Source organism: Duganella sp. Root198D2, from assembly GCF_001428585.1.
In the GTDB taxonomy this organism is placed as follows: Bacteria; Pseudomonadota; Gammaproteobacteria; order Burkholderiales; family Burkholderiaceae_D; genus Rugamonas.
This window is the reverse complement of sequence record NZ_LMIC01000010.1, coordinates 5,543-119,502: the sequence shown is the minus strand read 5'-3', so window position 1 is coordinate 119,502 and position 113,960 is coordinate 5,543. Positions and strand designations below refer to the sequence as shown.

The 113,960-nt window shown below is 64.1% G+C and carries 108 protein-coding genes and 1 pseudogene (1 of these 109 cut by a window edge); 83 read left to right on the top strand and 26 right to left on the bottom strand.

Features of this window, described 5'->3' with window-relative positions:
• The 16 genes in view from ASE26_RS11585 to flhA are tightly spaced (at most 19 nt apart) and all read left to right on the top strand, a layout consistent with a single transcriptional unit that may run on beyond the window.
• On the top strand, positions 1–321 hold the 3' portion of the coding sequence (locus ASE26_RS11585) for a flagellar FliJ family protein (RefSeq protein WP_055927435.1). 141 nt of this gene lie to the left of the window's left edge; only the last 321 of its 462 coding nucleotides appear in the window; its start codon lies beyond the left edge, outside the window; it ends in the stop codon at positions 319–321.
• Complete coding sequence (locus ASE26_RS11580; protein WP_156409917.1) at positions 318–1,211, top strand: hypothetical protein; 894 nt, start codon at positions 318–320, stop codon at positions 1,209–1,211. The genes ASE26_RS11585 and ASE26_RS11580 overlap by 4 nt, the downstream gene beginning before the upstream one ends.
• Positions 1,211–1,615 carry a flagellar hook assembly protein FlgD gene (locus ASE26_RS11575; RefSeq protein ID WP_055927438.1) on the top strand — a complete coding sequence of 135 codons (405 nt, stop codon included), beginning with the start codon at positions 1,211–1,213 and terminating at the stop codon, positions 1,613–1,615. The genes ASE26_RS11580 and ASE26_RS11575 overlap by 1 nt, the downstream gene beginning before the upstream one ends.
• Positions 1,616–1,630: 15 nt before the next feature.
• Complete coding sequence (locus ASE26_RS11570; protein WP_055927442.1) at positions 1,631–2,803, top strand: flagellar hook protein FlgE; 1,173 nt, start codon at positions 1,631–1,633, stop codon at positions 2,801–2,803.
• Positions 2,803–3,582: a FliM/FliN family flagellar motor switch protein gene (locus ASE26_RS11565; protein WP_055927445.1), complete on the top strand. Its 780-nt coding sequence runs from the start codon at positions 2,803–2,805 to the stop codon at positions 3,580–3,582. Before ASE26_RS11570 ends, ASE26_RS11565 begins: the two co-directional genes overlap by 1 nt.
• Positions 3,579–3,923, top strand: a complete 345-nt coding sequence (fliN, locus tag ASE26_RS11560; RefSeq protein ID WP_055927448.1) for a flagellar motor switch protein FliN — start codon at positions 3,579–3,581, stop codon at positions 3,921–3,923. Before ASE26_RS11565 ends, fliN begins: the two co-directional genes overlap by 4 nt.
• The gene (locus ASE26_RS11555) at positions 3,920–4,243 is read left to right on the top strand and encodes a flagellar biosynthetic protein FliO (protein ID WP_055927453.1); all 324 of its coding nucleotides are present in this window, start codon (positions 3,920–3,922) and stop codon (positions 4,241–4,243) included. The genes fliN and ASE26_RS11555 overlap by 4 nt, the downstream gene beginning before the upstream one ends.
• Positions 4,240–4,983, top strand: coding sequence for a flagellar type III secretion system pore protein FliP (fliP, locus tag ASE26_RS11550; RefSeq protein ID WP_055927457.1), 744 nt, complete (start codon positions 4,240–4,242; stop codon positions 4,981–4,983). Before ASE26_RS11555 ends, fliP begins: the two co-directional genes overlap by 4 nt.
• Before the next feature lie 8 nt (positions 4,984–4,991).
• Positions 4,992–5,738 (top strand): sigma-70 family RNA polymerase sigma factor, encoded by a 747-nt coding sequence (locus ASE26_RS11545; protein WP_055927459.1) that lies wholly within the window; start codon positions 4,992–4,994, stop codon positions 5,736–5,738.
• 12 nt (positions 5,739–5,750) lie between these two features.
• The gene (locus tag ASE26_RS11540) at positions 5,751–6,347 is read left to right on the top strand and encodes a lipopolysaccharide assembly protein LapB (protein WP_055927462.1); all 597 of its coding nucleotides are present in this window, start codon (positions 5,751–5,753) and stop codon (positions 6,345–6,347) included.
• Between the two features lie 3 nt (positions 6,348–6,350).
• Entirely contained in the window at positions 6,351–6,713 is a 363-nt protein-coding gene (locus tag ASE26_RS11535) for a hypothetical protein (protein ID WP_055927466.1), read from the top strand.
• A gap of 19 nt (positions 6,714–6,732) precedes the next feature.
• Positions 6,733–7,875 (top strand): tetratricopeptide repeat protein, encoded by a 1,143-nt coding sequence (locus tag ASE26_RS11530; protein WP_055927469.1) that lies wholly within the window; start codon positions 6,733–6,735, stop codon positions 7,873–7,875.
• A gap of 2 nt (positions 7,876–7,877) precedes the next feature.
• Complete coding sequence (gene fliQ / locus ASE26_RS11525) at positions 7,878–8,144, top strand: flagellar biosynthesis protein FliQ (RefSeq protein ID WP_055927473.1); 267 nt, start codon at positions 7,878–7,880, stop codon at positions 8,142–8,144.
• Positions 8,145–8,150: 6 nt separating this feature from the next.
• Entirely contained in the window at positions 8,151–8,915 is a 765-nt protein-coding gene (locus ASE26_RS11520) for a flagellar biosynthetic protein FliR (protein ID WP_082507183.1), read from the top strand.
• Positions 8,916–10,001 carry a flagellar biosynthesis protein FlhB gene (locus ASE26_RS11515; protein WP_055927475.1) on the top strand — a complete coding sequence of 362 codons (1,086 nt, stop codon included), beginning with the start codon at positions 8,916–8,918 and terminating at the stop codon, positions 9,999–10,001.
• Complete coding sequence (gene flhA, locus ASE26_RS11510; protein WP_055927478.1) at positions 9,998–12,052, top strand: flagellar biosynthesis protein FlhA; 2,055 nt, start codon at positions 9,998–10,000, stop codon at positions 12,050–12,052. The genes ASE26_RS11515 and flhA overlap by 4 nt, the downstream gene beginning before the upstream one ends.
• Here flhA and ASE26_RS11505 read toward each other — a convergent pair.
• Positions 12,031–12,657 carry a glycosyltransferase gene (locus ASE26_RS11505; protein ID WP_255357544.1) on the bottom strand — a complete coding sequence of 209 codons (627 nt, stop codon included), beginning with the start codon at positions 12,655–12,657 and terminating at the stop codon, positions 12,031–12,033. The two genes, flhA and ASE26_RS11505, sit on opposite strands and share 22 nt — an antisense overlap.
• 23 nt (positions 12,658–12,680) lie before the next feature.
• Between ASE26_RS11505 and ASE26_RS30580 the strand changes: the two genes are divergently transcribed.
• Positions 12,681–13,049, top strand: coding sequence for a hypothetical protein (locus ASE26_RS30580; RefSeq protein ID WP_055927486.1), 369 nt, complete (start codon positions 12,681–12,683; stop codon positions 13,047–13,049).
• 132 nt (positions 13,050–13,181) lie between these two features.
• Here the strand turns inward: ASE26_RS30580 and istB are convergent, their stop codons facing one another.
• Positions 13,182–13,982, bottom strand: coding sequence for an IS21-like element helper ATPase IstB (gene istB, locus ASE26_RS11495; RefSeq protein ID WP_055927489.1), 801 nt, complete (start codon positions 13,980–13,982; stop codon positions 13,182–13,184).
• Positions 13,975–15,480 carry an IS21 family transposase gene (istA, locus tag ASE26_RS11490; RefSeq protein ID WP_156397930.1) on the bottom strand — a complete coding sequence of 502 codons (1,506 nt, stop codon included), beginning with the start codon at positions 15,478–15,480 and terminating at the stop codon, positions 13,975–13,977. Before istA ends, istB begins: the two co-directional genes overlap by 8 nt.
• 130 nt (positions 15,481–15,610) lie before the next feature.
• Here istA and ASE26_RS29890 point away from each other — a divergent pair.
• Positions 15,611–16,715, top strand: a protein-coding gene (locus ASE26_RS29890) for an IS3 family transposase (RefSeq protein WP_156397917.1) whose coding sequence is annotated in 2 segments (ribosomal slippage) — positions 15,611–15,861 and positions 15,860–16,715 — 1,107 coding nt in all. Because the reading frame shifts where the segments join, the coding sequence is not laid out codon by codon here.
• A 361-nt stretch (positions 16,716–17,076) separates the two neighbouring features.
• Here ASE26_RS29890 and ASE26_RS11470 read toward each other — a convergent pair.
• Positions 17,077–17,991 carry a LysR family transcriptional regulator gene (locus ASE26_RS11470; RefSeq protein WP_055927495.1) on the bottom strand — a complete coding sequence of 305 codons (915 nt, stop codon included), beginning with the start codon at positions 17,989–17,991 and terminating at the stop codon, positions 17,077–17,079.
• Positions 17,992–18,069: 78 nt separating this feature from the next.
• Between ASE26_RS11470 and ASE26_RS11465 the strand changes: the two genes are divergently transcribed.
• Positions 18,070–18,699, top strand: a complete 630-nt coding sequence (locus ASE26_RS11465) for a LysE family translocator (RefSeq protein WP_229207086.1) — start codon at positions 18,070–18,072, stop codon at positions 18,697–18,699.
• Positions 18,700–18,784: 85 nt separating this feature from the next.
• Positions 18,785–20,296 (top strand): FAD-binding oxidoreductase, encoded by a 1,512-nt coding sequence (locus ASE26_RS11460; RefSeq protein WP_082591341.1) that lies wholly within the window; start codon positions 18,785–18,787, stop codon positions 20,294–20,296.
• Here ASE26_RS11460 and ASE26_RS11455 read toward each other — a convergent pair.
• Positions 20,265–21,485, bottom strand: a complete 1,221-nt coding sequence (locus ASE26_RS11455; RefSeq protein WP_229207087.1) for an MFS transporter — start codon at positions 21,483–21,485, stop codon at positions 20,265–20,267. The genes ASE26_RS11460 and ASE26_RS11455 overlap by 32 nt on opposite strands.
• A gap of 112 nt (positions 21,486–21,597) precedes the next feature.
• On the opposite strand from ASE26_RS11455, the gene ASE26_RS11450 reads away from it, so the two are divergent.
• Both ASE26_RS11450 and ASE26_RS11445 read left to right on the top strand, forming a co-directional pair.
• Positions 21,598–22,545, top strand: coding sequence for a LysR family transcriptional regulator (locus tag ASE26_RS11450; protein ID WP_055927503.1), 948 nt, complete (start codon positions 21,598–21,600; stop codon positions 22,543–22,545).
• 39 nt (positions 22,546–22,584) lie between these two features.
• A complete protein-coding gene (locus ASE26_RS11445) occupies positions 22,585–23,454 on the top strand; it encodes an acyl-CoA desaturase (RefSeq protein ID WP_055927506.1) in 870 nt (289 codons plus the stop codon).
• A gap of 4 nt (positions 23,455–23,458) precedes the next feature.
• On the opposite strand, the gene ASE26_RS11440 is transcribed toward ASE26_RS11445, so the two are convergent.
• The 4 genes from ASE26_RS11440 to ASE26_RS11425 form a co-directional block, all read right to left on the bottom strand.
• Positions 23,459–24,430 carry an XdhC family protein gene (locus tag ASE26_RS11440; protein WP_057246272.1) on the bottom strand — a complete coding sequence of 324 codons (972 nt, stop codon included), beginning with the start codon at positions 24,428–24,430 and terminating at the stop codon, positions 23,459–23,461.
• Positions 24,430–26,628, bottom strand: a complete 2,199-nt coding sequence (locus tag ASE26_RS11435) for a molybdopterin cofactor-binding domain-containing protein (RefSeq protein WP_373922075.1) — start codon at positions 26,626–26,628, stop codon at positions 24,430–24,432. The genes ASE26_RS11440 and ASE26_RS11435 overlap by 1 nt, the downstream gene beginning before the upstream one ends.
• Positions 26,625–27,083 carry a (2Fe-2S)-binding protein gene (locus tag ASE26_RS11430; protein WP_057246271.1) on the bottom strand — a complete coding sequence of 153 codons (459 nt, stop codon included), beginning with the start codon at positions 27,081–27,083 and terminating at the stop codon, positions 26,625–26,627. The genes ASE26_RS11435 and ASE26_RS11430 overlap by 4 nt, the downstream gene beginning before the upstream one ends.
• 107 nt (positions 27,084–27,190) lie before the next feature.
• Complete coding sequence (locus ASE26_RS11425; protein WP_057246270.1) at positions 27,191–28,075, bottom strand: AraC family transcriptional regulator; 885 nt, start codon at positions 28,073–28,075, stop codon at positions 27,191–27,193.
• A gap of 151 nt (positions 28,076–28,226) precedes the next feature.
• Between ASE26_RS11425 and ASE26_RS11420 the strand changes: the two genes are divergently transcribed.
• Positions 28,227–28,835, top strand: coding sequence for a DNA-3-methyladenine glycosylase I (locus ASE26_RS11420; RefSeq protein ID WP_055927517.1), 609 nt, complete (start codon positions 28,227–28,229; stop codon positions 28,833–28,835).
• Positions 28,836–28,915: 80 nt separating this feature from the next.
• Positions 28,916–30,814, top strand: a complete 1,899-nt coding sequence (locus ASE26_RS11415) for a hypothetical protein (protein WP_055927520.1) — start codon at positions 28,916–28,918, stop codon at positions 30,812–30,814.
• On the opposite strand, the gene ASE26_RS30575 is transcribed toward ASE26_RS11415, so the two are convergent.
• Positions 30,815–30,979, bottom strand: coding sequence for a hypothetical protein (locus tag ASE26_RS30575; protein WP_156409916.1), 165 nt, complete (start codon positions 30,977–30,979; stop codon positions 30,815–30,817).
• A 182-nt stretch (positions 30,980–31,161) separates the two neighbouring features.
• Between ASE26_RS30575 and ASE26_RS11410 the strand changes: the two genes are divergently transcribed.
• On the top strand, positions 31,162–31,929 hold the full coding sequence (locus tag ASE26_RS11410) for a hypothetical protein (protein ID WP_156397919.1): 768 nt from the start codon (positions 31,162–31,164) through the stop codon (positions 31,927–31,929).
• 2 nt (positions 31,930–31,931) lie between these two features.
• Here ASE26_RS11410 and ASE26_RS11405 read toward each other — a convergent pair whose 3' ends face one another.
• Positions 31,932–32,888, bottom strand: a complete 957-nt coding sequence (locus ASE26_RS11405) for a phytanoyl-CoA dioxygenase family protein (protein WP_057246269.1) — start codon at positions 32,886–32,888, stop codon at positions 31,932–31,934.
• Positions 32,889–33,092: 204 nt separating this feature from the next.
• Between ASE26_RS11405 and ASE26_RS31825 the strand changes: the two genes are divergently transcribed.
• Positions 33,093–33,215: a hypothetical protein gene (locus ASE26_RS31825; protein WP_255357542.1), complete on the top strand. Its 123-nt coding sequence runs from the start codon at positions 33,093–33,095 to the stop codon at positions 33,213–33,215.
• 48 nt (positions 33,216–33,263) lie between these two features.
• Here the strand turns inward: ASE26_RS31825 and ASE26_RS11400 are convergent, their stop codons facing one another.
• On the bottom strand, positions 33,264–33,644 hold the full coding sequence (locus ASE26_RS11400; RefSeq protein ID WP_057246268.1) for a hypothetical protein: 381 nt from the start codon (positions 33,642–33,644) through the stop codon (positions 33,264–33,266).
• Between the two features lie 213 nt (positions 33,645–33,857).
• Between ASE26_RS11400 and ASE26_RS30570 the strand changes: the two genes are divergently transcribed.
• The 7 genes from ASE26_RS30570 (at position 33,858) to ASE26_RS11375 (ending at position 39,353) form a co-directional block, all read left to right on the top strand.
• Positions 33,858–34,013, top strand: a complete 156-nt coding sequence (locus ASE26_RS30570) for a hypothetical protein (RefSeq protein WP_156397920.1) — start codon at positions 33,858–33,860, stop codon at positions 34,011–34,013.
• An 84-nt stretch (positions 34,014–34,097) separates the two neighbouring features.
• The gene (locus ASE26_RS11395) at positions 34,098–34,310 is read left to right on the top strand and encodes a hypothetical protein (protein WP_055927531.1); all 213 of its coding nucleotides are present in this window, start codon (positions 34,098–34,100) and stop codon (positions 34,308–34,310) included.
• A 10-nt stretch (positions 34,311–34,320) separates the two neighbouring features.
• Positions 34,321–34,476 carry a hypothetical protein gene (locus ASE26_RS31185; protein WP_200953780.1) on the top strand — a complete coding sequence of 52 codons (156 nt, stop codon included), beginning with the start codon at positions 34,321–34,323 and terminating at the stop codon, positions 34,474–34,476.
• 33 nt (positions 34,477–34,509) lie between these two features.
• On the top strand, positions 34,510–36,150 hold the full coding sequence (locus ASE26_RS11390) for a hypothetical protein (protein WP_057246267.1): 1,641 nt from the start codon (positions 34,510–34,512) through the stop codon (positions 36,148–36,150).
• Between the two features lie 160 nt (positions 36,151–36,310).
• Positions 36,311–37,306, top strand: a complete 996-nt coding sequence (locus ASE26_RS11385; RefSeq protein WP_057246266.1) for a class I SAM-dependent methyltransferase — start codon at positions 36,311–36,313, stop codon at positions 37,304–37,306.
• 2 nt (positions 37,307–37,308) lie between these two features.
• Positions 37,309–38,835 carry a class I SAM-dependent methyltransferase gene (locus tag ASE26_RS11380; RefSeq protein WP_057246265.1) on the top strand — a complete coding sequence of 509 codons (1,527 nt, stop codon included), beginning with the start codon at positions 37,309–37,311 and terminating at the stop codon, positions 38,833–38,835.
• A gap of 92 nt (positions 38,836–38,927) precedes the next feature.
• Complete coding sequence (locus ASE26_RS11375; protein WP_055927543.1) at positions 38,928–39,353, top strand: hypothetical protein; 426 nt, start codon at positions 38,928–38,930, stop codon at positions 39,351–39,353.
• 4 nt (positions 39,354–39,357) lie between these two features.
• Here ASE26_RS11375 and ASE26_RS11370 read toward each other — a convergent pair whose 3' ends face one another.
• Positions 39,358–39,975, bottom strand: a complete 618-nt coding sequence (locus ASE26_RS11370; protein WP_229208139.1) for an RNA polymerase sigma factor — start codon at positions 39,973–39,975, stop codon at positions 39,358–39,360.
• A gap of 211 nt (positions 39,976–40,186) precedes the next feature.
• Here ASE26_RS11370 and ASE26_RS11365 point away from each other — a divergent pair, with 211 nt between their 5' ends.
• The 33 genes from ASE26_RS11365 (at position 40,187) to ASE26_RS11205 (ending at position 67,447) form a co-directional block, all read left to right on the top strand.
• Positions 40,187–40,981, top strand: coding sequence for a hypothetical protein (locus tag ASE26_RS11365; protein WP_156397921.1), 795 nt, complete (start codon positions 40,187–40,189; stop codon positions 40,979–40,981).
• A 12-nt stretch (positions 40,982–40,993) separates the two neighbouring features.
• Positions 40,994–41,509, top strand: coding sequence for a hypothetical protein (locus ASE26_RS11360; RefSeq protein ID WP_057246264.1), 516 nt, complete (start codon positions 40,994–40,996; stop codon positions 41,507–41,509).
• Positions 41,506–41,844 carry a hypothetical protein gene (locus ASE26_RS11355; RefSeq protein WP_055927552.1) on the top strand — a complete coding sequence of 113 codons (339 nt, stop codon included), beginning with the start codon at positions 41,506–41,508 and terminating at the stop codon, positions 41,842–41,844. The genes ASE26_RS11360 and ASE26_RS11355 overlap by 4 nt, the downstream gene beginning before the upstream one ends.
• On the top strand, positions 41,841–42,296 hold the full coding sequence (locus ASE26_RS11350) for a hypothetical protein (protein WP_229207089.1): 456 nt from the start codon (positions 41,841–41,843) through the stop codon (positions 42,294–42,296). The genes ASE26_RS11355 and ASE26_RS11350 overlap by 4 nt, the downstream gene beginning before the upstream one ends.
• Positions 42,277–42,546 (top strand): hypothetical protein, encoded by a 270-nt coding sequence (locus tag ASE26_RS11345; protein ID WP_156397922.1) that lies wholly within the window; start codon positions 42,277–42,279, stop codon positions 42,544–42,546. The genes ASE26_RS11350 and ASE26_RS11345 overlap by 20 nt, the downstream gene beginning before the upstream one ends.
• Before the next feature lie 12 nt (positions 42,547–42,558).
• Positions 42,559–44,649: a type III secretion system export apparatus subunit SctV gene (gene sctV / locus ASE26_RS11340; RefSeq protein WP_055927558.1), complete on the top strand. Its 2,091-nt coding sequence runs from the start codon at positions 42,559–42,561 to the stop codon at positions 44,647–44,649.
• A gap of 79 nt (positions 44,650–44,728) precedes the next feature.
• Entirely contained in the window at positions 44,729–45,709 is a 981-nt protein-coding gene (locus ASE26_RS11335) for an FHA domain-containing protein (RefSeq protein ID WP_055927564.1), read from the top strand.
• A 26-nt stretch (positions 45,710–45,735) separates the two neighbouring features.
• Positions 45,736–47,070, top strand: a complete 1,335-nt coding sequence (locus ASE26_RS11330; protein ID WP_057246263.1) for a FliI/YscN family ATPase — start codon at positions 45,736–45,738, stop codon at positions 47,068–47,070.
• Positions 47,067–47,537 (top strand): hypothetical protein, encoded by a 471-nt coding sequence (locus ASE26_RS11325; protein ID WP_057246262.1) that lies wholly within the window; start codon positions 47,067–47,069, stop codon positions 47,535–47,537. The genes ASE26_RS11330 and ASE26_RS11325 overlap by 4 nt, the downstream gene beginning before the upstream one ends.
• 2 nt (positions 47,538–47,539) lie before the next feature.
• Positions 47,540–48,163, top strand: coding sequence for a hypothetical protein (locus tag ASE26_RS11320; protein WP_057246261.1), 624 nt, complete (start codon positions 47,540–47,542; stop codon positions 48,161–48,163).
• 13 nt (positions 48,164–48,176) lie between these two features.
• Entirely contained in the window at positions 48,177–49,196 is a 1,020-nt protein-coding gene (gene sctQ / locus ASE26_RS11315) for a type III secretion system cytoplasmic ring protein SctQ (protein ID WP_057246260.1), read from the top strand.
• Positions 49,193–49,852 carry a type III secretion system export apparatus subunit SctR gene (sctR, locus tag ASE26_RS11310; RefSeq protein WP_057246259.1) on the top strand — a complete coding sequence of 220 codons (660 nt, stop codon included), beginning with the start codon at positions 49,193–49,195 and terminating at the stop codon, positions 49,850–49,852. Before sctQ ends, sctR begins: the two co-directional genes overlap by 4 nt.
• Positions 49,853–49,862: 10 nt before the next feature.
• Positions 49,863–50,126 carry a type III secretion system export apparatus subunit SctS gene (sctS, locus tag ASE26_RS11305; protein ID WP_082507188.1) on the top strand — a complete coding sequence of 88 codons (264 nt, stop codon included), beginning with the start codon at positions 49,863–49,865 and terminating at the stop codon, positions 50,124–50,126.
• 3 nt (positions 50,127–50,129) lie between these two features.
• The gene (gene sctT / locus ASE26_RS11300; protein ID WP_055927584.1) at positions 50,130–50,927 is read left to right on the top strand and encodes a type III secretion system export apparatus subunit SctT; all 798 of its coding nucleotides are present in this window, start codon (positions 50,130–50,132) and stop codon (positions 50,925–50,927) included.
• Positions 50,928–50,948: 21 nt separating this feature from the next.
• Positions 50,949–52,100, top strand: a complete 1,152-nt coding sequence (gene sctU / locus ASE26_RS11295; protein ID WP_082591340.1) for a type III secretion system export apparatus subunit SctU — start codon at positions 50,949–50,951, stop codon at positions 52,098–52,100.
• Complete coding sequence (locus tag ASE26_RS11290; RefSeq protein WP_057246258.1) at positions 52,090–52,560, top strand: hypothetical protein; 471 nt, start codon at positions 52,090–52,092, stop codon at positions 52,558–52,560. The genes sctU and ASE26_RS11290 overlap by 11 nt, the downstream gene beginning before the upstream one ends.
• A 64-nt stretch (positions 52,561–52,624) precedes the next feature.
• Complete coding sequence (locus ASE26_RS11285) at positions 52,625–53,044, top strand: EscI/YscI/HrpB family type III secretion system inner rod protein (protein ID WP_229207090.1); 420 nt, start codon at positions 52,625–52,627, stop codon at positions 53,042–53,044.
• A 5-nt stretch (positions 53,045–53,049) separates the two neighbouring features.
• On the top strand, positions 53,050–53,835 hold the full coding sequence (gene sctJ, locus ASE26_RS11280; RefSeq protein ID WP_057246257.1) for a type III secretion system inner membrane ring lipoprotein SctJ: 786 nt from the start codon (positions 53,050–53,052) through the stop codon (positions 53,833–53,835).
• 2 nt (positions 53,836–53,837) lie between these two features.
• Positions 53,838–54,428 carry a hypothetical protein gene (locus ASE26_RS11275; RefSeq protein WP_057246256.1) on the top strand — a complete coding sequence of 197 codons (591 nt, stop codon included), beginning with the start codon at positions 53,838–53,840 and terminating at the stop codon, positions 54,426–54,428.
• On the top strand, positions 54,425–55,024 hold the full coding sequence (locus ASE26_RS11270) for an HrpE/YscL family type III secretion apparatus protein (protein WP_057246255.1): 600 nt from the start codon (positions 54,425–54,427) through the stop codon (positions 55,022–55,024). Before ASE26_RS11275 ends, ASE26_RS11270 begins: the two co-directional genes overlap by 4 nt.
• A gap of 74 nt (positions 55,025–55,098) precedes the next feature.
• Complete coding sequence (locus ASE26_RS11265; protein ID WP_055927601.1) at positions 55,099–55,332, top strand: hypothetical protein; 234 nt, start codon at positions 55,099–55,101, stop codon at positions 55,330–55,332.
• 3 nt (positions 55,333–55,335) lie between these two features.
• Positions 55,336–55,743, top strand: coding sequence for a hypothetical protein (locus ASE26_RS11260; RefSeq protein ID WP_057246253.1), 408 nt, complete (start codon positions 55,336–55,338; stop codon positions 55,741–55,743).
• The gene (gene sctC / locus ASE26_RS11255) at positions 55,740–57,692 is read left to right on the top strand and encodes a type III secretion system outer membrane ring subunit SctC (protein WP_055927607.1); all 1,953 of its coding nucleotides are present in this window, start codon (positions 55,740–55,742) and stop codon (positions 57,690–57,692) included. The genes ASE26_RS11260 and sctC overlap by 4 nt, the downstream gene beginning before the upstream one ends.
• Before the next feature lie 168 nt (positions 57,693–57,860).
• Complete coding sequence (locus tag ASE26_RS29885; protein ID WP_082591339.1) at positions 57,861–58,325, top strand: TcpQ domain-containing protein; 465 nt, start codon at positions 57,861–57,863, stop codon at positions 58,323–58,325.
• Positions 58,326–58,339: 14 nt separating this feature from the next.
• On the top strand, positions 58,340–60,055 hold the full coding sequence (locus ASE26_RS11245; protein WP_082507200.1) for a PilN family type IVB pilus formation outer membrane protein: 1,716 nt from the start codon (positions 58,340–58,342) through the stop codon (positions 60,053–60,055).
• A 10-nt stretch (positions 60,056–60,065) separates the two neighbouring features.
• On the top strand, positions 60,066–61,334 hold the full coding sequence (pilO2, locus tag ASE26_RS11240) for a type 4b pilus protein PilO2 (protein WP_055927610.1): 1,269 nt from the start codon (positions 60,066–60,068) through the stop codon (positions 61,332–61,334).
• The gene (pilP, locus tag ASE26_RS11235; RefSeq protein ID WP_055927613.1) at positions 61,324–61,830 is read left to right on the top strand and encodes a type IV pilus biogenesis protein PilP; all 507 of its coding nucleotides are present in this window, start codon (positions 61,324–61,326) and stop codon (positions 61,828–61,830) included. Before pilO2 ends, pilP begins: the two co-directional genes overlap by 11 nt.
• Complete coding sequence (locus ASE26_RS11230; RefSeq protein WP_057246251.1) at positions 61,827–63,431, top strand: GspE/PulE family protein; 1,605 nt, start codon at positions 61,827–61,829, stop codon at positions 63,429–63,431. The genes pilP and ASE26_RS11230 overlap by 4 nt, the downstream gene beginning before the upstream one ends.
• On the top strand, positions 63,421–64,491 hold the full coding sequence (locus ASE26_RS11225; RefSeq protein WP_055927619.1) for a type II secretion system F family protein: 1,071 nt from the start codon (positions 63,421–63,423) through the stop codon (positions 64,489–64,491). Before ASE26_RS11230 ends, ASE26_RS11225 begins: the two co-directional genes overlap by 11 nt.
• A 50-nt stretch (positions 64,492–64,541) precedes the next feature.
• The gene (locus ASE26_RS11220; RefSeq protein ID WP_229207091.1) at positions 64,542–65,096 is read left to right on the top strand and encodes a type 4 pilus major pilin; all 555 of its coding nucleotides are present in this window, start codon (positions 64,542–64,544) and stop codon (positions 65,094–65,096) included.
• 29 nt (positions 65,097–65,125) lie between these two features.
• Positions 65,126–65,620, top strand: coding sequence for a type IV pilus biogenesis protein PilM (gene pilM, locus ASE26_RS11215; protein WP_055927625.1), 495 nt, complete (start codon positions 65,126–65,128; stop codon positions 65,618–65,620).
• Positions 65,617–66,987: a shufflon system plasmid conjugative transfer pilus tip adhesin PilV gene (gene pilV / locus ASE26_RS11210; protein WP_055927627.1), complete on the top strand. Its 1,371-nt coding sequence runs from the start codon at positions 65,617–65,619 to the stop codon at positions 66,985–66,987. Before pilM ends, pilV begins: the two co-directional genes overlap by 4 nt.
• Positions 66,965–67,447, top strand: a complete 483-nt coding sequence (locus ASE26_RS11205; protein ID WP_055927631.1) for a lytic transglycosylase domain-containing protein — start codon at positions 66,965–66,967, stop codon at positions 67,445–67,447. The genes pilV and ASE26_RS11205 overlap by 23 nt, the downstream gene beginning before the upstream one ends.
• 16 nt (positions 67,448–67,463) lie before the next feature.
• Here the strand turns inward: ASE26_RS11205 and ASE26_RS11200 are convergent, their stop codons facing one another.
• Positions 67,464–68,153, bottom strand: a complete 690-nt coding sequence (locus ASE26_RS11200) for a response regulator transcription factor (RefSeq protein ID WP_055927635.1) — start codon at positions 68,151–68,153, stop codon at positions 67,464–67,466.
• Between the two features lie 201 nt (positions 68,154–68,354).
• Here ASE26_RS11200 and ASE26_RS11195 point away from each other — a divergent pair, with 201 nt between their 5' ends.
• Positions 68,355–69,449 (top strand): type IV pilus twitching motility protein PilT, encoded by a 1,095-nt coding sequence (locus tag ASE26_RS11195; RefSeq protein WP_055927638.1) that lies wholly within the window; start codon positions 68,355–68,357, stop codon positions 69,447–69,449.
• A gap of 40 nt (positions 69,450–69,489) precedes the next feature.
• On the opposite strand, the gene ASE26_RS11190 is transcribed toward ASE26_RS11195, so the two are convergent.
• Entirely contained in the window at positions 69,490–71,727 is a 2,238-nt protein-coding gene (locus tag ASE26_RS11190) for a hypothetical protein (protein ID WP_055927642.1), read from the bottom strand.
• A 57-nt stretch (positions 71,728–71,784) separates the two neighbouring features.
• Entirely contained in the window at positions 71,785–72,297 is a 513-nt protein-coding gene (locus tag ASE26_RS11185) for a CesT family type III secretion system chaperone (protein WP_055927645.1), read from the bottom strand.
• 148 nt (positions 72,298–72,445) lie between these two features.
• Between ASE26_RS11185 and ASE26_RS11180 the strand changes: the two genes are divergently transcribed.
• Positions 72,446–73,255 carry a hypothetical protein gene (locus tag ASE26_RS11180; RefSeq protein ID WP_156397924.1) on the top strand — a complete coding sequence of 270 codons (810 nt, stop codon included), beginning with the start codon at positions 72,446–72,448 and terminating at the stop codon, positions 73,253–73,255.
• Here the strand turns inward: ASE26_RS11180 and ASE26_RS11175 are convergent.
• Genes ASE26_RS11175 through ASE26_RS11165 form a run of 3 tightly spaced genes read right to left on the bottom strand, consistent with a single transcriptional unit; the run spans position 73,252 to position 76,683 of the window.
• The gene (locus tag ASE26_RS11175) at positions 73,252–73,854 is read right to left on the bottom strand and encodes a membrane integrity-associated transporter subunit PqiC (RefSeq protein ID WP_229207092.1); all 603 of its coding nucleotides are present in this window, start codon (positions 73,852–73,854) and stop codon (positions 73,252–73,254) included. The two genes, ASE26_RS11180 and ASE26_RS11175, sit on opposite strands and share 4 nt — an antisense overlap.
• Entirely contained in the window at positions 73,851–75,488 is a 1,638-nt protein-coding gene (locus ASE26_RS11170) for an intermembrane transport protein PqiB (protein ID WP_057246250.1), read from the bottom strand. Before ASE26_RS11170 ends, ASE26_RS11175 begins: the two co-directional genes overlap by 4 nt.
• The gene (locus ASE26_RS11165; protein WP_229208138.1) at positions 75,481–76,683 is read right to left on the bottom strand and encodes a paraquat-inducible protein A; all 1,203 of its coding nucleotides are present in this window, start codon (positions 76,681–76,683) and stop codon (positions 75,481–75,483) included. The genes ASE26_RS11170 and ASE26_RS11165 overlap by 8 nt, the downstream gene beginning before the upstream one ends.
• A gap of 177 nt (positions 76,684–76,860) precedes the next feature.
• Between ASE26_RS11165 and ASE26_RS11160 the strand changes: the two genes are divergently transcribed.
• Complete coding sequence (locus ASE26_RS11160; RefSeq protein WP_156397925.1) at positions 76,861–77,508, top strand: transglycosylase domain-containing protein; 648 nt, start codon at positions 76,861–76,863, stop codon at positions 77,506–77,508.
• Position 77,509: 1 nt separating this feature from the next.
• A complete protein-coding gene (locus ASE26_RS11155) occupies positions 77,510–78,178 on the top strand; it encodes a hypothetical protein (RefSeq protein WP_156397926.1) in 669 nt (222 codons plus the stop codon).
• Between the two features lie 4 nt (positions 78,179–78,182).
• Here ASE26_RS11155 and ASE26_RS11150 read toward each other — a convergent pair whose 3' ends face one another.
• Positions 78,183–79,106, bottom strand: coding sequence for a TIGR03571 family LLM class oxidoreductase (locus ASE26_RS11150; RefSeq protein WP_057246248.1), 924 nt, complete (start codon positions 79,104–79,106; stop codon positions 78,183–78,185).
• A gap of 13 nt (positions 79,107–79,119) precedes the next feature.
• A complete protein-coding gene (locus ASE26_RS11145) occupies positions 79,120–80,295 on the bottom strand; it encodes an MFS transporter (RefSeq protein WP_055927669.1) in 1,176 nt (391 codons plus the stop codon).
• A 363-nt stretch (positions 80,296–80,658) separates the two neighbouring features.
• Between ASE26_RS11145 and ASE26_RS11140 the strand changes: the two genes are divergently transcribed.
• Both ASE26_RS11140 and ASE26_RS11135 read left to right on the top strand, forming a co-directional pair.
• The gene (locus tag ASE26_RS11140; RefSeq protein ID WP_055927672.1) at positions 80,659–82,152 is read left to right on the top strand and encodes an ATPase domain-containing protein; all 1,494 of its coding nucleotides are present in this window, start codon (positions 80,659–80,661) and stop codon (positions 82,150–82,152) included.
• Complete coding sequence (locus ASE26_RS11135) at positions 82,145–83,680, top strand: response regulator (RefSeq protein WP_055927675.1); 1,536 nt, start codon at positions 82,145–82,147, stop codon at positions 83,678–83,680. Before ASE26_RS11140 ends, ASE26_RS11135 begins: the two co-directional genes overlap by 8 nt.
• Positions 83,681–83,688: 8 nt before the next feature.
• On the opposite strand, the gene ASE26_RS11130 is transcribed toward ASE26_RS11135, so the two are convergent.
• Positions 83,689–84,498 carry a pre-peptidase C-terminal domain-containing protein gene (locus ASE26_RS11130; protein WP_055927678.1) on the bottom strand — a complete coding sequence of 270 codons (810 nt, stop codon included), beginning with the start codon at positions 84,496–84,498 and terminating at the stop codon, positions 83,689–83,691.
• Between the two features lie 93 nt (positions 84,499–84,591).
• On the bottom strand, positions 84,592–86,991 hold the full coding sequence (locus ASE26_RS11125) for a family 20 glycosylhydrolase (RefSeq protein ID WP_057246246.1): 2,400 nt from the start codon (positions 86,989–86,991) through the stop codon (positions 84,592–84,594).
• Positions 86,992–87,184: 193 nt separating this feature from the next.
• Between ASE26_RS11125 and ASE26_RS11120 the strand changes: the two genes are divergently transcribed.
• Together ASE26_RS11120 and ASE26_RS11115 are read left to right on the top strand one after the other, a co-directional pair.
• Positions 87,185–87,844 (top strand): hypothetical protein, encoded by a 660-nt coding sequence (locus ASE26_RS11120; RefSeq protein ID WP_057246244.1) that lies wholly within the window; start codon positions 87,185–87,187, stop codon positions 87,842–87,844.
• 38 nt (positions 87,845–87,882) lie between these two features.
• Positions 87,883–88,218, top strand: a complete 336-nt coding sequence (locus ASE26_RS11115) for a copper-binding protein (RefSeq protein ID WP_055927687.1) — start codon at positions 87,883–87,885, stop codon at positions 88,216–88,218.
• 3 nt (positions 88,219–88,221) lie between these two features.
• Here the strand turns inward: ASE26_RS11115 and ASE26_RS11110 are convergent, their stop codons facing one another.
• Positions 88,222–88,740, bottom strand: coding sequence for an Lrp/AsnC family transcriptional regulator (locus tag ASE26_RS11110; RefSeq protein WP_055927689.1), 519 nt, complete (start codon positions 88,738–88,740; stop codon positions 88,222–88,224).
• A gap of 122 nt (positions 88,741–88,862) precedes the next feature.
• Here ASE26_RS11110 and hppD point away from each other — a divergent pair, with 122 nt between their 5' ends.
• Positions 88,863–89,930 (top strand): 4-hydroxyphenylpyruvate dioxygenase, encoded by a 1,068-nt coding sequence (gene hppD / locus ASE26_RS11105; RefSeq protein WP_055927691.1) that lies wholly within the window; start codon positions 88,863–88,865, stop codon positions 89,928–89,930.
• Here hppD and ASE26_RS11100 read toward each other — a convergent pair whose 3' ends face one another.
• On the bottom strand, positions 89,931–90,767 hold the full coding sequence (locus ASE26_RS11100; RefSeq protein ID WP_057246242.1) for a universal stress protein: 837 nt from the start codon (positions 90,765–90,767) through the stop codon (positions 89,931–89,933). It abuts the gene before it with no gap.
• A gap of 135 nt (positions 90,768–90,902) precedes the next feature.
• Between ASE26_RS11100 and ASE26_RS11095 the strand changes: the two genes are divergently transcribed.
• From ASE26_RS11095 to ASE26_RS11075, 5 genes are read left to right on the top strand one after another with little or no spacing between them, the layout of a single operon-like run.
• Complete coding sequence (locus tag ASE26_RS11095) at positions 90,903–91,586, top strand: ABC transporter substrate-binding protein (protein WP_162246544.1); 684 nt, start codon at positions 90,903–90,905, stop codon at positions 91,584–91,586.
• 18 nt (positions 91,587–91,604) lie between these two features.
• Positions 91,605–91,925, top strand: coding sequence for a hypothetical protein (locus ASE26_RS11090; protein ID WP_055927699.1), 321 nt, complete (start codon positions 91,605–91,607; stop codon positions 91,923–91,925).
• A 54-nt stretch (positions 91,926–91,979) separates the two neighbouring features.
• Positions 91,980–93,209, top strand: coding sequence for a TolC family protein (locus tag ASE26_RS11085; protein ID WP_162259168.1), 1,230 nt, complete (start codon positions 91,980–91,982; stop codon positions 93,207–93,209).
• Positions 93,206–94,399 (top strand): efflux RND transporter periplasmic adaptor subunit, encoded by a 1,194-nt coding sequence (locus ASE26_RS11080; RefSeq protein WP_055927705.1) that lies wholly within the window; start codon positions 93,206–93,208, stop codon positions 94,397–94,399. Before ASE26_RS11085 ends, ASE26_RS11080 begins: the two co-directional genes overlap by 4 nt.
• 9 nt (positions 94,400–94,408) lie before the next feature.
• Positions 94,409–97,576, top strand: coding sequence for an efflux RND transporter permease subunit (locus ASE26_RS11075; RefSeq protein ID WP_057246238.1), 3,168 nt, complete (start codon positions 94,409–94,411; stop codon positions 97,574–97,576).
• On the opposite strand, the gene ASE26_RS11070 is transcribed toward ASE26_RS11075, so the two are convergent.
• On the bottom strand, positions 97,536–98,393 hold the full coding sequence (locus ASE26_RS11070) for a LysR family transcriptional regulator (protein ID WP_055927738.1): 858 nt from the start codon (positions 98,391–98,393) through the stop codon (positions 97,536–97,538). The genes ASE26_RS11075 and ASE26_RS11070 overlap by 41 nt on opposite strands.
• On the opposite strand from ASE26_RS11070, the pseudogene ASE26_RS31180 reads away from it, so the two are divergent.
• From ASE26_RS31180 to ASE26_RS30565, 3 genes and pseudogenes are all read left to right on the top strand, one after another.
• Positions 98,355–99,120 (top strand): annotated as a pseudogene (locus tag ASE26_RS31180) (alkene reductase). The gene ASE26_RS11070 and the pseudogene ASE26_RS31180 sit on opposite strands and share 39 nt — an antisense overlap.
• Before the next feature lie 281 nt (positions 99,121–99,401).
• Positions 99,402–101,054, top strand: coding sequence for a ShlB/FhaC/HecB family hemolysin secretion/activation protein (locus ASE26_RS11060; protein ID WP_229208137.1), 1,653 nt, complete (start codon positions 99,402–99,404; stop codon positions 101,052–101,054).
• A gap of 5 nt (positions 101,055–101,059) precedes the next feature.
• A partial coding sequence (locus ASE26_RS30565; protein ID WP_156409914.1) for a hemagglutinin repeat-containing protein occupies positions 101,060–113,960 on the top strand: 12,901 nt, incomplete at its 3' end.

Genomic DNA, 113,960 nt, shown 5'->3' with positions numbered 1-113,960 from the left:
CTGGCGCATGCCGCGCAAGCGGAGTGGAATGGGCTGAGCCAGGCCGGCCAGGCCATGCCGGCCGAACGCTTTGCGCAACTGGGCCGCTACCTGGGCGATTGCCGCTTGCGCCAGGCCGTGCAGGCACAGGCCGTCGAGCGGACGGTGCAGGCGCTGGAAGCCGTGCGGCAGCGCATGCTGGCGGCAAGGCGCGAACTGGATGCGGTGGAAGAGCACCGCGACGAAGCGGGCCGGCAATTCCTGCGGCAGCGCCAGGACGGTGACATCAAAGCCGCCGATGAATTGTGGAATGTGTTGAAGTCAGGACGGGGGACAGCATGACAGCGATGATTGATGCAGCGGGCGGTGCGCTCACCGCCCGCAACGGCGATGTGCGCCAGATGGACGGTACGCGCCAGGCGCGCTGGCTGTACGACCTGGAGCAGGCCTTGCTTGAACAGGGATTGAAGCCTTACCAAGCGTCCGACGATGAGCAGCCGGGCGCTCGTGCCGGCCAGGATGCCTTGCCGAACAAGGCGCAGCGTGCCGCATGGGAGCAAGCCGGCCAGGTGGTGCCCGGCGCGGCGCCTGTTGCGGCCCAGGCCCAGGCCCAGGCCCAGGCAGCGGCGCAGCAGCAAGCGGAACCGCAAGCGGCGGCCCAGCCGGCCGCTGCGGCACAGTCTTCGGCTGCGGGCACGCCGGCCTTCGCGCTGGCCCAGCCTGCCCGCACGACGGCGCCGGCGCTGGCCGCGCTGCCGGTGCAGGCTTTGGCAGCGCCGGACCGGCAGCACGAGGCGCAGCCGGCGCAGGCCGGGGTTGATGCCATCGATGCTCCCGCGGCCTTGCGTGGCGCAGCTCCGCTGCAGCGCGCGGCCGTGAACTTGCTGGCAGCGCGCAATGGCGCGCCGGCGGGCGAAAGCGAACTGCAGGAACCGACTCCGTCCAGCCAGCAGGCGCAAGCGCCGGGCGAGCCGTTCGAGAAAAAACTGCTGCACCTGTTTTATGGACGCGACGGCGTGCACGCCTTCGTGCGCGACGCCGAATTGCAGGCGGAACAGATGCGCAGCCTGGCCCAGAACCTGGCCAGTGAACTGGGCGGCGAGGGCAGGCGCCTGGCTTCACTGACGGTAAACGGACGCAAGGTGGATGCCGCGCGCGGCACGGCAAGCGAAGCAGATGACACGGCGCAGTACCAGGCGCCACAACAGGACAGCACAAGGAGCATCAATTAATGGCTATTTCTTCTACTGCGGCAGTGGGCGCGGGTCCCGCATCGCAATCGAGCAATATCGGCATCGAGGATTTCCTGAAAATCCTGACGTCCCAGCTGAATAACCAGGATCCGCTGAAGCCGCTGGAAAACCAGGAATTCGTGGCGCAGATCGCGCAATTTGCGAACCTGGAGCAAAGCCGCCAGCTGAACGTGAAGCTGGACAGCATGCTGAACTACCAGTCCGCCATGCAGTCGGTGGGCATGCTGGGCCGCACGGTGGACGTGGAGCAGGGCAGCGGCCTGGTCACCGGCAAGGTGACGGCGCTGGACGTATCCTCCGGCACGCCGCTGATGACAGTGACCACCACCAGCGGTTCCTTCCTGGAAAAAATCAGCCTGTCCCAGGTCGTCAATATTCGCTAAAACAAGGGAGATTCCATGTTTGATACGCTGTTAATCGGCACGTCCGGCCTGCTGAGCCATGCGAAGGGCCTGAAAGTCGTCGGCAACAACCTGGCCAACGTCAACACGGCAGGCTTCAAGAGTTCGCAGCTGCAGTTTGCCGAGCTGTTCGAGCAGGGCGGCGGCCAGCCGGCGGCCGGGCAGGGCGATGCGCAAGGGCAGGGCGTGGTGGCGCAGGCGACGCGCGTCATGTTCCGTACCGGTACCGACCAGAGCACCGGCAATGCGCTCGACCTGGCCATCGGCGGCAACGGTTTCTTCATCGTCAAGCGCGACGACCAGCTGCTGTACTCGCGCGCTGGGCAGTTCCAGTTCAATGCCGACAACATCCTGGTGAACGCGCATGGCGACAAGGTGCAGACAATGGACAGCAGCGGCCACTTGTCCGACGTCACGCTGGCCGACCTCGAGCACAGCTTGCCGAAAGCCACCGCCGTCGCGAAAATCGGCGGCATCCTGACCAACGTCGTGACCAGCCCGCCGGTGACCGCGGCGCTGAATGGCGTCAGCCTGATCGCGCCGTCCGGTTCCAACGTCACGGTCAACCTGAGCTTCAGCAACGCTGGCGGCGGCAACTATACCGTCAAGGTCACCAATAGCGGCGGCACCGAGGTGGGCAGCGGCACCATCAAATTCGCCAACGGTTTTGCCGTGCCGGGTTCCAGCACCCTGAGCTTCAATTACACCGACGGCACGAACCCCGAGTTCGCGGTGCAACTGGATTTCAACGCGGTACAGAACAACGGGCAGTCGACCCAGCTCGCCATGACCACGCAGGACGGCTTTGGCAGTGGCGTGCGGACCGACCAGACCATTGGCGCCGACGGCACCGTGACGGTGCGCTATTCGAATGGCCAGACCGCCAAGGGCCCGCGTATCGCCCTGGCGGACTTCCAGTCCGAAACGGACCTGAACCAGGTCGCCGGCGGCTTCGAAATGCGCGAAGGCGCGGCGCTGCACCTTGGCTATGCGGGCGACGGCTCGTTCGGCAAGCTGCAGTCGGGCCATCTGGAAGGCTCGAACGTCGACCTGGCCGAAGAATTCGGCAACCTGATCCTGATGCAGCGCGGCTACCAGGCGTCGTCCCATGTGATCAGCACAGCCAATGACATGATCCAGCAATTGTTTGATATGAAGGGCCACCGTTGATGGAAGTCAGTCCATACGCGCTGCTGGGCGCCAGCCGCCTCAGCGCGGTGCGCGACACGCTGGAGCGCGCCCTGTCCGCCTGGGCGGCCGACTGGGGTATGCGCGAACCGGAAGTTGCCGTCGAACGGGCCTGGGAAGCGGCGCCGCACAGCGCGCCGTGGCAGTACGCCCGTGCCGGCACGGACGGGCGCGGCTTGTGGCTGGCCTGGCCGGCGGAGCTGGCAGGACAACTGCAGCGCCAGCTGTTTGCGCCAGACCGGCGCCATGCCCCGCAGCAGGGCCAGCCAGCCATGGCGCTGGCGGCGGCGGATGCGGCGCTGGCCGCGCTGGCCGACGGCATTACACGCGAAGCGCTGGGACAAACCGTGGCGCTTGAAGCGGAGGCGCCGCACGGCTTGCGCGACCACGCGTCGGGCGCCCTGGCGTTCGAGCTGAGGATCGGCAAGCTGGCCTGCCATGGCCTGCTGAACCATGAAGCGGTGCTGCAGCTGGCGCCGCGGCGCGCCGCCGCCACTGCGCTGCCGGCGGTCAGCCTGGTCGCGCTGCTGGCGCAGCAGCCCGTTGCGTTGCAGGTGGCAGTGGGCCAGGCGCAAGTGACACTGGGCAGCCTGTTGGCGCTGGAGGCGGGCGACGTCATCCGGCTGGACAGCCTTGCCGAAGATGCGCTGGCGGTGCGCGACGATAAGGGCCGCCTGCTGTTTGGCGGCCATCTCGGCGTTGCCGGAAACAAGTTGGCGCTGGAAGTGGTGCCTGGAACAAAGAACGGAGTAAAAGCATGAGCAGTACGAGCAAGGGCGGCGCGGCCGCCCAGACGCAGTTGGTGGAACTGGTGCACATCGAGCCGCAGCCGGAGAAGGGGCCAGCCCTGCTGGGCGGCAAGCTGGGCTTGCTGGACAGCGTGCCGGTGACCCTGAGCGTGGTGGTGGGCGAGGCGCGCACGACGGTGGGAGAACTGATGGCCCTGCGAGAACTGTCGGTGCTCAAGATCGACAAGGAAGCCGATTGCCCGGTCGACGTCATCGTCAACGGCAATGTGGTGGCGCGCGGCCACCTGGTGGTGGTGGACGACAATTTCGGCGTGCGCATCAGCGAAGTCGCCCAGGCAAGCGCGCAGGCATGAACAGCCAGGCAAGTTCGACAGCGGCCATCCCGTTCAAGCGCGAGAGCGACGTACCGGTCGGCAGTGCCGTCGGCGGCGGCGTCGGCGTGCTGCTGATCGCCCTGGCTGCGATTGTCGTGGTGCAGGTGCTGCGCAAGAAGCTCAAGCTGGCGCCGCCCGGCGCCGGTGCGCGCCACCTGCGCGTGCTGGAAACCCAGCGCCTCGGCCCGCGCAGCACGCTGGCGGTCGTCGAGTTCGCCGGCCGCCGCTACCTGCTGGCGCAGGGGGAGCATGGCGTCAGCTGCGTCGACAGCGTGCCTGCGGAAAAGGATGCACAATGAAGCGGCCCCACTTTTTGCTGCTGGCCCTGGCTTGCCTGGCGCTGCCGGCCGTTGCCGCCGAGCCTTCGCTGGCCTTGCCGGGCGTACAGGTGCAGCTGGGCAAGGGCGGCACGGACGCTGCGGCGGCCGTCCGCATCTTGCTGGGCTTGACCGTCCTCAGCCTGGCGCCGGCGATCCTGATGTCGATGACGTCCTTCATCCGCATTGCCGTCGTGCTGTCGATGCTGCGCACGGCGCTGGGCATGCAGGACACGCCGCCCAACACTGTACTGATCAGCCTGGCGCTGTTCCTGACCTACTTCACCATGGCGCCGACCCTGAAGCAGGTCAACGAGCAGGCGCTGCAGCCGTACATGGCGGGCAAGCTGTCGACCGAAAGCGCGTTCGACAAGGGCAGTGCGCCATTGCGCGACTTCATGGTGCGGCAAACCCGCGAACAGGACCTGGCCCTGATGGTGGAGCTGGCCAAGGCGGCGCCGCCGCAGGACGTCAGCGACATCAGCATGTCCCAGCTGGTGCCGGCCTTCATGCTGTCCGAGCTGCGCGCCGCCTTCCAGATCGGCTTCGTGGTATTCCTGCCCTTCCTGCTGGTGGACCTGATCGTTTCAAGTGCCCTGATGGCGCTCGGCATGATGATGGTGCCGCCGGCGTCGATCGCCCTGCCGCTGAAGATCCTGCTGTTCGTGCTGATGGACGGCTGGAATCTCGTGGTGCGCTCGCTGCTCGGTACTTTCGCCTAGAACCGATCATGGCTGCCGCCTTGCTTGCCTGTGAACCGGATGCCGGCGCCGCCCTGTGGCAGCGCTTCTGGGGCAGCCGCGACCCGGCGCTGCGGCAGCAACTGGTCGAGCGCTATCTTGAGTACGCACGCATCATGGCAGCCCGCCTGTTCAGCATGCGCGCCCATGCCGGCCTGGAGTTCGGCGATTTCCTGCAGTTCGCGCGCGAAGGCCTGCTGCAGGCGGTTGACCGTTTTGAGGCAGGGCATGGCGCCAAGTTCGAGACATTTGCCGCTGCGCGCATCAACGGCGCTATACTCGACGGCATAAGGTCGTACAGCGACGCGCAGGAGCAGGCGGCGGCCCGCAAGCGCATCCTGGCGGCGCGTTCGGCTGACCTGGCGCCAGCCGGCGCAGCGCCGGCCGACCCGGACGCGCTCTTCGGCCAACTGGCCGAAATGGCGGTGGGCCTGGCGGTGGGATTCGTGCTCGACGATTCGGGCATGTATCTTGCCGACGAGCCAGGCTACCCCGACAATGCCTACGCCGGCATTGAAATGCGCCAGCTCAGGCAGCGCATCCATGCCTTGCTGCACCAGCTGACGGAACGCCAGCGGCAGGTGCTGCATTACCACTACCTCCAGCAGCTGCCGTTCGAAGAGATCGCCAATATGCTGGGCTTGAGCAGGGGGCGCATTTCCCAGCTGCACAAGGAAGCTTTGGACGCCCTGCGCAAGCGCATGCTGCAGGACGACCCCGTTAACCTGATATTTTGATTGGACGCATAGATGAGCAATTCGATCCTCGCCGGGCTTGACCAGGCCGAACTGTTACAACTGGCACTCAAGGCCGGCGCCGGGAATGAGGCGGGCAGTGCCATTGCCTACTTGAAGGAAGCCGTGGGGCGCCCCGATGCGACCGCCCAGGCCCATTACCTGCTGGGGGCGGAATACGCCCAGCTGGGCATGTACGACCGGGCCGCCGGCGAAATGGAAGCGGCGATTGCCCTTGACCAGACGCTGTACACTGCGCGCCTGCAGCTGGCCTTGCTCTGGCTCGGCGCCAGCCAGGCCGAGCGCGCGGCCGGCGTGCTGCGCCCCCTCGAGGAAAGCGGCGTGCCGGCCGAGCTGCAGCACTTCGGCCACGGCCTGCTGTTGCTGATTGCCGATGACCTGGCCGGGGCACGTACGGCGCTGGCGCAAGGGATTGAGCTGAATCATGCCAATCCGCCGCTGAACGACGACATGCAGCGCATCATCGGCGAGCTGGACAGCCGGATCGCCGCCGCAGGCGCGGCAGCGCCGGCGGACAGTACCGGCGCCGAGGCGGACGGCGACGGCCAGCACTTGCTGCTGTCGGCTTATGCCGGCAACTTCAAGCACTAAAGCATGACTTCGATCAGCCCGGTCACCCAGCTCGTTGCGGCCATCCGCAGCCAGCTCGACCGCGCGGCGCCGGCGCGCCGGCGCCGGCCGGGCGCGGCGGCGGCATCGCGCCAGGCGGCGGAAGGGCTGACCAGCCTGATCGAACTGCGTGTCGCCCACATTGCTGAAGACGATCCCCAGCGCGGCCGCAAGGCGTTCCGGGTCTTCCTGGAAGCGGTGCTGCTGGCGCATTTTGGCACCAAAGTCGCCAATGATGCCCGCTTCCACCAGATGCTGGACGACATCCAGCAGGCCATGGAAAGCGACCCGGCCAGCGGCCAGCTGGTAGAACAGGCGATTGCCCACTTGCTGGCGCGCCAGTCCTGACTCACTAACGAAAGACACTATGCAGCATCAAGAAACGCCCCCACTCGAACGCCTGGCCCGGCACGAAGCCTACCTGGCTAGCGATCCCGACAACCTGTCCCTGCTGCAGACGGTGGTTGAGCTGTGCTTCGCGGCCGGGCTGCCGCAGCGCGCGGAAACCCATGTGCGCGCCGCGCTCGAACGCCATGCGGGCGAGCCGGGTCTGCTCGCGATGTTGGGCAACACGCTGCTGGCGCAGCAGCAATGGGAGCCGGCCGCCGAGTTGTTCGGCGGACTGCTGGGAAGGTTCGCCGATGGCGGCCTGGCCTACAATTTTGCGCTGGCCTGCCTGTTCCTGGGCCGCTGGCAAGAGGGCTGGCACGCGCTGGCGCCGTATGTCGAAGGTGAGGGCGCCAGCCCGGCGCCGGGCGCGGTCACCATCGCCTTGCGCCTGCTGCACCGGCTGGGCGACCTGGACAAGGCAAGCGCCCTGGTGCAGCGCTACCGCGACGCGTTCAGCCAGGCGCCTGCCTTCCTGGGCGCGGCCAGTGCCGTGTGCCTGGACGACGGCGACCTGGAGCAAGCCGAAGCCCTCAGCACGGCCTCGCTGGCCTGCGGCCGCAACGTCGAGGCGCTGGTGGTGGCCGGCTCGGTCGCCCTGGCCCGTACCGACAACGACGCCGCCGTCCCGCTGTTCGAGGAAGCGCTGGCTTCCAGCGCGACCGAGGCGCGCGCCTGGGCCGGCCTGGGCATGGCCAGCATGCTGCGCCGCGACCTGAAGAGCGCGCAGCAGCAGCTGGAAAAGGCGGTGCACTTCATGCCGGGCCATATCGGTACCTGGCACCTGCTGGCCTGGGCCCGCCTGTACAGCAACGACCTGGCCGGCGCGACTGCCGCCTTCGAAACGGCGCTGGGCCTGGACCGCAATTTCGGCGAGAGCCACGGCGGCATGGCGGTGGTGCAGGCCATGGCCGGCAAGCGTGCCGAGGCCGAGGCCAGCATTGCGCGCGCCCTCGGCCTGGACCGCGACAACCTGTCGGCGCGCTACGCCCAGATGGCGCTCGATGGCGACCTGCAGGATCCGGCGCGCTTCCACGCCCTGGCCATGCGCCTGTTGTCCATGCGCGAAGGCACGTTCGGCCGCAGCATGGGCGATATCGTGCAGTCTTACCAGAGCCGCTGAACATGGGTGCCGATTCCGCGCTCCAGATGCTGGCCGAACTGCTGTGGAACGGGCTGCTGATTACCGCCCCTTTGCTGGCGGTGACGCTGGTGGTCGGCCTGCTGATCAGCATCCTGCAGGTGGTCACGCAGGTGCAGGAAGCGTCGCTGACCTTCATCCCCAAGATCATCGCCGCCGTGGTGGTGCTGGTGGTGTGCGGGCCGTGGATGCTGAAGCGCCTGGTCGGCTATGCCACCGGCTTGATTGCCTCGATTCCGCAGCATTTCTGATCTGGCATGACCCTGAACATCGACATCGCCTGGCTGCTGGCCGTGTTCTATACCACGCTGCGTCTCGGCGCCGTGCTGCTGATGTCGCCCATCATGTCGGGGCTGGGCGGGCTGCTGCTGGTGCGCGTGTTCCTGGTACTGGGCTTGTCTGTCATGCTGGTCAACAGCCTGGACCTGCCGCTGCCGGCGCACGGCCTGGAGCTGGGGCCGATGATTGCGGGCGCGCTGCTGGAGCTGGCGCTGGGCATCACCCTGGCGTTCGGCGTGCACGCGGGATTTGCCTCCTTCACCCTGGCCGGCAAGGTGCTGGACATCCAGAGCGGCCTGGGCATGGGGTCGGTCTACGACCCGGTCACGCGCAGCAGCGCGCCGCTGTTCGGCACCATGCTGAATATGGTGGCGGTGGTGGTGTTCTTCGCGCTGGATGGCCACCATGCTTTCGTGCGCGGGCTGGCCTATTCGCTGCAGCAGGTCGCGCCCGGCAGCGGCCTGGCCGCGCTGCCGGCCGAGGCCGTGGTGCGCCAGTTCGGGCTGATGTTCTCGCTGGCCGTATCGCTGGTGATCCCGGTGATGCTGGCCCTGCTGCTGGCGGAAGCGGCACTGGCGATGGTGTCGCGGGTGCTGCCGCAAATAAATATGTTCGTGATCGGGGTGCCGGTCAAGATCGTGGTGTCCATCGTGGTATTGATGCTGACGGCCGGCAGCCTGGGACCGGCAATGGGACGCGTGTACAGCGGCATTTTCAGGTATTGGGAACAGGTGTTGGGTTAAATGGCAGAACAAGATTCCGACCTGACAGAACAGGCGACACAGTACAAGCTGGAGCAGGCGCGCAAGAAGGGCTCGGTCGCCCGCAGTGCTGATTTCACGGCGGCAGCGATGATGGCGGCCCTGGTGCTGATGTTCCATGCCTATGGCGGCGCCGCCTTGCGCGAAGCGGCTAGGCTGCAGCAGCAGATGCTGGCCCACGCCCAGGCGCTTGACTGGCGCAGCGAAGCGATGGCGGCCTGGCTGGGCCAACTGCTGGTGGCGATGCTGGCGATCCTGGGGCCGTTGTTCCTGGCGCTGATTGTCGTGGCGGTGCTGGCCAACCTGGTGCAGACCGGCCCCGTGTTCAGTTTCCATCCGCTGTCGCCGGACATGAACCGCCTGAATCCCGCGCAAGGCTTCAAGAAGATCATGTCGAAACGCACCCTTTTCGAGGCGGGCAAATCGATCGTGAAGCTGGTGGTGCTGTGCGCCGTGGCTTACTACATTGTGCGCGACATGATTCCCGGCCTGGCCAGCTTGCCGGCGCTGGAAGCCAAAGGCTATGTGCATACGCTGCTGGGGCTGTGCGGCTCGCTGCTGGCGAAAATGCTGGCTGCGCTGATTGTCATCGCCATGCTCGACTTCGGGTTCACGCGCTGGGAGTTCAGCCAGCGCATGCGCATGAGCAAGCGCGACGTGAAGGACGAACACAAGAACAGGGAAGGCGATCCACGCATCCGTGGCCGCTTGCGCGACCTGCGCAAGGAAATGCTGAAGCGCAGCCAGTCCGCGGCCAAGGTCTCACAGGCGGACGTGCTGATTACCAACCCGACCCATTTGGCCGTGGCGCTCAGCTACCAGCATGGCGTCTCCGGCGCACCGCAAGTGGTGGCCAAAGGGGCCGGCGAGCTGGCGGCGCGCATGCGCGAACTGGCCGGCCGCAATGGTATTCCCGTGGTACAGAACCGGCCGCTGGCGCGGGCACTGTTCCGCGAAGTCGGCCATGACGGCTATGTGCCGGAAAAATGGTACCCGCAAATTGCCCGCATCATGGTGTGGGTGTATACGATGCGCGAGGCAAAGCGCAATTCTGGAAAGGCAAGATGATGTTGGCGTTGCAAAAGGTGTTCAAGAACCACACCGATATGGTGCTGGTACTGCTGGTGGTCGGCATCCTGACCGTGCTGTTCGTGCCGATTCCCTCTGGCCTGCTGGACTTCCTGATCCTGTCGAACGTCAGCTTTGCCATGCTGATCCTGCTGCTGACGTTCTACATCGGGCGGCCGGTCGAGTTCTCGACTTTCCCGTCGCTGCTGCTGATCGCTACGCTGTTCCGCCTGTCGCTGAATGTGGCGGCCACGCGCCTGATCCTGTCCGAGGCCGACGCCGGCCGTGTCATTTCGGCCATCGGCTCCTACGTGGTGGGCGGCAATTACGTGATCGGCATGATCGTGTTCCTGATCCTGGTGGTAGTGCAGTACGTGGTGGTGACCAATGGCGCCCAGCGCGTGTCCGAGGTGGCCGCGCGCTTCACCCTGGACAGCATGCCTGGCCAGCAAATGAGTATTGACGCCGACTTGAACATGGGCTTCATCGACCAGGAGGAAGCCAAGCAGCGCCGCAAGATGCTGGAAAAGGAATCCGGCTTCTACGGCGCCATGGACGGCGCCAGCAAGTTCGTGAAGGGCGATGCGATCGCCGGCATCATCATCATGCTGATCAATATCGTGGGCGGCCTGGTGATTGGCGTCATGCAGATGGGGATGCGCTGGGACCAGGCGCTGCAAACCTTTACCCTGCTGACGGTGGGCGACGGCATCGTGACCCAGGTGCCGGCGCTGGTGATTGCGGTGGGCACCGGTATCATCGTGACCCGCTCCGCCTCGGACGGCAGCTTGAGCGGCGAGGTGCTGAAGCAGATGACCGCCTTTTCCAAGCCGATGTTCATTGTGGCGGCAGCGCTGTCGGTGCTGCTGTTCCTGCCCGGGATTCCGTCCGTGCCGGTGCTGTTGCTGGTGACGCTGCTGGCCGGCGTCGGCTGGCTGATGCGCCGCAAATCCGCCGGCAACGGGACTTCGGATGAAGACAGCGCCGACAGCTCGGCTGGCGAAGGGAAGGATGGCGAGACCGGCTACGACCTGCTGCGCGTGGAACCGTTCGAGGTGCACGTTGGCGCCGCCCTGGCGCCGCTGGTGCGTGGCGAGCAGACTGTCTTCATGGAACGCATCGCTGCGATCCGCAAGCAGTACGCCCTGGAGTCGGGCATGGTGCTGCCGAGCGTGCGCTTCCGGGACAGCGCGCAGCTTGGCGCCAATGCCTATGAGCTGCAAGTGTTCGGGGTTCCGGCCGGGCGCGGTGAAATCATGATGGAGCGCACCCTGGCGATCCGTGCCAGCGCCGAAGCGCGCCCGGTCAAAGGGATTGAAACGCGCGAGCCGACCTACGGGCTGCCGGCGGTGTGGATCGAAGAAGCTGAAAAGGACATCGCCCGCGCTGCGCGCTATACGCTGGTCGATGCCACCACGGTCTTCATCACCCATTTGAGCGAGGTCCTGAAGCAGCAGTCGGCAACCTTGCTGACCCGGACGGAGACCGACAGGCTTCTGCAGCGCGTGCGCCAGGACCAGCCTGGCCTGGTGGAAGAACTGGTGCCGACCGTGCTGTCCATCGGCGACGTGCAGAAAGTGCTGCAAAACCTGCTGCGCGAAAAGGTCTCGATCCGTAACCTGGAGCTGATCCTCGAAACGCTGGTCGATGCCGGCCGCAATTCGAAAGACCTGGGCTACCTGACCGAAGCAGTTCGGCAGAAACTGGGCCCGGCGATCTGCCAGGGCCTGATCGGCGACCACGCCTCGCTCAGCGTATTGACCCTGGATGCCGGCATCGAACAAGTGCTGATGGACAGCGTGCGGACGGCCGACAGCGGCAGCGCGCTGGTAGTGGAACCGCGCTATGCGGAGCAGCTCCTGTCGCGCCTTGCCGCGCAATCGGAGCGCATGATGAAGGGGAATATGCTGCCCGTGCTGCTTTGCTCGCCGGACCTGAGGCGCCATATCCGCGCCCTGGCTGAACGCGCGGTGCCGCATATGCGCGTGCTCTCGATGGCCGAGATCCCGGGCAGCGTCAACCTGAAGGCTTACGCCACCGTCACGCTGTAATCGCCGTTCCTGGCCCGTTCCAGCATGGCCAGCTGGGCCGGCAGGCAGACCGAGCGCAGGTCGTAGCATTCCACTACGCTCTGGCGCGCGCGTGCGCGGACCATGGCGAAGGCTTCCGGCTCCGCCAGGACCTGCACGGCGCATTCGGCGATCTGCTGGGGCGAGAAGAAGTCGACCAGCAGGCCGTTATCGCCATCGCGGATCACTTCCTCCACCGGCGCCGTGCGCGAACCAATGACCACGCAGCCGCAGGCCATCGCTTCGAGCATCGACCAGGACAGCACGAACGGGTAAGTCAGGTAGATATGGGCCCGCGACAGTGCCAGGATGCTGGTGAACTGCGGATAGGGGACGCGGCCCAGGAAGTGCACCCGGCTCCAGTCGGCCGCATCGCCGATTTCCTTCCGCATGACATCCTTCCAGCTCCCGCCGCCTGCCGGTGGTGCGCCATAGCTGACGCCATCGCCGCCGATCACCAGCACGCGGGCCTGGGGCCTGCGGCGCAGGATTTCCGGCAGGCTGCGCATAAAACTTGGGAAGCCGCGGTGCGGTTCGAGATTGCGGCCGACGTAAGTCAGGACTTCGTCTCCGGCCCTGAGTGTGATGCCGGTGCCGGGAATCTGGAAGCTTGCGGCGGGATTGGGGCGCAGGCGCGCCGTGTCTATGCCTGGCTGACCTGCGTGCCGCGGTAGCGGGCAGCGCCGCAGCGACCAACTACCTGTACAACGGCAAAGGCCAGCAGGTGGGAAGCGTGGACGCAATGGGTACCCTGACCGAAACGGTGTACGACAAAGAAGGCAATGTCTCGCGTAAGATGCGCTACGCCACGCCCGTGGCCTGGCAGGATGGCGCCACGCTTGCCAGCCTGCGCCCGTCCGCTACGGAGACCGACCGCCGCTGGAATTACACCTATACCAAGCTGAACCAGCTCGAGACTGAGACAGCACCGGTGTTGGCGCTGCGTGAATTCTGCCCCACCCTGCTGATTGAAATTTGACCCAGGGCGGATATTGCCATTCTTTCCGGCAACTGTGGATAAGTGTAACAAAAAAGACAAGGGTGTCAGCGTTTTGCGCTGACACCCTTGTCTTCGTCCGGCATCGGGGGTTAATGGTATAAACGATTTATATCATTGCGCGGAGGGTGTGACTTCGTCATTTCGACTGCGCTTCTGCTCCCGTTGCCGAATTCTTCCTTTGGCTGCCATGCTGCTATGTTGGAACCGATAGGATTCATTGCCAGTTTCAACGATGTGGCAGTGGTGGGTCAGGCGATCCAGCAATGCTGTCGTCATCTTGGCATCGCCAAATACACCAGACCATTCCGCGAAGTTCAGATTGGTCGTGATGACGACACTGGTGTGTTCGTACAGCTTCGACAGGAGATGGAACAGCAGTGCTCCTCCGGCCTGGCTGAAAGGCAGATATCCAAGCTCGTCGAGAACCACCAGATCCACCCGCTGTAGTACCGCCGCCAGTCGCCCGGCTTTGCCGTCGCGTTTCTCGCGTTCCAGCGTGTTGACCAAATCAACCGTTGAGAAGAATCGGGCCCGCTTCGCGTAGTTGGTGATCCCAGATATTGCGATAGCGGTTGCCAAGTGGGTCTTGCCGGTTCCAGGGCCGCCGACCAGAACAACATTTTGGGCGGTCTCGGTAAAGGCCAGCGTCCCCAGCTGCCGTACCAACTTCTGATCGACTCGAGACGCATCAAAATCAAAGCCAGCCAAGTCGCGATGCACTGGGAACTTTGCCACATGCATCTGGTGCCGAACAGTGCGCATTGCTCGATCAGTGGTCTCAGCGTGCAACAGGTGCTCTAGCAGCCAACTGCTTGTTTCCAATGTGGCGCCTCCTTTGGCGACCAGTTCGCTCCAAGCTAAAGCCATGCCGTGCAGGCGCAGGCCCTTGAGTTCAACAGAAAGGTCACGCATGATCATCCTCCGATTGAGCCAGTTCCCGCAAATTGTCGTAGCGCGCAGCATCGGCAAGCGGCGCCTCGGTTAGTTGCAGAGCCGTGGCAGCGCTTGGAGGTTGAGGTGTGCTGTGCAGCCTGGCGAGCACGTTCTCGACGTGTTCGACAGACAGGACGCCTGATTCGACGACCAGTTCTGCTGCCACTAGCACGGCATCCAGTCCGGAGACCGGGATGGCCGCCAACACCTGCGCCATCAGTCGATCACCACCGGGATGGCGGAGCAAGCCGTGCCGTAATTTCTGCAAGGGTGCAGGCAGGTCGCCAAACGGCGCTCCATTGGGCAACGCACCAGGCTTGCGTTCGATCAGAGAGATGTAATGCTGCCAGTCGTAACGCACGTCGCCGCGATCGGTAATGCGGACATGGCTGGCGACAATGGTGTCGCTAGCGGCAACGCAGACCCGATTAGGGTACAGGCGGGCACTGACCACCTGGCCGGCCAACTCACACGGCACGGAATAGCGATTACGCGCTACAGTTACAAGGCAGGTTGAAGACACGCGCACCGACTGCTCGACGTATCCATCAAAAGGCGCTGGCATGGGCATCATGTGCAGTTGCTCTTGTTCCAGCATTTCCGCGACCGTGAATTCCCGGTGCTCTGGATGGCGCAGCTCTTGCCATAAAGCCCGGCAGCGATCACCTAGCCAAGTGTTGAGTTCCTCGAACGAGCCGAAACGACGGTTGCGGGCATCGATCCAGATTCTGCGCCTGCTGTCTTGAACGTTTTTCTCCACCACGCCCTTTTCCCAGCCGGCAGCGGTGTTGCAGAAGTCGGGATCGAACAGGTAGTGTGCGCACATGACCGCGAATCTGGCGTTGACGATGCGCCCCTTGCCTTTGTTGACCTTGTCGACCGCCGTTTTCATATTGTCGTAGATGCCGCGTCGGGCAACCCCGCCAAGTGCTGCTAGGCAGCGTGCATGCGCGTCGAACAGCATTTCGTGGCCTTGGCTTGGATAGGCCACTAGCCAGAAGGCCCGACTGGCGCACAGCTTCATGTGGGCCACTTGCAGCTTTCGATAAACGCCGCCGATAACAATACCTTCCTCGCTCCAGTCGAACTGGAAGGCATCGCCTAGCTCGAATTGCAGCGGCACGAATGCCTTGGGAGCCTTGCCTTCTTGCTGACGCCATTCCCGAATAAACTTCGTTACCTGCGGATAGCAGCCGTTGTAGCCGGCGGCACGGATCTGGGCAAATAATGCCTTCGCTGTCCGGCGTTCATGCTTCGGGCGGTGCGCGTCGGCTTTCAACGCCTGGACTATCGAGTCTCGGTAAGGATCAATCTTGAGTGGGACTGGACGGCGCTGGTACTTCGGCGCTGCCTTAGGATCGGGCTTGCGCAGCCAAGCCCGGATGGTATTGCGGGACAGACCAGTGCGTTTCGCTATTTCGTGCAGTGAGAGCTTATCGCGCAGGTGCATGCGGCGGATTTTGCCTAACATTTCCATGGTGATCACCTATTAATCTCCTGCCTAAGTTATGGGCAGGGGTAGTAGAACACCTGGGTCAGTTTTCGATCAGCACACAGCTTCTAGGTGGGTCAATTTTCGGTCAGCGCCAACAACATGGGAGGCAGGCATGAAAAAGCGATTTACGGAAGAGCAGATCATTGGCGTGTTGAAGGAGGCTGAGGCGGGCGCCAGGGTGGCTGACCTAAGCCGGAAATACGGCATTGCCGAGGCGACGTTTTACAACTGGAAGACGAAGTTCGGCGGGATGACGGTCTCACAAGCGCAGCGGTTAAAGGAGCTTGAATCCGAAAATTCCAAGCTCAAGCATCTGCTGGCCGATGCCATGCTGGATAACGCGGCGTTAAAGGAATGGTTAGTCGAAAGTGGTAAGCCCGCAGGCGAAACGACTCGCCGTCGCGCATTTAATGAGTATCCATGCGCTGGGCGTGACACGGGCTTGCGGGCTAATCGGGATTTCCAGATCCTTGTTCCGGTATGCAGCGAAGCGTCCGGACGATGACGAACTGCTGGCCAGGCTAACGACGCTCGCAGGCCAGAAACGGCGATATGGTTACCGTCGCCTGCACGTGCTGCTGCGCAGAGAAGGATGGACGCTCAATTGCAAGCGTACCTACCGCGTGTACCACGCGGCAGGATTGATGGTTCGGCGTAGGAAACGTAAACGCATCGCTGGGGTTGAGCGCACGATCCGGGTGCTGGCCACGGGCGCTAACCAGAGCTGGTCGATGGATTTTGTCTCGGACGGCTTTGTCGATGGACGGCGCCTGCGCTGCCTGAACATCGTGGATGACTTTACGAAGGAATGCTTGGCAATTGAAGTCGACACCTCGCTGCCTGGTTGGCGTGTCGCCGCAGTGCTGGAACGCCTGGCAGAATCTCGCGGCTTACCAAGCTCAGTGACCGTAGACAATGGTCCGGAATTTGCAGGAAAAACCTTGGACACATGGGCATATCAGCACAAGCTCCAGCTGAAATTCATTGCGCCCGGCAAGCCGCAACAGAACGCCTACGTCGAAAGTTTTAACGGCAAGTTTCGCGATGAATGCTTGAACGAGCACTGGTTTCTCTCGCTGCGACATGCACGCCAGGTGATCGAAGCCTGGCGCCGCGAGTACAACGAGGAGCGTCCGCACAGTACGCCGAGGAATCTGACACCGAAGCAATTTGCGGAAGGGTTATTAACCGCAGACTCCAGTTCGGGGCCGTACTAAATTAGGTAGCAGGTCAATTTCTATCGATCCAGCCCTAATGCGTGACGTCACTCCATCGATTGAAGGTGTTGGCCTCAGGCATTCGTTGCAAATGCGGAGCCTCGAGAAGCTTTTCTGCAATTCCAATTGGGTTGCGTGACCAGATTTGCTGTATTTCTACAAAACGGTGTTATTCCGGATGAGCTGTGCAGTCTGAATCTCCATCAATATCGGCAAGTCGTCAGCGGAATGAATCGGCTGATCTACCAAATCCAGGCCAACATCGCATATATCTATATCATTTGTGATACGCGTAGAGATTTCAAATCTCTCCTTATGCGACGCCTGATAGGGGAAAACTGAGTTGCCCACCCCCGTGTGACTAGCTGGCGGTTTTCCCACGAGCCCCAGGCGTGGTGCCGAAACGCTGCACCACGAATTCCACAAAGCTGGCCAGCTTGGGCGTCGACTGCCGGTCGCGTGGGTAGATCAGGTGCATTGGGCGTGGCGCCGGCCAGAACTCTAGCAGGATAGGGATCAGCCGACCGGCGGCAATTTCGTCCGCCAGCACGGCGTCGGCCTGCATCACCAGGCCCAGGCCCGCGACCGCTGCCAAGCGCAAGGCTTCGCCATTATTGGAGCGCATACGACAATGGGGTGATGTGCCTTCTTCTGTGCCGAGCTGCCCGAGACGCCAGCGCGCATCGTGGCGCCAGTGCGAAAAGTCCAGGCAGCGATGCTGCGACAGTTCGCTGGGCGTGCGTGGCGTGCCGTGGCGCGCCAGATAGCCTGGTGCTGCGCACACCATCATCTGCAAAGACCTCAGCGGGCGCGCTACCATGGTGGAATCCTTCAAGGGGCCAATGCGGATGGCAGCATCCAGGCCTTCTTCCACCAGGTCGGACAATCGGTTGGATAGGTCAAGCTCGAGGTTTACCTCGGGATTGGATTCGAGATATTCGGCCATGGCCGGCGCCAGGCAGCGGCTGCCGAATGCGGCTGGTGCACTGATCTTCAGCGTGCCGCGCGGGACCGTACGCATGGCAAGCGCGCCTGTCTCCGCCGCGTGTACCAGTTGCAGGATATGCCGGCATTGCTCGGCGTACTGCCGGCCGATTTCGCTCAGGCTCTGGCTGCGCGTGGTCCGGTGCAACAGGCGTGCACCGACCAGTTGCTCGAGGGCGGCAACGTGCTTGCTGACCATCACGGTCGACATGTCGAGCGTGCGCGCTGCGGCGCTGAAGCTGCCCGCATCCACCACACGCACAAAGACTTCCATGCTGCGCATCTTGTCCATGCATTTTTAATTCTGAGTTAAAGATGTTGTTAATTTTAGGGTATTTTTAATCCTGCTTGCAGGCTGGATACTGGCGGCATGACAACAATGACCCTTTCCCTCTGGCTGGCTTTCCTTGCCATGGCCCTTGCCGCCACCTTCAGCCCAGGCCCAGCCGTGCTGCTGGCGGTTTCCACCACGCTGACCTTGGGCGCACGCCGCACTGCATACGGTTCCGCCGGCAATGCCGTGGGAGTATTCCTTGTCTCTTGCGTGGCTGTGGGCGGCATGGGCTTGCTGTTCAAGGCGTGGCCACCGGCTTTTTCCGCCCTCAAGCTGGCGGGCGCCGCATATCTTGCCTGGCTGGGCGTCAAGCAATGGCGCAATGCGGGGCAGGTGGGGGCTGCTGCCATGGCGAGTGCGCCGGAGGGCAGCAGCCGCGGTGCGGTGTTCCGGCGCGGCATGCTGGTCGCTTGCAGCAACCCCAAGGCGATCCTGTTTTTCGCGGCGGTGTTCCCGCAATTTATGCCGCCGGGCGCGGTGGATGTCATGCGCTTCCTGCTGCTTAGCCTGACCTTTGTCGCGTGCACTTTTGTCGCGCACCTGAGTTATGTGCTGCTGGCTGCTACAGCAGGTGCGCGGATCATGTCTGGTCGGCGCATGGCGATACTGCAGCGTGGCACTGCTTTGCTGTTCATTGGCCTCGCTATCGCCCTGGCTTTTGATTGATGTATACCAATCACATACCAATTAATTGATTTAATGATAATATCACTTCCCTCGGCCGAGTTGGCGCGTTATCAGGGGAGAGCACATGGATCGCAGGCGGTTTCTGGAGTTATCGGGAGGTGCGGCGGCAGCGTTGCTGGCAGGGTGCGGCGGCGGTGGTTCGAGCGGTAGTCCCTCGACCCCGGTTCCGCCGGGAGAGGCGGGGCTGAACTGGACCAGCTTATCGGCTTCACTCGGCGGCCAGTTGCTGCGACCTGGCGATAGCGCCTATGCTGCCGCGAGCCTGCTGGCGAATATGCGTTTCGACGGCACCAAACCTGCGGCCATCATCAAGTGCAATTCGGTGGAGGATGTCAGGACCGGCCTGGCCTTCGTGCGCAACAATAGACTGGCAGTGACGCCGCGCTGCGGCGGCCATAGCTGGGCCGGGACGTCGACCACCACCGGCATCGTACTGAACGTCACGCCAATGAATGCGATCCAGGTCAATGCCAATGGCACGACCAAGGTCGGAGCCGGTGCGCGGCTGGCCGAGGTATATGACACCTTGATTGCGAACGGGGTCTGCATCCCTTCCGGCACCTGCCTGACGGTGGGCATTGCAGGCATCACCATGGGCGGGGGCATCGGCATCCTCGACCGGCAGTTCGGGCTGACCTGCGATAACCTGTTGGCGGCGGAGGTAGTGACGGCGGATGGGCGCTTGCTTAGCTGCGATGCGCATACGGAGCCAGAGTTGTTTTGGGCCTTGCGTGGCGGAGGCGGCGGCAATTTCGGCGTGGCCACGTCCTTTACCTTCAAAACCCATCGGATCGAGGACATAACCGTCGCACGCGCCGATTTCCGTTTCCAGGATTTTGCCGCGATGTTCGATGCCTGGCAGCGTTGGCCGCAGTCGCTGCCTGACAATATCTGGGCGCAGATCTACATGCAGTTTGGTTCAAGTGGCGCCTCATGCACCGTTACCGCCTACTGCCTCGGCACTTCCAGTTTCCTGCAACCTTATTGGAACGCTTTCCTTGCTGCGACAGGTGTTGCCAGCAACGATATGAGCACCGCCATCAGCCAGCTTCCTTACCGCGATGTGGCGTGGAGCATGTGCACGGGGATTCCGTTGAAGGAGTGCAGCTTGAGCGGCTATTCGCCGGAAGGACGCAAGACCCGCTATGACGAGGTGCTGAGTTCCGATTTCTTTAACGCGTTGCTGCCAGCGGCAGGCATCGCGGCGTTGAACCAGTCGGTGAAAGATGCCATGGCTGCCGGCATTTCCGGTTCATACATCTTCGACCACATGGGTGGTGCGATCAGCCGTGTCGCAGAAGATGCAAGCGCCTTTGTCCACCGCAAGGCCTTGTTCAGTGTGGAATACGCCACCTGGCAGTCGCGCGCCGTCTACGACACGACGTTCCCCAACCGCATGCGCGGTGTGATGAAAGCCTGGAGCAGCGGCGGCGCTTACGTGAACTATCTCGATCCGCTTCTGAAAGAATGGCAGCCGGCGTACTACGGTGCGAACTATGCGCGCCTGTCGAAAATCAAGAAGCAGTACGACCCCGGCCGGGTTTTCAATATGTTCCAGGGTGTCGAGCCGGCGTAGGTGCATGGCGTGGCCGCAAGGCCAGCGCTTCCGTGACCCAGTAGAGCAGGGCGATGGCCGGGAAGGTAATGCCGGCCAGCAGCGCTGCGCGCCAGCCGTAGTTTGCCAGGATCCAGGCGCCAGTCGCCGAGCCCAGTGCACCTCCTGTGAAGAACACTGCGAAGTAGATGCCATTCAAGCGGCTGCGCACCTCTGCGCCCAGCGCAAATAAGGCGCGCTGCCCCAGCACGAGGTTGGCAGCTACTCCCATGTCGAGCACAATGGAAGCAATGGCCAGCATGCCGATTGCAACGACGCGCGATTCAGGTACCCACAGCGGCAGCGCAAAGCCGAGAACCCCGAGCAGGAGCGCGCCAGCGGTTGCTGGCAGCGTATGGCCTTTATCTGCCAGCCTGCCGGCGATGGGCGAGGCAACAGCACCTGCCATGCCGACCAGGGCAAACAATGCGATGCCGGTCTGGGACAAATGGAAGCGTTCACCTTCCAGCACCAGTGGCACAACCGTCCAGAACATGCTGAAGGCGCCGAACAGGCCTGCGTGATAAGCCGCACGGCGACGCAGCACAGGCGTGTCGCGGAACAGGTGCCACAGCGAACCAATCAGTCGCTGGTAGGAAAGCGGTGCGGTAGGCACGCGCTCAGGCAGTTTCGCGCGCAGCACGAAAGCCAGTACTGCCACCAGCACGGAGGCTGCGCCAAATACTGCGCGCCAGCTCGCAAAATCGGCAAGCAGGCTCGCCGCGGGGCGGGCCAGCATAATCCCCAGCAATAATCCGCTCACCACCTTGCCAACGGTCTGTCCGCGCGTCGCTTCGTGCGACAGGTGGGCGGCGAAGGGCACCAGCACCTGGGCTGCGACAGAACCGAGCCCGATGGCCAGCGAGGCAGCAAGGAACTGCATTGCGGTTTGGCTGGAAGCGGCTGCCGCCAGTGCTGCTGCAGCAAAGAGCAGGGCAACGAACACCAGCTTGCGATTTTCCAGCAGGTCTCCCAATGGGACCACGAACAGCAGCCCGAGTGCGTAGCCGGCCTGCGTGAGGGTCACGATCAGGCCCGCTGCTTCAGGCGAAAGGCCGGTTGCAGCGCTGATAGGGCCGACCAGGGTTTGCGCGTAATACAGGCTGGCGACGATGAGACCGCTGGCGCCTGCCAGCAAGGCCACCATGCCGCGGGAAATGTCATTTTTCATATTTGAACTCCGGTAGTGGAAAGCATGGGGGCATTCTGCGCGAGCGGGTCCAAAAGATAATTAGGCAACAAATGCTCTATACTTTTCACAATAAGTGAACAATTGGAGTGCCATGGACCGCCTGAAAGCCATGCAAACGTTCGTCCGCATCGTGGAAGCAAACAGCTACACCAAGGCGGCGGAAACACTCGGCCTGCCACGCGCCGCGCTGACAGCGACGATCCAGAAGCTGGAAGCCTACCTCGGCACGCAGCTGCTGCAGCGAACTACGCGCACGCTCGCGCTGACCAGCGACGGCACGGCATACTTCCGCCATTGCATGGCGATCCTCGCCGCGGTGGACGAAGCGGAGGCACCTTTCCGCGCCAGCGAAAACGCGACACCGCAGGGCCTGCTGCGTGTAGAGCTGGGTGGCGCGGTGGGACGCAAAGTGGTGATACCGCGGCTTGGGGAATTCTGCCGCGCCTACCCGAACGTCGAGCTGGTGCTGAATCTCAGTGACCGGCTGGCAGACCTGGTTCGTGACGGCGTGGATTGCGCCTTGCGCGTGGGGGCGCTGCAGGACTCCGCCCTGATCGGGCGCCAGATTGGCACCATGCGCTTCGTGAGCTGTGCCGCGCCTTCGTACCTGGCCGCGCATGGTGCTCCGCAATCGCTTGAAGACCTGGCGCAGCACAAGGCGATCCTGCATTACTCGGGACGCACGGGCCGTCCCTTTGATTGGGCGTTCAGCGCCAGTGATGGCGAACGCAAAATCGATATGCCCGGCACCCTTGCGACAAACGACGCGGAAGCTTATGCGACGCTTGGCTTGCAGGGACTGGGCCTGGTACAGACGGCGACCTACCTTGTCCGCGATCATCTCGCCAGCGGCGCGCTGGTGCAGGTGTTGCACGATACGCCGCCCACGCCGATGCCCGTTTCGCTGGTTTATCCGCAAGGCCGCATGGCTTCGCCCAAGCTGAAGGTGTTCGCGCGCTGGCTGGAGGCACTGTTCGATGCCGAGCCCGACTTGCGGCGCGACACCTCCCAAAGCTTTGTTGCGGGAGGGGAAGATTGATAATAGTATATTGTTGTTGAATTAATTCGAGCGTGGGTGATGAAGGATCCCTGTATCTCGCAAGACCTGAAGGAAAACTGGAGTAACAGGGTTCTCAATCTGGCCTCCATTTTCTTGCCCTGGATGTTGATGGCTGCCATGGCTGCCGGCGGCGGGAGGCAGCTTGCGCCAACGGTCGCGACTGCGCTGGTCTTTGCCGTTTTCTTTGCTTTAACCGTGATGGGCGTCGCCATCGGCATGCATCGCTATTTCACGCATCATGCATTCAAGACCAGTGGCTTCATCAAGGTGTGCCTGGGCGTGCTGGGAACCTGGGCGATGCAAGGCGATATCACCCGCTGGGTGGCCGACCACCGGCGGCACCATCGCTTCGCCGACAAGCAATTCGACCCGCATTCGCCATGGTATTCCGACCGCGGCCCCATCTCGAATCGACTGCAAGGCTGGTTCCACGCCCACGTTGGCTGGATGCTTTACGGACGTGTCTCACAGTCAGCGCGCTATGCGCCGGATTGTCTTGCCGATCGCAGCATTTCGTTCCTGTCGAATTATTATTGGCCGATTGTCGCGGCAGGCCTCATTTTGCCCGGCGCCGTTGGCTATTGGCTGGGCGGCGAAGATGAACTGTATCGATGCATCTTCTGGGCCGGCGCTGCGCGGGTCGCCTTGCTTCACCAATTGACCTGGTCGGTCAATTCGTTCGGCCATATGTTTGGAAACAAGGTGGCCGGCAGCGAAAACGAATCGCGCGACAATATCTTTTTTGCGCTGCTATTGCTGGGCGAGGGTTTGCACAGCCACCATCATGCACGCCCAACCTCTGCGATGAACGAACCCAGGCACCTGGATTTTGGCGGCTGGATTATTCGGGGTTTTGAAAAGCTCGGCCTGGTCTGGCAACTTCGATAAGGTCTCAGGGCAGGACGTTACGCAGGGCGATCGGCGCGCCGTGGCGGACGGCAGTCATTTCCGCCACGATGGCGACGGCAATTTCGGGCGGCGTGTGGCTGCCGATGGGCAGGCCGATCGGGCCGTGCAGCCGATCCAGTTCTTCGGACGTGAAGTCGAAGTGGTGCGACAGGCGTTCGCGTCGCTTGCCGTCATTGGCGCGCGACCCTACCGCGCCAACATAGAAGGCAGGGGAGCGCAGGGCTTCCAACAGCAGCATGTCGTCCAGTTTAGGATCATGGGTCAGCGCGACGACCGCAGTGCGCGAATCCGCGTGCATGGACAGGAAGGCGTCATCGGGCATCGAAGTGAGAAGCTTCGTGCCCGGCACGCGCCATTCTGCGCCGTATTCCAAGCGCGGCTCGCAGATCGTGATGTCGTAGTCCAGTGCCTGGGCCATTTGCGCAAGGTAGCAGGAAATCTGGCCGGCGCCGACGATGAACAAGCGCCATTGCGGACCATGCACCGTGCGCAGTTGCCGGCCATCCCAGTTCAGGGTGTCGCCGCGCCGCGCGGCGGCCAGCGTTGAGGCGCCCTGTGCCAGGTCCACTTCCCTCAATACCAGTTCGCCCCGTTCCAGGCGGCTGGCCAGTTCGTTCAGTTGCGCGGCGTCCGGCTGCGGTTCAACCACCAGTTGCAGCGCGCCGCCGCAGGGCAGGCCGAAGCGCGCGGCTTCGTCCTGGGTGACGCCATAATCCAGGCTGAATGGCAGGCGCTCGCCAAGGCGGCCTTCTCGCATGCGAGCGATGATGTCGTCTTCAACGCAGCCGCCCGATACGGAACCGACGGCAAGGCCATCGTCGCGAATCACGAGCCAGGATCCGGCCGGGCGGGGCGCCGAGCCCCAGGTGTGGGCCACCGTTATCAGCGCGTAGCGCCTTCCTTCGGCCGCCCAGCGGCGGGCGGCCTCCAGCACCTGCAAGTCGACACTTTCCATCAGGCCTTCAACTCCTCCGTGCGGATCGGCAGGCTGCGCACCCGTTTGCCGGTTGCGGCGGCCAGTGCATTCGCCAGCGCAGGCGCCAGCGGCGGTACGCCCGGTTCGCCAATACCGGTAGGCTTCTCGGCAGACGGGACGATATGCACTTCCACTTTCGGCATTTCGGTGATGCGGATAGGCGCATAGTCATGGAAGTTGGACTGCTCCACCACGCCGTCCTTCAGCGTGATGGCGCCATGCAGCGCAGCCGACAAGGCAAAGCCAACGCCGCCTTCGACCTGTGCGCGCACCACATCTGGATTAACGACCATGCCGCAGTCGACGGCGCACACGACACGGTCGACTGTGAAGCTGCCATCGGCGTTCACGGTCACCTCGGCTACTTCGGCAACATAGGTGCCGAAGGATTCATGCACTGCGACGCCGCGGCCGCGGCGCGTGCCATTCGCTCCCGCCGGCAGCGGCTGGCCCCAGCCGGCTTTGTCAGCGGCCAGTTTCAATACGCCCGCATGGCGCGGATGCTTGTCGAGCAGCGCCAGGCGGTAGGCGACGGCGTCCTGCCCGGCGGTGCCCGCCAGTTCGTCGATAAAGGTCTCGGTGGAGTAGGCAGTATGGGTCGAGCCGACCGAACGCCACCAGAGCACCGGAACCTGGATATCTGTCGGCGTATGCAGTTCGACGCGCATGGCCGGAATGCCATACGGAAGATTGGCCGCCCCCTCGACGGAAACAGCATCAATGCCATCCTTGATCATCATGCCGGCAAATGCAGTGCCGGCCAGAATCGATTGGCCGACGAGGCGGTGGCGCCATGCCGTTGGGCGGCCATCCTCGCCCAGCGACGCCTCCAGCGCATGGTGGAAGGCAGGGCGGTAGTAGCCGGCCTTCATGTCATCTTCGCGCAGCCAGACCATCTTGATTGGTGCGCGCGATTTGCTTGCCTTGGCGATCTGCACCGCTTCCAGTACGAAGTCGGCGTCCTTGCTGGCGCGGCGGCCGAAGCTGCCGCCGGCGTACAGCATGTTGATCTTCACTTTCTCAGGCGGCAAGCCAAGCAGCGCGGCGACCGATGGCTGGTCGATGGACTGGAACTGGGCGCCATACCACAACTCGCATTCGCCTTCGCCGATGCGCACGACGCAGTTCAGCGGCTCCATCGGTGCGTGTGCGAGGTAGGGGAAGTCATAGGTGGCGCGCAGCACGCGGCCAGGCCGCGCAAGGGCGGTGTCGGCATCGCCGGCGCTATGGGCGACCAGGCCAGGCTGCTGCGCCAATGTGCGGAACTGCGTGAAGATATCTTCGCTGCCCAGCTTGAACGCCCTGGATTCGTCCCAGTCGATCTTGAGCGCGTCGCGGCCTTTTTTCGCGCTCCAGGTGTCATGCGCCAGCACCGCTACGCCGCTCGGGATTTGCACCACGTCCACCACACCCTTGATCGCCTTGGCCTTCCTGGCGTCGAAGGATTTGACCGTGGCGCCAAAGCGCGGCGCATGGGCGACAACAGCCGTCAGCATGCCTGGCAGGTGCACGTCCTGTGTGAACTGCGCACGGCCATTGACCTTGTCCGCGCTGTCCTTGCGCGGCGCGTGCTTGCCGATCAGCTTGAAGTCCCGGGGAGATTTCAGCGCCACGTCGGCCGGTACCGGCAACAGTGCTGCGGCTGGCGCCAGCTCGCCGAAGGTGGCTTTGTTTGCGCCGTGCGTGACAACGCCCTCGCTGACGCGGATCTCGCCGGCAGGCACTTTCCATTGTGCCGCAGCGGCCGAGACCAGCATGGCACGGGCACTGGCGCCGGCCTTGCGCATCTGTTCCCACGAGTTGGCCATGGCAGTACTGCCGCCAGTGCCCTGGAATGCTCCGAATGCCAGGTTGTTGTAACGGCGGGCGTCCGCCGGTGCACCTTCCACGCGAACCTGGGACCATGCCGCGTCAAGTTCTTCCGCTACCAGGGTGGCAAGGCCGGTGTACGCACCCTGGCCCATTTCAACGTGCTTGGCGATGACGGTGACCATGCCGTCCGTCCCGATGCGGACAAAGGCGTTCGGCTCGAATTCCGGGACTGCAGCGGCGGAAGGAGCCGCGGCCTGCGTGCCAGGCAGGTACAGGGCCAGCGTCAAGCCGGCCGCAGCTTGTACCGCGCTGCGCAGGAAATCGCGGCGGCTGCCGTTTTCAATGCGGGGAAGATTCATGTTCATGCCAGCTCCTGTGCGGCTTCGTGGATGGCGGCGCGGACGCGCACGTAGGTGGCGCAGCGGCAGATGTTGCCGGCCATGGCGGCGTCAATGTCCGAGTCCGATGGCTTGCGATTGCCTTCCAGCAGGGCGACAGCGCTCATGATCTGGCCGGACTGGCAGTAGCCGCACTGCACAACGTCCAGCTTTTTCCATGCCTCCTGTACTACCTTGCCAATGCGCGCGCGGTCGACGCCTTCGATGGTGACGATCTTCTTCCCGACCGCAGCCGAAACCGGCGTGCTGCACGAGCGAATCGGGGTGCCATCCAGGTGCGCCGTGCAGGCGCCGCACAAGCCCATGCCGCAGCCGTATTTGGTGCCGGTCATTTGCAGCTTATCGCGCAGCACCCACAGCAATGGGGTGTCGCCAGCGACGTCAACGCGTGTCGTCGTGCCGTTGATATTCAGTGTGATCATTCCGTACTCTCCGCTCATGTGGAAATGCAAGCTTGCATTCTAGGGAGCGGGATTTGGCAACTGATAGCACGATTCCACTGATTTCTTGCCTGATCCTCTTTGGCGTATCAGGCAGCGGCAGCGTCGCGCCGCATGGCGCCGATATCGCGCTTGGGCGGCGCGCCGAACAGGCGGCTGTATTCGCGGCTGAATTGCGAGGGGCTTTCGTAGCCGACCTTGAACGCAGCGCTGGCGGCATCGAGCTGCTCGTTCAACATCAGGCGCCGTGCTTCATTCAGGCGCAGCCACTTCTGGTACTGCAAGGGGCTCATTGTAGTCAGCTGGCGGAAATGCAGGTGCAGGTTGGATGCGCTCATTTTGACGTGCGCTGCCAGCTCGTCGATGTGCAGCGGCTGCGCGTAATGCAGGCGCAGCCAGTCGAGCGCTCGTGCGATGCGGAAGCTCTGGGTACCAACCGAGGCGATCTGGCGCAAGCGCGCGGACTGGTCGCTGAGCAGCAGCCGGTAGTGGATTTCGCGTTCGATCAAAGGGGCCAGCACTGGCAAGGCTTCGGGCTCGTCCAGCAGTGCGATCAAGCGCTGGAAGGGCTCGGCCAGCCCGGGCGTCATGCTGCCGATAGCAGCCACTCCCTGGATGGCAATGTCGGCCGGCGTTGGTCGCCTGCTATGCGTCGCCAGTTCGGCAATGGTGCGCAGGTCGAGCTTATACACCAGGCCAAGGCAAGGGTGGTCCGGGCTCGCTTCCAGTACCTGCGAGCTGCCGGGGAGGTTAAGGGAAGTCACCATGAAACGCTGGGCATCATAGCGGTAGCACTGTTCGCCAATCACCAGCTGCTTGGCGCCTTGCGCGACCATCACGATGCTGGGCTCCACCAGGCAAACGTTCGGCGTTGTCGGCTCGTTGCGCCGGTACATGTACAGGTTGGTAACCGGGGACTGGTAGTCTTCGACGTCCTCGGTCCATTGTGCGATAGCGTTAGCCAGGGATTTCATGCGGGTCTCAACGAATTTATCGCGCTGAGCATAACACCGCCGCCAAATTTATTCAGGGTCCGGCATGAGATGTTCGCTTGACAAGGTCGACGGGAGCGTCCTACCATTTATGTAGGACGAGTGTCCTAATCCATTTTTTTTAGGGAGGAGCATGGTGGGCGAACTGTTTGCTGGGCCAGATGGCGGCGCGCGATGCCGTTGGTGCGGTGCTGCGCCGGAGTTCCTGCATTACCACGACCTCGAATGGGGTTTTCCGGTCGTCGACGACGCCCGCCTGTTCGAGAAGATCTGCCTGGAGGGGTTCCAGGCAGGACTGAGCTGGCGGACGATTCTGGCCAAGCGTGAAAACTTCCGGCGTGCTTTCCATAACTTCGATATCGGACGCATTGCGCGTTTCTCGGAACGGGACGTTGAGCGCCTGCTGCGGGACGAGGGCATAGTCCGCCATCGCGGCAAGATCGAAGCGGTAATCAACAACGCCAAGCGCGCGAAAGAGCTGATCGCAAGCGAGGGATCGTTGGCGCGATTCGTCTGGAAGTTCGAACCGGCCCAGGATGCGATGGCCGCACCGCAAACCGTTTCGACTTCCGATGAGGCCATCGCCCTTTCCAAAGCGCTCAAAAAACTGGGCTGGAAATTCGTCGGGCCGACAACTGTCTATGCCTTCATGCAGGCCATGGGGCTGATCAACGATCATGCGCATGGGTGCGTCGTGCGGGAGCGGGCGGCATCGGCGCGCTCCAGGCTCAAGCGTCCATGATTCGTAAGAGGAACCAAAGCAGTTGCTGGCGCCACCAAGTGAGGTCGTTTCGGTGACCGAACAGAGTGAATGGAGATGCAATGCTCAATCGAGCCGGCTACAGTCCCTTGCCAGCCTTGCCGCCGACTGCGGGCGGTACGCAATCCTTGTCGCCGCCGGCGCGCGCACCGGCGCAAGGCAGCCCGCAGCCGTCAGCGCGCATGCCTGCGCCGCGCGCCGGGACGGTACATCCCTTGCAGTCGCAATGGCGCGGCTCTACTTCGCAAGCCGAGGGGCCGCCGTCGCAATCGGTAGGCTGCAACAGCACCGTGCTGGACATGGTGAAATGGGACACCAAACATAACGTCGACATGGTGGGCAACGTCCTGGTACTTGGGCATGAGTCGCGTGCCCACGATCCCCGGCAGCGAAATGCCGGCGGATCGCCAGAGCCGAAGATAAAGCTTGCGCTCGATAGCGGCACGCTTTCGCCGGCAGACGCCCGGTACGCGGAGATGTTGGGCAAGCAAGCTGCGGTGAACATGCTGCATAACACCACGCGGCGTTACGACTTGCACGGAACACCCGCAGCGCAGTTTATCCAGGATGTCTGCGACTGGCTGGGTGATCCTCGCACACGGATGACTGCGGGCGCACTGGGCGACATCGTCAGGGACGTCGGCGAAATGGTCCATGCCCAGGAGAGCAAGGACCTGGGCCCCTCCCGCGCCCCGCGCGAGGCCAAGCGGATGCCGATGGAATGCCTGACCCATCTCGGCTACGCGATACGGGATATGCGGCACGACGCCCGCCCCGAACACCGCCAGTTCCTGAAAGAGCTGGGATACGAAACGATGGACCGCACCATGCAGCACAAGTTGCGGCCCGACGAGACCAAGGACTGGTTGCGCCAGGTGGAGGCTGATTGCCGGCAAGCGGGATTGGAGGGCCTTGGCAAACTGGTGAAACGCCTGCGCCACGACATCCCCGCCTCGGCGGACGGCTACGAGACGCGGCTGCACGACAACATCTACGGGCGCGCCATGGAATCGGTGCTGATCGCCGAACTGGTTCGCGACCCGCCGGCGAACGTCAAACAGGGCATGGGCGCGCTGGCTTTGCACCTGGACCTGGCGTTGAAGGCGCTGCCGCGGCAAGCGCAGCAGGATGTTGCGCTCCAGGTGCAAGGCATGATGCGTCACGAGCGGCGGGGCTGGCAAACCAAGTCACCGGAGCTTGAGGCCTTTTTCAATGCGCGCCCCGAGCATGCTCTCGGCGCGCTGAAGCGCCTGTTGCGCGCACCGATGGACAATGGCTTTGATTGCATCGCGATTCCATACGTGAGCGTCAAGATGTCGCTATGCATGCAGGCCCACGGCGCTGCGCCATGGATGGGCAAGGCGAACCGGAATTACGCCAATGTAGTGGGCCCTGCGGCCGCGCGGCTGACGGAAGGAGCGGCCAATGCCAACCGCATGGCGCCGAAATCAGGAATCACCATGCACCACCAGCCCGACATCGTTCGCGGCAGGGAATCGGCCATGCATCCGGGAGACCGGAACCGTCCCAACCTGGAGCAGGCCAGTCCGGAATTGCACACCGCACTCGAACATGGCGTATCGTTCGTCAGCGGGGTGTCCGGCTCGACCAATATCGTGATGCACATGGTGGGCGATATCCTGGACCAGGGCGGGAAGGTCGATCCGAAGGACGCCTTGCTGGGCACCATGATGTTCCTGAACTACGACGGCGGCCACTCGATGCACGAGGCCATGTGGGTCGGCAACCAGCTGGATCGCAGCCTTGACCTGAAAATGGACATGCCGGGTGGCGATCCGCGCAACTTCGTCGCCGACTATGATCGTTTCATCGAGTCGTTCCCACAAGCCAAGGGCCGCGACCAATTACGCGCCGCTGCCGATATGGCCTGGGACAAGACCCTCGACCATTTCGGTCGGCACAGCCACTTCTCACCGGAGAACCGGCCGCCGATAGCTTGATCACCTGGATTTTGAGGCAGTTCCTGGTTGCCTGGACTTGCCCTCGGATGCAGCTGACTGCTTGTTGCCTTTTGCAGAAGATGCGTTGCCCGCATTTTTGCTGTTCTGGGTTTCTTGCAGCTTGCTGTTGCGCCCATTTTTTCCGGCTTGGCTTGGCTTGCTCATGATTTCCTCCGTGTTCAGCAGGATTACTGCTTCAATGATAATTGCAGCCCGCTGCCAGGATGTAGGAGTGACGCCTGACCGGACGTAGGCGAGTGGCCAAGCCGGTGTATGGCGACGAACGCTATACTTGCAGGGTCCACTTTTCCCGAAGTTCGATGCGCGCCTGGCCGTTGTTATCCATTTTGACAAGTTTCCTGCTCGTGGGGCAGGCGGAGGGCGCTTGCCAGCCGCTGCGCTACGGCTATACGGACAAGGCGGTGCCTCCTTATTACAACGGCTCCGGGCCGGAGGCTCCTGAGCCGCCTGGCGCACTGGCCGAACTCGCGCGCGATGCCGCGGCCAGCGCCCGTTGCCGGGTCCAGATGGTGCGCATGCCGCCGGCGCGCCTGCACAAAAGCCTGGACGAGGGGGCGATCGATGCGATGTCCCTGTTTGATCCGCAGGTGGTGGGCGAACTGCCGAATGTCGTTTATCCGCGCGACAAGCAAGGCAAGCTTGATGCGGCGCGCGCCATGCCGCTTTACGTCGTGGTTTTTGTGCGCGCGCGCGACTACCTGCCGGTCGATGCCGATCCGGCGGTCACCTTGCGCGGGCGTATCGTCGGTGTTTCGCAAGGCGCGCCGCACGTCAAATACCTGCAAAGCGCAGGTGTGGAAGTCGATGCCGGCGCCTCCAATCCCGACCTCAATTTCGAAAAACTCAAGCTGGGGCGCATCGACGGCTTTGCCATTTCGCTGTCGACGCCGGAGGACATGGACGCGCCTGTGGCGGCGCGCTACGGCAAGGAGTTCATCCGCCTGCGCAAGCCGCTGCTCGTCATTAACTCGTGGCTGGCGTTGAACCGGGCTTATTACGAGAACAACCGCGAAGCTTCCGAGGAGATCTGGAACTGGTACGGTTCCCACGGGCGAGCGCACCTCAACACGCTCTTGAAAAAATACCGGCGCTAAGCTCAGTTGCGCCGGTACTGGCGGGCGAACTGGAAGATGTGCTCCCAGGTTTCCGGGAAATCGCCGGGGATGCGTCGGTTGTACATATAGATTGCGCCGGCGATTGCCTGCAGCCTGGCTTCGAACGGCAATTGCAGCCCGGGTCCGAAATCGAGCGAAGCGAAGCCGGTGCGGGCGGTGTCGGGATTGATTTCGTGCAGGTCGCAATCGCGGTTATGAAAGTAGATGCCGACGCTGATGCGCGGCTGCCTGGCCCGTGCGCTGCTGCGACCGCCCCAGTGCAGCACGTGGGTATTCCATCCCAGGGGCGCGCCGGCGGGAGCGGGCAGCGCACGCACGTTCTGCCAGTCGCCCAGGTCCAGTTCTATCTGTTCGCCCTCCGGCCCCAGGCTTCGGTCCAGGTTCTGCGGCAGCACGTACATGCAGGCGTTGAGGGGGCTGACGTCGGTCAGCGGAATCCAGATATTGAGTATCCGCGGGCGGCCATCGGCGCCGACGGCTTGCGGGTGGTGCAGGTCGCGGTGCGGCCCCCAGCCGGTGGCGTTTTCCTGCGGCGCCACGTGCCAGGCCCAGATATCGGTGGGCATCATCTGGTAACGCTCGCCCAGTAGCTGGCGCAGGACGGGGTCGAGCGGCGCGAACATCTGCCAGAAAGCGTCGTAGACCATGCAGAAAACAGGTGGAATGCCGCGCTGTACCAGCCCGCCGATCACTTGTGCGAGTTTGCCTGCATGGCTGCGCGGGATGATGGGGCCGGCCTGGAAATAACCTTCGGCGAGGGCGTCCGCCACATGGCGCCCGGGCTCGCCCAGGCCGGGCAGGGCGGTCGGTGCCGGCTTGGCCAAGGGCGTTGCGCTGATCGGCATGTCCGGATTCATGTCCAGCCAGAATGCCAGTTGGCCGGCATGGGCCAGCGGCGAAGGAGAAGCTGCCTGTGATTGTTGTTCTGCGTAGTCCATTTGCTCGTCTCAAGTGAGAACGCCGGCAAGCGCTGACAGGGGCCGCGCAAATGCGCCCGGCACCAGGCCTGCCGATAGGTGGCTGCGCCGGCTGCGCTGGTTCCGCGCTGCCGTTGCGCTGCGATGGAACGCATGCGCTGTTTGCTGCCACTCAGCTTGGGGCGCTGCTGCCCTACACCATATCAACCTTGAAAGGAGTCAGAAATGCTGCCAATACTTGCCGCAATCGGTCGCGCCGTCCTGCCTGAAGTTATCAATACCGCTGCCAAGGTCCTGGGCGGCGGCTCGGAGCAGAAGCCGTCAAACCCGGCGGACGACATCATCTAAGTGAAGCGCTTGCGGCCCCCAAGGCCGCAAGCGCAAGCCGGAGCCTGTTCAACCGCTGGTGATATCCGCTCCGGATTCTTCCCGTCCCTTATCCTTGATCTTCTCCAGCGTGGCGACGCTCACCCCCAGCATGCCCGCCAGCTTCTTCATTTCTTCCGCCGAGATGGTGCCGTCCTGCAGCTTCTTCAGCAGCTTTTGCAGATCGTCCTCGTCCTCGCCACCGCCACCGCCGCTTTTTTCCGCCTGGTTGGCCTTGAGGCGCGACTCCAGTTCGTGACTGATCGCGTCGCGGGCAGCGGAACTCAGGTTGTCCTTTCCCAGCATGTTGATCAAGTCTTCATTGGACTTGAATTTCAGGCTGTCCTTGAAAAGGTCGCTGGCCTGGGAGGAAAAATTGAAGCCGCCGACCGGTGAAAATTGAATGCCCATATCTGCTCCTTTGATGGTTGAGGTTTTCCTGCGCATGTTCCATTACATAACGCACCGATAGGTAGCGGCTTTACGGCATACGGTTCCACGCAAGAGGCAAACCAAAAATCGAATTCGATGCATGGAACTGCCGGCGCACCGGCCTCCACATATCGCTACCGTCGCAACGCAATGCGTAAGGCGGCAACTTCAACCACAACCAAGGAGGTAACCATGTCTGGAATGACCGCAATCACTTCGTGGATCGGCGCCGGCGGCGCTATCGCTGATCAGGAAGCTACCGCTGCAGCAAAAGAAGCAGTGAATGCCAACGCCGCGAAACTGAAGCTGGCGAAGGCTGGCCAGGACAACGCCTTGTCCCTGATCTAAGCCCCCTCAAGCCCGCCAGGGAGTGAGGTGAAGGGGTGGAACCATCCGGTTCCACCTCTGTTGCATCGATCAAAGGAGAACCATATGAGCAGTTACCAGAACAGCATGTTCGCGCCATCGCAGGCGCGCCCGGGCCAAGCCATGGAAAAGACCAAATCCATGCCGCTCGGCCAGGCCGCGCAGATGGGCGCCGCCGAAGCCATGGAGTTCCAGCTGTGGGTTTCGCAGCAGGGTACTTCGCTGGCCAAGCTGAAGGTCTTTAATGCGATGGCCAAGACGATCAACGACCAGCAATAGGAGCGTCACAATGTCCGACTCAAGAACACGCTCAGCGCGCGCCAACGAAGCGAAGTACGTCCGCCAGCTGGAGGAAGTCGCTGCCGCAAGGAGCGACGTCAACAACGTGGCAGTGTTCACCAAGTTGATCAAGAAAGCGGAAGAGATTTCGCAGGCGGCAGTGTAGACGCGCCTTTAATCACTCGACTAAGGAAACAGCATGTCTGCCACGATTACCACTACCACCACGACGATCACCACCACCTTTGACAACGACACGCCGGGCCTCTTCCGCCCGTCGTTTACCGGGGGCTCGCCGCTTGGCGCGGAATCGAGCGACATCCTGTTTGCACCTTCGCAGCGTCAGCAGGGCTCGTCCGATCCGCTGGCCGACGTTCTCGACGAATTGGGCCTGCCACCGTGGCTGAAGAACGCCGCCAGGAACATGCTGCTTGCGGGCGACGGCGGCAGCCAGCTACCGTCGGAATCCAGCGCAGCCAAGACCATCAACTCCTTCCAAAGGGACAACGGCATCCGCTACCTGTCGCCGGACCAGGTGAAACAGATGGCTGAAACGGGCTATTTCACCGACAAGAACGGCAAGACCCGCCTGGTGGATGACGACGTACGACTGGCGGCCCAGAAGATGATGGCCAACGGCGGTGAGCTGTACCGCAAGCTGGAATCGGCCAAGAACGGCGAGCATGACGGGAAGCTGAGCCAGGAGGACTATCGCTATGCGGTCAAGGATGGCACCATTTCGGCCAACGGCGGTTCCGACTATCCGTCGACGATGCGCGGCATTTCGCTGCTGGACTTCATGAACGCGATCATGAACGGCAATATCTCGTCGAACCGCCCGAGCGAATATGGCGCTGCCAAGACCATCAACGATTTCCAGAAAGAGCATGGCATCAGCCACCTGTCCATCGACCAGCTGCAGCAGATGGCCGAAACGGGCTACTGCAAGGACAAGAACGGAAAGTTCATCCAGGTGCCGGAGGAAGTGCAGGATGCGGCCCGTGCCATGGCGGCCAATGACTTCGAGCTGTTCAAGAAGCTTGAAAGCGCTACGAACGGCAAGCATGACGGCTCGCTGAGCATCGGCGACTTCGGCGAAGCGGTCAAGGATGGTTCGATCAGCAAGGGCAGCGGCTTTATGCGTGATGTCGGTTTCGAGCTGGAGCCTGAGGGCGGCTTCGAAGGACTGCCATCGCGTGCCGATGCGGCCAGGACGATCAAGGACTTCCAGAAAGATAACGACATCCACCTGCTGGACGTCAACCAGGTCCGGCAGATGGCGGAAACAGGCTACTACACGGATAAATCCGGCAGGAGCCGTCCGGTTCCGGACGATGTGCGACTGGCTGCGCAGCGCATGGCGGCCAACAACTTCGAGTTGTTCAAACAGCTGGAGTCGGCAACCAACGGTGAACATGACGGCAGATTGAGCCAGGGCGATTACACCGAAGCGGTCAAGGACGGCACTATCCAGGGCCGCAGCGGCCACCAGCCGGATTATCGCTACATCAGGAATCCGGATGACGTCTGGACGGGCAGTGGCGACCGGACTTCGGCCACGGCGGCAAGTCGCACCATGCAGGAATTCCAGGCGCAGCACGGTATTCGTTTCCTGAATGTCGACCAAGTGCGCCAGATGGCGACCACCGGCTACTGCACGGACAAGGATGGCAATACCATTCAGGTGCCGGAAGAGGTGCGGCAGGCGGCGCAGCGCATGGCGGCCGATAACTATGCTCTGTTCAAGGAGCTGGAGTCGGCCACCAACGGCGAGCATGACGGCCGTTTGAGCATGAAGGACTACCGCAACGCCGACAGGGATCGCTACTTCGCCACCTGATCCCTGACCCACCAAAGAGGAGTTCAACATGAGCGCGAATGCGAATATGCACCGTGAACGGCCCGCGCGCGAGCAGGAATGCACAACGCTCGACGAGGGCTTCAACTGGCACCGCATCCGGCGCCTGACCCGCAAAGCCTGAGTGCCAGGAGACGCCGATATGGACAAGCTTTGGTGGGAACCTGGGCCGGAGCACTTGAACTTCGCCTGTGTGCTGGGCGGCATCGAACCCGTGCCGCTAAGCCGGGCCTTCAATTGCCTGGTGCTGGGCTGCGACGGCGGGTCCGCGCAGGCTGCCGCCGCTGGCAGCCATCCGCACGGGACGTTCCATGCAGCCGATGCGGGAACGGACCTGGACGCTGCTTTGCCGCCGATGGACTTCATCGTCCTGCGCGGCGCTTATAGCTGGCTGGATCGAAATCAGCGGCAGCAGGTCGTTGCGCTTCTCAATCGTTGCCTGAAGCCTGGCGGCGTGGCCTACGTCGGCTACAACGCCATGCCAGGCTGCTGCAGCATCCTGCCTTTGCAGCGCCTGGCGCGTGAGCAGGGCAGGCTGCATGCTGCCATCCAGGTTGAACAGCTGCGGGGCGCCAGTGCGGCATATTTTGCAGACAACGATACGCCTGCCATGCGCAGCCGCCTGGACGCCTTCGGTCCGGCATGCCATGAATTCAGCCAGCGCGGCTGGGAGGCCCTGTACCACGCCGACGTGGCACGCACCCTGGCGGATGCCAAGCTGGAATACGTGGCCTCGGCCAACCTTTGGTGGAGTGATCCCGGCCGCTACCTGACGCCAGCCCAGCACGCGCTGCTGGAAGCGCAAACTATCCCGGTATTGCGCGAGACGGTGCGCGACGTCCTGCTGGATACGGCATTCCGGCGCGACGTCTATGTAAGGGGCGCGCGCCGCATGCATCCCATGCGCCAGGCGGAATGGCTGGGAAAATGCCGCCTGGCCCTGGCCGCCGCCGAGGGCGAAGGGCGGAAGGAAGCGCTTCTCGCGCCCATGCTGGATGCCTTGGCCGGCGGGCCCCAGGCCATCGCTGCGCTGGCGCACCTGCCTGCGATGCAGGGCAAGAACGTGCTTGAAGTGGCGCGGCTGGCCGGCTTGCTGCTCGACTCCGGCCACGCGGTCATCTGCAACCAAGGAGCGTGACAATGGATTGGAACGACGGCTACGTGGCGGACCTGGACTATCCGGCAGCGTTCTTTGCCGAGCAAAGTCCCAGCCACCTGAGTATTGCCTGCATCCTCAACGGCGTCGAGCCGGTGCCGCCTGACCGGACCTTTACGTATTTCGAGCTGGGCGCGGGCATGGGCCTGACGTCGAACATCCTGGCGGCCAGCCATCCGCAAGGCCGCTTCTATTCCAATGACTTCAATCCTGCCCATGTGGCAGCCGCGCGCCAACTGGCGGACGAGGCGCAGCTGGAAAACATGACGGTGCTCGAATCCAGCTTTGCCGAGCTGGCGTCTGGCAAGGTCGACCTGCCGCCGCTTGACTACATCACCATGTACGGCATTTACAGCTGGATCACGCCCGCCAATCGCCAGTGCGTCGTGGATTTCATCGGCCGCTACCTGAAACCCGGCGGCATCGTCTACGTCAACTACAACGCTTTGCCGGGCTGGACCCGCACCTTGCCCTTGCAGCGCCTGTTGCTGGAGCACGCGAACTGCAATCCCGTGCCGCGGATCGCGCAACTGGAGCAGGCGCGCGACCTGGCGCGTAAGCTGGCGGAGGCCGGCGCCGCCTACTTCGACGGCAGCAAACAATTGGGTTACCGCATGGCTTCCCTGGCGCGGGACAAGGCCGGCTACCTGGCGCACGAATACCTGAATAGCGGCTGGGAGCCGCTTTATCATGCCGACGTGGCAGGCGAGCTGGCTGCCGCAGGGCTCGACTTCGTCGGTTCGGCGGACCTGCCGCTTGCCTTCATGGACGATTATCTGACGGCGCCGCAGCAGGCGCTGCTGGCGGGCATTGCCGATCCCCGCTGGCGCGAAACGATGCGCGACTACCTGCTCAATACAAGCTTCCGTGAAGACGTCTACGTGCGCGGCGCCCGCAGAATGGGAGAAGAACGCCGGGCCGGCTGGCTTGCCAGGCTTGGGCTGGTCCAGACGTCGGTGGCGGAAACCGCCCCAGCGCCCGCTGCCGCGCCCGGGGACGACAGCGTGGCACAGCGCGCGATCGTCGACGCACTGGCAGCCGGGCCCAAATCCCTGCCGGAGCTGGCCGGCCCGCGATGCGAAAGCCTGCAGGCAACCGCGCGCCTTGCGGCACGCCTGGCCGCCGCCGGCAAGGCAGCGATGTACTTCCTTGGCAGCGAGACCGTCGATCCGGCGCCGGCCATGCGTCTCAACCGGGCTATCGCGGCCCAGTCGACCTTCGGCGACCATTACCAGGCGCTTGCCGCGCCGCGCCTGGGCGGCGGACTGCACTCCGGCCTGGCACAGCGCCTGGTCTACCAATGCCTGGCGCAAGCACCTGCCGATGCACAGCCTGACGCACATGACGTCAGCCGCCAAGTGGCCTGCCTGCTGCAGGGACACTTCGCAAGCTGCATTCCGGGCAGCCCTGCCGAAGCTGCGTTGCATGAGCTGCGCGAGGGGCTGCCGCGCACGGTGGCGGCGATCCTGGCCCTGCGGCTCCCTATCTGGCGCACACTGTACATGCTGTAACAGGGTAGCCTGCTAGAATATGCCGGCCATGGGCCAGCGTCGGGCCCGGGGCGGCATCCGGGCCGCGTGCGCGACGACATGGGGCATTCGCAGTGCAAGCCGAACATCCAGAAAGCAGGGAATTCGATGGCTCCGGCCACGCAGCCAATGCGCTGCTGGCGGAGCTTTGCGCATTATGCGGCCAGGATGCCTCCTCTCCGCCCGTCCTGGAGCTGCGCTTCGGGCTGGTCGTGACGCGTACCGCGGTGGATTCCGCTGAAGGGGGAGCCTGGCTCACCATCTCGGCGCGGTTGCCGGCGCAGGGCCACGACGGCTACGCGCCGCTAGGCCGGAACGCCCGCTTCGACGGACTGGATTGCATGTGGCACGCCGACGAAGGCTGCCATATCGCGGTACGGAGGATTGCGCTGGCCCGCCTTGGCGACGAGCGCAGCGTGATGGATGCCATACTGGAAACGGCCGACATGGCCCAGGCCTGGCATGCCAGCCTGGCGCTGGACCAGCCTCCGGCCTGCTGAACCTTCATTCGCGTCCGCACTGGCGGCGCGCCGCAGCGCGTACCCGGGCCACACGCGATCTTACGGTACCGATCGGGATATCCAGCTCCCTGGCCGCTTCTTCGTAGCTCTTTTCCCCATCCAGCACCGCCTCGAAAGTATTGCGGATGGCCTGCGGCAGTTCCCCCAGCAGGTTCTCCACCAGTCCCGCCATCTGGCGCAGCTCGCACAGCAGGGCCGGATCGGCATGCGTGTCGACGATCTGTTCCAGGAAGCCGTCGTCGGTTTCCTCGTAACGGTCGGCGCAGTTGCGGCGTACCTGGTTGCGCGCAAGGTTCAAGGCAATGCCGAACAGCCAGGTGGAAGGCTTGGACAAGCCGGAGAACTGGTCGGCGCAGCGCAAAGCTTCGACGAAGGTGTTCTGCACCACGTCCTCCGCATCGCCCGGATTGCCCAGGTAGCGCTGCACAAAGCGCAGCAAGTGGGTGCGGTGCTTCTGGTACAGATGCACCAGGTCGATGCCGCCGGGCGCCTTGGCCGGCGCCGGATGCAGGTTGAAGACATTGGCACTGGCAAGGACCGGCACCGGTACGGCGTAGCCGGTGCTATGGATATCGGTGGCAGCAAGCATGGTTTGGTACATGAGTTCCCCCACTGGGCAGGATGGTATCGTCGGGCAGGGCGCCTTGTGCAGTGGGCGCCCCGGCTTGTGTAAGGTGAAAGATAGCAGCCGGTTTGCAGTCTGTAGCGCTTCCGTGAACATTGATGAGACTTTGAAAAAAGTTGAGGAAAGGCGTCTGGATTTACCGTCGTTTGTGCGGAACCGCGCCGGCCGGCGCTGCCACTGATGCCGCATGAAGAACGTATATAACTCCCCCCCGAGCCCCGTTGCACTGGAGCTGCAGGCACGGCTTGCGAAACCGGAAGCTGCTTCCGCCAATAGCTTGCGGCAATCACACGTGACGGTCGACCTGAAGTCACGTGAATCAGTCGATATCGAGGCTGGCGTGAAGGAGGAACTGGCTTTCCTGAACAAGACGCTGGAACAGCGCCGGGTGCCGGTGACGGTCAGGACGGCGCCGCGCGGCTCGCTGCGCGACAAATCACGCAGCCAGCAGGCCAGCAAGGCAGCGCACGTGGGCAGTCCGGGGCAGCTTGACGAAGGGCACGATGAATGGCATCCCGTGCAGCGTGCATTGGAGATGCTGCGCGAGGACAGCAGCCAGCAGGGCCGGGCAGCTGCGGAAGCGATGCTTGCCGAACGCTTCGATATGGTCCAGAGCTATAACGCCCTGCTGGAGGCACTGCGCGAAGCCGACCAGTTGGAGGGCTTGAGCGCCTACAGGAAGAGGGCGCTGAAAGGCGCGCTCAACGAGATGATGAGCGACATGATGCAGCGTAGTTCGGGCGACCTGCGCCACACGCTGCAGGAAACCGAGGAACTGCATGGCGCCATGGAGTCGATGGCGGAAGAACCGCTGCCGACGACGCGCGAACTGCGCTTCCTGATCGGCGGCAAAGCAAAAGGCCGCGTGGACGTGCCCCTGACGCCACTGAGCATGCTCAAGGCGCTGATACGCAATTTCGGCGCGGAGCACTGCGTATCGGCGATGGAAAGCCTGCGCTCGCGCATGATGGCGGGACTTTAAAGGGAGGGCGGCATGGGAGCGGATTTGCGGCGGGATCCTGAGCGCAGGATGGGGCGCTACTGGCTGACGATGTCGGATGCAAAGGCCTTCACCGTCGTCAGGTCGGTATTCGAAATCGCCGAAACGCTGCGGCGCGACCTGGCCGACCAGGCGGCGCTGGTGGCGCAGCCGGATGTGCCGGAACTGGCGGTGCAGCTGTTGACAGCTGCGGAAACCGGTTGGGGCAAAGCCAAGGCTGCCACTTTGATGGCGCAATTGGGCGATGTGAAGCCGCTGCGTGCTGAGGCCCGCTGCAAGGCATGGTCGCTGCTGCGCTCCGCCATGGAGGCTTTGCCTGCGACCCTGTGGGCAACGGACAAGCTGGCGACCCGGCGCGAGCTGCTTGACGAATTGCAGCGCCAGGCCCACGCAGCGCACTCCGAACTTCCCCTGTTGCCAAGCAAGGCGGAGCGCCGCGAACAGGAATGGCGCGACAGTATCGCTGCGCGCTCCAGGGGCGAGCGCGATGCCATGAGGGGCAGGCAATGAAAGAAGAGCTGAACGAGCTGTATACGCAGCTGGCCGCGCAGGCCCGCCTGCATGGTGCCGTGGCCACGGCGGCGCTGGCCGGCGGCACGCGATTGTTTGTCTATCCGCTGGAACGCGGCGTGCTGCTGGCGCTTGGCGTGGGCGCAGGGGAAGGACCGCCGCGGCAGGCAGGGATCCTGCTGCGCCGCCGCGGCGCCGATGTGCGGCGTTTGGGAGCATGGCTGCCGGCGCTTTTCGCCGACGGCAGCTGGTACCTGGTACGCCGCTGCGCCGATAGCGAGGCGAACGGCCTGGACGACCACGAATGGCTGGCGGCCGAGGAGTTGCTACGGTGATCAACACGCGCCTGAACGATGCGGCAGGCCTCGGCTTGCAAGGACTGGCCGACGCCGGCGAGATCCACAGCCTGGCGCCCTCGCTGCAGACGGGCAAATCGCGGCCTTTGCTGCTGCCGGCGGAGGAAGCCTTGTCGCTCCCTCCGCCGGTGCCCAGTGCCGATCCCAAACTGGCGCTGCTGGCCGAAGCCGTGGGGCCGGAGCTCAGTTTCGATAACCCGGTCTGGCGCGGCAACCCCCTGCCTTCGCTGCGCGGCCTGCAAAAAATGCTGATCGAGCAGGCGCTCAAGCACCCTCTCGAAGCGCGAGGTCCCGCCTTGCGCGCCGTCCAGGTGGTGGAAACGGCAGTGCAGCTGCGGCTGCGCTGGCAGCAGATGCGGCGCAGCGACGCCGAACCGGATCGCGCATTGCAAACCGCTGGGGGAGGCGAGGATGAGACAGCGCAGCACTAAGGCGGGAATGGCGGAAGAACTGGGCGCGGCCATCGGCCTGGTTTGGGGCCACATCGGCGCGATGCAGCATGAGGAGGCCCATGCGCTGGCCAGCGCATGCCTGGAACTCTGGCCTGGCGAAAAGAACCTGTTGCTGCTGGCCGGCTACGCGGCGACGGAGCTGGGCATGTCCGCCGACATGGCCGCACTGCGCCGCGCGTTCGGTGCGCAACCTTGCCTGGAGCTGATCTCCCGGCGCCAGCCTGCATAAGGAAATCACAGCATGCAATCGATGGCTATCGTCTTGTTCCTGAACGGGATCGCCGCCAAGGTGGCCAAGCGCGCCGAGCTGCTTGCCGCCGGCCTGGTGATCGGCATTGTCTTCATGCTGGCCTTGCCGATGCCGGTCTGGCTGCTGGACATCCTGATCGCCTGCAGCCTTGGCGCTTCGGCGCTGATCGTGATCGTCGCCATGTATATGCCGGGACCGACGGCATTTTCCACTTTCCCGGCAGTGCTGCTGCTGACCACTTTGTTCCGGCTGGCGATCTCGGTATCGACCACGCGCCTGATCCTGCTGGAGGCCGACGCGGGACATATCGTCGAGACCTTCGGCAATTTCGTGGTGGGTGGCAACCTGGTGGTGGGCCTGGTGATCTTCCTGATCCTGACGGTGGTGCAGTTCATCGTCATCACCAAGGGTTCGGAGCGGGTGTCCGAAGTATCGGCCCGTTTTTCGCTCGATGCAATGCCCGGCAAGCAGATGTCGATCGACAGCGACCTGCGGGCCGGCATCCTGACGGCGGAAGAGGCCAAGGAGAAACGCGCCAAGCTGGGACAGGAGAGCCAGCTGCACGGCGCAATGGACGGCGCCATGAAGTTCGTCAAAGGCGATGCGATTGCCGGCATCTGCATCGTGGCCATCAACCTGGTGGGCGGCATCTCGATCGGCATCGTGCAGCGCGGCATGGAAGCGTCGCAGGCGATGCAGGTGTATTCGATACTGACCATCGGCGACGCCCTGATTGCACAGATTCCGGCGCTGCTGATCTCCCTCGGCGCGGGCATGATCACCACGCGCGTGAGCGGCGATGGCGACGAGGGCGAAGAGAGCAATATCGGCCAGGACATTGTGGGGGAGCTGTTCAAGGAACCCAAGGCCTTGCTCACCACGGCAGCCATCATGCTTTTGTTCAGCGCCATTCCCGGCATGCCGACCCTGGTTTTCCTGACGCTGGCACTGGGCCTGGCTGGAGCGGGCGTGATCGGCATGCTCAAGCCGCTGGCCGACGCCGAAAAGGAGAGGGCGGCACAGGAGAAGGAGCGGCAGAACGCCAGCATCGTCGACCTGACCAACTTTTCCGCCACCACGCCCTTCATCCTGCGCATGCCGGAGTCGATGCGCGATACGCCCGATGCGGAGACTATCCGCGTAGCCGTGCGCGTCATGCGCAATGGCATGCTGGAGCGGCGCGGCATCCCCGACCTGAAACCTATCGAATTCGAATACCACCATTCCATTCCCGAAGGGCGGGTGCATTTCCTGATGGCCGAGGTGCCGTTGATCGACGAAGAGATCCGGCTCGGTTGGGGTTCGACCCAGGAGGCGGCGGGACGCTTGCAGGAGCTGGGCTTCACTGCCGTCGAAGCCCCAGTGGCCGGTTCGCGGCGCCGGCGGACCTGGGTGCGCATCGAGGACGAAGCGGCGCTGTCCGAAGCCGGCGTGCAGTACCAGCGCTGGGAGGCTGTTTGCGGCGCCGATATTGAAGTCGAAATGCTGCGCAACTGCCAGATGTTCGTCGGCGTCAATGAAGTGATCCGCTTCACGCGCTGGGCAGAACGGCGCTATCCGGAGCTTGGCAAGGAAGTCAACAAGACCCTGACCTTGCCGCGCCTGACGGAAGTGGTGCAGCGCCTGACACGCGAGGGCGTATCCCTGCGCAATGCCAGGCTGCTGCTGGAAACGACCCTGGACTGGGCCCCCAAAGAACGCGATCCGGACGTGATTGCCGATTATGTGCGGCTGGCCCTGAAGCGCCAATTGTGCTTTGAAGTGGCGCGCAACGGGCTGATCGAGGTGATCCTGCTGTCGCCGGAACTGGAGGACCTGCTGCGCAACGCCATGCGCCAGACCAGCCAGGGCAGCTATCTCGATATCGATCCCGAGACCGAGCAGATGATCCTCGACCGCCTGGGAGAGCTGTCGCACAGCGTGAGTTCTCCGGTGGCGCCGCCAGTGCTGGTGACGGCGGCGGACATCCGCCGCTCGGTGCGCAAGCTGATCGAAGAGGAGTTCTTTTCGGTGCCGGTGTTCGCCTTTTCCGAATTGACCCAGCACCTGCGGATCCAGCCGGTCGGCATGATCGAAGCGTAGTTGACGGAACCTGCCGGAGCCGGCTTGCCACTCATCGTTGCGGCGCGATCGGTGCGCCGGAAACTGTGGAGGTGGAGACATGGGCGAACTATCCGGGCTGGAATTGCGGATCCTGAGTGGACTGCATCGCGGCGCCAGCCTGCCGCTGGGCGGTGAGCGCTACGTGATCGGGGCCAGCGACGATGCGGATGTGGTGTTGCTTGATCCAGGCATAGCGAACCGCCACGCCACGCTGCGCCATGACGGCGAGCGCTGGCTGCTCGCGGCGCTGGAGGGAAGCCTGCGCGCTGCCGGCTCGGACGCGGAACTGGAGGAATATGTTCTTGCGCCGGGCGCCAGCGCGCGAATCGGAGCGGTCTGGATCGGCATTGCCGATGCGGCGGCTCCGTGGAGCGAGCCGCCGCCGGCGCCGCCCGCCGGCGTTGCCGGCCCTGGGCCTGAGCCTGGCGCAGGACCGGGCCAGGGTGCGCGGCCTGCGGCGCAGGTCCCGCCGCCATCGCCTGGAAAGCAGGGAAAGCCGGGGAAGCATCGCAGCCGCGCCATCTGGCTGCCTGTGGCCGCCAGCACCGTGCTGGCAGGCGCTGCCTCGCTGGCCTTCAGCGCCAGGTCGGCTCCGGCGCCGGCCATGCGGCCGGTACCGGCCGCGCTGGCGGTGGTGCCGCAAAGCTCCAAGCCGACGCCCGCAGCCCTGGCCCAGGCCTTCCGCAAACGCCTGGCCGAGGTGGACATGCTGCGCCGCTTCGAACTGCAGCTCGATGAAGGCGAATGGCGCATGAAGGGAGCGCTGGACGAAGAGGAAACCCTGCGTTTCCGCCGTATCCTGGCCGATTTCGTCAAAGCGAACGACATCAGATTCCCGGTCGACGTGCAACTGGGCGGCGCCGATACCTTGCTGCCATTCCAGATCCAGCAGCTGGTGACGGGCAACCAGGCCAGCATCGTGACCAGCGACGGCCAGCGCCTTTATCCGGGCGACGAATACAAGGGCGTGCGCCTGACCGCCATCGACGGCAACCGCATCACCTTTGCCGGACGTGGGCCGATCGAGGTGCGCTGGTGAACGGAGTGGAGGCAAGCCTGCGGCAGATGCGCGCCGCAATTCCAGCGTGGAGTGCGCAGCTCCCGCCGCATCCCGGCTTCTCCAGCCGCGGCAAGGTGGCGCAAGTGCTGGGCACCTTGATCGAAGCGCATATGCCGCCGGTGCAGATCGGCGAACTTTGCCACCTCCACGGCCAGCAGCGCGGCAGCGCCCCGATGCTGGCGGAAGTGGTCGGCTTTACCGAGCGCTGCGCCGTGCTGTCGGCACTCAGCCCGCTGGAAGGCGTCTCCAGCAGCACGGTCATCGAACCGCTGCGGCGCGCGCATACGATCGAGGTGGGCGACCACCTGCTGGGCAGCGTGCTCGACGGCTTCGGTCGCCAGATGTTCCGCGCACCGGCCGCCAGCGACGTGGCGTGCACGTGGTGTACCACGGTGCCGGTGATCCGCGACGCCCCCCTGGCTGTGGAAAGGCCGCGTATCGTCACCCCGCTGCCTACCGGCGTGCGTGCCATCGACGGCATGCTGACCATGGGCCTGGGACAACGTATCGGCGTATTTGCCGGACCCGGTTGCGGCAAGACCACCCTGATGGCGGCGATTGCGCGCGGCTGCGAGGCGGAGGCCATTGTCTTCGGCCTGATTGGTGAACGGGGGCGCGAACTGAATGAATTCCTGGAGCACGAGCTCGATGAAGAACTGGTGCGCAAGACCGTGATCGTCTGCGCCACTTCCGACCGTACCTCGATGGAAAGGGCGCGCGCGGCGTTTACCGCTACCGCCATTGCCGAAGCGTTCCGTGCGCGCGGCAAAAAGGTATTGCTGCTGGTCGACTCGCTGACCCGTTTTGCGCGGGCCCAGCGCGAAATCGGCCTGGCGGCGGGCGAACCGCCGGCACGCGGCGGCTTCACCCCGTCGGTCTACACCATGTTGCCGCGCCTGATCGAACGTGCCGGCAGCACACCGGAAGGAGCCATTACCGCCATGTACACGGTGCTGGTCGATGGCGAATCGTCTTCGGACCCGATCGGGGACGAGGCGAAGTCCCTGCTGGACGGGCACATCCTCCTGACGCGCAAGCTGGCGGAGCAGGGCCATTACCCGGCTATCGACGTGTTGGCCAGCATCAGCCGCGTGATGAGCAATGTGACCTCGCGCGAACACCGCGCCGCGGCCGGCCAGTTCCGCGAACTGCTATCGCGCTACCAGGAGATGGAGCTGTTGATTCGTCTCGGCGAATACCAGCCGGGGGCCGACGCGGTGGCCGACCGCGCCATGCAGTTGCGCCCTGCGCAGCTCGAGTTCCTGCGCCAGTACACCGGCAGCGGCAGCGGCACGCCTTTCCAGGAAACGCTTGATACCCTGATGGGGATGCAGGCATGAGGCGCGGCAAGCGGGAAGTCGTCGATGTGGCTGAACCCAGGCGGCCGGACCGCAGCCTGGACCAGCTGCTTCACGTGCGCAAGCAAAGACTGGGGCGGCTCGAACGTGAACGCAGCAGCGCCCGCGAGAGCTGGCGCAGCAGCCGGCAGGCGCTGCACGACTATAAATTGCGCAAGCGCGAAGCTGTCCACCAGGCCGCGCAGTTCTGGCAGGAGTCGCGTGCGCGGTTCCTGCAGATGACAATCACCACGGGTGAGTTCCACGTTGCCAAGGCCCGCCATGCGCGCATGAAGGAAGAAGCGGCCAGCCTGAACCTGCGCTGCCATGAGGCTGTGCGTCAATCCCGGCTTGCAGGCGCGCGCTTTTTCGAAGCACGCGCCGAGGCGCGGCGCGCCCAGAAGCAGCAGGAAAAGCTTGGCGTCATGCGCGATGAGCTGAAAGCATTGAGCCGGCTGGCCGGGGAGTGAGGATGAACCGTCTGCCTCCCGTACTGCCGGGCCGCTGGCTGGACGAGCTGTTGCCGGGCCGGCCGAATGTCCGCACGGGGCAGCAGTCGGCATGGCGCTTTGCCACCACCGCCGCGGCGCAGCCGGCAGCAACGGCACAGGCTGCGCCAAGGCCGGCGCGGGCGTACGGCAAGCCGGCCGCACCGGCCCGGTCCGAGCCTCCACGGACGGTTCGCGCCGCCCCCAATCCTGTCCGCGAGCAGCTGGCCGAAGACCACGGCGCCTGGCGTACCGGCCAGGGCGGGAGCGGCGACGGGCAGGGTCGCAGCAGCGACGGTGGCGATAGCGGCGGGGAAGGCGATGCCGAACCGGCGCTGTCCGGCGCGGCGCCGCCAGGTGCCGAGGCGTTCGACGCCGAAGACATCGTGCCCCTGCTTCCTGCTGGTGACTGCAGCGGCATCTTTGAAGTGCAGCTGCCAGGGGGCGAGATGATGGGCGTGGCAGTCGATGCCGGTCCGTGCACTGTGAGCTATCACCTGAAACCTGCTGGCAAGAATCTCGCGGATCGCTTGCGTAGCCAGCAGAAGGAACTAACCGCCCGCCTGGAGCGACGTATAGGAAAGGATGTGACCCTGACCATACTCTAAGCGGAGGGCCGAAATGGCTGAAACGGAGTGGCTGCCTGCCGCGCATGCGAAGACCGTGCGATTGCAGAAAGATGCGATCGGCGCCGCCAGTGCTGCATTGAGCCGCCGCGTGGCATGCGGCTTGTGGTGCAGCCATGCCGGCATGGCGCTGCACCTCGAATGCGCCGCGCTGCCCGCCGATCCGCAGCCGGAAGCCGGCAGCGCCGCTATCGGACTGGAGGGCCCGCATGGAATGTTCTACCTGGAGGACGGCGCGGCGCTGCTGCATGGCCTGACCGGTATCGACCCCATGGCGGCGGCGCAGGCGCCGGTGGCCCAGCGCGAGTGGATGGATGGAGCGCTGCTGGGCCGCCTGGCGGGCACGCCGCTGGGCGGCATGCGTACGCTGCGGCGCGGCGCGGTGCCGCCAGCAGGGTTCGCGCTGACCGCCATGTACCTGCGTCTTGACGATGGCGCGCATATGACCGGTGCGCGCATCGGCGCCACGCCCGAATCCTGGCTCGCCCTGCTGGAACGCCACCAATGGCAGTCCAGGGCGCAGCCGCTGGGAGCATTGGCAACGCTGCGCATTTCGCTGCCGGTCACGCTGGCCAGCCACGTCCTGGCGCCATCGGCGCTGCAGGAACTGGGTGTGGGCGACATCATCCTGCCGGACAGCACCCGTTTCGATACGCAGGGCCTGGGCCGCCTGCCGCTTGGCGGCATGCAGGCGCGGGTGCGCTATGCGGCGCCAGGCCTGCTCACCATACTCACCATGGAGACGCAATTGAACTACGACAGCGAAGACGAAGCGGGCGCCTTACAGGATGCTGCCCTGGACCAGCTGCCGCTGGCCCTCAGTTTTGAACTGGGCACGCTCCAGCTGAGCCTGGGCCAGCTGCGCACCCTGGCCAGCGGCGCCGTGCTGCAGCTTTCCCAGGGCAGTGCCGACAGTATCGCCATCGTGTGCGCCGGCCGCCACCTTGGGCGCGGCGAGGCGGTGGACGTCGATGGGCGCCTGGGGGTGCGCATCACGTCCTGGAGTGCGGCATGATGAACGGACAGACGGACGTCGTCTCATTCTCGCTGATGCTGGCGGGGCTGGCACTGATCCCGCTGCTGGTGGTCACGACGACGTCCTTCCTGAAGCTGTCCATGGTCATGCTGGTGCTGCGCAGCGCCATCGGCGTGCAGCAAGTGCCGCCCACGCTGGCGATCTACGGTATTGCATTGGTGCTGACCGGCTTCATCATGGCGCCGACGATCCAGCAGATCGGGCAGCGCATGGCGCAGCCGGCGCCGCCGGGCGCCGCTGTGCAGGCGCCGCCAGGCCTGGCCAAGGCGATCGACGCTTTCGAGCCGTTGCGCGCATTCATGATCAAGCATGGCAATCCGGACCAGCGCGAACTGTTCCTGGCATCGGCAAAGAAGCTGTGGCCGGAGGACTATGCGAAACAGGCGCGCAACAACGACCTGCTGGTACTGATTCCGGCTTTTGTGGTTTCCGAGCTGCAGGCCGGCTACGAAATCGGCTTCCTGATCTACATCCCGTTCGTGGTGATCGACCTGCTGGTATCGAACCTGTTGATGGCGCTCGGCATGCAGCAGGTCAGCCCGCAAACCATCACCATCCCGCTCAAGCTGCTGCTGTTTACCCTGGTTGGCGGCTGGGGCAAGCTGCTGCATGCGCTGGCCGCCTCTTACGCCTGAAAGGAACCCCGTGGCAGATACCTTGAACTTTTTCCAGCAGGGCCTGTGGCTGGCCGTGATGCTTTCCGCGCCGCCGCTGGTCATCGCAACCCTGTGCGGCGTGACCGTCTCGCTGGTGCAGGCGGTGACGCAGATCCAGGACCAGACCTTGCCCTATGTGGTCAAGCTGGTGGCCGTCGCCGTTACCCTGGCGAGCATGGGACGCTGGATCGGCGTGCAACTGATCCAGCTCACGGACCTGGCGTTCACCATGCTGCCCGCCGTGGGGCGCTAAGCGATGCAATCGTCGTTGCTGCTCGATATACAGAATGCACTGGTGGCGCTGGCACTGGTGACGCCGCGCGTGCTGGTGTGCCTGGTGATATTGCCGGGGTTTGGCCTGAACGTCCTGACCGGCATGGCGAAGAACATGGCCGCAATGGCCATTGCGCTGCCGGCCGCGCTGCCGACCTATTATGCGGTGCAGCGTTTCGGGCCCGATATGCTGACCTGCAGCATGCTAATCTTCAAGGAGGCTGCCATCGGCCTGCTGCTGGGGGTATTGACGACCATGCCGCTGTGGGCGGTGCAGTCGGTCGGCTCGATCCTGGACAGCCAGCGTTCGCCGATCCAGATCCAGAGCAACAACGCCGGGGTCGACCGCGATGCCAGCATCATCGGCGGCGTGATGGTGCAGGCTGTCGTGCTGGTGATGGTGCAGGCCGGCCTGTTCGTCGCCCTGGCGCGCATCCTCGTCGAAAGCTACGCGGCCTGGCCTGCCTGGTCGCTGGCGCCGCCGTACGAGGCGGGGCATCTGGACTTGCTGGTCAAGCGTTTCGGCGAGCTTTTCTGGCACATCGTGGTGTACGGCGCGCCCGTAATCATTCCATTGATCCTGATCGAACTGGCCTTTGCCCTGATCGGCGTGTTTGCGCCCAACCTGCAGGTGTCGTTCGCTTCGTCGCCGATCAAAAGCCTGACGGGCGTGGTGATCCTGCTGTTGTACTGGCCGACCCTGTCGCATCACGTAGCAGGCGACTTCTCCAACCTGCTGGACCTTGCGGCCAGCCTGCTGGGCGCCCGGCACGGGCCGTGACCGCCTCGCGAGGAGCGCAGCATGAGCGAAGAAAAGAACGAAGAGCCCACAGACAAGAAGATCGACGATGCCCGAAAGAAGGGCCAGGTCGCGTCCAGCCGCGACCTGGCCCGGCTGGCAACCCTGGTCGCTGTGGCGGAAGCGGCTTTCGCGACAGAGCCACTGTGGCGCGAAAAGCTGGACGGACTGTTCGAGCTGGGGATCGCCAGTGTGGGGCGTCCTTTCGAGGCTACGCTGTGGGATATGCTGCAGGCCGCGGGCACCCTGCTGATCGTTACTTTCTGCTGCTGCTTCCTGATCTGCATCGTGGCAGGCGTTGCGGCGCATTGGGGGCAGTTCGGTGTCCTGATCGCGCCGGAAGCGGTCACCCCCAAGTTCGACAAGCTGAATCCCGTCAACGGCTTCAAGCAGCTGTTCTCGAAGAAGAAGCTGGTCGAACTGCTGATCGCTGTCGGCAAGGCTGCCTTGATCGGCTGGACGGTGTACGTGCTGGCGCGCGGCGCGCTGCCGGCGATCGTCCAGCTCGCCACCGGCGAACCGAAGGATGCCTACTTTGGCTTCATCGCGGTACTGAAGTCCATCTTCCACTCTGTCGTCATCATCTGCCTGGGCCTGGCTGCGATCGATTTCGCGACGCAGAAGTACTTCCACAAGAAAGAGCTGATGATGGACATGGAGGAGATCAAGCGCGAGTACAAGGAATCGGAGGGTGACCCGATGGTCAAGGGGCAGCGCAAGCAGCTGGCGCGCCAATGGGCCAACGAGGCGCCGGTGGAACGCACCGACGACGCCAATGCCGTGGTGGTCAACCCGAGCCACTTCGCGGTGGCGCTGTTCTACGATCCCGAGGCTGGCATGGTGCCGCGGGTGCTGGCCAAGGGGCGCGACGCGACGGCGCAGGCCATGATGGCGCGCGCCCGCCTGCGCGGCATACCGGTTATCCGCCATGTGTGGCTGGCCCGCACCCTGTATGCCGGCTGCAAGCCGGACATGGACGTGCCGCGCGCCAGCTACGAAGCGGTAGCCCAGGTTTTCGCCGTGGTGCTGGAACTGCAGCGCATGGGGCAGCAGGGCGGCGAAGTGGAGCTGGAAGAACATGGCTATCCGCCGCCAGGCCTGCCGGGCTTGAGTGCGGACGAAGCGGCGGCGCAAGGAGACCGTAATGCGCATTAAGAGCAAGGAGATGCTGGGGCAGTCGCCGCCCGCTCCGGCGGCGCAAGCGGAAGCGCCGCCAGCGCCGCACTGCAAGCAGGCCAAAGCACCGCGGCCGTGCCCCCCGCGTTCGCAGATGGCGGGCGGCTGCCTGCTGTACAAGCCGGAGTCCGCCGCACTGGACGCCGATGCGATGTGCGATGACGGCGTGCCGGCGCTCCCACTTCCCGGGCGGGCGCAGGAGCCGGATGGTGCGGGCGAGTCCGACGGGGAAGACCGGGCGCGGCATCTCGCCATGGCGGGCGGCCAGGCCCATCCCTTGCTGCGCCGGCTGCTGCCGAAACCCGCAGCGGCGCTGCCGCCGGTGCGCCCGGGCTCTCGGCTGGCCTGCGAACGGCGCTGCGGCGGTGCCGGCTGCGACCCGGCCGACAGCCACGGCTGCGGCGGTGTGTACTGCCTCGATCCGCAGGAGCAATTGTGAGGGAACCGCACGCGTTCCGCTTGCCACCCATCTGCAGTGGATTGAATTTCTTTCTGGAGACAGCGTGGACACTCGACTCAGCATGGCGGTGCAAGGCGCCGCATCCGGCCTGGCAGGCAAGCCAGGGCCGCAGGTTCCAGAGTCCGCTGCGGCGGGCGAGGGCGCGGCGACCTTCAAAGTGCAGCTGCAGGTGCAACAGCAGCAGTTCCGTTCCGGCGCCCAGCAGGACCTGGCGCCGCAAGCTGTCGGGAAAGACAGCCTGGCTGCCGCGATGGCCGAACGGGCCGCCGGCCTGGCGGGCGACGTCAACCGCCACCAGCAATATGTGTCGCGCATGCTGGAACGCGCCACGGCCAGCGGCGATTCGCTGCACCTGATGCATGCGATGCTGGCCCTGAACGATTACCAACTGCGGGTGCAAACCATCTCGAAGGTGGTTTCACGTGCCGGCAGCTCCATCGATTCGCTGACCAAGCTGCAATAAGCGCCATGCTCAATCGACTGTTCCCCCTGGCGTTTTGCGTACTCGCGCTGGCCGGCTGCGGCAAGGCGGTAGTCCTGCAGGCTTCACTGCAGGACGCCGATGCCAATGAAATCGTCCTTGCACTCACCGGACAGGGCATCGAGGTCGAAAAGCACCAGGACAAGTCCGGTGTCAGCCTGACCGTCAAGGAAGCCGACCTGTCGCGCGCCACCAGCACCATGCAGGCGGCAGGACTGCCGCGCCGCAGCCGCTCCAACCTGGGCGAGGTTTTCAAAAAGCAGGGCATGATCTCCTCGCCGATGGAGGAGCGCGTGCGCTACATCCACGGCCTGTCGGAGGAGCTGGAATCGACCTTGCAGCTGTTCGACCGCGTGTTGTCGGCGCGGGTGCACGTGGTGCTGCCGGAGCGTATCGCCCCGGGCGAAGCGATCCAGCCGTCGTCGGCCGCGGTGTTCATACGCTATCGGCCGCCGCTGGATGAAGATGCCATCACGCCGCGTGTGCGGCGCCTGGTCTCGTCAAGCATACCGGGCTTGAGCGGGGAAGAGGGACGCAACAAGGTGTCGGTTGTGATGACGCCCGCTGAAGCGGCGCCCGCGCCGCCTGCCTGGACCAAGGTCGGACCGTTCCATGTGGCGCAGGAATCGGCCTCCGGCCTGCGTTTTGCGCTGGCGGTATTGGCTGTGCTGGTGCTGGCGGGGATGGCCCATGCCAGCCATGGCCTGCTGCGCAACCATCGCCTGTTTGCCGGCTTGCGCAAACGGCGCGCGCCGGCAACGGCGGGAGAGTGATTGTGGCGCATGCCGCGGCCGGGGAGTTCCTTGACTGGTGGTTCGATCCATCGATGCGGGCCGGCGCCGCTGCGCCGTTGTCCCGCCGCCTGGGCTACCGGCTCTGGTGCGGCGATCACGGCGTGCGCCCTGACTTCCCGCGCGCATTCGACAGCGGCTGGCAGCAATTCGCCGGATGCGAGGCGGCTGTGCTGCTCCATGCGGCCCGGCTCTACGGGGCTTTGCTTGCCGTACGCGAGGGCAGGCATGGTGCGTTGACCGAACTGCACTCTGGAGAGCGGCGCTGGAGCCTTGCCACGGCCGCTATCCAGCCGCTCGCAAGGCTTTGCCAGCCAGGCGGGGACCTTCAATGCGACGGCTTGCGCGAGTTTGCCTGCGCCATGGAGGCCGGCTTTCCCGGCATGTGGGACCGCCTGCGCCTGTCGTTGCCAGCCGAACCGGCTGCCGATGCGGGTGCTGCGCTGACGGCGTTCGTCCTGCGTGGCATGGCCGCAGGGGCGGCCAGCGGGGCGGCGGCGCGCAGGCGCCTGCGCTGCTGGTGCTTGTGCCTTGAGCAAGCCGGCAAAGGGCGATTACAAGGAGAATCTGCATGACCGGTTTCTGCAAAGCGCGCCTGGACGCGGACCCACGCCTGCAACCGGCACACGGCATACTGCGCGGCGGCGCCATCGAGCGCACTGCCGATGCGCATGTGCTGGCGGGGCAGATCGTCGAGCAAGGCCGCCAGGAGGCGCAGCAACTGCTTGCGGCAGCCCAGGAAGAGGCTCGCCAGGCTGTCCACGAGGCGCAGGTGGGCGTGCTGGAACAGGCCATGCGGCTGCAGCAAGGCATGGACGCGGCCATGGCCGAATTCGTGGACCAGGCGCAGCACATGGTCGCCGAATTGGCCGGCGCCTTGTACGACCGGCTGCTACTTGAAACGACGGCGCGGGAAAAGGCAGCGGCAGGCTGCCGCCGCCTGCTGCGCGAAGCTCCGCCCAAGCTGGTGAATGCCGTGCTGCGCCTGCACCCGCAGGATATGCCGCCGCCGCATGGTTTGCCCTGGCCATGCGAAAGCGACGACAGGCTGGAGCCGGGCACTTGCAGGCTGGAGGCCGACAACGGCGAATGGCGCGCCGATTTCACAGCGGCGGCGGCGGCCCTGCGCCAGGCGCTTGCCAACCTGCCTGGCGTGCGGGCTGCCGCCTGAATTTTCCCGCGCAGGGCCGAACCGCCATCCCCCGCGGCGCCACTCACCTTTAAATCACCTTCCAGGAGAGCGCCATGTCCAGCAAGCTGAACCCCGTTGTGCAATCCCTGCATCGCCTTGACCGCAAATTCGAAGGCATTGGCGAGCAGCTGCAGGAGTTTTACCGGCGCCAGGCCAACGGCGAAAAGCCCAATCCAAGCGAATTCACCCGCCTGCTGGAGCAGCAATCGCTGACCCATAGCGCGATGACCGCGCAATTCAACCTGCTGCAGAAACCCCTGAAAACCGTTCTCAACGAATCGAAATAAGCCATGAGCGACGATATCGCACGCTGGCTCGAGGACCTGCCGGCCGACGCGCCCCTCGTTCTCGACGGCGAATCGGCCTGCCTGCAGCTCGCATCCGGCGGCGCCGAACTGGCTGCCATCCTGCTGCGCGAGGCGAGCGATGCCCAGGTCGAAGAAGCCGCGCGTACCGGTTTCCAGGGTGCCCGCCAGTTCGAAGCCGGCCTGGCCCTGCGGGCCGACGGCGCACTGATCCTCTCGCAATGGCTGCCGCAGGCGGCAAGCTGGCTGGATGCCGCGCCGGCGCTGGAGCCATTGTTCAACCAGCTCGCCATGTGGCGCGCGGCGATGGCCCCTGTGCGCGCCCGCCAGCACATATCCGCCGACCAGAGCGAGCAGCGTATCCGTGCCCTGTTCGCGGGAGCGCAGCGATGAAGTGCCCTGCCATCGCCAGGGGCCTGCTACTGCTGCTGGCAATGCTGCTGTTGCCGGCCAGCGCGTTGGCAGCCATCCCCGCTTCCTGGAAGGGAACGGGATTTGCCATCAACGCCAGCGGCATGAGCCTGCGCGCCGTGCTGGACGAATTCGGCCGCGTGTACGGCGTGCGCGTGTCGATGGAAGTGCCGGGCCAGAAAGCGATGAACGGCCGCCTGGCCGCCAACAGCGGCAGCGAATTCCTCAACCGCCTGGCGCCTTTGTGCCAATGCGGCTGGTTCGTCTACAACGAAGTACTGTACATCGTTCCGGCCAGCGACCACACTTCGGTACGGCTCGACCTGGGCGACGATGCGGTGCAGGATGCCAAGGCCGCCATGGTCGGCGTGGGCCTGTTCGACGAGCGATTCGGCTGGGGGGAGCTGCCGGACGTGGGCACGGTCATCGTGAGCGGCCCGCGCAGCTACGTGAAGTTCGCGCGCCAGATCCTGCTGCCCGACGAACAGCGCGCCAAGGTGCGCGGCAGGCGGGTGATGGTGTTTCGCCTGAAATACGCCAGCGCCATGGACCGCACCATCAATGCGCGCGGCCAGAGCGAAATCATCCCCGGCGTGAAAACCATCCTGAGCGGGCTGCTCTTGGGACCCGCTACGGCCGAAAAGCTGGCCGACACCAACCAGTTCGACGTCGGCAGCCCGAAACGTTCGCACCGGCCGAAGGGGAGCGAGCGCGGCGTGCAGGAAGCACCGCGCGGCGGCAACGCCTTCGTGCCGATCTTCTCTGCGGGCCAGGGCGGCAATGCGCCGTTGCCCGCCACGCCGCCGCAGGGCGAGGGTTCCGGCAGGAAGCCGCAGGGCAGCGCCCCGGAAAACGGCAAGCCCCGCATTGAAGCCAGTGCGGCGATGAACGCCATCCTGATTTACGACGACGTGCAGCAGCGCGAGATGTATGCCAGCCTGATCGCCGAACTTGACGTGCCGCCGCAGCAGATCGAGATCGAAGCGCTGATCATCGACATGGACCGCAGCAACCTGGCCGAGATGGGCGTGGAATGGGGCGTGCGGGCCGGCACCAGCAACCTGACGTTCAATTCCACGGCTGGCGAGTCGCAGGGAAGCGACCTGCCGCTGCCGGGGGCTACGCTCCTGATCAGCAACATCAATCGCTTCTACGCCCGCCTGAAGGCGCTGGAAGCGAAGGGCGAGGCGCGCGTATTGGCGACACCGACCGTGCTGACGCTGGATAACGTGGCGGCGGTGCTGGACCTGAGCCAGACCGCCTACGTACCGCTGGTGGGCGAGCGCGTGGCCGACCTGGCCGACATCACGGCCGGCACCATGCTGCGCGTAATCCCGCGCCTGATCCGCGAGGCGGACGGCGCCAAGGTGCACCTGGAAGTCGATATCGAGGACGGCTCCCTCGACGGCGCCGGCAACAGCGGCCCAGGCAAGGACTCGCGCAGCAACGTGCGCGTCACGCGCTCGACCATCAGCACGCAAGCGATCGTGAACCTGCAGCAGACCCTGATGATCGGCGGCTACCGCGCCGAGCGGATGGCGACGGACAAGCAGAAGACCCCCGTGCTGGGCGACTTGCCCCTGGTCGGCGGCCTGTTCCGCAACCAGACCGAGTCGCGCAGTACGCGCGAACGGCTGTTCCTGATCACGCCGCGCATCAGTGGCCCGGACCGGGCATTCACGGCGCCGGCGGCCGGCGGCGCCCGGCGGGCTGGGGTTCCAGCGGAGGCCGCGCGCCAGCTGGCGGCGCTGCCGCCGCCCCCTGCACCGGGAAAATCGGCCACCACGCAGCTGCCCTTGCCCTTGCCGCTGCCGGCGCCGCCGGCCGGCAAGGATGCCGCGCCGGCGAAGATGCGCGCTCCCGCGCCCCCTTCGGGCGAACGTTCGCCCTGGGCCTTGATCCCCGCCGCCGTCAGCCCCGACCAGCGTTGATGCGCGCCTCCCTGCGGGGTGAGGATTGTTGAGCCTTGTTGAGAAATTCGGAATGTACTTTCGACTATATTCCTCTTAGCCCTGGCGCACTTGCGATGCAAGCGCTCCTGGCGACGGCAAGGCTTCGTCGATGTCATCTGCCAGTAATGGCCATCAGGAGGAAGAGCGTTGAACCTCAATATCACGTTGAATGGCGCGGCCAGGGTCTCCTTCGCGGCGCTTGGCCTATCGCTGTGCTGCGGCACGTTTGCCGCAGAACCGGCGAAAGCCGCGGCAAGCGGCAAGCCTGCCAAAGCTGCGCTGCGCCCTGCCGCAGGCAAAGGCCGCGCCATTGCGGTCGCGGCGCCGGCCGGCGAGCCGGCCGTACGCGCCGCACCCGATGCCTGGGACATCGTCCCGGCCGACAAGACCCTGAATGCGGCGCTGGCGCGCTGGGCCGGCGCGGCCGGCTGGCAATTGCTATGGGAGCTGCCGGTCGACTACGCGGTGCAGGTGCGCACCACCGTGCCAGGCAGCTTTGAAGAAGCTATCGCCACGGTAGTCGGCAGCATGGACAGCGCTGAAATGCCGATCAAGGCCGTTTTCTACAAGGGCAACAAGGTGTTGCGCATCATCGGCCGGGGTGTGCAATGATGCGCCGCCCGATCATGAAATGCCTGCCTGTGCTGGCCTGCGCCGTGCTGTCCCTGAGCGGCTGCTCCGACCTGGCCGACCGGGTGTCGGCGAACGCCGATGCCGCCGATGGAACGACGTCGGGCCTGGTCAAGGAAGTGGGCCGCAATGCGCGCGGGGCCGTGGTGCCGGCATCGGCGCGCGTGGTGCACGAACCGGGCATCTGGCTGGGCAAGAACGTGGTCAAGCTGGGGCAGCCGCCGCTGCCGGCCGTGTTCTACCAGCCGGCGACGTTCGACCGCAGCATCTATTCCCTGTCCGAACTGGCGGAGCGCCTGACGCTGCGCTCGGGCATCCCGAGCCGGGTCAACGCCGATGCGTCCAGTGTCGCCGCCAGCGCCTTCAAGCGCGGCGGCGGGCGCCTGCCGTCGCCGCCAGCCATGCGCCAGCCGGCGGGCGTGCCTGCGCTGCCGCTGCCGCAGGGCATGCCTGGCGAGCAGGCAGTGGCCGGCGATGCGCCGCTGCGCAGCGGCGCCGCCGACGCCAGTGTCAGCTTCCAGCCCGACCTGCAGGGCGGTATCCGCGTCAGCTATGCCAACGGTTCTTTCAAGGGCTTGCTGGATACGATCGCAGCGCGTTTCGGCGTCTCCTGGAAGTATGCCGACGGCGTGATCCAGTTCTACCATACCGACGCGCGCACCTTCCAGATCAGCGCCGTGCCGGGCGATGCGTCGTTTGCCGCGTCCGTCACCAGCGGCGCGGCTTCCCTGGCCGGCGGCGGATCGGGCGGCGGCTCGGGAGGCACGGGCGGCAACAGCGGCAGCTCGGTCTCGGCCAACAATAGCCAGAATACCGGCGTGGTATCCAAGCTGTCGGTCTACAACGGCATCGAGAACGCGGTGAAAGTGATGCTTTCCCCGCATGGCAAGGTGCTGGCTGCGCCGGCCACCGGCAGCATCACGGTGGTCGACACGCCCGATACGCTGGACCGCATCGGCAGCTATATCGAAAGCGCCAACCAGGCCCTGTCGCGCCAGATTGTGATGAACGTTACGGTGCTGTCGGTCAGCCTGGAGCAGGGCGACGAGTTCGGCATCAACTGGAACCTGGTGTACAACAGCCTGAAAAACAAGTACGGCCTGCAGAACACCTTCAACACCACCCAGGGGGCGTCGGCGCTGTCGGCCGGGATCGTCGGCAACTCGCGCTTCAGCGGCAGTACCGTGGTCGCCAAAGCGCTGGCGGAACAGGGCAAGGTGCGGCGCCAGACCACGGCGTCGGTGGTCACGCTGAACAACCAGCCGGTGCCGGTGCAGGTGGCGCGCCAGACCACCTACCTGCAAAGTTCGCAGACCGCGATCGTGGCGCAGGTCGGTACCACCACAACCATGGTGCCGGGCGTGGTGACGGCCGGCTTCAACATGAGCATCCTGCCGCACGTCCTCAACAACGGCGCGGTGATGCTGCAGTTCTCGATCGATATCTCGACCCTGCGCAGCATCCGCGTGATCGAGAGCAACGGCAGCCGCATCGAGTCGCCGGAGCTCGATACCCGCAACTTCCTGCAGCGCGTGTCGATGAAGTCGGGCGAAACCCTGGTGATCGGCGGCTTTGAGCAGACCGACGAAAACGTCGACCGCCAGGGCGTGGGCAAACCGAACAACTACCTGCTGGGCGGCGGCGTCAAGGCCAAAAGCAACAAGGAAGTGATCGTGGTGCTGATCACCCCGATGGCCATGGCCGGTACCTGAGGAGGGCAGCATGGGCATCCATATCATCCAGATCGACAAGACGCGCTTCGTCTGCGGCCTGTTCTGGCAGTCGCTGTCGCGGCCGCGAGAACTGCAGCGTGAAGCGCTGGAGCTGGGGCGCAAGATCGGCTCCGACCTGATGGTGGTGCGGCGCGACCAGTCGACCGCGCAGGCCGGCTATGCGCAAAGCAGCGACGGCGCGGCACGCACCCTGTACTCGCTGGGGGCGGCGGTATCGAAGACCGTCGCCATGGAGGGCGCTTTTTACGACGGCCTGCTGCAACCGGTGCACAACTGGCTGGCCGCCTTGCAGCTGCCGGACGGGAAGTGGGCTTATTTCGCCGTGCGCGACGCCAATTTCCTGCCCAACGGCGACTTCGCCGGCAGCAAGGAGGAAGTGCTGGAACGCCTGTACGGCGATTATGCGCTGGGCGGCTGGAACGTGGTGATCGGCGACGAAAGCCTGGCCGGGCAGGGTTTCCACAACTTCAATGCGCGCCGCATCGAAAGCCTGCTGCCGCACCGCAAGGACGGCAGCCTGCGCATCTTCCGCTGGTGGCGCCTGCGCCCGATCGCCGCCCAGCGGGCGCCGGAGTGGCGCCTGGCCGCCGGTGTCGCGCTGGCCGTGGTGGGCGCGGGCCTGTTCTTCGGATGGAAGCAGTGGCAGGCGCGGCGCGAGGCTGCGCAGCTCGTGCTGGCGCAGCGCGCCGCCGCGCCCACCGCAGCGCAGCGGCCGTGGATCGGCCAGCCTTTGCCATCGGCCGCATTCCGCGCCTGCTTCGACCGCCTGGACCACCTGACGCCCGGCGGCTGGCGGCTCGACGAATACAGCTGCACGCGCGGCCAGTTCAGCTACGCGTGGTCGCGCAATGCCGCCACGGTGGCCACCTTGCGCGACGCGGTGCCGCAGGCCGTGATCGATCCGACCGGCGACAAGGCGACGCTGAACGGGGTGCTGGCCGCGTTGCCGGCGGCGCGCGGCGAGGAGTTGCTGGCGGCGCCGCAGGCGATCGAACCCCTGATGGCGCAGATGCAGAACCTCGGACTGTCCTTGCGCCTCAACAAGCGGGCGGCGGCACCGGTTGCCGCCTCCATCGGAGCAGCGGCAGCGGAGGGACCGGCGACGCAGGACTGGCAAGCCTTCGGCTTCCAGCTCGATGCGCAGGGCGTGGCGCCGCAACAACTGGCGGCAATGCTGGAGCGGCCCGGGGTGCGCATTGAAAAGATCAGCTATCGCGGTATGGCGTGGTTACTTGAAGGAGTCATTTATGCAAAATAATCGGACCAGGGGCGTCGCTGCGCTGACGCTGGCACTCTGCATGCTGCCGCCGGCGCCTGTCCGCGCTGAGAGCACGGCCGCCAGCCTGACCCGCATCGAGGCGGAAACCATGCTGCTGCGGGCCCGCGAAAAGCAGCTCGAGGTGCAGTCTTCCATCATCACCAAACAGAACGAGATCGCCGCCAAGCAGACCATGGGCGCCATGCTGAGCCAGCCCGTGGTGGTCGGCGACCCGGTGGTGCGCGCCGTTGAAGGGCTGGGCGACACCATGTTCGCCACCCTGGAAATGTCCAACGGCAGCGTGGCCGAGGTGCAGGTCGGCAGCGTACTGCCGGGCGGCATGCGCATCGTCTCGATCCAGAACAATGAAGTGATGGCCAGCGCGCCGGGACGCAAACGCATCCGCCTGTCCGGCTACACCCAGCAGGTCAACGCTTTCAATCCGGGCACGCCGGCACCGATGCCGGTCGCGGCAGCGCCAAGGAGCGCGCGATGAAACTGCGCATTGCGCTGCCAGGCATGCAGGCCGGCGCGCAGCCTTCTGGCAGCACGCAGGCGGAAGCGCCGCAAGGAGCGGCGGTGCTGAGCCATGCCGGCCAGTACGAAGCCAGCGCCGAGGAGCGCAAGCTGGTGTGCCTGCTGGCCGACGGCCGCCTGCTGGTGGCCGTCGGGCAGGACATGAATGCGCACGTGCTGTCCTACCAGGCGCGATTGCAGCGCATGCAGAAGCCGTTCCGCGTCGAGCACGCGAAGATCGACGAGCTGCGCCACCTGTACGCCAGCGGCAATGGCTCGCTGGTGGAGCGGCGCCAGGAACACTCGATGATGCAGGTGACGGCCAAGGATTTGCTGAGCCGCGCCTGCGCCGCGCGCGCTTCCGACATCCACATCCGCGTGCGCCAGCGCGCCACCGAAATCCTGTTCCGCGTGCGCGGCGACCTGGCACCGGTCGGGGTGCAGACGCGCGAGTACGGCGAGCGCCTGCTGGCCACCTTGTACGGCGCCATGGCCTCGGTCTCCGACAGTTCCTACAAGCCGACCGAGCGCCAGGATGCCAGCATCGCCGACCGCGACAAGCTGCCGCCCGAGCTGCACGGCGTGCGTATCGCCACCGTGCCGACCAATGAAGGCACGCTGATGGTGCTGCGCCTGTTGTACCTGGATGCCGGCGACGGCGAATTGTGTCCGCTTGGCTTCAGCGAGCAGCAGGCCGCCATGCTGCAGCAGCTGAAGGAACAGCCGATCGGCATGAACATCATCGGCGGACCGACCGGCTCGGGCAAGTCGACCACGCTGCAGCGCATCCTGTCGGGCCAGATCGCCGAGGCGGAAGGCCGGCGCCACGTGCTCACCATCGAGGACCCGGTCGAATACCCGATCGATGGCGCGGTGCAGACCTCGGTCACCAATGCCGGCTCCGAAGACGAGCGGTCGCGCCTGTTTGCCGCTGCCATTTCCAACGCCATGCGGCTCGACCCGGACACCATCATGGTGGGCGAGGTGCGCGACCGTGCCTCGGCCCAGAACGCGGTGCGCGCGGCGATGACCGGGCACCAGGTCTGGACCACCATCCACGCCAACAGCGCGCTGTCAATTGCCGACCGCCTGCTTGACCTGGGCCTGGCTGCCAGCCAGGTGGCCGACCACACGGTGGTCACTGGCCTGATCAGCCAGCGCCTGGTCAAGGCCCTGTGCCCGCACTGCAAGCTGCCCCTGCACGCCGCTCCGGCTCCGCTGCCGCCCGCCGTCATGGGCAGGCTGCGCGAAGTGGTGGCCGACCTGCGGCGCGTGCACGTGACCGGGGCAGGTTGCGAGCATTGCGCAGGACACGGCAGCATCGGGCGCACGGTGGTGGCCGAGATCATCCTGCCGGACGACGAGTTTTTCAGCCACGTGCGGCGCGGCGACAAGGCTGCGGCCCTGGGCTATTGGCTGCGCTCGGGCGGGCGCACCATGGTCGAACATGCGGTGGAAAAGGTGGCGGCGGGCCTGGTTGATCCGCGCATGGCGGAACAGGTGCTGGGCCACCTGAACGCCGGCGCGGCCCTGGCGCGGCGCCGACTGCAGGTGGTGGAGGAGGGCTGCGATGCGCGTTGAAATCATGCGCTACTGGGCGCGCACCCAGTTCAGCGCCCCCGAGCGGGTGCGCCTGTACCGCAAGGTCGCCAAGATGCTGGCCGGCGGCCTGCCGCTGCTGCGCATCCTGGAGGAACTGGCGCGGCGCAATGCCGGCCCGGGCGGCGACAGCACCCTGTCGCTGGTGCTGGACGACTGCCGGCGCATGGTGCAGAACGGCCAGCTGCTGTCGGACGGCCTGGCCTGGTGGGTGCCCGGCACCGAGCAGATGATCATCATGGCGGGCGAACAGTCCGGCCGCCTGGAAGGCAGCCTGCATGCGCTGGTCGACGTGGTGCAGGCCGGGCGCCGCATCAAGACCGAGATCCTGGGCGGCGCCGCCTACCCGCTTGCCATCCTGGTCATGATCGCACTGTACATCTGGCTGTTCGGGGCCCTGGTGATCCCGCAGTTCACGCGCCTGGTCGATCCGGCCGGCTGGCACGGCGCAGCGCTGTCGCTCTACCGCATGTCGCTCTGGGTGCAGGACTGGATGCTGTTCGCCGTGGTGGGAGCGGTGGCCTTGATTGCCGCCATGCTGGCGTCGCTGCCTCTATGGCGCGGCAACATGCGGGTGTTTTTCGACCGCTTCGCGCCGTTCTCGATCTATCGCCTGATCGTCGGCAGCGGCTTCCTGATGGCGTTTGCCGCCCTGCAGGCGGCCGGCGTCACGGTGGAGAAGTCGCTGGCGCGGCTGTCGCTCAAGTCCGAGCCCTGGCTGCGGGAACGCCTGGACGGCGCGCTGATGGGCGTGCGCTCCGGCCTCAATTGCGGCGAAGCGCTGCGCCATGCGGGCTACGGCTTTCCTTCACCCGCCATCATCGACGACCTGTGCGTGTACGCCGACTACAAAGGTTTTTCGGAAGCGCTCAAGCTGCTGGCAGCGGAATGGATGGAGGAGGGCGTGGAGGCAGTCGCCTTGCGCATGAAAGTATTGAACGGCTTCGCCATCGTCACCCTGGCACTGGTGATCGCCTGGCTGGTGACCGGCTTCTTCGGCATCCAGCAGGAAATCGCCGCCGCCACGCGCGGCATCGGCTGATGCCCGGCAGATTTACCTGACAGACCAGTTACACAAATGGAGGCATGACCATGAATCACCTGTACCAATTGCAGCAACGTTCCGGCCGCATGCCATCGCCGTTCCGCCAGCGCGGCGCCTCCCTGCTGGAAGGCATCGCCTACCTGGGCATCGCCGCCGTGGTGGTGCTGGGCGCTGTGTCGCTGCTGGGCGGCGCGTTCAGCAGCGCCAAGTCGAACCAGGCCACAGAGGAGGCGGTGGCCATGCGCACCGCCGTGCGCAAGCTGTACATCGGCCAATCGTATCCGGTGGAGAGCCTGGTGCCGACGCTGATCGCCGCCAACGCCATTCCCGGCACATTGGCCAGGAACACCGAAGGCAACGCCCTGAAAAACAGCTGGGGCGGCGCCGTCACGGTAATGGGAACCGCCGCCGGCTTCGAGATCACTTATGCAGCGGTACCCAAGGATGTCTGCGTCAACCTGATCAGCGGCGCCAGCGGCTGGGTCGAGATCAGCGGGGGCGGCAAGGCCATCACCAGCTTCCCGGTTTCGGTCAGCGATGCAACCACGGTGTGCACGGTGGCCGGCGGCGCCGGCAATGCCGTGACGTTCAAGGGCGCCTGAGGCGTATCAAAGCACGCGGGGGAGGCAGCATGTGGAATGTCGTGATACTGGCTCTGGTGATGTCGATGGCGGGCGCCTACGTGGCGCTGGCCGAGCGCCAGGCTGCGGACGGGCAGCAGCACCTGGCCGAGGCCAGCGCCGAAGGCATGGCGAACTACCGCAGCGCGGTGGTGGCCTATTTCCAGGCGAATGACCTGCGCGCCACCAGCGTCAGCATCGATACGCTGAAAGCCAGCGGCGTGCTGCGCGCCTGGCCCCTGCTGGAGGCGCCGCCCGCTACTCCCTGGGGTAACTATCGCGATGCCGGCGGCACCATTTACATCTACGCCCGCCAATCGCCGCGGCGTGAATTGACGCGTGAAATCGTGCGCCTGGCCCGCAACTCGGTGCTGGCCGGCAGCTACCGGCGCGGTGCCGCCAACCTGCAGTCGCCGGTCTACGGCGACACCGGCATCCCGCTGGCGGCTCTGGCCAGCCTGGCTTTGCCGGACGGTGTACCGGTGTGGCTGGCGGTGGCGCCATGACGGCCCCTCGCCGCCAATCCGGCGTGGGCATGCTGGAGCTGCTGGCGGCGCTGGCCGTCGGCGCCGTGCTGCTGCTTGGCCTGACCGGCATGAGCGACAACTCCCTTGACGAGCTGCGCGGCCAGCAGGCCGCCTATTACCAGGCGCAGGTGGTGCATGCGGCCGAGCGCTATATGCAGGCCCACCACGACGAGATCAAGGCCGCCACGCCGACCGCCGCTGCGGTGCTGGCGGTCAGCCTGGAGCAGCTGCGCGCCGGGCATTTCCTGCCGGCCGGCTTTACCGACCTGAATGCCTACCAGCAGGGCACCTGCGTGCTGGTGCGCCAGCCCGATGCCACCGCCGCACCCGGCAAGTTCGACGCGCTGGTGGTCACCAGCGGCGGCAAGCCGATCGGCGACAAGGACCTGGCGGCAGTGGCCCTGCACGCGGGGACCGGCAGCGGATTCATTTCAGTACGCGAGCCGGCCTTTGCGCGCGGCGCATCCTGGCGCATGGACACCACGCCTTATCGCGGCATAGCCTGTGCCGGCGGCGCCGCTCCTGTGCTGCAGGGGACAGCGGCCGACGCCGGCCACCTGGCCTCGAACCTGTTCTACGACGGCGCCGGCCAACTGGCGGCGGACTTCCTGTACCGCGGCGCAGTGCCGGGCAAGCCCGAACTCAATCGCATGAACACGGCCATGCGGTTCGGCGGCGCCGCGCTGGTAGCAACCGGGGATTCCTGCCTGAATGCCAACGGCGTGGCCGAGCCGGGCCTGGCGATGGACGCCGGCACGCGCACCCTGCTTAGCTGCGACACCACCGGCCACTGGAACCTGGCCTCGTCGTGGAAGGCGCCGGTCGAGGCCTGGGGCGACCTGCCGCTGGCCGGCAGCGTACGCGGCGACGTGCGCATGGTGATGAACCTGAGCCGCGCCTTTACTTTCGACGGCGCAGTCTGGGCGCCGCTTGCCCTGGACAAAGACGGCAACCTCGATGCGCCCGGCGAAGTGAAAGCGCGCAACGTGCGGGCGCTCCAGGCCATCGAATCGGAGGGCACCATCCACGCCGTCGCCGATATCGCCAGCGAGCGCGACCTCCGGGCCGGGCGCGACCTGGACGTGCAGCGCGACGCCAACGTGGTGCGCTCCGTGTTGGCGCGCAGGATAGAAGCGAGCAGCTGGATGGCGGCCCCCTCGATCAACCTTACGTCGGTCAAGGCGGCTGCCGGCGCCTGCCATTACTGGGAATGGAGCGACCTGGAAGGGCGCAGCGTTTTGAAGTTCCCAGCCGGCACCGTCGTCATGGATGCCGATATGCGCCCGCTGATCTGCGGCCAGGACCACACCTTCAGGTATGCAAATGGAAACTACACACCGAATTAAGCGCCGCGCCGCGGCATTGGCGGCCTGCCTTTCGCTGGCCAGCCTGCCGGCGCGCGCATGCTGGGAAGAGGCGGCGACCTGGTACCGCGTCAATCCCTACCTGCTGTATGCGATCGCCAAGACCGAATCGGGCCTGAATCCGAACGCCATCAACCGCAACAAGAACGGCAGCTACGATATCGGCCTGATGCAGATCAACAGCAGCTGGCTGCCGACGCTGCGCAAGTACGGCGTGGAGGAAAAGGACCTGTACGATGCCTGCACCAGCATCCAGGTCGGCGCCTGGATACTGGGGCAGAACATGCAGCGCATGGGCGTGACCTGGGAAGCGGTGGGCGCCTACAACGCGCGCGATCCGGCCAAGCGGATCAAGTATGCGCTGAAGGTGCGCAAGAACCTGCCGGAAGCGGCCCTGGCCGAACAGGCTGGCGGGGGAGGGGCGAATGATGCCGCGTATTGAGCGCAGCCTGGCCGGTTCACTCCGGCGTGCACAGCTCCAGGCGATAGCCCTGGGTGTAGGCGGTGCGGATCATGACGATGCGCTTGTCGCCGACCTGCAGTTTCTTGCGCAGCTTGTAGACGTGCTGCTCGATGGTACGGCCGGCCACTTCGCTGTCCGTGCTCCAGATTACGGTGCCGATGGTGCTGCGCGAAATGTAGACGCCGGGCGAGGAGAAGAACAGCCAGGCCATGCTGAATTCGCGCGGAGTCAGTTCGATCTGCCGGCCGAGGAACTGCAGGCGTCCGCTGTCGCGTTCCAGGCTGTAGCCGGCGTATTCGATGCTGCGCCGCTGCGGGGCATTGCCGCTGCGGCGCAGCAGGGCGTTGGTGCGCGCCAGCAGCTCCACCGCTTCGAAAGGCCGCGGCACGAAGTCGTCGGCACCGGCGTTCAGCACCAGGGCCGCCAGTTCGGCGCTGCGCATGGGCGAAAGTACCAGCACCGGAGTCGCGTCGCCGCTGCGCATGTTCAGCCAGGACAGCAGGCTGTTGTCCGCCTCCGGTTCGCTGGCAAGGTCGATCAGGATCAGGTCCACGTCGTCGCGCCGCACGCCCCGCAGCAACGCTGTTTCCGAAGCAAAGCGCTGCACGCCGAAGCCGGCGCGCAGAAGCACGCTGTGTACCAGTTCGTAGACTTCAGCACTTTGGATATGGCATGCGATCTTCATGTTCGTCCAAACTTAATAGTCACTCCGGCCCGCACCTGCTCAACAGAATTTAATTGGCAATAGTAAACACAATCTTGCATTTTTGCTGCCAGCTCCGCTATCGTGTGCGCGCGCCGGTACAGGACCGGGAAGTGTGTCTTGCATGCGCAACTGTGTAGAATTACGTAGCCTGAATCAATTTCATCTTAGAGGGTGACCCTGATGTCCAACGATACTTCGCGCGCCAGCGACTTCCAGCAGAAGTTCATGCAGCTGGTCAGCGGCCAGCAAAGCTTTTCCGATATCCACCTGGAGCAGGGTGCTGCCGCCATGGTGAAAACACCGCGCGGCTGGCAGCAGTTCCACGAAGGCCCGCTGACGCTTGGCGAACTGCGCCCCCTGTTGGACAGTATCGACGAGGACTGGGAAGACAAGATTGTCGAGAAGGCGCTGGACCGCCCCTTCGTGCTGCAGAACTGCCGCCTGCGCTGCAATGTCTACCGCCTTGGCGCCGGCGCCAAGGTAGCGCTCTCGGTGCGCCGCCTGCCGCTGGAGCCGCTGCCGCTGGAGCGTACCGGCCTGCCGTCTTATGTGCGCACCATGCTGGAATCGAACAAGGGCTTGATCCTGGTGACCGGTCCGACCGGGTCGGGCAAGACCACCACCATCGCCTCCATGCTGGACTACATCAACACCAACCGCAACGGCCATATCGTCACCATCGAAGAACCGATCGAATACACCCTGCAGCGCAAGCAGTCGATCATCTCGCAGAAGGAAGTGCCGGTCGATACCGCCAGCTTCTCCAGCGGCCTGCGCGAGGCTTTGCGGCAGAAGCCCGACGTGCTGATGGTGGGCGAGATCCGCGATTACGATACGGCTGAAACCGTGCTGCACGCCGGCGAGTCCGGCCACCTGGTGCTGGCCACCATGCACACCGGGAATGCGGTGGGCGCCATCAGCAAACTGTTAAGCTTCTTCCCGGTCGACCAGCGCGCCCAGCGCTCGGCCATGCTGGCCAGTTCCCTGATCGGCGTGATTTTCCAGAGCCTGCTGCCGTCCGAGAATGGCGACAATTATGTGCTGGCCAGCGAGATGGTGTTCAATCATAACCAGCAGATAGCGCCTTACATCGTCGATCCGGACAAGCTGCACATGATCGGCGACTATATGAAACGCAAGGAAGACAGCATGTCGCGGCCTTTGAACGAAGTGCTGCAGCAGCTGGTTGCGCGCAAGGAGATCAGTGCGCGCGATGCGCTGCGCGTGGCCTACAACCGCCTGGAACTGCGCGAAATGCTGGGCAATACGCGCTGACAGGATAAAAAAGGTCCGGCGCAGGCCGGACCCGGTTGCCTTATGGCTGCTGCGTTTTGCGCCCTTGCTCTTCGTCGGGAGGAGGCGGCTGCTTGTGACGCGCTGCCTCGATTGCCTTGGCCGGAAGCTTGACCGTGCCTTTCACTACCTTCATCGCCCCCTGGCCTGTTTTCTCGGTCAGGACCGCGCCGGTCTGGGCCGGGAACGATGAAATGCCGCGCAATACGTTGTGTGCGCCCTGCGGAATGCGCTTGAAGCTGCCCGCTGGCGCCGTATGCGTCGCCGTGGCTCCGTCCTTGAGGTAGACCGGCGAGGCGGCGTTCAGCGGGCCGGATAACACGCGGTTGGTCAAGGCCGAGGTGCCGGCTGGATTGAGTTTCTTGCCCTCCGCGTCGGCAACGATGCCGGCGAAGAACGGCATCAGGGTCAGGTAGGACTTGAAGCCTTCCAGTACGGCATGGCAAAGCCGGTTCGCCGCGTTGCCGCCGTTCGGATCGCGGACGCGGTCCAATGCTTCGCTGACGTAGGTGTGAACGGCGGTGGCCATGGTCATGCCGACGCCGGCGCCCCATATCCTGCTATACAGATCCACCCGGTTGGCCGATTGTGTCAGGTCAAGCTTTTGCGACGAATTCCACATGCGCTGCAAGGCCGAACGCGGATTGGTATGCTTGGAAAACACGCGCGTGGGCAGGCCGTCGTGATGGTCCGACAGGGCCATCAGGTTCTGGGCGGTCGCCATGGCGCCGCCGCCTGCAAAGGATGCTGAAGCCCTGGCATGGATCGAACTGGCCAGTTCCGTCGCATTGCTCAAGGCATCGCGGATCGCGTTGGCTGAAGCGAACGAGGCGAAGCCGGCGAAGTCGCCTTTGAGGGTGCCGAAGCCGCCCTTGAGCGTGTGGTCCTGGAATTCCTTTCTATCCTTGATGCTGGCGTCGTTCAGCGCAGCATGCTCGTGGTCGGAATGCACGTGCAGGCTGCCCTGGGTGTTGAACTCGATGCGCGGCGCGTCGGGGAAGTAGGTTTCGGCCTGCACTGTCTCGATGGGGCGTACCCAACCCCCGACCTCGGTGAGGCTGTGCAGTCCATCGCGTGCAATGTCGCCGACCAGCTTGTGCGCCGTTCCCAGCGCGACGGCCTGCGCGACAACACCGGCCACCAGTTCGGCGGGACGATTCACATGTCCGTTCAGGACAGCGGTCGATGCCAGGAGCGCCGCGTTGCGGGCATAGCCCCAATGCGCGGCGGAGGAAACCGCCTGCGGCAGGCCTTGGCCGATGGCTACCTTGGCGATCTTGGGCAGGTTCTGCTTGACGCCCTGTTCCTTGATGTTGATGGCCCGGCTTTTCAGGCTGTCCAGGTGCTCGGCATGCAGGATGAAGTTGCTGGCCTGGTGGAATGCCTTCAGTTCCGCCTTGGCCGCTTCCAGCCTGGGTTTGGCAATTGCCGTATCGGCGTCGCGCTTTGTTTCGCCCCGGACGCCTGGCACCGGAATCTTGTTCGACGCTTTCTCGACGTCGATCTGGCAGGCGAGTGCATTCAGTTCCAGCTGGTTTTCGCGGTCGGCGATGCGGACCTTGAAAGCTGCCTGGCTCAATTTGACGTTGTCGATCATGGCCTGGTCGCGCGGGTCGTCCGCTTCCAGCCTGGCGATGACGTTCCTGTAGGCCGAATCGAGGGCCGTGGCGCGGTTCGCTTCGAGAGCGACGGAACCGGGGGCGCCCAGTCCGGGCGCGATCGTCGCCAGCGCCTCGGGCGGCAAGGGCGGCGCCAATTCGGGATGGCCTTCCGGGTTGATGATGGCATCGAGGGTTTCCTCGCTGACGGCACCGCGCATACCGATTGCTACCTGGCCCGATACGGCGCGCTGCAGCACCGCGCCGGAAGCAAGGCTGTCCAGGGCTTCCTTGCCAAGGCCGCCGCGCAGGGCCTGGCCTTCCAGGGCAAACTGGCGGGCCAGGATGTCGAGGTTGAGCGGCCCATGACGCTCAAGGTCTTCCAGCAAGGGGCCTTTTACGGCCGCCAGTTCGGCGTCGCGCGCTTCAAGGGCGTCGGCAATCTGCTGGATGTGCGGCGGCAGCTGGGCATGTGCCGTTGCGCCGGCATGCGCCGGGCTGCCCGGCTGCGCGCTGGACGAGGGTTGCAGGCTCTGGCTGGCCGGCGCGTGCCTGGCGCGGAGGGCAGCCTGGCCGGGGTTTGCCTGGTTCTGGTTTTGCAGCCATTGGTGCATCGCGATCGTGTTGTTGAGCGAAGCGATGCCGGGGAAATTTCCAAACATGGGAACTCCTTCGGGACGAGTGTATAAGGACGGTGAAAGAAAAAAGCGCGACGCGTCTTACGCCGGGCTGCCTTCCGCTCCGCTGCCGGATTGGCGCAATTGCGCGTCCAGGCGCGAGCGCGCGCCTTGGGCGGCCTTGCCGCCCTTGTCGTTCGAGGTTTCCTTTTCGTCGAGGAAGTAGCTGGTGCGCCATTGTTCGGCCACGGCTGCGAAGTGGCGCAGCATGGCCAGTGTGAGCATGCCGCTGGACTGCTCCAGCGGCAGCATGCAGTACAGGACGACCTGCTTGATTTCGGTGTTGTAGCCGAATGTGGCGTTATGGCCCGAGCCGGCCATCAGCAGGTTGGTTTCCAGCAGCCGTTGCAGCACGAGTTCGCGCGGCTCCGCCGGCAGCGGGCCCAGGCCGCAGTAGATGTTGACGATATGCGGCGCCTGTTCGCCGCCGTGGCGCAGCAGGAATTGGGTGCCGCCGATATCGAGTTCGGCTTTGTCGTACAGGGCGCGCGGGTCCGGAATCTGCGCGTGTTCGCAGATCTGGTTGATCAGGTTGCGGTAGACGTCGATGCTCATGTTCACTCTCCAGTGATGGGTTGGGGGACGCGATGCTGGAGATGAGTAGGGAATGCGCGGCGCCGGTTCCACCGCAGACGGCCGGGAACTTTCCGCCGGGCCGTGCTACAGATGGGGAATGCCACGCCATCAAACGAAAGGACGCATCATGCTAAGTAGACTTGCAACCGCCGTGGGCACTGCCGCCGCGGGCGCCGTACTGGATCGGATGGCCCATCGCAACGAGGCGCAGCAACAGCCGCAGCCCCAGCCGCAGGCTTTGCCGCCAAGGCCGCCGCATCCGGTCCAGCAGTCGGGCACCGGTAATGAGCGCCTGGGCCGGCTTGGCGACGCCATTCGTGGACCCGTTAACGGCTCGCCGTTCGCCAGCGGCATCAGCGGGCAGTTCGGCAAGATGCAGCAGTTGGGAGAGGATGCCAGGACGGTGGCGCAGAATCCCGTCATTACGGCCGAGGAACTCAAGCAGCTTGCCGACCGCGTGCAGGACGACGCCAAAGCGACGTTCGGGGCGGCCAAGGTGGTCAGCGGCCACGCGCCGCTGACCGGCGGCGACGCCGCGCGGCTCGGCAAGGCCGCAGTGAAGGACGCGGTGGACAATTTCGATCCCGCCAAAATGGTCGAGACCGCGAAGAAAGTTGGCGATACCGCCTATGCCGCGGCGACCACCAGCAAGGAGGGCATCGGCCAGGTGACGGATGCGATGCAGGACAGGTTGAAATTCGAGGCCCAGGCAACGGCGGCAGGTACCGCCGCCGTGCACCTGGGCGCTACCGCGATCAGCATGCTGCCGTTTCCCGGTGCACCCCTGGTGGGCGCCGCGGTGCGCACCGTCGGCACCATGGCCGCCGGCGCCCATATGTCGGCCACGATGCGCGAGATCGGCGGCGACGGCCAGGGCAAGGACAGCGCCCTGCGCCAGGAGGCGGCGAAGATCCTGATCGAGAAGTCCGGCAGCTAGGAAGGGCAGGCCGCCTTGCCCGCTGCATGGCTGCGCACGGCCTTGGCGATGTCCGCCGCAACCCTGGCCACGGCGCGGCGGTGGCCCATCACCAGGGCGTCGTAGCCGGCGGCCACTTCTTCACGGGCGGTGCTGCGGCAGGTCAGGACCTGTGCGCTGCCCGCCAGCCGCACGCTCCAGACGGCGTCGAGCAGCGCATATTTGCCGGGCGCCGATTCGAAGCGCTGCACATTGGTGCTGATGCGGTAGAGCGTGGCCTTTTCCGGCGGCTGGGTGCGGAACACGTCGATGGCGCCTAGTTCGCCGGACACGGCCAGCGACAGCGCCTGCCCGATCTCCGACGCCGGCGGCGAGGACCAGCGTTCCTGCTCCAGCAGGTCGATGCGTCCTTCGCCCGAGGTCACCACCAGCTGGCTGCGCGCCACCTGCTGCGGCACCGTCACGTTCTGCACCTCGATGTAGTAGCCGGGATTCGGTACGCCGGCGGCGGCTTCCATGCCGTTGCTGAGACTATAGAAGCGTTCCGGCGGCGGACTGGCGCAGCCGGCCAGCGACAATGCAAGCACTACACCACCTGACAGGGCATGCCGGCGCATCATTTGTTCTCCTTCGCGGGCTGGGGTTTGGCGCGGATCAGCGCTTCCGGATGGCGCTGGAGGTAATCGGACAGTTCGTTGAGCGACTGCAGCGTTTGCGTCAGTTGCTGCAAGGCCGTGCGCAGGTCGGACTGCATCGGCGAGTCCTGCTGCAGCACCTGCTGCGCCGCGCCGAAGGTGTGGCGCGCTTCGCCCAGCGTGGACTGCAGTTCCGGCACGAGCTGCGAGTCGACTTTTTTGAACAGGTTGTCGGCGCTCTTCAGCGAGTCGCGCAAATTGTTGCCGATCTGCTCGAACGGTACCTTATCGAGCTTGCGGGCGATGCTGGCGATCTGCGCCTGCAGCTCGTCCAGCGCATTGGGCACGGTCGGCACTTCGAGCGGGTAGGCATTCATATCCAGCTTGACTTGCGCCGCGTTGGGGAAGAAGTCCAGCGCGATGTACAGTTGGCCGGTCAGCAGGTTGCCGGTACGGAGCTGGCCGCGCAGGCCGTGGCTGACCATGCGATCGAGCACCAGCGGGCCGGCGTTACGGTCCTTGTCGTCGGTGACGGTCTCCTGGAACCGGCGGCCGAGACGGCCGGGGTACATGTCCACCGTCACCGGCATGCGGAAGTCCTTCTTGACAGGATCGAACTCGACGCCGACCGAGCGCACTTCGCCCAGCACAATGCCGCGGAAGTCGACCGGTGCGCCGGGAGATAGGCCGCGCAGCGACTGGTTGAAGTAGAACACCGTGGTAATCGGCGCACCGTCCGGTTCGCGCATGGCGCGGGCCTGGTCGGCTGCCAGCGGGAATTCGGTGCCGGCGGCAGCGACGGTGTCGGGCTTGCGGCCGGTAACCGACTCAAAGCCGATGCCGCCCACCAGCAGCGCCGCCACTGATTGCGTATTCAGCTTGAACCCGCCGGAGTCCAGCTGCAGGTCCACGCCGCTGGCGTGCCACCAGCGCGTGTTCTTGCCGACGTACTGGTCGTAGGGCGCGTTGACGAAGACCTTGACCGCCACCCCCTGGCCGTTATTTTCCAGGTCATAGCTGATGACCTGGCCGGCGGGGATGCGACGGTAAAAGACCGGCGAACCTGCATCGATCGAGCCAAGCGATTCGCCGTGCAGGGTGTAGTAGGTGCCTTTCTGGTCGCCCGCCACTTGCGGCACTTTTTCCAGTCCGGTGAAATCGTGGCTGCTTTCCTTTGATTTACCCGCATCGACGCCGATATAGGCGCCCGACAGCAGGGTGCCAAGACCCGATACGCCGCTCACGCCAATGCGCGGCTTCACCACCCAGAACCGGGTATCGGCGGCAGTGAAACGGCGCGCATCCTTGTTCATGTCGATGGTCACCAGTACCTTGCTCAGGTCCGGCGACAGGGAAATCGCGCGCACCTGGCCGACGTCCACGTCCTTGTATTTCACCTTGGTCTTGCCGGCCTCAAGTCCCTCGCCGCTGCGGAAGCTGACCACCACGGTTGGGCCTTCGTCGAAATAGGATTTGGCTACCAGGCCGATGCCGATCAGCGCCGCAAGCAGCGGCACCAGCCACACCAGCGAAGGCAGCCAGTGGCTGGCCTTCTCGACCTGGGGCTGGGGCAGGGGCGCACCGGCAGTGTTGGCCGGGGTGCCGTCGTGTTCAGGCATGTTTTTCTCCATTTGGCGGGACAGGATCCCAGATCAGGCGCGGGTCGAACTGCATCGACGCCAGCATGGTCAATACCACGACGGCGCAAAACGCCAGGGCCCCGGGCCCGGCGGTGATGGTGGCAAGGGTCTGGAAGCGTACCAGGGCCACCGTCAGCGTAATGACGAAGATGTCCAGCATCGACCAGCGGCCGACGAATTCCACCATCCGGTACAGTACGGTGCGCTGCAAGGGGCGCCAGCGCGAGCGGCGCTGCGCCGTCCATGCCAGCAGCGACAGGGCGGCCAGCTTCAGCAGCGGCACCACGATACTGGCGATGAAGATGATCGCGGCCAATGCGGGCGAACCGCTGTCCCAGAAATACAGCACGCCGCTGATGATGGTGTCATCCTCCAGGCCGAACAGGGAATGGGTGTACATCACCGGCAGCAGGTTGGCGGGAATGTACAGGATGGCCGCGGCAACCAGCAGGGCCCAGGTGCGCCCCAGGCTATCGGGGTGGCGGTGATGCAGGCGCGCATGGCAGCGCGGGCAGTCCTGGCGCCGCGCGCCGTTGTCAGCCGACACCAGGCCGCAGACGTGGCATGACAACGCTGCTTGCGGAACGGGCGGCGGCACGTCAGGCTGGGGCGTCAGGGCGTCGCCCAGGTTCCACAGCATTTTGGGGTCGAACGAGACCACAATGGCCAGCATCAGTGTCAGCGCGGCGAACGCAAACAAGCCAGGTTCCAGCACTACCGTGGCCAGGCTGGTCATCTTGACGATGGTGATGAGGATGCCGATCATCAGCACCTCGGTCATTCCCCAGCGCCGCGCCAGGTGAATCGCATACAGCAGGAGGTTGAACGACTTCGGTTTGTGCCCGCCCGCCAGCGCCAGGGTGACGTGCAGCAGCGACAGCAGTTCGACCGCCGGCAGCAGGACGGTAAACATGAAGACCGCCGCCGCCACCAGCGGCATATGTCCCTGCCACAGCACGATGATGGAACCGAGCAGGGTGGCGCGCGAGGCGTTGCCGTTCACGTCCAGTTCAACGATCGGAAAACACTGGGCGATGACGAACACGATCAGCGCGGCCAGGGTGATCGCCGCCATACGGCTCGCGTCGGAATGGATGCCTCGATACATCACCGAACGGCAGCGCACGCAGCGTGCCTTCTCGCGCGGACGCACCGGGCGGCGGCTATGCAGCACGCCGCAGTCATGACAGCTAATCAGGTCGTAGCGATGCACACGTTTGGCGGGAATTCGAACATGCCAGCATGATACGACATTTGATGTGAAAGTCCGGACTCGTGACTATTCGATAGACTTTTGGGACTTCAGTTCGGCTAAAGTCTGCGGCCTTCGAAAGTTGAACGGGAACCGTCATTGAAATTTGCGCGTAGAGCTTTGCTGGCATTCCTGCTAGCCGTTGCCAGCTACCTTGCCATTGCCGCGGCGTGGGCCTGGGTGGCTTTCCCTTCTGCCGCCCGGGGCTTGCCGCAAGCCGGGCTAATGCCGCTATCGCCGCGCCAGGTGGAGATCCTGCTGAAGATTGAAGACCCGGGTTTCTTCAACCATCGGGGCCTCAGTGCGTGGAGCGGGCAGGGGCTGGCGACCATTACTTCTTCGCTGGCGCGCAGCGTGTACCTTGGCGACACGCGGTTGGATGGCGCCACGGGCGCATTCCAGCGCTTTTACCGTGGCGTCTTCGACTGCTGCAAGAAGATCGACATCGGGCGCGACGTGATGGCCCTGGTGCTGGACCACAAGCTGGACAAGCAGCGGCAGCTGGCTGCTTATGCGGCCCTGGTCTATCTGGGAACCCAGGAGGGAAAACAGGTTCACGGATTCGAGGACGCTGCAATCAGTTACTACGGCAAAGCGCTGGACTTGCTCACTGAACCGGAGTTCGTGGGCCTGGTGGCAATGATCAAAGCGCCTAACCTGTACCATCCCGTCAACAATCCAACCCGGTTCGTGCAACGCCTGGTGCAGGTGAATGCGCAGCTCCGGAACGACGATGTAATCAAATAGAATGAAAAGACTGTCGCATTCAATCCTCCTCGCCTCGCTGGCGCTTTGCAGCGCGATACTCCAGGCTGCGCCCCTTGAGCTGAATTGTCCTTCATCCGGGACGGAAAAGGAGCAGGTGCGCATCAACCGGCTCGCTTCGGGCGTCGTGGCTCGAAAAGGTGCGCACCTGTTGAAGGTCACCACCAAGGCCGGCGTCCAGACATTCAAGGACAAGCCTCCCTATGACGAGCCGTTGGACGGCGTCCACCATTACTTTTGCGACCGTAAAGAAGGCTTCATCCTGATCAAAGTCGAGGATGGCGGCGAGTTCACCGGCAAGCTGATTGACGAACAGACCGGAACCGTCATGAAAGGCGGCGAAAGCGTCTTGTTCTCGGAAGATCGCCGCGCTTATCTCGCCAGCGAACACGGGGACGGCCTGGATGGCGATGTGTGGACGATCTATGCGGTGAACGGCCAGGTATCCTGGACCGGGTACAACTTTATTTCGGCCCCCGATCAAAGTTACAGGTACGTTGACCTGGGCATGCCAGCCTGGATGCCGAATGGAGAACTGGTTGCAAGCGCAACCTGCGCCTCCGACGAGAACCGCAAATGGAAAATGAAACTGGTCAAGAACAACGGCCAGTGGGACTGGGCGCCTCGCAAGAAGTGCCCAGCTTCCAAGTAACTGTTCAAGCGTGGAACAGCGGCAGCACGTCTGCGGCGATCTCGTGGAAAGTTTCATCCAGCGCACGGCGGTTGCGCCGGAAATGCAGGCCTACGTGGTCGACCCCGGCCGCGCGTAGCGCAGCCAGTTCCTCGACCAGGGCGTCGCGGCCGCCGCGGAAGCCGAAGCGCCAGCGCTGCATTGGTTCATCGGCGCCTTCGCTCAAGTCCAGATGAATGAAGGTGGCGTACGGCTTGTCGCCTGCCACGGCGCGCCAGGCGGCTACCCGGCGCGCATGGTCCTCGGGCGTGCCGGGATAGGCCAGGCTGCCGTCCATGCGGGCGCCGATCCAGGCCGGGCTTTGCTGGGCCAGCCCGGCCGCCATCAGCGGCAACGGCGCTGCCATGCGCGGTAAAACATCCAGGCCCGGTGGCAGGCCGGATTGCGCGCCGTCGCGCAGCAGCGCGACCTGCTCGCGGAAGTTGCTTCCGCGTTCGGCGAAGTCGCGGCCGAACAGCGGGTACTCCACCGGCCGGTCGCCGCTGGCCACGCCCAGCACCAGGCGGTTGCCGCTCAGGCGCTGCAGCGTAGCCGCCGACTTCAGCGTCAGCAGGGGCTCGCGGATCGGCAGCACCACGGCAGCCGTGCCAAGCAGGATGTCTTTGGTGATGCCTGCCAGGTAGCCAAGATAGGAAAATACCTCGAACACCTGGGCCGCATCGCCAAAGGACGGGTCGTACATGGGCACGTCGCGCACCCACAGGGCGCGGAAACCCAGGCGGTCCGCCAGTTGCGCCAGTCCGGCATGGCGCTGCAGGTCCGGTTCGCCGGGCAGGCGGCCGTCCTGTTGCCTGGCCTGCTCGCCGGCATGCGTCCAGTCGTTATCCAGCGGAGCCTCGATGCCGATGCTGAAGCCGCCGGCAGTCAGGCGAGCCAAGGAAGCGCTCATGAAGACTCCCGGCTCAGAACGAGGAAGCGGCGGAAGCCGATGCATTGCGGCGGCCCGCATTGCCAAGCCAGACCAGCGCCAGGCCGCCGGCCGCCAGTGCAGCGCCAACCAGGGGCACCGCGGCATAGCCCAGGCCCTGGCCGATCACCACGCCACCCAGGGCCGCCCCCAGCGCGTTGCCCAGGTTGAAGGCGCCGACGTTCACCGACGAGGCCAGGCCGGGAGCCTGTGCTGCAGCCTGCATCACACGCATCTGCACCGGCGGCACGATGCCGAAGGCCGCAGCGCCCCACACCACCAGGCCAATCGCAGCGCCAAGCTCGGTCGTCATCACCAGCGGCAGCACAGCCATGGTCACGGCGAGGGCAGCCAGAATCAGCTTGGTGGCGCCGTCCAGCGACCAGTCGGCCAGGCGGCCGCCCAGGCTGTTGCCGAGCGTGAAGCCGACGCCGATCAGTACCAGGGCAAACGCCACGAAGCCCGGGGTGGCATGGGTGATTTCGGCCAGGATTGGCGCCACGTAGGTGTAGAGCGCAAACATGGCGCCGGAACCCATCACGGTGGTGCCCATGGCGAGCAGCACTTCGGGACGCGTCAGTACTTTCAGTTCGCGCCGCAGCTTGGGCGGGGTGCCAGGCTCGCCCTTGGGCAAGGCCAGCCAGAGAGCGGCGATCGTGACCAGGCCAAGCACGGCGGTACCGGCGAAGGCTACGCGCCAGCCGACTTGCTGGCCAATCCAGGTGGCGGCAGGCACGCCGCCGATATTGGCGACGGTCAGGCCCATGAACATGGCCGCGATGGCGCTGGCCTGCTTTTCTTTAGGTACGACGCTGGCTGCCACCACGGCGCCGATGCCGAAGAAGGCCCCGTGGTTCAGGCTGGTGATCAGGCGCGACAGCAGCAGGGTGGTATAGCTTGGCGCGAAGGCCGACAGCAAGTTGCCGGCCGTGAAGATCAGCATCAGCGCCATCAGGGCGGCGCGCTTGCCGAAACGGCTGAACAGCAAGGTCATCACCGGGGCGCCGGCCATGACGCCAACGGCATAGGCGGAGACCAGCATGCCCGCAGTGGGGATGCTGACCTGGACGCCGTCGGCAATCACGGGCAGCAGGCCCATGGGAGTGAATTCGGTGGTGCCGATGGCAAAAGCGCCAGTGGCAAGGGCTAACAGGGCGGTAGAGGATCGCATCGGAATAGACTCGCAGAGTTTTTCAATGGATCGCAGTGTACCGGGGCAATATTTGCAGATTAAGCCCAGGATTTGCTAAACACTTTTGATTTTTGTTCAATAATTGAGTTTGACGGTGTCGCGAGCGGGTGGCGTGATTCCGCATGCGTCAGCAGCCGGGGGCAGTCCCTGGTAGTGGCTGTTGGGCGAGGAGAAGTTGTTAACGCTTTCTGTGGAAAACCCTGTTAACAAGGCGCGGCACGGCAGGCTAAATAGTTGATTCAATTAGAAAAAATTCCGCTGCGCAAATAAAGGGCAATCGAAACAAGCCGATTGGCAACAAGTGCTAAAGTGTCTTATCGACAATCTTCGTGCAGGACCGCCATGCTCCAGCCGCAGAACAAGCAGACTGACGCCTTTATCTCGACCGGCATTGCCGGCCTCGACACGATCCTGGCCGGGGGCCTGACCAAGCACCGGCTTTACCTGGTGGAAGGCGAGCCAGGGACGGGCAAGACCACCATGGCCTTGCAGTTCCTGATGGAAGGCGCCAGGCATGGCGAGCCGGTGCTCTACATCACCCTGGCGGAAAACGAAGTGGAGCTGCGCGCGGTCGCGCAGTCGCATGGCTTCACGTTGGACGGCATCACCGTGCACGAGATCATCCCGGCCGAAGGCGTACTTGACCCGGATGAGCAGTACACGGTGTTTCACCCCTCCGAAGTCGAGCTGGGCGAAACCAACCGGCTGATCCTGGCGCAGATCAATCGGCTCAATCCTACCCGCATGGTGCTCGATTCACTGTCGGAACTGCAGCTCCTGGCGGGCAGCCCCCTGCGCTATCGGCGCCATGTGCTGGCGCTGAAGCAGTACTTCGCCAAGCGTGCCTGCACCGCGCTGTTCCTGGACGATAAAACGGCTTTAGGCGGCGACCAGCAGGTGCGCAGCATCGCGCATGGCGTGATCTCGCTGCAGCAGCTCGAGTCGGGCTATGGCGCCGAACGGCGCGTCGTGCGCGTCTTGAAATACCGCGGCATCGACTACCGGCGGGGGCCGCATGACTACGTGATCATTTCCGGCGGTGTCGTTGCCTATCCGCGCATCGTGGCCTCCGAATCGCGCGAGATTGCAAGCAGGGGGCAGGTGGCAAGCGGGCTGCCATTGCTCGATACCTTGCTGGGCGGCGGGATTGAAGAGGGCTCCAGTACCCTGGTCTCAGGGCCGCCGGGAACCGGCAAGTCCAGCCTTGCTGCCCAATTCGTCAAAGCCGTCACGGACCGCGGGCAGAAGGCCGCAATGTTCGTGTTTGAAGAATCCTACAATACCTTGCTCAACCGCGCGGATGGCATTGGCATGGATTTGCGCACGCCGCTGGCTTCAGGCCTGCTTCAGGTGAACCAGGTCGACCCGGCCGAACTGTCGCCCGGCCAGTTTACACATGCGGTCTGCACTGCTGCCGACGAAGGTGCAAAGGTAATCGTGATCGACAGCCTGAACGGCTATATGAATGCGATGCCGGAAGCACGTTTCCTGACCACGCATTTGCGTGAAGTACTGACCTACCTGGGGCAGCGCGGCGTCGTGACCCTGCTGGTCGGTGTGCAGCAGAGCATGATCGGGACGATGGGGAGCAAGGTCGACGTGAGCTACCTGGCCGATAACGTGCTGCTGCTGCGCTACTACGAATCAGGCGGTTCGGTGCACAAGGCCTTATCGGTCTTTAAGAAACGGGGCAGCAAGCACGAAACCACTTTGCGCGCTTTCTCAATTAGCGACCAAGGCATCGAAGTGGGGCCGGTGCTGAAGGACTTCCGCGGCATCCTGACCGGGGTGCCGGTGAATGTGTCGCAAGACAAGGATGAAGCAGAGCATGAATGAGCTGGAGCAGCGCATCGTCATCTTTGCCCCTGTCGGCAAGGACGCACGTCTGATTGAAGAGGTGTTGGGACAGGCGCGCCTTGGTTGCCAGATCTGCCCTGAACTGGGCTCCGTCGTCAATGAGCTGCAGCAGGGCGCGGCTGCGCTGTTCGTGATCGAAGAAGCCTTCAACGACGACTTCCTGTGCGAGCTCACCGCTTATCTTGCCGGCCAGCCGGCCTGGTCGGATTTACCAGTACTGGTGCTGAGCAAGGAGGGCTTGGACTCGCCCGCTATCCAACGGATTTTTGAACGGGTCGGCAACGCGACACTGCTTGAGCGCCCGGTGCGCAGGGCAACCCTGGTCAGCGCAGCCCTGTCGGCGGGGCGTGCGCGCCGGCGCCAATACGAAATGCGCGAAGTCGACCGCCGCAAGGATGAATTCCTGGCCATCCTCGGCCATGAGTTGCGCAACCCGCTGGCGCCGATCCGCACCGCGATGGACGTGCTGAACACCATACCGGATACCGACCCCAAGGTGCGCAGCATCAGCCAGGTGGTGGAGCGCCAGGTGCGTCACCTGACCCGCCTGGTGGACGACCTGCTGGACGTGGCGCGCATCACCAACGACAAGGTGGCCCTGAAATGCGAACGGATCGGCGCTGCGACAGTGCTGCAGCACGCCGTGGAAATCTGCCGCCAGCAGATCGATGCAGGCGGCCATACGCTGGACCTGCGCCAACCACCGGGGAGCGTGCTGCTGTTTGGCGATCGTGCGCGCCTGGTCCAGAGCCTGGCCAATGTGCTGGGCAACGCGGTCAAATTCTCGCCGCCGGGGTCGACCATTCACCTGTATGCGGAGGCGGAAGGCGAGGATATCGTGTTCGTGGTGCGCGACCATGGCGCCGGGCTTGAGGCGGAGGCGCGCTCCCGCATCTTCGACCTGTTCGTGCAGGGACAAGCCGGGCGCGCGCACAGCCTCGGCGGACTGGGGATAGGGCTTAGCCTGACCCAGAGATTCACGCGCATGCACGGCGGGAGTGTCTCTGTTACCAGCGAGGGCAGCGGCGAAGGCTGCGAATTCGTCCTGCGCATGCCGATTGTGGTACCGGAGCGGCGCAGCAAGGAGCGGCCCGCTTCCGGCGCTTTCAAAGGCCGTGCCGATGATACGCTGCGCATCATGGTCGTCGACGACAATGAAGACGGCGCGGACATGTTGCGGGTCATGCTGGAAATGGAAGGCCATACGGTCGCCAAGGCCCACGATGGCCAGGGCGCGATCGCGCTGGCCCAGCGTTTCCATCCGCACGCCGTTCTGATGGATATCGGCCTGCCCGATATGCAGGGCTACGACGCGGCGCGCCGCATCCATGAACTCGAAGGGGCCGAGGATATTGTTTTCATCGCCATGACCGGCTGGGGGCATGAGGAGGCGCGCCACCGCGCGTCCGAGGCCGGCATGCAGCATTACCTGGTCAAGCCGGTGGACTTGAATGTGCTGCGCAAATGCCTGTCCGAAATCAGCGGGCAGGCCTTGCAGCGCGCGTGAGCGCGCGTCTATTGCGCCGCGCTGGCGTTCAGCGAGACGCCGCTGAAGGTCGAGTAGGAGCGGATGCCGATGTGCCAGGTCCCCGCCTGCGGGTTGCTTAGCGCGCAGGATTCCGTGTTGCCGCTCTTGTAGGGACGGCAGGCATAATCATTGGCAGTCGGCTGCGCTCCAAAGCGGACATACAGGTCGCCATCGCCGCTGCCGCCGCTCATGTTCACGTTCAGGGTATTTGCGCACTCAGGCACGTTGATGGTGAAGTACAGCCAGTTGCCCGCAGTGGCGGTCAGGCTGGACTGGTTCAGGGACACGCTGGCGCATGGCAGGTTCAAGCTGCTTGGAAGCGAATGCAGCAGGTTGGTGGTAACGGAGCCGTCGGCCGCAATCGTTACCTGGTACAGGCGGTCGAACTCCGTTTCGGCAATGGCGCTGCCCGGATCGCCGCCCAGTTGCCGGATCAAGTCCGGCGTGGTGTCGGAATGGCCGACCACCAGGGCATTGTCGGGCAGGCCGCGCAACTGCTGCGCGAACGTCGCGAGCTGGCCGGCATCGTAGCTGGTGACCGGCAGGTTCAGGTAGGTGGTCAGGGGCTGTGCCGTTTGCTGCGTGCGCTGGTAGGCAGTCGAATAGACGTGCTTGACCTGCGCATCCTTGAGTGTCGCGGCGATGTTGGTGGCGCGTACCTGTCCTTCGGCAGTCAGCACAGGATCGGTGCCGGTGGCGGATTTCTCGGCGTGGCGCGTCAGGTAAATCGTGTTGGCGCTGGCAGGAATATGCGCTGCGCAAATTACCAGGGCGAAGCCGCCCAATATCTTCTTCATGTAGTCTCCCGAAATGAATAGTTTCTGAATGTTGCATTAAAAGCAATCATGCGACGGCGAGGATACGCCATTTCGGAAGATCGTTGTGTTTCTTTAGCGGTTGTCGATGCGCGAGATTCCTCCGCGCCTGCCATTGCGGTCGAAGGCTGCCACCTGGACCAGGCCGCGGTCGGCAATCGGGCCTTGCAGCAGCGCGCTGCTGGCAGTTGGTTTGCTGCCGTCGCTGGTGTAGCGCAAGGCCAGGCCGGGCAGGGCATGGTTGGCGTAGACCTTGCCGCCTTCCAGCACCAGGCCGGGTGGCGCGATGCGATAGTAGACCGGGCCGAAAGGCGCGGACTCCAGGTCGAGGCGCGGCAGCACGCGCTGTCCCAGGACGTTGGCGAAGGCCGGCCAGGCGTCGCTGTGCGCCGGGGCCGCCCAGGCACGTTCGGCCACGGCCAGCAGGCGCGGCATGAGCAGGTAGTCGATCAGTGCAGGGTCGCGGATGGTTTCGGTCCATAACGCGGCTTCCAGGCCACGGATGCGGCGCTGGCCGGCGTCGGTCAGGCTCTTGTCAAGCGGGACGAAGTTGTAGACATCATCAAGTTCAATATAGGCTGCCCAGTTGACCCCCGGCTCGTCGGGATTCCTGTTGTGGCTCATGTCCAGGTATTGCCTGGTGGCCGGGGCCAGCACGACGTCGTAGCCGGCATTGGCCAGGCGGTAGCCCAGGTCTGCCGAATCGCCGACGTTATTCCAGACGTAGAGCGTGAAACCGCGTTGGGCGAAATGCGGATTGGGTGTGTGCTTGTGCGTCCCGAGTTCCTCCCAGCCGGCGGTGGCAAGGCCGTTCTGGCGCAGGATGTCGTCGACGCGGTCGTAGAAGTAGTCCCACAGTTCAGCCTTGGTTTGCAGGCTTTTGCTGGCCATCAGGGCGCGGCTTGCCGGGGACTTTTCCCAGGCGCCGGCGGGTACTTCGTCGCCGCCGACATGGAGGGAGCGCAGCGGGGTTCCGGCTTCGCGATGCAGGGCGGCGACCTGTTTCACCACGTGTTCGATAAAGGTGAAGCTGGACTCGAGGCCCGGGTTCATCACGTTGTCCCTGTAGTTCTGTGCGGATTTGTATTGCGAGCGGTCGTAGAGGTCGTTCAGCAGGTATTTGCCGGCACCTGCCTGGCCGGCGGCCTGCATGTGCCGGTAGCGCGCCTCCATCGCCTTTACCGCGGCGCGGGCGTGGCCGGGCATTTCGATTTCCGGGATCACTTCGATGTGGCGCGCTGCCGCGTAGCGCAGGATCTCCAGGTAGTCGGCGCGGGAATAGTAGCCGCTGCCGTGCGGGTCTGCGGCATCGGGGCCGGAGCCGTATTCCGGTTGCAGCCGTACTCCAGGCCTGGAGCTGTGCCCGCGCACCGCGCCGATGCTGGTCAATTCCGGCAGGCCGGGGATTTCAAGGCGCCAGCCTTCGTCGTCGGTCAGGTGGAAATGGAAGGTGTTCAGCTTGAAGCGCGCCATCAGCTCGAGCAGGCGGAAGATGGTTTGCTTGGGCTGGAAGTTGCGGCTGACGTCCAGCATCAGGCCGCGATAGGCGAAGCGCGGCGCGTCGGTGACCGTCAGCATGGGCAGGTCCACCACTTTCCTGCCGCCCGCAGCCGGCAGCGGCAGCAGGTCGCGCAGCGATTGCAGCCCGCGCGCGACGCCGGCGGCGCTGTTGCCGGTGATGGCGATGCCGCCGGCATCGACGGCCAGCATATACGCCTCCGGCGAAGCTTGCCCGGCGACGGCAGCCACGCAGAGCCGCAGCGTTGCTGCGGATGGCGCGGTTGCGCTTGCAGGCCAGTATTGCTTGAGCAGGCTGTCGGCAATGACGGCCTCATTCTTCAAACCGTCGCCGGCAACGACCACCGGCGCGGATTCAAGGTGCAGTGCGCCAGTCCCTTTTTGCAATTGCAGCGGCGTCGGGAATATGGGCGGCAAGGCCTCGGCGGGAAGCGCGATGGTACTGGCGTTGCGTTGATACAGGTCCTGGGCCGTTACTGCCTGGCCCTTTTCAAGCTGGTCGGGGCGCGGCAGCGGCAGCAACCGGTAGTCCGTTATCGCTTGCGCGGTGTCCGGTGCCGCCTCATACACGAGGTAAAGGCCGGAAGGGGCGCGGTAGACCTTGGCGTCCGCAGTGGGAGAGCGGTAGGCCGCGTTCAACGCCTGTCCCGGCGCCAGGCCGCCGAAGCCCGGCGCGGGTCGAAGGCGGTATAGCGTGCCACCCAGGTCATCGAGCGTCAGCTTGCCCGCCAGCGGCCCCGCTACGGCGCATTCGGTGCAGTTGAAATAGATCGACCAGCCGCGCGCGGGCAAGGAATGGCGGTCCCGGTTCGTGACTTCAAGCTGGCCGCCCCTGCCGCCATCCTGCTGCTCCCAGCGCACTTGCAGGTGCTGGCCGCTGGCATATCGGGGCGCGGCCTGTGCAGCGGAAAGCGCCAGCAGCAGCGCAAGGCAAACAACCGAACTCTTTGAAGTCATGGAATCAGCTTGTCTCTTATTGCGGGTTCGTCAAGCTAACATAAGTGCCCCACTTGTTAACGCTTTCTGTGGAAAAGTCTGTTAACAAGGAAGGGAGCCGAGCGGTAAGATCCTGATTTAAATGCGGAAAATCCAGCTGCGCAAATAAGTGGCAGTGCTGGCATAATTGCACTACTTTTAAGGAGACTGGGTTATGCATCAATGCTGGCTGCTTATCCTCGCACTTTGCAGCGCTTCCGTCGGCGCTGCCGAGATCAAGGTCGGCGTGCCGTTGCCGCGCATGGACATGGTGAAGGAGGGCACGCATCACTGGCTGCGCTATGTGCGCAATGGCGAAGTCAACACGCCGGTCGACATCTGGACGCGTGAAGTCCGGCTGCTGCCTGCGGGAATGCAGATTCGCCAGCGGTGGGATGGCATTAACAGCAGCGTGGTGATGCTCGACTCCCGCTTCGACAAGGATACGTTCAAGCCGCGCACCCACCAGCGCATCCGCGAGAAGGAAGGCAAGCGCACGGTGGAGGATTATGACTTCGCCTCCCTTGAGCCGACCTTCAATTTCGAAACCGACATCGAATTCCTGCAAGCCTTGCCCCTCGCTGCCGGCTATGAAGCCAGCATCATGTTCTATCATCCTGGCGGCGCGGCCCCGGCGCGCTACACCTGGAAAGTGGTGGGCAGCGAAACCATCCAGGGCCCGCAAGGCGCTGTCGATTGCTGGCTGCTGACCACCGACTACAACCGCCCCGGCAGCGTCGCAAAATTCTGGCTGGCGAAGGCGACCCAGCTGCTGGTACGGCAAGAGGCGACAGCGCCGGACGGCAAAATCATAGTGAAGGCGCTGATCGATTGACGGAATCGCTCGGCGCATCAAATTAAAGGAGAGAGCAAATGAAAGTATTTACCAGCACCCTGCAAGCAGTGATCCTGGCGGTGGCATGCGCGGCCGCTACGTCCGCGCTGGCGCAGCATACTGTCACTGACCATGCACAGCCAGCGGTGGTTGCCGATTCGGCCGATGGCGAAATCAAGAAAGTCGACAAGGCTTCCGGCAAGCTGACCATCAAGCATGGCGAACTGAAAAACCTGGGCATGGGCGCGATGACGATGGTGTTCCGCGCCAAGGATGCGGCCATGCTGGACCAGGTGAAAGCGGGTGATAAGGTACGTTTCACCGTGGAAAACGCGAACGGCGCGATGACCGTGACCGCGCTCGAAGTAAAGTAAATCCTATGTGCGGGCGAACTCGATGCGCTGTTTGCGCGGGTTCGGCCGCACGATGTGCTCAAGCGGCAGCACGGTGGATTGCTTGACCTTCTTCAGTGCGATATTCGACTTGACGTTCACCACGCCGGGCAGCAGCAGGATCTCCTTCATCATCAGGTCGGCGAACGAGGCCAGGTCGTGCGACACCACGCGCGCCACATAGTCCGCTTCTCCGGTCACGGAAAAGCACTCCATCACTTCCGGCACGTCGCGGATCGCCTTTTCGAAGGCGTCGCCGCGCTTTTCGCCATGGCGGTCGAGCGTGATATGGACGAAGGCCATCACGTCCAGCCCTACGGTGGACGGCTCCAGCACGGCCGCGTAGTGGTCGATGATGCCGGCTTCGCGCAGGCGCTGCACGCGCCGCCCCACCTGCGAGACTGACAAATGCAGCACTTCAGCCAGGGCGGCGTTGGTCGCTTCTCCATTGCGCTGAAGCTCGTTCAGCAGCGAGAGGTCGTGGCGGTCGACGGTAATCATCATCAGGTCCTTGTGTCATGCGCAAAATGCGCATAATTGAGTGCGCTTTCCGTGCAGGATGCGCAAAAAATCCAGAATCAGTGCGTAGTATATCCGTTATCTACACACATTTCCGGAGACAGTAAATGACCGATTCCCTGTGGGAGAACCCGATGGGCACCGACGGCTTCGAATTCATCGAATACGCGGCGCCGGACCCAGTCGCAATGGGCAAGACCTTCGAAGCGATGGGCTTTACCGCCGTCGCCCGCCATCGCAGCAAGGATGTGACCCTGTACCGCCAGGGCGATGTCAATTTCCTGCTGAACGCGGAAAAAGATTCGTTCGCGCAGCGCTTCGCCGAACTGCACGGCCCTTCGGTGTGCGCCATCGGCTTCCGCGTGAAGGACGCGGCTTATGCGTACAAGCGCGCGCTGCGCCTTGGCGCCTGGGGCTTCGAAAGCAAGGCGGGCCCGATGGAGCTGAACCTGCCGGCCATCAAAGGCATCGGCGATTCGCTGATCTACCTGGTGGACCGCTGGCCGGGCAACGGCAATATCAGCATCTACGATGTGGACTTCGAGCCGATTCCAGGCGTCGACCAGAACCCGAAAGGCCATGGCCTGACCTATATCGACCACCTGACCCACAACGTGCACCGCGGCCGCATGGGCGAGTGGGCCGAATTCTACGAGCGCCTGTTCAACTTCCGCGAAGTGCGCTATTTCGACATCGAAGGCCAGGTGACCGGCGTCAAGTCGAAGGCCATGACCAGCCCTTGCGGCAAGCTGCGCATTCCGATCAACGAAGAAGGCACCGACCGCGCCGGCCAGATCCAGGAGTACCTCGATGCGTATCGCGGCGAAGGCATCCAGCACATCGCCATGGGCAGCGACAACCTGTACGCGACCGTGGACAGCCTGCGCGGCGCCGGCGTGAAGCTGCTCGACACCATCGACACCTACTACGAGCTGGTCGACCGCCGCATTCCCGGCCATGGCGAGCAGTTGCAGGCCCTGCGCGAGCGCAAGATCCTGATCGACGGCAAGCCGGGCGACCTGTTGTTGCAGATCTTCTCCGAAAACCAGCTGGGCCCGGTGTTCTTCGAGTTCATCCAGCGCAAGGGCAACCAGGGCTTCGGCGAAGGCAACTTCAAGGCCCTGTTCGAGTCGATTGAACTGGACCAGATGCGCCGCGGCGTGCTGACCGCCTGATTAGTGCGCCATCAATACTGGCAGCGTTGCCGTTGCCAGTATGCTGCGCGTGGCGCCGCCCAGCATCATTTCGCGAAAGCGGCTATGGCCGTAGGCGCCCATGACCAGCAGGTCGACATTGAAGTCGGCCGCCAGCGACAGGATAGCCTTGCCGGGATCGACCGGTTCCGGCCTGCGCAGGACCTCCACCTTCACGCCGTGCCGCGCCAGGTACAGGGCGATATCGGCGCCGGGCGACTCGCCCAGGGTGTCCGCGCTGCTTCCCAGCACCGCCAGCGTTACCTGTTCGGCGCCGCGCAGCAAGGGCAGGGCGGCGGTTACTGCCTTCGCCGCTTCCATGCTGCCGTTCCAGGCCACCATCACACGCTTGCCGATGGTCGGGAAGCGGCCGGCGCGTGGCACCAGCAGCACCGGGCGGCCGCAATTCAATAGCACGTAGTCCGGCAAGTCGGGCAGCAGGCTGCCTTCATCGCTGTCCGAGGCGGCAGCCTGTCCCAGTACGACCAGGTCTGCGTAGCGCGCTTGCATGCACAGGCCCGCATATTCATCGTCATTGCTGCTGCGCGCTTCGTAAGAGGGGACGCCAAGGCGCTCCGCCAGGCCTTTGAACTGATCCAGCGCAACTTGCACACGTTCTTCGGCGCGCTGCAGGTAGTCGGCCAGGAACACGCCGCTGCCTTCATAGCTGCGGCCGGCCAGCATGGAGCGCGGCATACCGGTCATCGCGGCGCCGACCAGGTGGGCTTCTTCGCGGGCGGCGATGGCCGCTGCCAACGCGATGCGGGCTTCGGCATTGGCCGCGCGGTCGGCATGGACTACGATGGTGCGATAAGACATGATGTCCTCCTGTGTTGATGTTGGCACAAGTTTGCGCCCGGTTGCCGCACACGATCCATGACTTGGGTCAAGCTCGTCTGATATCATGCCAATATGTTACGTTCTCGTCTTGCGCCACTGTGTCTGCTGCTTGCCTTGAGCCCTGCAGCAGTTGCCGGCCAGGGTGAGATGGTCTTCATCGCGGCGACCAATCACAATATGCCCCTGTCCCGTTTCCAGGACGGGGACCTGGCCGATGGCCTGCTCAAGGACCTGGGCGACAGCATTGCGCAGCGAATGGGGCTGCAGGCCCGCTATCTCAGCGTTCCGGCCAAGCGCGTCTCCGAATACCTGGTGAGCGGCCGTGCCGATGGCGTTTGCTATGTGCTGCCGCGCTGGCTGCCCGGCCCATTCAACTGGAGCCAGCCCTTGATGCCCGATTCGGGCGTGCTGGTTTCACGACCCGAAGCTCCTCCGGTCCGGGCCCTGTCCGACCTGGCGAACAAACCGGTGGGCACGGTGCTTGGATATTCGTACTCGATGATCGATGCGGCGCTGGGCCGTGCTTTTGTGCGCGAAGATGCGCCTTCGATGGAACTGAATATCTCGAAAATCCAGCATGGGCGCATGCAATACGCAATCATGGGACGCATGACGGCCGAATACCTGATGCACTCCGAGCCGCAGCACAAGCTGCGCATCGATTTTGAGTTCGACCCGTTCAAGGCGCAGTGCGCGTTTTCGCAGAAATCCGCGATCCCTTTCCGCGAGGTCCAGCGTGCCATCGGCAGCCTGGTTTCCGATGGCACCGTCGACCGGCTGCTGCACCGCTATCGATAATTGCTATAATTCGGCTTCATGAATATCCGGCGCGTCCTCGTTATCCTGCTGTTGTTAGTGCTGCCGCTCCAGGCGACCCTGGCGGCAACGGATAGCTGCTGCCTGAAAATCAAGGTGTCGCAGCTCGACGAACATGTTGCCGCCGCGGCCGATGCGCAGGGTACGGACAGTGCCTGCTGCACGCAGTGCGACTTCTGCCACCATTCCCACGCGCCGTTTGTTGCCAACCTGGCCGACATGCGCCAGCAAGTCGAGTCGATTGCCCCGATGGCTTCAACTGAGCCCCCTATCTATTCCTTCATTCCGGACATTCCTCCGCGTCCCGACAGGCTCCGCTGATTGATCCGGCTGCCGCATGCAGCCGTTCCCCATCAATCATCAAGGAGCAAAATTGTGAAAGCTATTTGCGTGCCTTTGCTGGCGGCCATTTGCCTGGCCCCGGCATGGGCGCAACCATCATTGACGCTTGCCGAAGCACTGGAACGTGCGCGGCAAAGCAATCCCGAGCTGCAAGCGCTGGGACTGGAAGTTTCTGCCGTCGACGCAGCCGGACGCCAGGCGTCGCTGTTGCCCAATCCTTCGCTGGACTACCTGCGCGAAGGGAAAACCAGCGAAGGCGGATCTTCGACCGTCCAGCTATCGATCCCGCTTGAACTGGGCGGCAAGCGCGCCGCGCGCATGGCGGCGGCGCAGGCCGGCAGCCGTGCGGCGACTCTGGACCTGGCCGTTGGCCGGGCGCGGATCGAGGCGGAAGTTGTCGCCGCCTACCATCAAACTTATCTCGCCCAGCAGCATCTCGCCCTGGCGGCGCAGGTCAGTGAAAGCGGACGCCGTTCCAGCGACGCGGCGGCACGGCGCGTATTGGCGGGCAAAGTCTCCCCAGTCGAAGAGGCGCGGGCGCGGGTGGCGGAAGCGAACTGGCGCATGGAAGGCGTGACCGCCCAGCGTGAATTGGACGAAGCACGCATCAAGCTGGCCAGCCTGCTTGGCAACACGGGCAGCGAAATCGGGGCGCTGGCCGCGCCCGCAACGCCGGCCGAAGCCGGCCCGCACGGCGCGCAGCTTGAAGACCTGATCGCTTCCGCCCCTGCAATCGAGCGGGCCGTCGCGGAAGTCGACGCAGGCGCGGCATCACTGCGCATGGAGCGCGCCGCCCGCATGCCCGATGTTGCGCTGATCGTCGGCAGCAAGCGCAGCGAGGGACCCGAGCGCGATCGCGTGCGGCAGAACATCATCGGCTTGTCCGTACCGCTGCCGCTTTTCAACCGCAACCAGGGTGCGATCCTGGCAGCCGAGCGCCGCACTGACAAGGCCCGCTCGGAGCTGGAAGCCACTCGCCAGCGCGTTCGGGCGGAGGCGCTGCAGGCCCATGCGCGCATGCAATCGGCCATGCAGCAGGAGCGCCTGGTGCGCGAGGACGTGCTGCCCGGCGCCCAATATGCAGCCGATGCGGCGATGAAAGGCTTTGAGGCCGGCAAATTCAATTACGTTGAAGTGCTTGATGCACAGCGTACCTGGGTGCAGGCGCAGGGCCAGCACCTGCGGGCTATTTCAGACTTCTACCGGGCCCGGGCCGACCTGGCAAAACTGGTTGGCAACCTGGACTCCAAGGATTCAAAATGAACAAGCGTCAGAAAATTACTATTGCGGCCATGGTGGCCGTTGCCGCCCTGTTTGCGGGCGGCGTTTTGGGCTGGGAGCGCATCGCCCCGGCTGCGAAGGCCGATGCCGAGGCCAGCGAACATCACGACGAACACCCGGCCGGCGGCGCTGCCGGCGGCACGCAGCCAATTCCGTTCACCGATGCGCAGGTCGCCGCGGCCGATATCAAGGTGCGCACCGCCGGCGCCGCGCGGCTTGAAACCTTCGTTCGCCTTCCGGGCGAAGTCAAACTGAACGAAGACCGCACCGCCCACGTCACGCCGCGCGTCGACGGTATCGTGCAGGAAGTGCTGGCCAATCTTGGCCAGCAGGTACGCAAGGGCGAACTGCTGGCAGTCGTCGCCAGCGCCGACGTGTCGGAGCAACGCAGCAGCCTGGCCGCGGCCGAAAAGCGCGCAGCGCTTGCGCGTTCGGTCTATGAATCCGAAAAGAAGCTGTGGGAAGACAAGGTCTCTGCACGCCAGGACTACCTGAAGGCGGAGCAGGAATGGCATGAAGCCAGCATCGCCGTGCAGAACGCGCGCCAGAAGCTGGTGGCGATCGGTGCCAGCGGCTCAGGCAAGGGCCCGTTCAACCGTCTGGAAATACGCGCACCTTTCGATGGCCTGATCGTCGACAAACATATTGCCGTCGGTGAGGCGATTGGTGCGGAAACCAAGATCTTCACCGTTTCCGACCTGCGCCAGGTCTGGGCGGAAGTCGTGGTGCCTGCGAAGGACCTCGAGATCGTCAAGGTCGGCACGGACGCCGTGCTGCATTCGGCTGCCTCCGGTGCCGCAGTCAATGGCAAGGTGAGTTTCGTCAGTGCCATGATCGGCGAACAAACGCGTGCCGCGCGGGCCCGCGTGGTGCTGGAGAATCCGCAGCTGGCTTGGCGTCCCGGCCTGTTCGTTGACGTGGACGTGGTCACCGGCTCGGCTGAAGTGGCGGTCGCCGTGGAAAAAGAAGCGCTGCAAGTGCTGAACGGCACGCAGGTCGTCTTCCAGCGTGATGGCCAGGCGTTCACGCCGGTGCCGGTCACGGTCGGCCGCTCCGATGGCAAGCTGGTGGAACTCACTTCGGGCCTGCGCAAGGATTCCAGGTACGCCGCCGCTCACAGCTTCACCGTCAAGGCGGAGCAGGGCAAGGGCACAGCCGAGCATGAAGATTAAGGAGCCGCCATGTTAAGCAGAATTATCCAGGCTTGCATAGGCCACCGCTGGCTGGTCATGTTCGCGGTATTGGCCATGGCCGTGCTGGGCGCGGTGAATTACAAGAAGCTGCCGATTGACGCTGTGCCGGACATTACCAACGTCCAGGTGCAGATCAACACCGCTGCCGCCGGCTACTCGCCGCTGGAAGTGGAACAGCGCATCACCTTCCCGATCGAATCGCTGATGGCCGGCCTGCCGCGCCTCGAGCAGACCAGGTCTTTGTCGCGCTATGGACTGTCGCAGATCACGGTGGTATTCAAGGACGGCACCGACATCCACTTCGCCCGCCAGTTGATCAGCCAGCGCATCCAGGACGCGCGCGGCCAGCTTCCAGTGGGCGTGACGCCGACCATGAGTCCCATTGCCACCGGTCTGTCCGAGATCTACCTGTGGACGGTGGATGCGGCGCCGGATGCGCGCAAGCCTGACGGTACACCTTACACGCCGACCGACCTGCGTGAAATCCAGGACTGGATCATCAAGCCGCAACTGCGCAATGTACCCGGCGTCACCGAGATCAACTCGATCGGCGGCTACGATAAGGAATACCTGGTCGCACCGACTCCCGCCAAACTGGCGTCGTATGGCCTGAACCTGTCGGACGTGGTGACGGCGCTGGAACGCAATAACGGCAACGTCGGCGCAGGCTATATCGAGAAAGAGGGCGAACAGTACCTGCTGCGCGCCCCGGGCCAGCTCAAGTCCGTGGCCGACATCGGCAATATCGTGGTCTCCACCATCGACGGCGTGGCCGTGCGCGTCGCCGACATTGCAACGGTGGGTGTTGGTGCGGAACTGCGCACCGGAGCCGCCACCCGCAACGGCCGCGAGGTGGTGCTCGGCACCGTCTTCATGCTGATCGGCGAAAACAGCCGCGCTGTGGCGCTTGCAGTCGACAAGAAGATGGTCGACATCAACCGCAGCCTGCCGGCCGGCGTTTCGGCCACGCCGGTGTACAACCGCACGGTGCTGGTCGAGAAAGCAATCGACACCGTCAAGCGCAACCTGCTGGAAGGCGCGGTGCTGGTGATCGGCGTGCTGTTCCTCTTCCTCGGCAACCTGCGCGCTGCGCTGATCACGGCGATGGTGATCCCGCTGTCGATGCTGTTTACCTTCACCGGCATGGTGGCCAACAACGTCAGCGCCAACCTGCTTAGCCTTGGTGCACTCGATTTCGGCATCATTGTCGATGGCGCCGTGGTGATCGTGGAGAATTGCGTACGACGCCTGGCGCATGCGCAGCAGCAGGCGGGGCGGACCCTGACGCGCGAAGAGCGCTTTGCGGAAGTCTTTGCCGCCGCCCACGAGGCGCGCAGGCCGCTGCTGTTTGGGCAGTTGATCATCATGATCGTGTACCTGCCGATCTTCGTGCTCTCGGGGATCGAAGGCAAGATGTTCCACCCGATGGCCTTCACCGTCGTCACGGCTTTGCTGGGTGCGATGCTGCTGTCGATAACCTTCGTGCCCGCTGCCGTGGCGCTATTCATGAACAAACCGGTAAGTGAGGAAGAAGGGCGCCTGATGCTGGCAGCCAAACGCCGCTACGGCGAACTGCTCGACTACGTGATGGCCAACCGCCCGGTCGTCTTTACCGCCGCCGGCCTGGTGCTTGCCCTGTCCGTGCTGCTGGCAACGCGCCTGGGCACCGAGTTCGTGCCCAACCTGAACGAAGGCGATTTCGCTGTGCTGACCGTGCGCATTCCCGGCACCGGCTTGGGACAATCGGTGCAGATGCAGCAGCAGATTGAAAAAACGCTGGTGGCGAAGTTCCCCGAAATTGCCAACGTCTTTGCCCGTACCGGTACGGCGGAAATCGCATCGGACCCTATGCCGCCAAGCATTTCGGACGGCTACATCATGCTCAAGCCGGAGAAGGAATGGCCGAAGCCGAAGCGCAGCCGCGAAGAACTGCTGGCGGCAATCCGCGCCACGCTGGAGCAACTGCCGGGCAATAGCTATGAATTCAGCCAGCCGATCCAGCTGCGCGTGAACGAACTGATTTCCGGCGTGCGCAGCGACGTAGCGGTCAAGGTATTCGGCGACGACCTTGACGTGCTGAACGCAAAAGCCACCGAAATCGGCGCGATCCTCAACAGGATTCCCGGCGCCTCCGGGGTCAAGGTCGAACAAACCAGCGGCCTGCCGATGCTGCAGATCCAGGTCGACCGCGAACGCGCCGCGCGCCTTGGGCTGAACATCGCCGAGGTGCAGGAACTGATCGCCATGGCCACCGCCGGCCGCGAAGCCGGCGCCATGTTCGAAGGCGATCGCCGTTTCGATATCGTGGTGCGGCTGCCGGAAACGCTGCGCTCGGACATCGAACTGCTCAAGCGCCTGCCAGTGCCGTTGCCGAAGAAGGATGGCGCGCGGCCAGCCTACGTTACGCTGGCCGAAATCGCCAGCTTCGACACGGCGCCGGGCCCGAACCAGCTAAGCCGCGAGCAGGGCAAGCGCCGCGTGGTGGTCACGGTCAATATGCAGGACCGCGATATCGGCTCCTTCGTCGAAGAAGCGCAGCAAGCGATCCTGAAAGGCGTGAAGCTGCCGGCCGGCTACTGGCTGGCCTGGGGGGGGCAGTTTGAAAACCTGCAGAATGCCGCGCAACGCCTGAAGGTGGTGGTACCGGCATCGCTCGCGCTGGTGTTTGCGCTGCTGTTCCTGATGTTTAACAATGCACGCGATGGCGCGCTGGTGTTCACCGGCATTCCGTTTGCGCTGACAGGCGGCATTTTCGCACTCTGGATGCGCGGCATTCCGATGTCGATATCGGCAGCCGTCGGCTTTATCGCATTGTCCGGCGTCGCGGTGCTGAATGGGTTGGTGATGATTTCCTTCATCCGCAGCTTGCGCGAGCAGGGGCAGCCGCTGGCCGATGCGGTACGCAACGGCGCACTGGTGCGCTTGCGGCCCGTGTTGATGACGGCCCTGGTGGCATCGCTTGGATTCGTGCCGATGGCGATTGCCACCGGCACCGGCGCCGAAGTCCAGCGCCCGCTGGCGACTGTGGTGATTGGCGGCGTGCTGTCTTCCACTGCGCTGACGCTGCTGCTATTGCCCTTGCTGTACCGCCTGGCATACGTCCGCAAAGAGGAAGTCAGCCCTGCCGCGCCAGCCGCTCTCGCAGGAATTCAATAAAGCGCTGCGTCTTGGCCGGCACCAGCCGGGTCTCGGTCAGGGCGTACGCCGGCGTCGGTTTGCCATGCCATTGCGGCAGGACGCGTTGCAAGCGTCCTGCCGCAACATCGTCAGCAACGATTTCGTCCGGCAGCAGCAGGATCCCCATATCGAGCGTCGCCATGCGGCGTATCAGGCCAACACTGTTGATGGCGAAGCGGCTGCCGACAGTGACAGGCACGCTTTGCTCGCCATCGAGCAGGGTCCAGGTACTGGACTTCACCAATCCCAGGCAGGAATGTGGCGCGAGGCTGGCCGCTTCGGACGGTTCGCCATGTTGCGCAAGGTAGCCGGGCGAGGCGTACAGCTTCGGCGTCAGCAGGGCAAGCTGGCGCGCGATCAGTTGTGAGTCCGCCAATTCACCCATGCGTATCGCTATGTCATATGGTTCGCTGACCAGGTCCACGCGGCGCGGCGTCAAGTCCAGGTCGAAGGTGATGCCGGGGTACAGTTGCGCGAATTCCGCAATCAGGGGCGCAAGATAGGTCTGTGCAAAATCCACCGGCAGTGAGGCGCGTAGTACGCCGGTCGGCTGCGCCAGCATGCCGCCCAGTTGTTCATACGCCAGGCGCGCTTCGTCGACGATGCGCTTGCAGCGTTCGAAATAGATTTGTCCCGCTTCCGTCAATTCGATTTTGCGGGTCGTGCGATGCAGCAGCCGCAGGCCGATGGTCTTTTCGAGCGCGGCGATCCGGCGCGAAATCGTTGAATTCGGGATGCCCAGAACATCTCCGGCGCCGTGAGCAAACTGTTTGAAACCGTCCGCGTCGGCCGCTATACCCTGGCCAACCGCCTTGCCATAGGCCCAATGACGCGCAGCCGCGCACAGTTCGACGGCATGCCGGGCGAGCTCGCAGCGGAATACTATGCCCAGCGCGCCGACATGGGCCTGATCGTCACCGAGGGCACCCAGCCTTCGGAAGATGGCCAGGGTTATATGGCGACGCCCGGCATCCATACAGATGCCCACGCCGAGGGCTGGAAGAAGGTCGCGGATGCGGTGCACGCCAAAGGCGGCCGCCTGTTCATGCAGGATATTCGGGTGCCGCGCGCGCTCGGTACCGCCGAAGCACGACAGACAGTGGGCGACTTCCGCATGGCCGCACGCCGTGCAATCGAAGCTGGCGCCGATGGCGTGGAAATCCACGGTGCCAATGCCTACCTGGTGCAACAGTTCCTTGCGCCGAGCGCGAATGTCCGTGACGACGAGTACGGGCCTGGCCTACCTGCACATCATGCATCAGGGCGATGAAGCGCTGCTGGCAGATATCCGCAGGTTGTGGAAGGGCACCCTGGTGTTGAATCGCCCTGGCCGCCCGCGCGAACAGATCGGCGCCGACGTCGAAGCCGGCCTGGCGGAGGTGGAGGCGTACGGCCAGATGGTACTTGCGAATCCGGACTTCGTTACCCGCCTCAAAACTAATGCGTCAATTAACCCTGCCGACCGCAGCACTTTCTTCGGCGGCAACGCTACAGGGTACACCGACTATTCAACTCTGGATTAAGGAAAGCAGGCAGCGATGCCAGTATTTCAAAAGTAGAGTGATTCCTCAAATTAAACACAAGTCATTGATTTTGAGTGACTTGCGTTTTCCCCATAGGGATAGGCGAGATTTTAACTGGATTAATTCTCTCCAATTGTCACAAACTCCTATCTAATTGCCATATACCCTTCACCAAATAATAAATATATATAAGCGAAACATCTCGTTACGAAGGATACACAGCTATACTTCCGGGCTGAAAAAATTCCCGTGAGAAATAGATGTTGTGCAAGAGGATAGGATTGGCCGCGCAGCTTGCGCTCGGCCTTGGCGCAGCTTTGCCTGCGCTGGCGCAGGTCGATCCTGCATTGGCAAACCAGGAACTGCAACGCCAGGAACAGCGTGAGCGCGAACGCGCACGCCAGGACGAGGCCAAGGCGGACGTGCGTCTGCAGCGCGAAGTTAAGGCTACGCGGGCGGTCTGGCCGGAAAACGAATCGCCGTGCTTCCCGATCCGCCGCGTGTTCCTGGAGGGCGAGCTGGCTGGCCAATTCCAATGGGCGCTGAAAGCGGCGGACGGCGCTCTTGGCCGATGCCTTGGCAGTGCCGGCATCAACGTCCTGGTGGGCGAAGTCCAGAACGCGCTGGTGGCGCAGGGCTACGTGACGGCCCGCGTGCTGGCAGCCCCGCAGGAATTGCTGAGCGGCGAGCTGCACCTGAAACTGGTGCCTGGGCGCATTCGCGCGTTGCGTTATCCGGAACAGACGCCGGCGTTCGACAACGCGTTGCCGCTGGCGGCTGGCCAGTTGCTGAACCTGCGCGACATCGAGCAAGGCCTGGAGAACCTGAAACGCGTACCGGGTGCGCAGGCCGACTTTGAAATCGTGCCTGGCGAGCGGCCCGGCGAAAGCGACCTGCAAGTGAAATGGAAGGGCGGCCGCGCCTATCGCTTCAGCGCATCGGTGGATGATAGCGGCAGCCGTTCGACCGGCACCTACCAGGGCGGCCTCACGCTGTCGGTCGACAATCCCTTCGGCCTGCAAGACCTGTTCTACTTCACCCTCAACCGCAACGTACCTGGCGACAGCCCTGGCGGCGAGTACGGCACCAGCGGCTATGCCCTGCATTACTCGGTGCCGTTCGACTACTGGCTGCTTTCGCTGCAACTGAACGACTACCGCTACCGCCAGACCGTAGCCGGCGCCTTCCACGACTACATCTATCGCGGCACCAGCAACACCGCCGAATTGAAGGTCTCGCGCCTGGTGTATCGCGATGCCATGCGCAAGACCACGCTGTCGCTGCGCACCTACCAGCGCGGTAGCCGCAATTACATCGACGACATGGAAGTGGAAGTGCAGCGCCGCCGCATGGCCGGTTTCGTGGCCGGCATCGCTCACAAGGAATTCATCGGCGCCGCCACCCTGGACAGCAACCTGACCTGGAAGCTGGGCACCAGCTCCTACGGCAGCCTGCCGGCACAGGAAGAGGCCTTCGACGAAGGCACCGCGCGCCCGCGCATCTTCAATGCCGACGTTACGCTGAACTGGCCGTTGACCAAGTCCCTGTCGTACCAGGCCGCATGGCGCCGCCAATGGAACCGCACCAAGCTGATTCCGCAGGACCGCTTTTCCATCGGCGGCCGCTACACCGTACGCGGCTTCGACGGCGAGGCCAGCCTGTCTGCCGAGCGTGGCTGGCTGCTGCGCAATGACCTGAACTGGACCATCCCCGAGAGCCGGCACCAGCTCTACTTCGCGCTGGACCACGGCGTCGTATCCGGCCCGTCCGCATCACTGCTGCGCGGCACCCGCCTGACCGGTGCTGCGCTGGGCTGGCGCGGCCAGTTCGGCGGCCTGAGTACCGACTTCTTCGCGGGTAAGCCGGTGAGCAAGCCGCACGCCTTCCGCACCGCCAGCGTTGCCACTGGCTTCAACTTGAACTACGAATTCTGAGCATCATGAACAAACTTCGCTACCGTATCGTTTTCAACAAAGCACGTGGCATGCTGATGGCAGTGGGAGAGAGCGCCCGCAGCTGCGGCAAAGGCGCCGGACAGACCGATGCACTCGATAGCTCGGCACCGGCCGCTATCGTTCATCCCGCATTGCGCCGATTGACCTTGTTGTTCGGCGCGGCTTTTGGCGGGTTCCTTTGGGCCAGCCATGTGCAGGCGCAGATCATTGCCGATCCAAAGGCGCCAAGCCAGAACCAGGCCATCGTGCTGAAGGCGGCCAACGGCGTGCCGCAGGTGAATGTGCGTGGGCCAAGTGCGGCCGGGGTGTCGCGCAACGTCTATTCGCAATTCGACGTGGCAAAGGGTGGAGCGATCCTCAACAACTCGCGCTCGAATGTGCAGACCGAATTGGGCGGTTGGGTCGAGGCGAACCCATGGCTGAAAGCGGGCGCCGCGAAGGTGATCCTGAATGAGGTCAACTCCAATAACCCTAGTGCACTGCGCGGCTACATCGAAGTGGCGGGCCAGAAGGCGGAGGTGGTCATTGCCAACCCGTCCGGTATTTCGGTGGATGGCGGCGGCTTTATCAACGTGAGCCGCGCGACGCTGACAACCGGTTCGCCGTTCATGACGGATGGCAGGCTGGCAGGCTACGACGTGCAGCGCGGCCAGATCGTGATCGACGGCGCCGGCCTGGATGCGAGCAAGACCGACTACACGGCTTTGATCAGCCGTTCGCTGGTGCTGAATGCCGCCGTGTGGGCGCAGCGCCTGAACGTGGTTACTGGCGTGAACAAGGTGGCAGAAGCCGAATCGCCAACGGTGACCGAGGTTGGTAAAGCAAGCGATGGCGCGCCGCAATTCGCCATCGATGCTTCGCGCCTGGGCGGCATGTACGCAAACCAGATTTTCCTGGTCGGTACCGAGGCGGGTGTCGGCGTGCGCAATGCCGGCGAGATCGGTGCGGCGGCGGGGCAGCTGGTCGTCACTTCCGAGGGGCGCCTGGAGAATACCGGTACGCTGGCGGCCTCCAAGGGCATGCAGGTAACCGTGCGGGATGCGGTCGAGAACAAAGGCAAGATGCAGGCAGGTGAAGACCTGGCGCTCAAATCGGCTTCCGTGGCCAATGGCGGCAGCATGAACGCTGGCGGGCAATTGCGTGCAGCGGTCACTGGCGATTTCGATAACCGTGGCGGCTCGGTCGAGGCGCGGCGCATTGAGTTGGGCAGCGCCAATGGCGCCTTGCTGAACGCAGGCGGGAAGATCGTACAAGGCGGTTCGTCTGCGCTGAACCTCAACGTTGGCAGCACCAATAACGCGGATGGTGTGTTGGGACAGGCCGTAGCCAGCGCCACCGATGGCGGTACGGGCGCCACGGGCGGCACGAGCGGCAGCGTTGACGCGGGCGCCGGCACCGGCACCACGGACTCCGGCAGCACGGGCGGAACGGGTGCAGGCAATGGCGCCAGTGGCGGCACCGCCGTCCCAGCGCTGCCAGCGGGCGAACTCAAATTCGCCACGATGGACAACCAGCACGGCCTGGTCACCGCCACCGGCGGCATCAACCTGGACACGACCGTGTTGAGCAACCAGCGCGGCCAAGCCAACCTGCGCGCGCTGAAAGTAGACGGCGGCGCCCTGGACAACAGCCAGGGCCAGATCGGGGTGCAGCAAGACGCGACGCTGCAGCTTTCGACCTTGAACAACCAGTCCGGCCGCCTGCTGACCGGAGGCGTCTTCAACGCCACGCTCGGCGAATTCGACAACAGCAGCGGGCTGCTGCAAGCAAACAAACTGTCCATCGAGGTCGCCCGCTACCTGAATAACGACAGCGGCACTATGCTCCAGCTGGGCGCCAGCGACGCGAGCATCAACGTCGGCGGCAAGCTCCAGCAAGCGAGCGGCAAGCTGGAAACCGCAGGAAACCTGAACCTGCGCGCCGGTGAAATCTCCGGCGCCGCCAGCAAATTGAACGTCGGCGGCAACCTCGCCCTGAATAGCGGCACCACCAGCAGCGAGCAAGGCGACTGGCGCATCGGCGGCAACGCACAACTGGAAACCGGCGCCCTGACCAACACTTCCGGCGCCATCGCCACTGCTGGCGACCTGTCGCTGAAAGCATCGACGCTCGCCAACCAGCACGGCCAGATCTCCTCAGGCGGCCAGGCATCCTTGCAAGTGTCCGCTGACATGGACAACACGACCGGCCAGGTGCAAGCCAACAAAGGCCTGTCCCTGGAAGCGGGAGGCGCCGTACGCAATCGGGACGGCTCCATCGAAACTCTGGGCAGTCAAAGCGGCCTCGCAGTGCAGGCCGCAGCAATCGACAACACCGCGGGCCGCATCATCAACGCAGGCAGCGGCCCGCTTGCCTTGAAGGCCGCGACGATCAGCAATAGCGGACAAATCGGCGGCAACGGCGCCATGAATATCGACGCCTCCACGCTGACGAACACCCAGCAAGGCCGAATCACCGCCACCGGCGACGTCAATATGAACGTCGACTCGCTGCTGAAAAACGAAGGCAGCATCAGCAACGGCGGCAGCTTCACTATGTCGCAGGCCCAGTCCGCGCTGCTGAACTCCGGCGCGATCCTTGCAAAAGGCCCCCTGAAGATCGAGAACAGCTCGATCGACAACCGCAACGGCACCATTGCCACCGCCGAAGGCAGCACCAGCCGCATCGACATCACCTCCGGTTCGCTGAAGAACGACACCGGCACCATTCGCGCCGACGGCAGCGCATCGGCGCACATCGCCGGCGACGCAAGCAACGCCGGCGGCTACCTCGGCTCCGGCGGTACGCTGGACCTGCGTGCCGCAGCCGGCATCAACAACGACGCCGGACGCATTGAAAGCCGCGATGAACTGGCGCTGGCAGGCGATACGCTGACCAACCGCGCAGGCAGCATTGTTTCCACCGGCACCGGTCAATCCTCGCTCACGGTTAATCGTTACATCGCCAACAATGGCCTGATCGGCAGCAATGGCGCACTGGCGGTCAGCGCCGAAAGCCTGACTAACGGCACCGGCGGCATTGTCACCGCCATGTCCGACCTGGACTTGAAAGTGCGCACGGAACTGAATAACCTTGATGGCCAGATCAGCACCCAGGGCAAACTCAATTTCGACCAGCAGGGCGCATCCCTGCGCAATAGCGGTTCCATCACTGCAAAAGGCGCTGCAACCCTGAACGCCCGCGAACTTGACAACCGCGACGGCCAGATCATCACCGCCAGCGGCTTCGGCATTGTCGCCAACGTTGGCAAGCTGGATAACCGCAGCGGCATTATCAGCTCCGGAGCCGACGCAACGGTCACCGTCGGCGGAACGGTCGACAACAGCAGCGGCGAAATCCAGGCCGCGCGCGACCTGCAATTGGGCGCAGGCGGCGCCATGAACAACGCCGGCGGTCTGCTTCAGGCAACCGGCGCAGGCAGCACCATGCACCTGAACGCCGCATCGATCGACAACACGACCGGCCGCATCGTCAACGTCGGCAGCGGGACTACCAGCGTCGCAGCAACGGCCCACATTCAAAACAGCGGCCAGATCGCAGGCAATGGAAAACTGGACCTGTCCGCCGCATCCCTGCGCAACCAGTCGCAAGGTGCTGTCAGTGCCGGCGGCGACATGTCGCTCGCCGTGCAATCCTCGCTGGACAACGCTGGTACCGTCAGCAGTGCCGGAACCTTGCAAACGAATCAAGCCGGCCTGGCGCTGCGCAATAGCGGCACCATGGTCGCCGCGGGCACTATCGACCTGACCGCAGCAAGCATCAACAACGATGGCGGCAAACTCGCCACGGCACAAGGTTCGAACGCCAGCGTGCAGCTCAACGCCCAAAGTGTCAGCAACAAGAGCGGCACCCTCATGTCCGATAACAAAGCGGACCTGCACGCCAGCGGGGATGTCGATAACAGCGGTGGCCTGCTGCAAGCGCGCACGGACCTGCAGGTTGAAGCCGGCGGCACCGTGAAGAACGACGGTGGCAATATCGAGTCAGTCTCCGCCGCCAGCACCCTGCACCTGAATGCAGGCGATTTGGACAACGGCACCGGACGCGTCGTCAACGTAGGCACTGGCGCCACGACCGTGGCCGCCGTGCGCGGAATCACCAGCAACGGCACAATCGCAGGCAACGGCGCGCTGGAAATCGCCGCCGCCACGCTGGAAAACAAAGCCAACGGCACCATCGCGTCCGCGCAAGGCATGACAGCCACCGTAACCGGCTCGCTGACCAATGCCGGCACCATTAACAGTGGCGGCATCCTGCAAGTCAACGCCAGCGGAGCCTCGGTCAGCAACAGCAAGTTGATCGTCTCGCAAGGCGAAATGACCCTGCATACAGGAGATTTGAATAACGACGGCGGCCAGCTGGCCACCGCCAAAGGCTCCGGCGCGGCAATGACCATCGATGCCAACTCGGTCAGCAACCGCGGCGGCGTGATCATGTCCGATGCAGCGGCGACGATCGACAGCGCCGGCAAGCTCGATAATACCCAAGGCACCGTGCAATCCGCCGGCTCGCTGGACATCGACACCGCAGGCGCAATGAGCAACAGCGGCGGCGTCGTGGAAGCGCTGGCCCCGAACGCCACGCTCGACCTGCACGCCGGCTCGCTGGCAAACGGCACCGGCCGCATCGTCAACGTCGGCACTAACACCACCACGGTGAACGTCGACACCATCCTGGATAATGCCGGCCTGATCGCCGGCAACGGCAACCTCGCCATGTCCGCAGCCGAATTGGCCAACCGTACCGGCGGCAGCATCGCCGCATCCGGCGGAACGCTGGACCTGACTATCGGCCAAAGCATGGGCAACGCAGGTGCAATGAGCAGCCGCACCGCATTCACGCTGAACGCAGCCGGCAAGGCAGTAAGCAATAGCGGCCAGCTTGTCAGCGGCACCGGTGCAACGCTTACAACGGGCGCTTTCAGTAACGATGGCGGCCAACTGGTGACGGTCAAAGATGGCGGCGGCAACCTGCGCCTGGACTCGGACAGCATCAGCAACGCCAGCGGCGCCATCGTTGCCGACGGCAACGCAAACATCACCTCGCGCGGAACGCTCACCAACCAGGGTGGCGTCATCGAAACCTCGGCAGCGAACGGCACGCTGGATATCACCTCCAACAGCATCGACAACGGCACCGGCCGAATTGTCAACGTGGGCACCGGCGCAACCAACCTGACCGCAAACGGTGCAGTGACCAGCAACGGCCAGATCGCAGGCAATGGCGTAGTCAACGTGATCGCGGCCACGCTGGACAACGCCAGTGCCGGCAGCATCTCCTCCGGCGGCAACCTGAACTTCGGCGTTCGCCAGTCCTTGAGCAGCGCCGGAAAAATCAGCAGTGGCGGCACACTGACCTTCGAACAGGCAGCTGCGCAGTTCAGCAACAGCGGCCAGATGGCTGCGGCAGGTGCGATCAACATCCACGCCGCGAACATCAAGAACGACGGCGGCCAGATCGCAACGGCCACCGCAGGCGGCGCAAACATCACGCTGGACAGCGCGGGCACCATGAGCAACCGCAGTGGCGCCATTGCAGCGGCAGGCAACGCAAGCGTTGTTTCGGCCGCAGGCTTCGATAACACCCAGGGCCAGGTGCAGGCGGCCGGCAACTTGACGGTTACTACTGGCGGCACTCTGACCAACAGCAGCGGCGCGCTGGAAGCATTGGGCGCTGGTTCCAAGCTGGACGTGCAGGCCAATTCGATCAGCAGCCTCGCAGGCCGCATAGTCAACGCGGGCACCGCGCGCACCAGCATCACCAGCGCGAGCAGCCTCATCAACAGCGGCACCATGGCCGGCAATGGCGCACTGGTCTTGAATGCGCAGACTGTGCAGAACCAGGCCGGTGGCGTGATCTCCGCCGGAACGACGCTGGACCTGGCAGTGCGCCAGCAGCTCGACAACCAGGGCGGCACCATCAGCAGCACCGGCGCGGTCACGTTCAACCAGGCAGGGGCCTCGTTTGCGAACAGTGGCCGCATGGGTTCTGGCGGCGAAATCAGCATCATCGCGTCCAGTATCGCCAACAATGGCGGCCAGCTTTACACAGTGAGCAACTCCGGCCGCGGCATTACGCTGCAAGCCGGAAGCCTGTCCAACCTTGGCGGTGCCGTTTCAGCTGACGGCCAACTGCTTGCGACGATTGGCGGCGCGGTGAGCAACAACGGCGGTACGCTGCACGCTGGCGGCGACCTGAATCTGAACGCAGCCAGCGGGCTGAATAACGGCAGCGGCACCATCGAAGCTGCCGGTCCGGCGTCCAGGCTCACAGTCAACGCCCAATCCGTCAACAGCAACGGCCGCATCGTCAACGCAGGCAGCGGCAACACCACAGTCACCAGCGCCACCGGCATCACCAATAGCGGCACGATCGCAGGCAACGGCGCACTTGAGCTCCACGTCAACACGCTGCAGAACCAGGCCGGCGGCCAACTCAGTTCCGGTGCAGCCATGCTGCTGGACGTGAACCAGCAACTCGATAACCAAGGCACTATCGGCAGCAGCGGCACGCTGACCTTCGACGAAGCCGCGGCGAGCTTCAGCAATAGCGGCCAGGTTGCCGCAAAGGGAAGGACGCTGATCAACGCATCGTCCTTCACCAACAGCGGCCAGGTCTCCACCGTGGATGGCTACGGGGCCGAGCTGGCAATCAACACCAACAGCTTCACCAACAGCGGTCAGCTCGTGGCAGACGGCAAGGCCACGCTCTCCGTTGGCGGCGTGGCAAACAATGCCGGCGGCATCGTGCAAGCCGGCACCGACCTGCAACTGACGTCCGGCAGCGCCTTGCAAAACAATGGCGGCGTTATCGAAGCAGTCGGCGCAGGCAGCATCCTGACCATCAACAGCGAAGCCATCGACAACGGCACCGGCCGCATTGCCAATAAAGGCAATGGCGCCACCAGCCTCCTGAGCCGAGGCGCAATCACCAACCACGGCACTATCGCCGGCATGGGCAAGCTGCTGTTGTCCGGCACCACGCTGTGGAATGGCGTGTCGGGCGCCATCGCTTCCGGCCAGGGCATGGACCTGGGAATCACCCAGCAACTGACCAACCAGGGCAAGGTAAACAGCGGCGGCACGCTGACCTTCAACCAAGCCGGCGCTGGCTTCGTCAACAGCGGCCAGGTGCTCTCCGGCGGCAACGCTTACATCTCCGCGCAATACGTGAACAACGACGGCGGCAGCCTTGGCACCGCAGGAGGTTCCGGCGCCGACCTGACGCTGAACACCCCGCAATTGAGCAACGCCGGCGGCCGCATTGCCACCGACCGCGACTTGTTCGTATCGGCCGGCGCGGTCGGCGCATTGGGTGAAATCTTCGGTGGCCGCGACCTCGCGATGAGCATGAACGGCGACTTCGTTCAAGCCGCCGGCGCCCAGCAAGTCCACGCGAACCGCGACTTGAGCCTGACTGTTACCGGCAACATCACCAATAACGGCACTCTTGGCGCGGAAGGCACGTTGACCCTGAGCGGCAACCAGGTAACCAACCAGGCCGGCGCCGTGATCGAAGGCGGCGCAGTCGCCATCCGCGCGTCGGGCGACCTGGCCAATGCCGGCGAGATCAACGGCGAAAGTGCGCTCGACCTGGTCGCCGCCAACATCAGCAACACCAGCGGCATTGTCGGCGGCAACGTCACTGTTCGTACCAGCAACCTCAATAACACCGGCGCCAGCGCCTTGATCGGCTCCACTGGCAATATGGCGCTCGGTGTGGATGGAACGCTGAACAACCTTCAGGGCGGCACGCTGTACAGCTCCGGAAGTATGTTTATTGGCGCTACCAACGGCGGCTTGAGTGCGCAAGTGAATAACGTTTCGTCCACTATCGAGGCGAGCAGCAATTTGGACGTGAATACGGTCACGTTGCAGAATATTCGAGATAACGCATCGATTGTCCAGGTTACCGGAACGGAAACGGTGAATATGGCAATGCCGTCCTGGTATAGACCTGGTGGAAACCCCAACGCCTACGATCCTGGTTCCAGTAACTACACGCCATGGGAGGTTTATTTCGTTAATCCGGCAGACATTCTGGAATCGGAAAAACGTATCACGCCTGACGGTTATGAGATTACCCGAGCGGTGATACGCACCCATGCCAACGACTCAGCGTTCTTCAGTGCCCTCAGTGGTTACTTTGCTAAATGGGGTTCCCGTAGCCGCATTCCAACGAGCGATGGCGTAAGGGTCATTTATTACTACGAAAGCCGTACTGCGACCAATCCTGACCAAGGTGGCGCCGCGAAGGATGCATATCAGCTGCCAGACAGCCGTCAGGTTGAGTGGAATACGCCGGAGTATAACTTCTCCAGTGCATATGGCAGCTGTAGCACGAACTGCCTCCGTATCGTGACCCAGCCGGCATATGACGATCCGGAACATACCATCCTGCGACATACGGAAAGGCATACTGGAACGCAGACTTCCGATCAACTGGAAGAAAAGCGTGTGGCAAACCACACTGTCGTCGAGGACCAGGTCTCCCCGAGCGCTGGCAAAGCTGGCCAGATCCTCTCCGGCGGAAATATGCGCTTGACGGTCACCAATACACTGGACAACACCCTTAGCGAGATTAAAGCCCTTGGCACATTGGACGTAGCCGGCAGGCCCGTTATTGTCAACGACGGGACAAAACTGCTTAGGAGGCACAGTTTCAGCGGTACGTTCACGACGTATACCGGCCGTTACACTGCAGCCTGGAGCAATCGCGATATCAACCACGAAATTGGCGCGATGAGCGGAACGATGTTGGGTGAGCAGGGTGTGTTCATCAGCGCTCGCAGCTTCCGCAATGTGGACCGTAGCGCTGGTACAGTAGGCAATTTCCGCGACTCCGTCGATGTGATCGGGAGCGGCGCAAATAGCGCCGCCAGCGGCGGTGCGCATGCCAGCGCTGGCGGTGGAAATGGTGGCGGCGCGGGCGCCAACGTGTCCGGCAGCGCAGCTGGCGCATATGCCAACCTGGCAAGTCGGCTTGGGTCCAGCGGAGCGGGCGCCAACCTTGGCAGCGCAGGCCAGGCGGGCAACAGCGGCACTGCCAACCAACTACTGGCGGGCAGCACTGCGTCAGGTAGCGGCACCGGCAACGGGCTCGATACCGTGGAAGGAACGCAATTGGCCGGCCCGACGCATCAAGGTGCGTTGCACGGAGGTGTCTTCAACCAAGCCCGAAACAGCACGCTAGGCGACGTCAACTCCGCCGCAGGAAGCGCGTCGGGCCGGTCTGCAACCGCAGTGCGGGGCGACAGCATCAATGGAGTTAAGAAAATCTCTCCTGGCGGCCTGTTCCTGCGCAACCCGGACCCGAAAGGCGAATACCTGTTCGAGACGCGCCCACAATTTGCAAAGCAGGACCAATGGACCAGTAGTGACTTCCTTCTCGACAAGCTGGCCGTCGACCATGCCACCACCCAGAAGCGTCTGGGCGACGGGTTCTACGAACAGCGTCTAGTGCGCGAACAACTGTCCGAGCTTACCGGCCGGGCACCGAGTGCCCGTCCAGGAGACGACGCGCTGTACAAGAAAATGCTGAACAGCGCAGCCAGCTTCGCCCAGGAGTTTGGCCTGCGTCCGGGCATTTCGCTCAGCCCTGAGCAAGTCAGCCATCTGACCAGCGATATCGTCTGGCTTGAAAGCGAGACTGTGCAACTGCCCGATGGATCCATCGAGACTGTGCTGGTGCCCAAGGTCTACCTGGCGCACTTCAATGCCAACGCAGTCAGGCCAACCGGTGCGCTGGTCACCGGCGCCTCCGTGGTGATCGACGTCAGCGAAACCATCATGAACCAGGGCGGCGTGATCGATAGCGGCAACGGCCGCACGATCCTGCTGGCCGGCGAAGACATCATCAACCGCGGTGGCACCATCACGGGTGGAAACGTCGCCCTGCAAGCCGGACGCGATATAAAGAACGAAACTCTGACCGTGGACAGCAAGTGGTCGTCCAATGTGAACGGCGGCAGTTTCACGATGCTCTCCAACCAGGCGATGATTAGCGCCACCGGGGGCTTGATCATGGACGCCGGTCGTAATGTTTCCGACCTGGCAGGCACGATTAACGCAGGCAGCGCCTCGATCTTCGCTGGCGATAGCATAACCTTCGATACGGTGAAAACCGGCAGCACGTACCATGCCCTGATCGGTGGCAATACTGAGAACAACAGCGCAGTTTACAACCAGGTTAGTCGAGTCAATGTCGGCGGTGACTTATTGATGGCCGCTACGGGCAACTTGAACCTGACCGGGATCCAGTTGGCGATCGGAACTAGCGGCTCCGGCGCAGGCAAGTTGAGTGCAGGCGGTGCCGTGAACATCAACGCCGTGGTTGACGAGGTCAAGACCAGCCTGCAGGATGACAAGAACAAGAAGAACTGGGGCAAGGATATCCACGAGAACCAATCGGTCGTCGGAGCTCGCGTGGCCTCCACTGGCGACCTGCTGGTCAGCGCAGGTATCAACCAAAGCAGTGACCTGAACATGAAGGGCAGCTTGCTTGCCGCTGGTGGCACTTTGACACTGAAGGCAAGCAAGGATCTGAATATCGGCAGCGTCGCCGAGACTCACTTATCCGACGTGGAGAACCACAGCAAGTCGGGCAACAAGGTGAAAAAGAGCAGTAGCGACATCACCGAGTACAACGCAAGTACACTGGCAATCGGCAGCAGCATCAAAGGCGGCAATGTGGTTGCCACCAGCGGCGGCGATACCCTGATCAAGGGCAGCACCGTGCTGGCCGATAAAGACCTCAGCATCGACGCCAAAGGTGGCCTGAAGATCGTCAGCGCCGAGGAAACCAGCAAAACATCGAGCACCAGGCAGGAGAAAAAGTCCGGCATCAGCGTCCACTATTCGGCCGGCAACCTGAGTGCCGGCTACGGCAAGTCCAAAGCCTCCTCGCAAAGCTCGGAAGAAACGGTCACGCAGCTGGCTTCCAGCATCGGTTCGCTGGACGGCAGCGTTAAGCTGAAGTCGGGCGAAACGCTGCAAGTAGTCGCCTCCGACATCGCCGCCAAGGAAAACCTCACCCTGATCGGCAAGAATGTCGACCTGGCCGCAGTGCAGAATACTTCTGTAGGCCAGTCTAAGACCGAGAGCAGCAACGCCGGTTTTGCCATGGGCTTGACGGTCAACCCGCTGGCCGCCTTCCGGAGTGCCTACCGGTCCGACACCGAGAATACCAAAGCGGCCAGCTTCGTTGGCAAGACTTTCAGCCAGGCAGAGGGAATGGTTGACGGCCTCCTGGCGGCTACGACATTGGTCACAACGCAATTCGGTTCCACGCACGCGAACAGCACGCAAAACCACTCAATCAGCGAAGCACGCAGCAGCAGCCTGACTGCCGGCAAAGACCTGACCATCATCGCTTCCGATGGTTCGATCACCAGCCAGGGCGCGCAGATCAGCGCCGAAGGCAATGCGCTTCTCCTGGCCAAGGACAACATCAAGTTCGACGTTGCCCACAGCACGGAAACCAAATCGCAGGAGTCGAAAAAGTCAGGCTTTAGCTTTGATAACCGTACCCTGCTGGGCGTCGGCACCCTGAACAACAAGGGCGACGGCAATGGCTCTACCGACACCGTCACCGGCACCAAGCTGTCGGTCGGCGGCAGCACCACCATGGCGACGCAAACCGGCGACATTACGCTGACCGGCGCCAACGTGGTCTCGGAAGGCAACCTGTCGATCAATGCCGCACGCGACCTGACCATCACCAGCGCGCAGGACACGCTCCACAACGCCAACCAGAGCAACAACAAGGCAGTTGGCAAGGTGGTGGTGTCGGACACCGAACGCTTTGCCGGCTACCACAACGAAAAGCACAAGGACAACAGCGACCAGGTGGCCCAGGTGGCCTCCAACGTCTCCAGCCTGAAAGGCGACGTGAACCTGACCGCAGGCGGCAAGTACACCCAGGCCTCGAGCAATGTCCTGGCCGGGAATGATGTCAACATCACCGCCAAAACGATCGACATCACGGCGCTGCAGAACACCGGCAGCCACCAGGAATCCAACAGCGACCTGAAGATCGGCTCCTTCGCCCGCGTCAGCTCACCGCTGATCGACCTGGTCAACAACGTGGACGCAGCGCGCAAATCCGACAACCGCCTGAAGGCCATGCAGAGCATGGCGGCAGTCGCCAACATCTACCAGGCCGCCAGCACGGAAAGTGGTGTCCTGGTCAAGGGCGAAGCTGGCATCGGCTTCGCCAGCAGCAGCAACTCCAGCAACGGCAGCGATAGCACCGCACAGGGCAGCACCATCAACGGTGGTCGCAACGTGACCCTGACGGCCACCACTGGCGACATCCACGCCACCGGCGCCGCGCTCAATGCAGGCAAAACCCTGAGCCTGGACGCAGCACAAAACGTCGTGCTGGACGCCAGCCAGAGCACCCTGCATAGCGATGGCAAGAACAAGAGTTCCGGAGCTGAAGTAGGTGTTGGGTTCCAGATCGGCGCGCAAACCGGCGCGTACGTCTACGGCTCTGTCAATGTCGGCAAAGGCCACAACAAGAACGACACCACGCTCAACAACAACACCGAGCTCAAAGCCGACACGATCAATATCAGCAGCAAAGGCGACACCACGCTGAAAGGCGCAACGGCGACCGCCAACACCGTCAACACGGACGTTGGCGGCAAGCTGGCCATCGAAAGCCTGCAAGACATCAGCAAGTTCGACAGCGTGCAGACAAATACCGGTGTGCGCGTGCAGGTAGGTTTTGGTGTAATGGGTGCCAGCGGCAACCTGTCGCAACAGAAGGGCAGCGGCACCTATGAAGGCGTGGGCCAGCAATCGGGCCTGTTCGCTGGTGACGGCGGCTACCACGTCAAGGCCGACACGATCGACCTGAAGGGCGGCGCCATCGCCAGCAACA

Coding starts and splice junctions, on each gene's coding strand:
- ASE26_RS11075 (WP_057246238.1), top strand. CDS start 94,409: ATGTTAAGCAGAATTATCCAGGCTTGCATAGGCCACCGCTGGCTGGTC.
- ASE26_RS11155 (WP_156397926.1), top strand. CDS start 77,510: ATGAAAAGACTGTCGCATTCAATCCTCCTCGCCTCGCTGGCGCTTTGC.
- ASE26_RS11545 (WP_055927459.1), top strand. CDS start 4,992: ATGGCTGCCGCCTTGCTTGCCTGTGAACCGGATGCCGGCGCCGCCCTG.
- ASE26_RS11325 (WP_057246262.1), top strand. CDS start 47,067: ATGAGGCGCGGCAAGCGGGAAGTCGTCGATGTGGCTGAACCCAGGCGG.
- flhA (WP_055927478.1), top strand. CDS start 9,998: ATGATGTTGGCGTTGCAAAAGGTGTTCAAGAACCACACCGATATGGTG.
- hppD (WP_055927691.1), top strand. CDS start 88,863: ATGACCGATTCCCTGTGGGAGAACCCGATGGGCACCGACGGCTTCGAA.
- fliQ (WP_055927473.1), top strand. CDS start 7,878: ATGGGTGCCGATTCCGCGCTCCAGATGCTGGCCGAACTGCTGTGGAAC.
- ASE26_RS11405 (WP_057246269.1), bottom strand. CDS start 32,888: ATGGACTACGCAGAACAACAATCACAGGCAGCTTCTCCTTCGCCGCTG.
- ASE26_RS11345 (WP_156397922.1), top strand. CDS start 42,277: ATGAGACAGCGCAGCACTAAGGCGGGAATGGCGGAAGAACTGGGCGCG.
- ASE26_RS30570 (WP_156397920.1), top strand. CDS start 33,858: ATGTCTGGAATGACCGCAATCACTTCGTGGATCGGCGCCGGCGGCGCT.
- pilO2 (WP_055927610.1), top strand. CDS start 60,066: ATGGGCATCCATATCATCCAGATCGACAAGACGCGCTTCGTCTGCGGC.
- ASE26_RS11265 (WP_055927601.1), top strand. CDS start 55,099: ATGTCCAGCAAGCTGAACCCCGTTGTGCAATCCCTGCATCGCCTTGAC.
- pilM (WP_055927625.1), top strand. CDS start 65,126: ATGTGGAATGTCGTGATACTGGCTCTGGTGATGTCGATGGCGGGCGCC.
- pilV (WP_055927627.1), top strand. CDS start 65,617: ATGACGGCCCCTCGCCGCCAATCCGGCGTGGGCATGCTGGAGCTGCTG.
- ASE26_RS11190 (WP_055927642.1), bottom strand. CDS start 71,727: ATGTTTGGAAATTTCCCCGGCATCGCTTCGCTCAACAACACGATCGCG.
- ASE26_RS31185 (WP_200953780.1), top strand. CDS start 34,321: ATGTCCGACTCAAGAACACGCTCAGCGCGCGCCAACGAAGCGAAGTAC.
- ASE26_RS11230 (WP_057246251.1), top strand. CDS start 61,827: ATGAAACTGCGCATTGCGCTGCCAGGCATGCAGGCCGGCGCGCAGCCT.
- ASE26_RS11090 (WP_055927699.1), top strand. CDS start 91,605: ATGAATATCCGGCGCGTCCTCGTTATCCTGCTGTTGTTAGTGCTGCCG.
- ASE26_RS11370 (WP_229208139.1), bottom strand. CDS start 39,975: ATGTACCAAACCATGCTTGCTGCCACCGATATCCATAGCACCGGCTAC.
- ASE26_RS11385 (WP_057246266.1), top strand. CDS start 36,311: ATGGACAAGCTTTGGTGGGAACCTGGGCCGGAGCACTTGAACTTCGCC.
- ASE26_RS11185 (WP_055927645.1), bottom strand. CDS start 72,297: ATGAGCATCGACGTCTACCGCAACCTGATCAACCAGATCTGCGAACAC.
- ASE26_RS11535 (WP_055927466.1), top strand. CDS start 6,351: ATGACTTCGATCAGCCCGGTCACCCAGCTCGTTGCGGCCATCCGCAGC.
- ASE26_RS11175 (WP_229207092.1), bottom strand. CDS start 73,854: ATGATGCGCCGGCATGCCCTGTCAGGTGGTGTAGTGCTTGCATTGTCG.
- ASE26_RS11470 (WP_055927495.1), bottom strand. CDS start 17,991: ATGGACAAGATGCGCAGCATGGAAGTCTTTGTGCGTGTGGTGGATGCG.
- ASE26_RS11205 (WP_055927631.1), top strand. CDS start 66,965: ATGGAAACTACACACCGAATTAAGCGCCGCGCCGCGGCATTGGCGGCC.
- ASE26_RS11575 (WP_055927438.1), top strand. CDS start 1,211: ATGGCTATTTCTTCTACTGCGGCAGTGGGCGCGGGTCCCGCATCGCAA.
- ASE26_RS11455 (WP_229207087.1), bottom strand. CDS start 21,485: ATGAAAAATGACATTTCCCGCGGCATGGTGGCCTTGCTGGCAGGCGCC.
- ASE26_RS11400 (WP_057246268.1), bottom strand. CDS start 33,644: ATGGGCATTCAATTTTCACCGGTCGGCGGCTTCAATTTTTCCTCCCAG.
- ASE26_RS11100 (WP_057246242.1), bottom strand. CDS start 90,767: ATGTCTTATCGCACCATCGTAGTCCATGCCGACCGCGCGGCCAATGCC.
- ASE26_RS11320 (WP_057246261.1), top strand. CDS start 47,540: ATGAACCGTCTGCCTCCCGTACTGCCGGGCCGCTGGCTGGACGAGCTG.
- ASE26_RS11380 (WP_057246265.1), top strand. CDS start 37,309: ATGGATTGGAACGACGGCTACGTGGCGGACCTGGACTATCCGGCAGCG.
- sctQ (WP_057246260.1), top strand. CDS start 48,177: ATGGCTGAAACGGAGTGGCTGCCTGCCGCGCATGCGAAGACCGTGCGA.
- pilP (WP_055927613.1), top strand. CDS start 61,324: ATGCAAAATAATCGGACCAGGGGCGTCGCTGCGCTGACGCTGGCACTC.
- ASE26_RS11570 (WP_055927442.1), top strand. CDS start 1,631: ATGTTTGATACGCTGTTAATCGGCACGTCCGGCCTGCTGAGCCATGCG.
- ASE26_RS11150 (WP_057246248.1), bottom strand. CDS start 79,106: ATGAGCGCTTCCTTGGCTCGCCTGACTGCCGGCGGCTTCAGCATCGGC.
- ASE26_RS11125 (WP_057246246.1), bottom strand. CDS start 86,991: ATGACTTCAAAGAGTTCGGTTGTTTGCCTTGCGCTGCTGCTGGCGCTT.
- fliN (WP_055927448.1), top strand. CDS start 3,579: ATGAGCAGTACGAGCAAGGGCGGCGCGGCCGCCCAGACGCAGTTGGTG.
- fliP (WP_055927457.1), top strand. CDS start 4,240: ATGAAGCGGCCCCACTTTTTGCTGCTGGCCCTGGCTTGCCTGGCGCTG.
- ASE26_RS11290 (WP_057246258.1), top strand. CDS start 52,090: ATGCGCATTAAGAGCAAGGAGATGCTGGGGCAGTCGCCGCCCGCTCCG.
- sctT (WP_055927584.1), top strand. CDS start 50,130: ATGCAATCGTCGTTGCTGCTCGATATACAGAATGCACTGGTGGCGCTG.
- ASE26_RS11270 (WP_057246255.1), top strand. CDS start 54,425: ATGACCGGTTTCTGCAAAGCGCGCCTGGACGCGGACCCACGCCTGCAA.
- ASE26_RS11540 (WP_055927462.1), top strand. CDS start 5,751: ATGAGCAATTCGATCCTCGCCGGGCTTGACCAGGCCGAACTGTTACAA.
- ASE26_RS11110 (WP_055927689.1), bottom strand. CDS start 88,740: ATGATGATTACCGTCGACCGCCACGACCTCTCGCTGCTGAACGAGCTT.
- ASE26_RS11395 (WP_055927531.1), top strand. CDS start 34,098: ATGAGCAGTTACCAGAACAGCATGTTCGCGCCATCGCAGGCGCGCCCG.
- ASE26_RS11145 (WP_055927669.1), bottom strand. CDS start 80,295: ATGCGATCCTCTACCGCCCTGTTAGCCCTTGCCACTGGCGCTTTTGCC.
- ASE26_RS11225 (WP_055927619.1), top strand. CDS start 63,421: ATGCGCGTTGAAATCATGCGCTACTGGGCGCGCACCCAGTTCAGCGCC.
- ASE26_RS11080 (WP_055927705.1), top strand. CDS start 93,206: ATGAACAAGCGTCAGAAAATTACTATTGCGGCCATGGTGGCCGTTGCC.
- ASE26_RS30575 (WP_156409916.1), bottom strand. CDS start 30,979: ATGAGCAAGCCAAGCCAAGCCGGAAAAAATGGGCGCAACAGCAAGCTG.
- ASE26_RS11425 (WP_057246270.1), bottom strand. CDS start 28,075: ATGAAATCCCTGGCTAACGCTATCGCACAATGGACCGAGGACGTCGAA.
- ASE26_RS31825 (WP_255357542.1), top strand. CDS start 33,093: ATGCTGCCAATACTTGCCGCAATCGGTCGCGCCGTCCTGCCTGAAGTT.
- istA (WP_156397930.1), bottom strand. CDS start 15,480: ATGGAAATGTTAGGCAAAATCCGCCGCATGCACCTGCGCGATAAGCTC.
- ASE26_RS11335 (WP_055927564.1), top strand. CDS start 44,729: ATGGGCGAACTATCCGGGCTGGAATTGCGGATCCTGAGTGGACTGCAT.
- ASE26_RS11565 (WP_055927445.1), top strand. CDS start 2,803: ATGGAAGTCAGTCCATACGCGCTGCTGGGCGCCAGCCGCCTCAGCGCG.
- ASE26_RS11445 (WP_055927506.1), top strand. CDS start 22,585: ATGAAGGATCCCTGTATCTCGCAAGACCTGAAGGAAAACTGGAGTAAC.
- ASE26_RS11515 (WP_055927475.1), top strand. CDS start 8,916: ATGGCAGAACAAGATTCCGACCTGACAGAACAGGCGACACAGTACAAG.
- sctU (WP_082591340.1), top strand. CDS start 50,949: ATGAGCGAAGAAAAGAACGAAGAGCCCACAGACAAGAAGATCGACGAT.
- ASE26_RS11180 (WP_156397924.1), top strand. CDS start 72,446: ATGCTAAGTAGACTTGCAACCGCCGTGGGCACTGCCGCCGCGGGCGCC.
- ASE26_RS11465 (WP_229207086.1), top strand. CDS start 18,070: ATGACAACAATGACCCTTTCCCTCTGGCTGGCTTTCCTTGCCATGGCC.
- ASE26_RS11435 (WP_373922075.1), bottom strand. CDS start 26,628: ATGAACATGAATCTTCCCCGCATTGAAAACGGCAGCCGCCGCGATTTC.
- ASE26_RS11120 (WP_057246244.1), top strand. CDS start 87,185: ATGCATCAATGCTGGCTGCTTATCCTCGCACTTTGCAGCGCTTCCGTC.
- ASE26_RS11390 (WP_057246267.1), top strand. CDS start 34,510: ATGTCTGCCACGATTACCACTACCACCACGACGATCACCACCACCTTT.
- ASE26_RS11555 (WP_055927453.1), top strand. CDS start 3,920: ATGAACAGCCAGGCAAGTTCGACAGCGGCCATCCCGTTCAAGCGCGAG.
- ASE26_RS11140 (WP_055927672.1), top strand. CDS start 80,659: ATGCTCCAGCCGCAGAACAAGCAGACTGACGCCTTTATCTCGACCGGC.
- ASE26_RS11130 (WP_055927678.1), bottom strand. CDS start 84,498: ATGAAGAAGATATTGGGCGGCTTCGCCCTGGTAATTTGCGCAGCGCAT.
- ASE26_RS11170 (WP_057246250.1), bottom strand. CDS start 75,488: ATGCCTGAACACGACGGCACCCCGGCCAACACTGCCGGTGCGCCCCTG.
- ASE26_RS11220 (WP_229207091.1), top strand. CDS start 64,542: ATGAATCACCTGTACCAATTGCAGCAACGTTCCGGCCGCATGCCATCG.
- sctV (WP_055927558.1), top strand. CDS start 42,559: ATGCAATCGATGGCTATCGTCTTGTTCCTGAACGGGATCGCCGCCAAG.
- ASE26_RS11200 (WP_055927635.1), bottom strand. CDS start 68,153: ATGAAGATCGCATGCCATATCCAAAGTGCTGAAGTCTACGAACTGGTA.
- ASE26_RS11440 (WP_057246272.1), bottom strand. CDS start 24,430: ATGGAAAGTGTCGACTTGCAGGTGCTGGAGGCCGCCCGCCGCTGGGCG.
- ASE26_RS11195 (WP_055927638.1), top strand. CDS start 68,355: ATGTCCAACGATACTTCGCGCGCCAGCGACTTCCAGCAGAAGTTCATG.
- sctC (WP_055927607.1), top strand. CDS start 55,740: ATGAAGTGCCCTGCCATCGCCAGGGGCCTGCTACTGCTGCTGGCAATG.
- ASE26_RS11245 (WP_082507200.1), top strand. CDS start 58,340: ATGAAATGCCTGCCTGTGCTGGCCTGCGCCGTGCTGTCCCTGAGCGGC.
- ASE26_RS11450 (WP_055927503.1), top strand. CDS start 21,598: ATGGACCGCCTGAAAGCCATGCAAACGTTCGTCCGCATCGTGGAAGCA.
- ASE26_RS11460 (WP_082591341.1), top strand. CDS start 18,785: ATGGATCGCAGGCGGTTTCTGGAGTTATCGGGAGGTGCGGCGGCAGCG.
- ASE26_RS11520 (WP_082507183.1), top strand. CDS start 8,151: ATGACCCTGAACATCGACATCGCCTGGCTGCTGGCCGTGTTCTATACC.
- ASE26_RS11355 (WP_055927552.1), top strand. CDS start 41,506: ATGAAAGAAGAGCTGAACGAGCTGTATACGCAGCTGGCCGCGCAGGCC.
- ASE26_RS11580 (WP_156409917.1), top strand. CDS start 318: ATGACAGCGATGATTGATGCAGCGGGCGGTGCGCTCACCGCCCGCAAC.
- ASE26_RS11415 (WP_055927520.1), top strand. CDS start 28,916: ATGCTCAATCGAGCCGGCTACAGTCCCTTGCCAGCCTTGCCGCCGACT.
- ASE26_RS11420 (WP_055927517.1), top strand. CDS start 28,227: ATGGTGGGCGAACTGTTTGCTGGGCCAGATGGCGGCGCGCGATGCCGT.
- ASE26_RS11530 (WP_055927469.1), top strand. CDS start 6,733: ATGCAGCATCAAGAAACGCCCCCACTCGAACGCCTGGCCCGGCACGAA.
- sctR (WP_057246259.1), top strand. CDS start 49,193: ATGATGAACGGACAGACGGACGTCGTCTCATTCTCGCTGATGCTGGCG.
- istB (WP_055927489.1), bottom strand. CDS start 13,982: ATGCGTGACCTTTCTGTTGAACTCAAGGGCCTGCGCCTGCACGGCATG.
- ASE26_RS11430 (WP_057246271.1), bottom strand. CDS start 27,083: ATGATCACACTGAATATCAACGGCACGACGACACGCGTTGACGTCGCT.
- ASE26_RS11330 (WP_057246263.1), top strand. CDS start 45,736: ATGCGCGCCGCAATTCCAGCGTGGAGTGCGCAGCTCCCGCCGCATCCC.
- ASE26_RS11260 (WP_057246253.1), top strand. CDS start 55,336: ATGAGCGACGATATCGCACGCTGGCTCGAGGACCTGCCGGCCGACGCG.
- ASE26_RS11360 (WP_057246264.1), top strand. CDS start 40,994: ATGGGAGCGGATTTGCGGCGGGATCCTGAGCGCAGGATGGGGCGCTAC.
- sctJ (WP_057246257.1), top strand. CDS start 53,050: ATGCTCAATCGACTGTTCCCCCTGGCGTTTTGCGTACTCGCGCTGGCC.
- ASE26_RS11115 (WP_055927687.1), top strand. CDS start 87,883: ATGAAAGTATTTACCAGCACCCTGCAAGCAGTGATCCTGGCGGTGGCA.
- ASE26_RS11365 (WP_156397921.1), top strand. CDS start 40,187: ATGAAGAACGTATATAACTCCCCCCCGAGCCCCGTTGCACTGGAGCTG.
- ASE26_RS11135 (WP_055927675.1), top strand. CDS start 82,145: ATGAATGAGCTGGAGCAGCGCATCGTCATCTTTGCCCCTGTCGGCAAG.